Origin of the sequence: Pedobacter sp. P26, assembly GCF_050632135.1 — a bacterium.
GTDB lineage: Bacteria > Bacteroidota > Bacteroidia > Sphingobacteriales > Sphingobacteriaceae > Pedobacter.
In genome coordinates this window covers 4094679-4210021 of record NZ_CP192574.1, presented here as the reverse complement: position 1 = coordinate 4210021, position 115343 = coordinate 4094679, and the positions used below count along the sequence as shown (strand labels likewise).

The 115343-nt window shown below is 37.7% G+C and carries 95 protein-coding genes, 2 tRNA genes and 12 pseudogenes (2 of these 109 cut by a window edge); 68 read left to right on the top strand and 41 right to left on the bottom strand.

Annotation, left to right across the window (positions count from 1 at the left end; translation table 11 throughout):
- Both ACQ86H_RS19550 and ACQ86H_RS19545 read right to left on the bottom strand, forming a co-directional pair.
- Positions 1-42, bottom strand: the 5' portion of a protein-coding gene (locus ACQ86H_RS19550) for a DUF58 domain-containing protein (protein WP_431292205.1). Its footprint begins 819 nt before the window's first position; 42 of the gene's 861 nt are visible here — the first part of the coding sequence; the start codon lies at positions 40-42; its stop codon lies off the left edge, out of view.
- Positions 42-1088, bottom strand: coding sequence for an AAA family ATPase (locus tag ACQ86H_RS19545; protein ID WP_431292204.1), 1047 nt, complete (start codon positions 1086-1088; stop codon positions 42-44). Before ACQ86H_RS19545 ends, ACQ86H_RS19550 begins: the two co-directional genes overlap by 1 nt.
- A 101-nt stretch (positions 1089-1189) precedes the next feature.
- Between ACQ86H_RS19545 and ACQ86H_RS19540 the strand changes: the two genes are divergently transcribed.
- Positions 1190-1819 carry a DUF4159 domain-containing protein gene (locus ACQ86H_RS19540; RefSeq protein ID WP_431292203.1) on the top strand — a complete coding sequence of 210 codons (630 nt, stop codon included), beginning with the start codon at positions 1190-1192 and terminating at the stop codon, positions 1817-1819.
- 640 nt (positions 1820-2459) lie between these two features.
- On the opposite strand, the gene ACQ86H_RS19535 is transcribed toward ACQ86H_RS19540, so the two are convergent.
- Complete coding sequence (locus ACQ86H_RS19535) at positions 2460-2927, bottom strand: Lrp/AsnC family transcriptional regulator (RefSeq protein WP_138822754.1); 468 nt, start codon at positions 2925-2927, stop codon at positions 2460-2462.
- Positions 2928-3247: 320 nt separating this feature from the next.
- Here ACQ86H_RS19535 and serC point away from each other — a divergent pair.
- The 3 genes and pseudogenes from serC to ACQ86H_RS19520 all read left to right on the top strand — a co-directional run bounded on the left by serC (position 3248) and on the right by ACQ86H_RS19520 (position 6613).
- A pseudogene (serC, locus tag ACQ86H_RS19530) lies at positions 3248-4343 on the top strand (3-phosphoserine/phosphohydroxythreonine transaminase).
- Positions 4344-4354: 11 nt separating this feature from the next.
- The gene (locus tag ACQ86H_RS19525; protein WP_431292202.1) at positions 4355-5476 is read left to right on the top strand and encodes a DUF1015 family protein; all 1122 of its coding nucleotides are present in this window, start codon (positions 4355-4357) and stop codon (positions 5474-5476) included.
- 345 nt (positions 5477-5821) lie between these two features.
- Positions 5822-6613 (top strand): lacto-N-biose phosphorylase central domain-containing protein, encoded by a 792-nt coding sequence (locus ACQ86H_RS19520; RefSeq protein WP_431292201.1) that lies wholly within the window; start codon positions 5822-5824, stop codon positions 6611-6613.
- Positions 6614-6617: 4 nt separating this feature from the next.
- Here the strand turns inward: ACQ86H_RS19520 and ACQ86H_RS19515 are convergent, their stop codons facing one another.
- The gene (locus tag ACQ86H_RS19515; protein ID WP_138822762.1) at positions 6618-7178 is read right to left on the bottom strand and encodes a DUF1543 domain-containing protein; all 561 of its coding nucleotides are present in this window, start codon (positions 7176-7178) and stop codon (positions 6618-6620) included.
- A 554-nt stretch (positions 7179-7732) separates the two neighbouring features.
- Between ACQ86H_RS19515 and ACQ86H_RS19510 the strand changes: the two genes are divergently transcribed.
- Both ACQ86H_RS19510 and ACQ86H_RS19505 read left to right on the top strand, forming a co-directional pair.
- The gene (locus ACQ86H_RS19510) at positions 7733-8332 is read left to right on the top strand and encodes an FAD/NAD(P)-binding protein (RefSeq protein ID WP_431292200.1); all 600 of its coding nucleotides are present in this window, start codon (positions 7733-7735) and stop codon (positions 8330-8332) included.
- 23 nt (positions 8333-8355) lie between these two features.
- On the top strand, positions 8356-9444 hold the full coding sequence (locus tag ACQ86H_RS19505; protein ID WP_431292199.1) for a hypothetical protein: 1089 nt from the start codon (positions 8356-8358) through the stop codon (positions 9442-9444).
- A 107-nt stretch (positions 9445-9551) separates the two neighbouring features.
- Here ACQ86H_RS19505 and ACQ86H_RS19500 read toward each other — a convergent pair whose 3' ends face one another.
- From ACQ86H_RS19500 to ACQ86H_RS19460, 9 genes and pseudogenes are all read right to left on the bottom strand, one after another.
- A complete protein-coding gene (locus tag ACQ86H_RS19500) occupies positions 9552-9938 on the bottom strand; it encodes a M23 family metallopeptidase (RefSeq protein WP_431295431.1) in 387 nt (128 codons plus the stop codon).
- A gap of 77 nt (positions 9939-10015) precedes the next feature.
- A complete protein-coding gene (locus ACQ86H_RS19495; protein WP_431292198.1) occupies positions 10016-10177 on the bottom strand; it encodes a hypothetical protein in 162 nt (53 codons plus the stop codon).
- A 284-nt stretch (positions 10178-10461) separates the two neighbouring features.
- Entirely contained in the window at positions 10462-11130 is a 669-nt protein-coding gene (locus ACQ86H_RS19490; RefSeq protein ID WP_431292197.1) for an IucA/IucC family C-terminal-domain containing protein, read from the bottom strand.
- 32 nt (positions 11131-11162) lie between these two features.
- On the bottom strand, positions 11163-11291 hold the full coding sequence (locus ACQ86H_RS19485; protein WP_431292196.1) for a hypothetical protein: 129 nt from the start codon (positions 11289-11291) through the stop codon (positions 11163-11165).
- Positions 11267-12271, bottom strand: a complete 1005-nt coding sequence (locus ACQ86H_RS19480) for an IucA/IucC family protein (protein WP_431292195.1) — start codon at positions 12269-12271, stop codon at positions 11267-11269. Before ACQ86H_RS19480 ends, ACQ86H_RS19485 begins: the two co-directional genes overlap by 25 nt.
- A 79-nt stretch (positions 12272-12350) precedes the next feature.
- A pseudogene (locus ACQ86H_RS19475) lies at positions 12351-13708 on the bottom strand (lysine N(6)-hydroxylase/L-ornithine N(5)-oxygenase family protein).
- Complete coding sequence (locus ACQ86H_RS19470) at positions 13708-16167, bottom strand: GNAT family N-acetyltransferase (protein WP_431292194.1); 2460 nt, start codon at positions 16165-16167, stop codon at positions 13708-13710. Before ACQ86H_RS19470 ends, ACQ86H_RS19475 begins: the two are co-directional and overlap by 1 nt.
- A complete protein-coding gene (locus tag ACQ86H_RS19465) occupies positions 16112-16996 on the bottom strand; it encodes a pyridoxal phosphate-dependent decarboxylase family protein (protein WP_431292193.1) in 885 nt (294 codons plus the stop codon). The genes ACQ86H_RS19470 and ACQ86H_RS19465 overlap by 56 nt, the downstream gene beginning before the upstream one ends.
- Entirely contained in the window at positions 16972-17652 is a 681-nt protein-coding gene (locus ACQ86H_RS19460) for a pyridoxal phosphate-dependent decarboxylase family protein (RefSeq protein ID WP_431292192.1), read from the bottom strand. Before ACQ86H_RS19460 ends, ACQ86H_RS19465 begins: the two co-directional genes overlap by 25 nt.
- A 319-nt stretch (positions 17653-17971) precedes the next feature.
- Here ACQ86H_RS19460 and ACQ86H_RS19455 point away from each other — a divergent pair, with 319 nt between their 5' ends.
- Complete coding sequence (locus tag ACQ86H_RS19455; RefSeq protein ID WP_431292191.1) at positions 17972-20392, top strand: TonB-dependent receptor; 2421 nt, start codon at positions 17972-17974, stop codon at positions 20390-20392.
- A 109-nt stretch (positions 20393-20501) separates the two neighbouring features.
- Here ACQ86H_RS19455 and ACQ86H_RS19450 read toward each other — a convergent pair whose 3' ends face one another.
- A complete protein-coding gene (locus ACQ86H_RS19450; protein ID WP_168202381.1) occupies positions 20502-21722 on the bottom strand; it encodes a metallophosphoesterase in 1221 nt (406 codons plus the stop codon).
- A gap of 216 nt (positions 21723-21938) precedes the next feature.
- Between ACQ86H_RS19450 and ACQ86H_RS19445 the strand changes: the two genes are divergently transcribed.
- The 13 genes and pseudogenes from ACQ86H_RS19445 to ACQ86H_RS19385 all read left to right on the top strand — a co-directional run bounded on the left by ACQ86H_RS19445 (position 21939) and on the right by ACQ86H_RS19385 (position 39014).
- The gene (locus ACQ86H_RS19445) at positions 21939-22385 is read left to right on the top strand and encodes an RrF2 family transcriptional regulator (protein ID WP_029275042.1); all 447 of its coding nucleotides are present in this window, start codon (positions 21939-21941) and stop codon (positions 22383-22385) included.
- A 1075-nt stretch (positions 22386-23460) separates the two neighbouring features.
- A pseudogene (locus ACQ86H_RS19440) lies at positions 23461-25552 on the top strand (nitrite reductase).
- Positions 25553-25656: 104 nt separating this feature from the next.
- Positions 25657-26433, top strand: a complete 777-nt coding sequence (cobA, locus tag ACQ86H_RS19435) for a uroporphyrinogen-III C-methyltransferase (protein WP_138822780.1) — start codon at positions 25657-25659, stop codon at positions 26431-26433.
- Complete coding sequence (locus ACQ86H_RS19430; RefSeq protein WP_431292190.1) at positions 26417-27079, top strand: precorrin-2 dehydrogenase/sirohydrochlorin ferrochelatase family protein; 663 nt, start codon at positions 26417-26419, stop codon at positions 27077-27079. Before cobA (ACQ86H_RS19435) ends, ACQ86H_RS19430 begins: the two co-directional genes overlap by 17 nt.
- A 5-nt stretch (positions 27080-27084) precedes the next feature.
- Positions 27085-27927, top strand: a complete 843-nt coding sequence (locus ACQ86H_RS19425) for a sulfite exporter TauE/SafE family protein (RefSeq protein ID WP_431292189.1) — start codon at positions 27085-27087, stop codon at positions 27925-27927.
- 2 nt (positions 27928-27929) lie between these two features.
- A pseudogene (locus ACQ86H_RS19420) lies at positions 27930-28627 on the top strand (phosphoadenylyl-sulfate reductase).
- A 179-nt stretch (positions 28628-28806) separates the two neighbouring features.
- Positions 28807-29712, top strand: a complete 906-nt coding sequence (gene cysD, locus ACQ86H_RS19415) for a sulfate adenylyltransferase subunit CysD (protein ID WP_431292188.1) — start codon at positions 28807-28809, stop codon at positions 29710-29712.
- A 178-nt stretch (positions 29713-29890) separates the two neighbouring features.
- Positions 29891-31141, top strand: coding sequence for a sulfate adenylyltransferase subunit 1 (locus ACQ86H_RS19410; RefSeq protein WP_431292187.1), 1251 nt, complete (start codon positions 29891-29893; stop codon positions 31139-31141).
- A 518-nt stretch (positions 31142-31659) separates the two neighbouring features.
- On the top strand, positions 31660-32025 hold the full coding sequence (locus ACQ86H_RS19405) for a hypothetical protein (protein ID WP_431292186.1): 366 nt from the start codon (positions 31660-31662) through the stop codon (positions 32023-32025).
- Positions 32026-32346: 321 nt separating this feature from the next.
- A complete protein-coding gene (gene cobA, locus ACQ86H_RS19400; RefSeq protein WP_431292185.1) occupies positions 32347-33150 on the top strand; it encodes a uroporphyrinogen-III C-methyltransferase in 804 nt (267 codons plus the stop codon).
- 825 nt (positions 33151-33975) lie between these two features.
- Positions 33976-35388, top strand: coding sequence for a glycogen synthase (locus ACQ86H_RS19395; RefSeq protein ID WP_431292184.1), 1413 nt, complete (start codon positions 33976-33978; stop codon positions 35386-35388).
- 8 nt (positions 35389-35396) lie between these two features.
- Positions 35397-36664: pseudogene (locus tag ACQ86H_RS19390) on the top strand (glucose-1-phosphate adenylyltransferase).
- A 566-nt stretch (positions 36665-37230) separates the two neighbouring features.
- Positions 37231-39014 (top strand): annotated as a pseudogene (locus ACQ86H_RS19385) (glycoside hydrolase family 15 protein).
- 221 nt (positions 39015-39235) lie between these two features.
- On the opposite strand, the gene ACQ86H_RS19380 reads toward ACQ86H_RS19385, so the two are convergent.
- From ACQ86H_RS19380 to ACQ86H_RS19370, 3 genes are all read right to left on the bottom strand, one after another.
- On the bottom strand, positions 39236-41425 hold the full coding sequence (locus tag ACQ86H_RS19380; RefSeq protein WP_168202382.1) for a bifunctional alpha,alpha-trehalose-phosphate synthase (UDP-forming)/trehalose-phosphatase: 2190 nt from the start codon (positions 41423-41425) through the stop codon (positions 39236-39238).
- A gap of 84 nt (positions 41426-41509) precedes the next feature.
- The gene (locus ACQ86H_RS19375) at positions 41510-42667 is read right to left on the bottom strand and encodes a sensor histidine kinase (protein WP_431292183.1); all 1158 of its coding nucleotides are present in this window, start codon (positions 42665-42667) and stop codon (positions 41510-41512) included.
- A 296-nt stretch (positions 42668-42963) separates the two neighbouring features.
- On the bottom strand, positions 42964-44334 hold the full coding sequence (locus tag ACQ86H_RS19370; protein WP_431292182.1) for a sigma-54-dependent transcriptional regulator: 1371 nt from the start codon (positions 44332-44334) through the stop codon (positions 42964-42966).
- A 277-nt stretch (positions 44335-44611) separates the two neighbouring features.
- Here ACQ86H_RS19370 and ACQ86H_RS19365 point away from each other — a divergent pair, with 277 nt between their 5' ends.
- The 15 genes and pseudogenes from ACQ86H_RS19365 to ACQ86H_RS19295 all read left to right on the top strand — a co-directional run bounded on the left by ACQ86H_RS19365 (position 44612) and on the right by ACQ86H_RS19295 (position 67276).
- A complete protein-coding gene (locus ACQ86H_RS19365) occupies positions 44612-45757 on the top strand; it encodes an efflux RND transporter periplasmic adaptor subunit (RefSeq protein ID WP_431292181.1) in 1146 nt (381 codons plus the stop codon).
- A 241-nt stretch (positions 45758-45998) separates the two neighbouring features.
- A pseudogene (locus ACQ86H_RS19360) lies at positions 45999-46698 on the top strand (ABC transporter ATP-binding protein).
- A 233-nt stretch (positions 46699-46931) separates the two neighbouring features.
- Positions 46932-49304, top strand: coding sequence for an ABC transporter permease (locus ACQ86H_RS19355; RefSeq protein WP_431292180.1), 2373 nt, complete (start codon positions 46932-46934; stop codon positions 49302-49304).
- A gap of 76 nt (positions 49305-49380) precedes the next feature.
- Entirely contained in the window at positions 49381-51750 is a 2370-nt protein-coding gene (locus tag ACQ86H_RS19350; protein ID WP_431292179.1) for an ABC transporter permease, read from the top strand.
- Between the two features lie 72 nt (positions 51751-51822).
- Positions 51823-53253, top strand: coding sequence for an ABC transporter permease (locus tag ACQ86H_RS19345; protein WP_431292178.1), 1431 nt, complete (start codon positions 51823-51825; stop codon positions 53251-53253).
- A 50-nt stretch (positions 53254-53303) separates the two neighbouring features.
- Positions 53304-54194 carry an ABC transporter permease gene (locus ACQ86H_RS19340; RefSeq protein WP_431292177.1) on the top strand — a complete coding sequence of 297 codons (891 nt, stop codon included), beginning with the start codon at positions 53304-53306 and terminating at the stop codon, positions 54192-54194.
- A gap of 76 nt (positions 54195-54270) precedes the next feature.
- On the top strand, positions 54271-55014 hold the full coding sequence (locus ACQ86H_RS19335; protein WP_431292176.1) for an ABC transporter permease: 744 nt from the start codon (positions 54271-54273) through the stop codon (positions 55012-55014).
- A 29-nt stretch (positions 55015-55043) separates the two neighbouring features.
- Complete coding sequence (locus ACQ86H_RS19330; protein WP_431292175.1) at positions 55044-56642, top strand: ABC transporter permease; 1599 nt, start codon at positions 55044-55046, stop codon at positions 56640-56642.
- A gap of 76 nt (positions 56643-56718) precedes the next feature.
- Positions 56719-59010, top strand: coding sequence for an ABC transporter permease (locus ACQ86H_RS19325; protein WP_431292174.1), 2292 nt, complete (start codon positions 56719-56721; stop codon positions 59008-59010).
- 191 nt (positions 59011-59201) lie between these two features.
- Positions 59202-60158, top strand: coding sequence for an ABC transporter permease (locus tag ACQ86H_RS19320; RefSeq protein WP_431292173.1), 957 nt, complete (start codon positions 59202-59204; stop codon positions 60156-60158).
- Positions 60158-61576, top strand: coding sequence for an ABC transporter permease (locus tag ACQ86H_RS19315; RefSeq protein ID WP_431292172.1), 1419 nt, complete (start codon positions 60158-60160; stop codon positions 61574-61576). The genes ACQ86H_RS19320 and ACQ86H_RS19315 overlap by 1 nt, the downstream gene beginning before the upstream one ends.
- Positions 61577-61670: 94 nt before the next feature.
- Positions 61671-64067, top strand: a complete 2397-nt coding sequence (locus ACQ86H_RS19310) for an ABC transporter permease (RefSeq protein ID WP_431292171.1) — start codon at positions 61671-61673, stop codon at positions 64065-64067.
- A 72-nt stretch (positions 64068-64139) separates the two neighbouring features.
- On the top strand, positions 64140-66509 hold the full coding sequence (locus tag ACQ86H_RS19305; RefSeq protein ID WP_138822816.1) for an ABC transporter permease: 2370 nt from the start codon (positions 64140-64142) through the stop codon (positions 66507-66509).
- Positions 66510-66596: 87 nt separating this feature from the next.
- Positions 66597-67064, top strand: coding sequence for an ABC transporter ATP-binding protein (locus tag ACQ86H_RS19300; RefSeq protein WP_431292170.1), 468 nt, complete (start codon positions 66597-66599; stop codon positions 67062-67064).
- Positions 67043-67276 (top strand): hypothetical protein, encoded by a 234-nt coding sequence (locus ACQ86H_RS19295; protein ID WP_431292169.1) that lies wholly within the window; start codon positions 67043-67045, stop codon positions 67274-67276. Before ACQ86H_RS19300 ends, ACQ86H_RS19295 begins: the two co-directional genes overlap by 22 nt.
- Positions 67277-67341: 65 nt before the next feature.
- On the opposite strand, the gene ACQ86H_RS19290 is transcribed toward ACQ86H_RS19295, so the two are convergent.
- The 4 genes from ACQ86H_RS19290 to ACQ86H_RS19275 form a co-directional block, all read right to left on the bottom strand.
- Positions 67342-68340 carry a hypothetical protein gene (locus ACQ86H_RS19290; RefSeq protein WP_431292168.1) on the bottom strand — a complete coding sequence of 333 codons (999 nt, stop codon included), beginning with the start codon at positions 68338-68340 and terminating at the stop codon, positions 67342-67344.
- Positions 68315-68905, bottom strand: a complete 591-nt coding sequence (locus ACQ86H_RS19285; RefSeq protein WP_431292167.1) for a hypothetical protein — start codon at positions 68903-68905, stop codon at positions 68315-68317. Before ACQ86H_RS19285 ends, ACQ86H_RS19290 begins: the two co-directional genes overlap by 26 nt.
- Before the next feature lie 85 nt (positions 68906-68990).
- Positions 68991-69446, bottom strand: coding sequence for a hypothetical protein (locus tag ACQ86H_RS19280; RefSeq protein ID WP_431292166.1), 456 nt, complete (start codon positions 69444-69446; stop codon positions 68991-68993).
- 195 nt (positions 69447-69641) lie between these two features.
- Entirely contained in the window at positions 69642-70082 is a 441-nt protein-coding gene (locus ACQ86H_RS19275) for a hypothetical protein (protein ID WP_431292165.1), read from the bottom strand.
- 198 nt (positions 70083-70280) lie between these two features.
- On the opposite strand from ACQ86H_RS19275, the gene ACQ86H_RS19270 reads away from it, so the two are divergent.
- The 13 genes and pseudogenes from ACQ86H_RS19270 (at position 70281) to ACQ86H_RS19210 (ending at position 79892) form a co-directional block, all read left to right on the top strand.
- Positions 70281-70742 (top strand): hypothetical protein, encoded by a 462-nt coding sequence (locus ACQ86H_RS19270; protein WP_138822826.1) that lies wholly within the window; start codon positions 70281-70283, stop codon positions 70740-70742.
- 205 nt (positions 70743-70947) lie between these two features.
- Positions 70948-71397, top strand: a complete 450-nt coding sequence (locus tag ACQ86H_RS19265; RefSeq protein WP_138822828.1) for a hypothetical protein — start codon at positions 70948-70950, stop codon at positions 71395-71397.
- Positions 71358-72122 carry a sensor histidine kinase gene (locus ACQ86H_RS19260; protein ID WP_138822830.1) on the top strand — a complete coding sequence of 255 codons (765 nt, stop codon included), beginning with the start codon at positions 71358-71360 and terminating at the stop codon, positions 72120-72122. The genes ACQ86H_RS19265 and ACQ86H_RS19260 overlap by 40 nt, the downstream gene beginning before the upstream one ends.
- Positions 72119-72796, top strand: a complete 678-nt coding sequence (locus ACQ86H_RS19255; protein ID WP_431292164.1) for a response regulator — start codon at positions 72119-72121, stop codon at positions 72794-72796. The genes ACQ86H_RS19260 and ACQ86H_RS19255 overlap by 4 nt, the downstream gene beginning before the upstream one ends.
- 54 nt (positions 72797-72850) lie before the next feature.
- Positions 72851-73648 (top strand): ABC transporter substrate-binding protein, encoded by a 798-nt coding sequence (locus tag ACQ86H_RS19250; RefSeq protein ID WP_138822832.1) that lies wholly within the window; start codon positions 72851-72853, stop codon positions 73646-73648.
- 61 nt (positions 73649-73709) lie between these two features.
- Positions 73710-74012, top strand: a complete 303-nt coding sequence (locus tag ACQ86H_RS19245) for a hypothetical protein (RefSeq protein ID WP_138822834.1) — start codon at positions 73710-73712, stop codon at positions 74010-74012.
- Positions 74013-74159: 147 nt separating this feature from the next.
- Positions 74160-74240 (top strand) — tRNA-Leu (locus ACQ86H_RS19240).
- A gap of 618 nt (positions 74241-74858) precedes the next feature.
- Positions 74859-74939 (top strand) — tRNA-Leu (locus ACQ86H_RS19235).
- A 161-nt stretch (positions 74940-75100) separates the two neighbouring features.
- Positions 75101-76455 (top strand): annotated as a pseudogene (gene tig, locus ACQ86H_RS19230) (trigger factor).
- A gap of 51 nt (positions 76456-76506) precedes the next feature.
- Positions 76507-76863: a four helix bundle protein gene (locus ACQ86H_RS19225; RefSeq protein WP_431292163.1), complete on the top strand. Its 357-nt coding sequence runs from the start codon at positions 76507-76509 to the stop codon at positions 76861-76863.
- 155 nt (positions 76864-77018) lie between these two features.
- Positions 77019-77725 (top strand): annotated as a pseudogene (clpP, locus tag ACQ86H_RS19220) (ATP-dependent Clp endopeptidase proteolytic subunit ClpP).
- Positions 77709-78947, top strand: coding sequence for an ATP-dependent Clp protease ATP-binding subunit ClpX (gene clpX, locus ACQ86H_RS19215; RefSeq protein ID WP_138822842.1), 1239 nt, complete (start codon positions 77709-77711; stop codon positions 78945-78947). Before clpP ends, clpX begins: the two are co-directional and overlap by 17 nt.
- Positions 78948-79028: 81 nt before the next feature.
- Positions 79029-79892 (top strand): AMP nucleosidase, encoded by an 864-nt coding sequence (locus tag ACQ86H_RS19210; RefSeq protein WP_210419455.1) that lies wholly within the window; start codon positions 79029-79031, stop codon positions 79890-79892.
- Between the two features lie 455 nt (positions 79893-80347).
- Here ACQ86H_RS19210 and ACQ86H_RS19205 read toward each other — a convergent pair whose 3' ends face one another.
- Both ACQ86H_RS19205 and ACQ86H_RS19200 read right to left on the bottom strand, forming a co-directional pair.
- Entirely contained in the window at positions 80348-81007 is a 660-nt protein-coding gene (locus ACQ86H_RS19205; RefSeq protein ID WP_138822845.1) for an ATP-binding cassette domain-containing protein, read from the bottom strand.
- Between the two features lie 462 nt (positions 81008-81469).
- Positions 81470-82330, bottom strand: coding sequence for a sigma-70 family RNA polymerase sigma factor (locus ACQ86H_RS19200; RefSeq protein ID WP_010601359.1), 861 nt, complete (start codon positions 82328-82330; stop codon positions 81470-81472).
- Between the two features lie 391 nt (positions 82331-82721).
- Between ACQ86H_RS19200 and ACQ86H_RS19195 the strand changes: the two genes are divergently transcribed.
- Genes ACQ86H_RS19195 through ACQ86H_RS19180 form a run of 4 tightly spaced genes read left to right on the top strand, consistent with a single transcriptional unit; the run spans position 82722 to position 84746 of the window.
- Positions 82722-83309 carry a hypothetical protein gene (locus tag ACQ86H_RS19195; protein ID WP_431292162.1) on the top strand — a complete coding sequence of 196 codons (588 nt, stop codon included), beginning with the start codon at positions 82722-82724 and terminating at the stop codon, positions 83307-83309.
- A gap of 2 nt (positions 83310-83311) precedes the next feature.
- The gene (locus ACQ86H_RS19190) at positions 83312-83905 is read left to right on the top strand and encodes a hypothetical protein (protein WP_431292161.1); all 594 of its coding nucleotides are present in this window, start codon (positions 83312-83314) and stop codon (positions 83903-83905) included.
- A gap of 1 nt (position 83906) precedes the next feature.
- Entirely contained in the window at positions 83907-84497 is a 591-nt protein-coding gene (locus ACQ86H_RS19185) for a hypothetical protein (RefSeq protein ID WP_138822851.1), read from the top strand.
- Positions 84498-84539: 42 nt separating this feature from the next.
- Positions 84540-84746, top strand: a complete 207-nt coding sequence (locus ACQ86H_RS19180) for a helix-turn-helix domain-containing protein (RefSeq protein WP_138822852.1) — start codon at positions 84540-84542, stop codon at positions 84744-84746.
- Between the two features lie 384 nt (positions 84747-85130).
- Here the strand turns inward: ACQ86H_RS19180 and sucC are convergent, their stop codons facing one another.
- The 8 genes from sucC to ACQ86H_RS19140 form a co-directional block, all read right to left on the bottom strand.
- Positions 85131-86330 carry an ADP-forming succinate--CoA ligase subunit beta gene (gene sucC / locus ACQ86H_RS19175; RefSeq protein WP_138822854.1) on the bottom strand — a complete coding sequence of 400 codons (1200 nt, stop codon included), beginning with the start codon at positions 86328-86330 and terminating at the stop codon, positions 85131-85133.
- Positions 86331-86594: 264 nt separating this feature from the next.
- Positions 86595-87293, bottom strand: a complete 699-nt coding sequence (locus tag ACQ86H_RS19170; protein WP_431292160.1) for a hypothetical protein — start codon at positions 87291-87293, stop codon at positions 86595-86597.
- Between the two features lie 110 nt (positions 87294-87403).
- The gene (locus ACQ86H_RS19165; RefSeq protein WP_431292159.1) at positions 87404-87712 is read right to left on the bottom strand and encodes a hypothetical protein; all 309 of its coding nucleotides are present in this window, start codon (positions 87710-87712) and stop codon (positions 87404-87406) included.
- Positions 87713-87830: 118 nt separating this feature from the next.
- On the bottom strand, positions 87831-88244 hold the full coding sequence (locus ACQ86H_RS19160) for a hypothetical protein (RefSeq protein ID WP_431292158.1): 414 nt from the start codon (positions 88242-88244) through the stop codon (positions 87831-87833).
- 497 nt (positions 88245-88741) lie between these two features.
- On the bottom strand, positions 88742-90301 hold the full coding sequence (locus tag ACQ86H_RS19155; protein WP_431292157.1) for a DUF4173 domain-containing protein: 1560 nt from the start codon (positions 90299-90301) through the stop codon (positions 88742-88744).
- Positions 90302-90652: 351 nt separating this feature from the next.
- Complete coding sequence (locus ACQ86H_RS19150; RefSeq protein ID WP_138822862.1) at positions 90653-90949, bottom strand: winged helix-turn-helix domain-containing protein; 297 nt, start codon at positions 90947-90949, stop codon at positions 90653-90655.
- A 2-nt stretch (positions 90950-90951) separates the two neighbouring features.
- Entirely contained in the window at positions 90952-91455 is a 504-nt protein-coding gene (locus ACQ86H_RS19145; protein WP_431292156.1) for a hypothetical protein, read from the bottom strand.
- On the bottom strand, positions 91442-91588 hold the full coding sequence (locus ACQ86H_RS19140; RefSeq protein WP_431292155.1) for a hypothetical protein: 147 nt from the start codon (positions 91586-91588) through the stop codon (positions 91442-91444). Before ACQ86H_RS19140 ends, ACQ86H_RS19145 begins: the two co-directional genes overlap by 14 nt.
- A gap of 351 nt (positions 91589-91939) precedes the next feature.
- Between ACQ86H_RS19140 and ACQ86H_RS19135 the strand changes: the two genes are divergently transcribed.
- From ACQ86H_RS19135 to ACQ86H_RS19100, 8 genes and pseudogenes are all read left to right on the top strand, one after another.
- Positions 91940-92590, top strand: coding sequence for an ABC transporter ATP-binding protein (locus tag ACQ86H_RS19135; protein ID WP_138822866.1), 651 nt, complete (start codon positions 91940-91942; stop codon positions 92588-92590).
- A gap of 121 nt (positions 92591-92711) precedes the next feature.
- Positions 92712-93143, top strand: coding sequence for a hypothetical protein (locus tag ACQ86H_RS19130; RefSeq protein ID WP_431292154.1), 432 nt, complete (start codon positions 92712-92714; stop codon positions 93141-93143).
- Position 93144: 1 nt separating this feature from the next.
- The gene (locus ACQ86H_RS19125; protein WP_138822870.1) at positions 93145-93753 is read left to right on the top strand and encodes an HAD family hydrolase; all 609 of its coding nucleotides are present in this window, start codon (positions 93145-93147) and stop codon (positions 93751-93753) included.
- Positions 93754-93755: 2 nt separating this feature from the next.
- A complete protein-coding gene (locus ACQ86H_RS19120) occupies positions 93756-95297 on the top strand; it encodes a S41 family peptidase (protein ID WP_138822872.1) in 1542 nt (513 codons plus the stop codon).
- 134 nt (positions 95298-95431) lie between these two features.
- Positions 95432-95698, top strand: a complete 267-nt coding sequence (locus ACQ86H_RS19115; RefSeq protein ID WP_132401083.1) for a hypothetical protein — start codon at positions 95432-95434, stop codon at positions 95696-95698.
- A gap of 51 nt (positions 95699-95749) precedes the next feature.
- On the top strand, positions 95750-96553 hold the full coding sequence (gene dprA / locus ACQ86H_RS19110; RefSeq protein ID WP_431292153.1) for a DNA-processing protein DprA: 804 nt from the start codon (positions 95750-95752) through the stop codon (positions 96551-96553).
- Between the two features lie 41 nt (positions 96554-96594).
- Positions 96595-96843 carry a hypothetical protein gene (locus ACQ86H_RS19105; protein ID WP_431292152.1) on the top strand — a complete coding sequence of 83 codons (249 nt, stop codon included), beginning with the start codon at positions 96595-96597 and terminating at the stop codon, positions 96841-96843.
- Between the two features lie 210 nt (positions 96844-97053).
- A pseudogene (locus tag ACQ86H_RS19100) lies at positions 97054-98416 on the top strand (pyridoxal-phosphate dependent enzyme).
- Positions 98417-98636: 220 nt separating this feature from the next.
- Here ACQ86H_RS19100 and murA read toward each other — a convergent pair.
- From murA to ACQ86H_RS19070, 6 genes are all read right to left on the bottom strand, one after another.
- Entirely contained in the window at positions 98637-99962 is a 1326-nt protein-coding gene (murA, locus tag ACQ86H_RS19095; RefSeq protein ID WP_431292151.1) for a UDP-N-acetylglucosamine 1-carboxyvinyltransferase, read from the bottom strand.
- 100 nt (positions 99963-100062) lie between these two features.
- A complete protein-coding gene (locus tag ACQ86H_RS19090; RefSeq protein WP_431292150.1) occupies positions 100063-100749 on the bottom strand; it encodes a DUF4290 domain-containing protein in 687 nt (228 codons plus the stop codon).
- A 653-nt stretch (positions 100750-101402) separates the two neighbouring features.
- Positions 101403-101900 (bottom strand): SixA phosphatase family protein, encoded by a 498-nt coding sequence (locus ACQ86H_RS19085; protein WP_431292149.1) that lies wholly within the window; start codon positions 101898-101900, stop codon positions 101403-101405.
- Positions 101893-102924 (bottom strand): glycosyltransferase family 9 protein, encoded by a 1032-nt coding sequence (locus ACQ86H_RS19080; RefSeq protein WP_431292148.1) that lies wholly within the window; start codon positions 102922-102924, stop codon positions 101893-101895. The genes ACQ86H_RS19085 and ACQ86H_RS19080 overlap by 8 nt, the downstream gene beginning before the upstream one ends.
- 92 nt (positions 102925-103016) lie before the next feature.
- On the bottom strand, positions 103017-103619 hold the full coding sequence (locus tag ACQ86H_RS19075) for a DUF4254 domain-containing protein (protein WP_431292147.1): 603 nt from the start codon (positions 103617-103619) through the stop codon (positions 103017-103019).
- A gap of 86 nt (positions 103620-103705) precedes the next feature.
- The gene (locus tag ACQ86H_RS19070) at positions 103706-105385 is read right to left on the bottom strand and encodes a helix-hairpin-helix domain-containing protein (RefSeq protein WP_431292146.1); all 1680 of its coding nucleotides are present in this window, start codon (positions 105383-105385) and stop codon (positions 103706-103708) included.
- A gap of 86 nt (positions 105386-105471) precedes the next feature.
- Here ACQ86H_RS19070 and ACQ86H_RS19065 point away from each other — a divergent pair, with 86 nt between their 5' ends.
- On the top strand, positions 105472-106101 hold the full coding sequence (locus ACQ86H_RS19065) for a hypothetical protein (RefSeq protein WP_431292145.1): 630 nt from the start codon (positions 105472-105474) through the stop codon (positions 106099-106101).
- Between the two features lie 167 nt (positions 106102-106268).
- Here the strand turns inward: ACQ86H_RS19065 and sppA are convergent, their stop codons facing one another.
- Positions 106269-108035, bottom strand: a complete 1767-nt coding sequence (sppA, locus tag ACQ86H_RS19060) for a signal peptide peptidase SppA (RefSeq protein ID WP_431292144.1) — start codon at positions 108033-108035, stop codon at positions 106269-106271.
- A gap of 40 nt (positions 108036-108075) precedes the next feature.
- Here sppA and folK point away from each other — a divergent pair, with 40 nt between their 5' ends.
- Positions 108076-108582: a 2-amino-4-hydroxy-6-hydroxymethyldihydropteridine diphosphokinase gene (gene folK, locus ACQ86H_RS19055; RefSeq protein ID WP_431292143.1), complete on the top strand. Its 507-nt coding sequence runs from the start codon at positions 108076-108078 to the stop codon at positions 108580-108582.
- Between the two features lie 107 nt (positions 108583-108689).
- Here folK and pssA read toward each other — a convergent pair whose 3' ends face one another.
- Both pssA and rho read right to left on the bottom strand, forming a co-directional pair.
- Positions 108690-109382, bottom strand: coding sequence for a CDP-diacylglycerol--serine O-phosphatidyltransferase (gene pssA / locus ACQ86H_RS19050; RefSeq protein WP_431292142.1), 693 nt, complete (start codon positions 109380-109382; stop codon positions 108690-108692).
- 83 nt (positions 109383-109465) lie between these two features.
- Positions 109466-110584 (bottom strand): annotated as a pseudogene (gene rho / locus ACQ86H_RS19045) (transcription termination factor Rho); the annotation flags it as partial.
- 321 nt (positions 110585-110905) lie between these two features.
- Here rho and ACQ86H_RS19040 point away from each other — a divergent pair.
- From ACQ86H_RS19040 to ACQ86H_RS19015, 6 genes and pseudogenes are all read left to right on the top strand, one after another.
- Entirely contained in the window at positions 110906-111043 is a 138-nt protein-coding gene (locus ACQ86H_RS19040) for a hypothetical protein (protein ID WP_431292141.1), read from the top strand.
- A 588-nt stretch (positions 111044-111631) separates the two neighbouring features.
- Positions 111632-112461 (top strand): annotated as a pseudogene (pyrF, locus tag ACQ86H_RS19035) (orotidine-5'-phosphate decarboxylase).
- A gap of 75 nt (positions 112462-112536) precedes the next feature.
- Positions 112537-112914 carry a GxxExxY protein gene (locus ACQ86H_RS19030; RefSeq protein ID WP_138822901.1) on the top strand — a complete coding sequence of 126 codons (378 nt, stop codon included), beginning with the start codon at positions 112537-112539 and terminating at the stop codon, positions 112912-112914.
- 95 nt (positions 112915-113009) lie between these two features.
- The gene (locus ACQ86H_RS19025) at positions 113010-114293 is read left to right on the top strand and encodes a DUF2851 family protein (RefSeq protein WP_431292140.1); all 1284 of its coding nucleotides are present in this window, start codon (positions 113010-113012) and stop codon (positions 114291-114293) included.
- Between the two features lie 51 nt (positions 114294-114344).
- A complete protein-coding gene (locus tag ACQ86H_RS19020) occupies positions 114345-114560 on the top strand; it encodes a hypothetical protein (RefSeq protein ID WP_138822905.1) in 216 nt (71 codons plus the stop codon).
- Positions 114561-114693: 133 nt separating this feature from the next.
- The gene (locus ACQ86H_RS19015) at positions 114694-114912 is read left to right on the top strand and encodes a PspC domain-containing protein (protein ID WP_029277136.1); all 219 of its coding nucleotides are present in this window, start codon (positions 114694-114696) and stop codon (positions 114910-114912) included.
- A 174-nt stretch (positions 114913-115086) separates the two neighbouring features.
- Here ACQ86H_RS19015 and ACQ86H_RS19010 read toward each other — a convergent pair whose 3' ends face one another.
- On the bottom strand, positions 115087-115343 hold the 3' end of the coding sequence (locus ACQ86H_RS19010; RefSeq protein WP_431292139.1) for an ankyrin repeat domain-containing protein. The gene runs 403 nt beyond the window's last position; the window shows 257 of its 660 coding nt (coding positions 404-660); its start codon lies beyond the right edge, outside the window; its stop codon occupies positions 115087-115089.

The following is a 115343-nucleotide window of genomic DNA, read 5'->3' as shown; positions in this document are numbered from 1 at the left end:
TTTAATGGCCATCAATATTTTAGGATCGAGCAGTTTACTCATTAAATATTGGCTTTTGGTTTCGAAATGGCTTTGATCAGTTCATCGGTAACTTTGTCGGATGAAACATTTTCAGCTTCTGCCTTAAAATTCATCAATACCCTGTGGCGAAGTACAGGATAAGCCATGGCTTGTAAATCTTCCATAATTACAGCATACCTGCCTTTAAATAAAGCTCTTGCTTTTGCTGTTAATATTAAGGCTTGTCCTGCCCGCGGGCCAGCGCCCCAACGCACCCATTCTTTTACAAAATTTACAGTGGTGGTATCAGGTCGGGTGGCGCGGATGATTTCGCTTACATAAGTAATTAAATCATCGTTGATGCTTACTTCGCGGGTAATGGCCTGAAGTTCTTTGATTTCTTCTGCACCGATAATCGGGTTGATCACTGCTTTTTTGCTGCCTGTGGTACTGCTTAAAATCTGTGTTTCCTCGGCTGCGGTAGGATAACCGATTTTGATGTATAACAGAAAACGGTCTAACTGTGCTTCGGGCAGGGGATAGGTTCCGGCCTGTTCAATCGGGTTTTGGGTAGCGAGAATAAAAAACGGACGGTCTAAAGGATAGGTTTGTCCGCCGTAGGTTACTTCAAACTCTTGCATAGCCTCCAATAATGCCGATTGTGTTTTAGGCGGAGTCCGGTTTACTTCATCTGCCAGAATAATGTTGGCGAATAAAGGTCCTTTATTAAATTTAAAAAAACGTTTTCCCGTTACATGGTCTTCTTCCAGTATTTCAGTGCCCACAATATCGGTAGGCATTAAATCAGGCGTGAACTGAATCCTTCTGAAAGAAAGATCTAAAGCCTGCGACATTGTCCTTACCATTAAAGTTTTTGCCAAACCCGGTACACCTTCCAGTAAACAATGTCCGCCGGCCATTAATGCAATCAGCATTTCTTCAATAATTACATCCTGACCAACAATTACCTTCTGTATTTCGCTTTTTAACAGGGAGATCTTATCGATCAATATTTTTAAGTGGCTTTCTGAACGCTCCAAAACGGTTGATTTTTTAGTATAATGATATGGTGCTTCAATATAGTGCATATTGGTAGATAGTTTTAATTCCCGGAAAAGAATATCAAAAAATTTACAAGATAATTTGGATAAAAAACTCGAATAATAAAAAATGAAGGTAATTTTAGGCTGTGCGAAGAGCTAAATTTACATTTGCGAGGTTAAAATATAATTCGGGCGACTGGGATACGGATCAACGTATGCCTTCTAATCTCTTAAATTCTCTGCTGGAGTATACCACCATTCCTTTAGACGGAGAAGAGAAAATTGTAGAATTGAGCAGTCGGGACTTATTTAAATATCCTTTCTGTTATTTAAGCGGACATAAACTGGTACAGTTTAGCCAGCAGGAAGCTGTAAATTTTAAAACTTATGTGCACAACGGAGGCTTCGTTTTTGTGGATGATTGTAACCACGATATTGATGGTTTGTTTGCCCGCTCGTTCGAAACACAAATGAGTAATCTTTTTGGCCCTCAGGCTTTAAAGAAAATCCCAAATAACCATGGTATCTACAATGCTTTCTTCAGGTTTGAGAAAGGCCCGCCAACAACTTCTTTTGAACTAAATGGCTGGGGCGATGATCTGGTGCACGATTACCTGAAAGCCATTACCATTAATAATAGGATAGGGGTACTCTACAGCAATAAAGATTATGGCTGCGAATGGGATTACGATTTCAGGAACAAACGTTTTTTGGCAGAGGATAACACCAGGTTTGGGGTGAATATTATCCTGTACGCCATGGGGATTAATAGTTAGCGGTTGAATTTCCAAAGTTTGAATAGCCCATAATATCCATGCGCATCCTTTCCATAAAGAATACATCCCTGTTGTCGTTCTGAACGCAGTGAAGAATCTTTTAAAAGGTAGTCATTACAATAAAAGATCCTTCGTTGCACTACCATTGACGTTATTTTGTAATTACTTATTAATGAATGGATTGTGGTATCATGCATTTCCGTATAGCTAGGCCATAGCACAGTATCACCGTTCTACTTAAAACCGGCCTAATAAATTTTTCGGACTGCACTGTTCCAGCCATAACACTGGCTTCAAAAGAAAACGGCGAAGCCCTCATGAATGCAGCTAAAAGTTATAAACAACAAATGAATAAATTTTCATCCGGCATTTTTTGTTACTTTTTGATGCCAAAAAGTAAGAGCCCTTCGGAGGCGGCGAGCCGAGGCAAGAATTGTGCGAAGGAAAAAACGTCAATCATATTGATTTTTATACAATAAATTATCCTTCAGGATGACAATTCAGAAACAGTGTTGGATTCCAAGTTCGCTGTTTTTTGTTGCTGTCAGCTGTTATCATCTGACAGGTTTAGCGCATTCATTAAGCCCGGGAAGCAGCAAATGCTAACATCTGCCATCACGCTTACTGCTTATTAGCCAAGCTACAACGCATAAGCCGTTTCGGCCTTTGATTGATTCAGTACTAAAAAGCTCTGGATATTTCCTACATAAGCCAGTGCGCCTATATTGTCTCTGAGGAAATTGTTATAAGAAACCATATCGGGCATGGCCACTTTGAGCATGAAATCAAAGTGACCGGTAAGGTGGTAACATTCCATCACTTCCGGGTATTTCTCCATTTCAGTCTTGAATGCTTTTACAATATCTTCCGAATGCATGGTAAGTTGAATATGTGGAAAAGCAATAAAATGCGATCTCAGTTTATCAATATCTACAATGGCAACTGTTGATTTAATGTAGCCATTTGCCCGCAGTTTTTTTATACGTTCTACAATATGGGTCATGCTTTTCCTAAGCTTGCCTGAAACTTCTTTGTAAGTTAATAATCCGTCACGTTGTAAAAGATTTAGGATTTCGATATCAGTCTGATCAACTTTTTGAGGTTGCATGTAAATACTTAGTGTATAATCGTTTCTATTTTGTTAACTTTTGTGAAGCTTAAAAATAGTTAAAATAAGATGTATTTATTTAATTTATTGTGTTTTTTTAAAAATACACTTAGTGTATAAATTACAATAATGAGGGGGATTTCAGGGTGTCAATAAAAATTATATTCTGTTATCTTATTTTCCTGATAGGCTAAACCAAATTTTAGGATGTTAAGGGTTTAGTAAAAAATAATTTTTACCAAAAAACAGCTTGTTGCGGTATAATATGCTTAACTACTGATCTTTATGCTGTAATTAATCTAACCAAATATTATTTTCTCATGCATAAAAAACACAACTTCGGTGCCGGTCCTTGTATATTGCCGTCATCTGTAATGGAACAAGCTGCGCAGGCCGTAATTAATTGGCGAGGGATAGGTTTATCTATTCTGGAAATCTCTCATCGGTCGCCGGAATTTGAAGATGTGGTACTTAAAACCCAGCTTTTGGTTCGCGAGTTATTGTCTGTTCCTGATCACTACTCCGTACTTTTTTTACAGGGCGGGGCCAGTACACAATTTGCTATGGTTCCGATGAATTTTTTAGACGCAGAAAAAAAGCTGCTTATCTTGATACCGGGTATTTTGCACAGAAAGCCATTAAAGAGGCCAGTTTATTTGGTGAAGTGGAGGTTGTAGCCTCTTCTAAGGATAAAGATTATGCATATATTCCAGCAGAGTTTAATAATGATAAGCAAGCTGCATACCTGCACTATACTTCGAATAACACGATTGAGGGGACAGAAATCTTTGATTTTTCGACCGGAGGTGCACCATTGATATGCGATATGTCATCAGATATTTTTTCGAGGAAAATTAATGTAGCTGATTTTGATCTTATTTACGCAGGTGCCCAAAAGAATATGGGCCCCGCTGGAATGACGCTGGTTATTGCTAAAAACGAATTTCTTAACCAGGCAAAAAAGAAATTCCCTCAATGATGGATTACCGGATATTCCGCGATAATATGAGCATGTACAATACACCACCGGTTTTTTCTATTTATGTAGCCATGCTTAATTTATTGTGGCTTAAAGATCAGGGCGGCGTAAGTGGAATAGAGCAAAAAAATATAGCAAAGGCAGAATTATTATATGCCGAAATAGACCGGAATCCGCTATTCTATGGTACGGCAGATGTTGAGCATCGCTCCCGAATGAATGTTACTTTCTTAGCTGTTAATAAAGAGGTAGAGACCGGATTCTTAAAATATGCAGCAAACCAGGGAATTGTGGGTATAAAAGGTTATAGAACAGTTGGCGGATTCAGGGCTTCGCTTTACAATGCACTTCCATTATCAAGTGTTGAGGTGCTGGTAAACGCCATGGTCAGTTTTGAAAAAATATACAGCGATAAAACAGTTCTTGAACTAGAATAATCCGTTAAACGATGATAAAAATCTCACCATTAAAGGCATTACAGCCGGGCAAAGAAATATTTGAGCTGATGATTTCTGATCAGGTAAACGGTAAAGCGCATAAAAATGAGGAACTTTCTTTTGAAGACCTGCTCAACCTGTTTGGATGTCCTTTAGATAATCGGCCTGCTATTTATGTTTATGCGTTCCGTAGCGAATCTGGTATAATGAGGGGAATTTGGGCGGATATCGATCTCTCTCAAACACCAGTAGATGCAATTAAAAGGCACGAAGAAACGGTATCATCGAAAGTAGAATCGCTTAAAATAGAACGGAAAAGTAAGGCAATACAAAAATCGCCGATCTTACTGGTCCACAAAAAAGATAAAACCTTAGATGCGCTTATTGATTTTGTAGTGCGTACGCGTAAGCCTTTAGTGAATGAATGGTCACAAATGGACCATTTTCTTTACCAGGTATTGGAAGAAGAGGTGATTGAAAAATTTGTTGAAGAATTTATGAAGCTTAACGCAGTTTACCTTGCCGATGGCCATCACCGTTTAGAAGCAGCGTATTCACTACAGGAAAGCAGGCCTCAGCAGATCAGTTCACTACTCGTTTCTGCCGATGTAATTTCTATAGGTGCCTTTCATAGAATGGTTTCAGGTATAGATATTTCTTATTCCTTATTGATGGAGAAATTGAAACAGTATTATTATATCTCAAAAATTCCCAATAACAAGGCTTATAAGCCTGATCAGAAAAATAGGTTGGGCTTTTATTTTAAAGGTGAATGGTATCAGCTGGATTTAAATAACGCTTCTGTTGCATTGTCAGCAATACCTGATACAGTGATTTTACAAGATCAAATCCTTTCGGCTGTGCTGGGTATCCATAAACCGAAGGAAGATGAAAGGCTGATCTGCTTTCCGGATTGCGAATGGACTCAATTTCTTACTGAGCTGGACCGTGATGAAAATTCGATTGGCTTTTCGCTTTTTCCAATGACAGCCGATGCATTTATGGCAGTTGCAGAAAAGGACGAGTTTTTGCCACCCAAATCTACATGGATAGCGCCGAAGATTCCGAAAGGATTTATGGCAAGTAGCTCGGAAGCCATATTGGCGAAAGGTGAACAAGTAAGAATAAATTAATGGTTTAAACCTATAAAATAAACGATATGTTCGATCTCGACTTAGAAAATATAGCGCAGATAGGCACCACCTTCCTGATAGTTGCGTTCTTTTTAGTGGCTTTGTACAAAAAGCGACTGAAGGTAAATAAGAGAAAAAATGATACCGAGCAGGATTATATGCATTGGCTATAATGCTGTTATATTGATTTCAACCATGGCGGTATTTTTTATTCTGGCCAATCAATTTAGCTTGATGTAGCGTAAGTTTTATCTTTGATGATGTCTTTGTGGGGTGATTATAACAATTTCATTATAGTTAAATTTCATACTTTTGGGTGATTAACCAATTACACCCGATATGTTTATGAAAATGCTTTTTAAAGCTTGCATACTTTCTGTTTTAATCTGTTCGTCTATTCTGGCAAGCGCACAAACCGTTACTTTAGATTATTTCTTTAACCGCGAAACCCGAAAAAATAAACAAGGTAAAGAAGTTCGTTTTCATTACCTGTGGAATGAACAGGCAATGAGTGGTTTTTCCATTTTTGGTGATGTATTTAAAAAAGAAGGATTTAAACTGGATTCGCTTGAAACAGCACCAACAATAGCTAATTTAAAAGGAAGTGATGTTTACTTAATTGTCGATCCCGATCGTCCGAAAGAAAATCCTAAACCGAATTACATAGAAGCTGAGCACATTGCTGCAATTTCTGCCTGGGTAAAGCAGGGCGGGGTATTGGTGATGTTTGCCAACGACAGCGCAAATGTAGAATTACCGCATTTTAATAAACTGGCTAATGTATTCGGTATGCATTTTACCAACGAAATGCAGAACCATGTAATTGATGATGCACATTTTGAAGATGGCGGTATCGTGATCAAAAATAATCCGGTGTTTAAAACGGCAAAAAAAATATTCATGAAAGATGTATGCGCTATCGACACCAAAAATGGTGCAAAACCGGTTTTGAAAAATGCAGCTGGTGCAACGGTTATTGCCGATACCAGATTTGGTAAAGGAAATGTAATTGCCATTGCCGACCCCTGGTTGTACGATGAATATGTAAATGGCCGTTTGCCAAAAGAGATGGGCTTCGAAAACGATAAAGCTGCCTACGATCTGGTGGTTTGGTTAAAAAGCCTCGTTAAAAAATAATCGCTTAAAGTTTATCCAACTTAAAATAGCCCAAATGAATCTCATCTTCAGCTAATCCTGAAGATGGTTTTATTTCGATGTGGTATTTCTGTTTGGCCTCTTCACTTAAAATATCCTCAATTTTATAAATATCATCTACATCGATGCCATATTTTTCGTCGATATGAGAATTGGCACCTTTTATCGAATTGGTTTTAAAAAATACCGTTTTCTTGGCATCCTGTATAGCTTTGGCCCTTTCATCATGAACCGATAATACAATATGGTGCTGTTCATATAATTTGTTGGATAAATAGCCCCCAAGGTTGATAAAGAACAATTTATGTAGCGATGGCGACGTATGCTCATCCCTTAATTTAATACTGATTCCGTAATCATCAACTTTGGTTACTTCGCGCCAGCCATCAATATGCAGGCTTGTACCTGTTCCCGGCCAAAATGCCTTAATTTCGGGCACGAGATCTTTTAGCGAATGGGCGATGCCGAAGAAATAGTCATGCTGCTCTACGTTTCTTTTTGGGGCTTTCGAGCCCAGTAAAATCATATATAGTTTTAAATCGTTCATAAGTATATTAGTTCATTGGTCATTGGTTCAATTGGTCATTGATACATTCCAGCATTCAAAATTCAATCATTAATAAAAAACTCACTCATCTGTTAACAGCATTAATCAAAATAGGTTCTTGGAGTTTTGAGATTTTCTTTGTTTTTTTAACCACCGAGATCACAAAGAATAGCACAGAGGGCAAAGAGTTGAAGACAGACTCCAATAGAATGGTCGTCATTCTCGCGCAGGCGGGAATCTTAAAGCGCTTGCATTACGATTATTCATAAGTTTCCCTTGTTTCAAAGGCATTCATGAGCACTCCGTGGTTCCCAATCGAGTTGCGGATGACGATCTCTCACCGTCCACGATTCGCAAAAAAAACTGTCATTATATTGATTTTATCCAATAAATTATCCCTCAGGATGGCAACCATGAAAGACTATTCCCTCGTTTCGTGCCTCCGTAGCAATCAATTCCATCATCCCTCTTACATTTTCCATCATCATCGTACTTCTTCCGATTTTCTACTTTATTAACAAACAAACAAAACAATTTTCCTTTTTTAAGATTGTATGAATTATAAATGGATACGAAAACAGCAAAAAAAAATTGCCATCATTGGTGGCGGCCCGAGTGGTCTGTTCATGTATAAAAGATTAGTTGAATCTAAAGCTCCCAACTTCGAAATAGAGATATTCGAACGTAAAGATTATTTAGGGGCGGGCATGCCTTATAGTGCTGAAGGGGCAAATGTAGAACACATTACTAATGTGTCTGACAATGAAATTCCAATTATATATAACTCCATTGAAGAGTGGGTGAAAATTGCGCCAAAAGAGATTTTAAAAAAATTCGATATTGATGCCGATAAATTTAATGAGTATAAGGTATTACCCAGATTGTTTTTTGGCGAATATCTTTCCGCTCAGTTTAAGTTATTAAAAAATGTTGCTGAAAATAAAGGGATTAAGACCAATGTGCATTTAAATTGTGTAGTGGAGGATATTACCGATTTACCTGCCGATAATCAGGTTGAGGTAAGTGTTAAAGGACAAGATAAAGCCCTTTTCGACCAGGTAATCATTTGTACTGGTCATAACTGGCCAAAAAATATGAAGGTAAAATCCCTCATTATTTCGATTCGCCATACCCGCCCAAAAAAATTGCGTTAGAACTAAACCACACCGTTGGCATTATGGGCTCTTCTTTAACTGCCATTGATGCATTAAGAACCCTGGCACGACAGAATGGAAAGTTTGCCGACAATGAAGATGGTACCTATTCTTACCAGTTAGCGAATAAAGGTTTTAAAATGGTTATGCACTCCCGAAGTGGTTTATTGCCTGCCATCAGGTTTCATTTAGAAGATTCGCACCTTGGTAAAGATGAAACGTTAAGCAAGGCAGAAATTCATGAGAGTATAGCTCAAAATGGAGGTTTTTTACCCTTAGATTTTGTATTTGAAAAGAATTTTAAAGAGATGTTCATTGAAAAAGATCCTGTTTTTTATAAAAAGATCAAAAACATGAATCTAGAGGAGTTCGTTACCGCAATGATGGACTACCGCGAAAAAATGGAACCATTTGATCTTTTCAAAAAGGAATATGAAGAGGCAGAAAAATCGATCGAGAAGAGGAAATCAATCTATTGGAAAGAGGCACTTGCTATTTTAAGTTTTGCGATGAACTACCCGGCAAAATACCTTTCCGCAGAGGATATGGAACGTTTGCAAAAAGTATTAATGCCACTCATTTCCATTGTAATTGCATTTGTACCCCAAAGTTCGTGCAGGGAATTGTTGGCCCTGCATGATGCTGGTGTATTAAGTATTGTAGCTGTTGGCGATGATGCCAAAGTAGAACCCTTAAAAACCGGAGGTGCAGATTACCATTACAAGGTGGATGGTAAAAAGGTTACTGTCCATTTCGATACCTTTATTGATTGCATCGGCCAACCGCATCTTTCTTTTGATGATTTTCCTTTTAAAAGCTTAATTACAGATAAGACCATAAGTCCGGCAAGATTAAAATTCAAGTCTGCTGCCATCGGAAAGGAAAAAATGAAGCATAATGATTTAGTGACCAAAAAAGGTGATGATTACCTTTTAACTGTTCCTGGTATTACCATCAACGATCATTTCCAGGTAGTTGATGAGGCTGGGCAGGCGAATAATAGAATCTATATCATGGCCGTTCCGTACATTGGTGGTTATAATCCCGATTATTCCGGAATCGATTTCTCTGAAGCCGCATCAGGAGCGGTGTTGGACCGTATTTTGAAATAAAAATTCTTATTATTTTTGGTTAAAGCGTATAGATAGTAGCTAATTTTAGGGACTATCTATACAAGTTCCTCAATACATTCGGTAAAGGCCGTGTTTTTAATTTACAGCTATTTGATGTGTTCCTTTATAAATACCTGAGGATTATAAAACCGTTCATTCAGTTGCGTATTATTAAAAGTTAACCAGCTTGCACAGCCATAATCATCAAATTTTTTCCTGATTTCCAAATGAAGATGGTGGTAATCGCCACCATACTTTTTACTTTCCTGCGGTGTAAATAACCTGGCTAGTTTCGTGTTTTGATCCACTTGCTGACCATTGCTTACATAAACTTCTTTCAGGTGTTTGTAGGAGGTAAACATCGTTTGGCCGTTAGGGAGTTTATGCTTAACCACCACAGTACGTTGATTTTCACCCAAATGTACAGAGCAAACTATTCCGTTCGCCATGGCATAAACGCCAACGAGTTTGGTTTTGGGTTGGGTAGGATTGATATCAATGGCCGTATGGATATGGCCTTTAACGTAACTGTTGCGGTGATCGCCAAAAATGCTGATGATCCTGATGTTATTTACTTTTTTCGGTTAACCACATCAAAGGGTAGAAACCATTGATCGGCTGTTTTTGCAGGAGATGCATCCGTGTAATAAGGTTTCCAACGATCACGGTCTTTTTCAATGGTTGGCGTTTCGAATAATAGTGTCGATAAAAAGATAAATAATAATGTTTTCATGCCGGGAGTAATTTAAGGCAAGATAATGTTTTTATTAATATAAACTATTTTTATAGTTTAAAAAAAGTTAGACCGTCATTGCGAGGAGGAACGACGAAGCAATCTTAATGCGGTCGCTAGTAGCGATATTTGTAAGATTGCTTCGTCGGCTGAAAAAGCCTTCTCGCAATGACGATCTTTTGTAATGGTGGCAGATGTTGCCATTTACCACGGAGAGGATTTATTTTATTTTTATAAAATCGTCTGGATTTACTCAAAGTCAGATGGTAACATCTGACTTCACATTATACCAAAACATCTTCTTTCAAAGCCTCTGCCGCAGGATTAACCAAAGTGCCAATCAATTCCGGAACCGGAACATCGGTGCTTTCGCTGTAACCATGCGTCAACAACCTTACCCTATTAATGCAAACCCTGATAAATTCAGGCACAAAAAGGTCAAATTTTTCAAATTTTGAGGCTAATTCCTTGTTTTCCTGTTGAAATTCTAAAATTACATCAGCAACCTGACGCCAGAACTGTTTTTCATCCATTCCAACATAACTGTGGAAAATATTGCCCAGATACCTGAAAACGGCGTCGAATATGCCCGAAAGGATAAATAAAGGCGCCAATTCGTCGTTAATTTCCCTCAAAACATCAACAAGGTCATTAGGTAATTTCGCTTTCGATTCTTCAGTTAATACAATTTCTTCTACAAAATCTTTAATGATAATCCGATCGGGAACACCATTCTTCATCACCAGAATCGTGTTTTCACCATGAGGACTAAAGAAAAAGGCATGTTTATAGAAAATTCTTAATACCGGTTTCAAATAAGCCGATAAATAAGCATTTAGCCAGGTTGAAGCATCTAATCCCGATTTTTCGATCAGGGCCTGTACCATGCTTTTACCATTGTCATCTACATAAAGTAAACTGGCCATCGTCATGATGTTTTCCCCTTCTAACAAGTAGTTTTCTGCACTTTCGCGCCAAATGGCACCTAAAAACTCCTGGTATTGATACGGTGATTCCGGTATTTCACTGTATTGGGGTGCGTATAAGCTACGGTTGCCACTTCACCTAAAAGGACAACGCGTGTTTGTTTCAGGTATTCATCACCCTGTAGCATATCTTTTGCCCATTGGGTAACTTTTGGCGCAATGGCCAGTTTTTAGGTGATAATCCCCTGAAAATGGAGGTGTTTAAGATCGAAATAGCCGTTTTTACATAATGTTTTTTAGGCTCACTTACATTAAAGAAGGTACGGATGCTGTTTTGGCACATGTATTCGTCGTTTCCAATGCCAACCGGAATAATCAGCTGATGGGCAATGTCATGCGCCAATTGTAATACAATTTTATTGTTCCACTGCCATTCATGAACGGGGACAAAGAAATAATCTTCAGGATTTAATTCCTGCCGGATCAAGACCTGGTTAAAATCGTGGACTTGTTTCAGGCAAAGCTCCTCATTGTAAAAAGAAAACGGAGAAATGCTTTCGATGCTTTTAAACTGTGCCCTTGATTTGTGGACGGCCAGCCAGGCCAATTGTGTTTTCTGCGCCGCTTCTGGTGCATATTTGCCCTGATCGCTGTGGTTAAAACCGATACGCCCTTTGTTTATAGTAGCCCATGGGTGACCGTCCATCTGGTGTTCGATGCTTTGGTAATCAGCATTGGCCAGTTCATCAGCGGTTAACCGGCCTTTTTCGTGGATATAAGCATCAGCATATAAAGTATTTAACGTTTCTTCAATGAAATGAGCGAGTGTAAAGGGTTTAATGCCAAAAGTTTGCTGTAATTCGGTATAAAAGGCCGGCGCATTATTTACCGCTACACGCTCGCCGTTCACAAACTTTTTAATGCTCTGTTTATCGATGTGCAGGTAATCCAAAGCACGCTGCTGGCCCGAGAAAGTATAATAAATAGTCTCAGTATCGGTAGCTAAATGGAAATTCAAAATGCCCTGCTCATTAGTATTTACAAGAGTTGGTTCTGCCAATTTTTCGTGCATCAGTTCCACGATTGATTTTGCAATATAGTTTAGGTTTACCTTGTCCCAAACTTCTTTTTTTAAAGGTTTTATATGATTGAAATTGTTGTAACTCATAGTATTAATTTTTTATTATTGAGGAATGTTATAAATATAGATTTGTCATCCTGAGCTTGTCGAAGGACCAACCTAATGTTTAAGGCGTTTCGACAGGTTCAACGTGACAGTCCCGGATGAAACCCTGAGACTGTTTCGTAACCTCTCGCTCGCCATTTACGCTAAACTGCTGGAAAGCAATCCGTTTTTCTACCGGATAGATTTCGAAACCTAAAATGGCGTTGACAATAGATGCATTGCGATATGCCCCCATACCCAGATCTGGTGTTACAAATCCATGCGTGTGTAATTCGGCATTTTGAACAAAGATTTCGTTACCGTTTACATCAATGGCATAATTACGATGTACCTGAAAAAGTCCGTCTGCATTGCGTGCAATGCGGTCAATAATGGCTGATAAAAAGCCCGGTTCGTTATATTTGTATCCTGTAGCCAATACCACAGCATCTGTATCAACCGTAAAATCTTTTTCGCTTTCGGTGTGATAAAAATCAAGCTGATAGCTGCCATCATTATTTAAGCTTAGGTTATTCAACTGGCAATTCGGCATGAGTTCGGCATTGATTTTTTCGCCGTCAACACTCAATTCGTAAAGTTTATCGAAAATCTGGTTAATCAGTTCGAAATTGATGCCTTTAAACAACGAATTCTGTTTGCTTAAAAGTTGTTTACGTTTTGCATCGCTTAAATTGTAAAAATGATCTACATATTCTGGAGAGGTCAGCTCTAAAGTTAATTTCGAATATTCCATGGGGAAAAATCGGTCTGGACGGGTAAACCACTTCAGATTTAAACCATTCTCAGTTTCAGGCAAAAGATCGTAGAAAATTTCGGCGGCACTTTGTCCTGAGCCGATAATCGTTACGGTTTTTTGCTCCAATAAGGTCTGTTTAAACTTTAAATACTCTGAAGAATGTATTGCATGTTGATGAATAGTAGGATTAACAAAATCCGGTACTTTAGGTGCTGTGCCCGTTCCGAGTACGATTTTTTTAGCCAAAATGGTTTCAGTAGTACCATTTACCTGATCTAACTTTTCGATCTGATAAATTCCATCAACATAATTTATGGTGGTCACTTTTTGCCCGAACTGGCAGTTTTGCAGGTGCATAATGGCCCATTTACAATAGGCATTATATTCTTTGCGCAACACAAAAAGTCTTCCCTGATGTAGAATTTATAAAGGCGATCGGTTTGCTTTAAGTAGTTTAAAAAACTGTATGGACTGGTCGGATCGGCCATGGTAACCAGATCGGCCATAAAAGGGACTTGTAAAGTAGCATCGCTCAACATCATGCCAGGATGCCAGTTAAATTCGTTCGCCTGATCTAAAAACAAAGTAGATAAACTGTTGATTGGGGCACATAAAGCGGCCAAACCTAAATTGAAAGGACCAATTCCAATCCCAACAATGTCATATATTTTCTGTTCCTGCATTATATTTCCTCCGTTTCAAATTGAGCTGTTTTCATCATGGCATAAGCTTTGGCTTCAGGAAATTTATCCCAGTACCAATCGCGGTAGCAGAAAGTTAAATTGGCCATTTTATAAGGCATTTGGATTACTTTCTCTAATTTGAAACCCAATCTGGTTACAAAAATGTGCATCGCACGGCTTTCCACTGCGGCTTCACCGATACATTTGCCTACTTCTGGCTGTTCGAAAATGAAATCCATCAAGGCCTGGCCGGTTTCAAAACTGAATTTCTTGTCCTTATCGGTAGGGGCAATCAATAAATGTGCTCCATAATCGGTAGTTAACGCTTCGTAGCAAGCCCCCACACCATCACGCATTGGCCAGTAAGGCTCTATGGTAAAAGTAGGTTCGCCATTGATTTCGCCGATAAAACTGTGAGAGGCATCATTCGGCAATAGAGTTCTGTAAAATAATTCCAGGCCTTTAATAGGGCCATCCATTTTCCAGATTGGTTTGGCATGTTCCTGGTTAAACCAATCATGAACCATTTCCAGATCTCGGTCGATATTAAACGGACGGATATTGATCGTTACATTATCCTTAGGGAAAAACCTGCTGTACAATACCTCATTGGTTTTAGGTTTGATTAGGTTTTCGGAGAAAAAATATTTAGACAGCGGATTTGGAAACTCACGGTAAATGGCCGGATTATCAATGGGCGCACTGGCTTCATCAATGTTGCAAAGATTGGTTAATAAATTACCTTTTACTTCCCAGCTGCGGCGGTTGATGATATAATCGACCAGTCCAGTGGTATCACTGTTTTCGAATTGTTTAAATTCAAGGTAAACCAGATCAATCAACGTTTTTTCATCAGCTAAACCATTACTCGCAATGGCATTTACTACACCTAAAATGTTGTTGATGAGTAGGTAATAGGTCAATTTAGGGATAATGTATTCGTTCGGTACAATCGAACCGCTTTCTGCTGCTATACCTGGATAAACTGCTTTTAGTTCCTCAGCTTTAGCGTCACTAAAGAAATAACCCTGGTTATCCCTGAAATAAAGTTTGGCAGGATAATAATCTTTATCCAGTTCTACCATCACATTTTGTTGGTGGAACTCAAAAGCCATCCCAAAATTATTATAAAGGCCCACAACCGGAGCTACACAAAGGTGGAGGTATTGTTTAAACCAGTTTACGGCAGTATGGGCAAGTGCTTTATTTTTACTGATGGATGCCTCCTCGATTACATGGACAATCCTTGGTTTTTGGCCCAATAAACCATCCTGACAAAGCGCCGCCAATAAACTTACATTTTTGCCAGCATCTTCCCCTTTGAAAGGATTATGTCTGATACTGATGTTAAATCCATCAATCGTTTCGCCCTGATAATTTACGGTAATAAATGCCGGGTCGGTAATAAATTCAATTTCAGGGAATTCTGCTTTGGCTGCCTTACCGTATGCTGTTTTTAACAATTTGCTTACATCGTAACCCCGGTGAAGTTCCCTGACGAGGTTAACCCTTTCCGAGTTGGTTATTTTTACATGTAGCGAAAATTTTAGCATCCAATCACTCGATGCATTGTAAACCGTTCTTACGGAAGATGTTGGTGTGTACAATTCTCCGAAGTGCCCCAAAAAGAATAGCAGGTTTTCTTGCTGCATCGCTTTTACAGTAGGAAGGGCAAGCAGGTGTTGGGCCTCCCAGGGGTGCATGGGTACCACTTTATAATCCGGATATTGATCGAGCAAACTAATGATTTCTGCATGATTGCTCTCTAGCAATTCCATTCTGAAAAGATCCGTCATATCGAAACCTTCTGCATTTTTCTCACTAATGTTATCTGCTGCGATTAAAAAATACGCCAGCTGAAACTTTCCCTGTGTTTCCGGTGAATATTTAAAAAGTTCATCTTTAGTGTTAAAACCAGATCTCCCTTTGGGTAGGGGATGGGCATTATGACCTAAAATTAAAGATTGCTCAGCCTCAATAAAGTTCATTTTTGCAAAATTTACAGGTTTTCCATTTTTTTTAAAAAACGATAAAAATGCTTCAAGGTTGTCTATGCTATTGGCCAAACGTTGTTTTACCAGACCGGCATCAACAGCAGTGAACTCCTGAGCACTAAATTGGATGGCCATTTCCATAAACCTGTAAATAGTGATTGGATTAATGGCATCTGTATCAACGTTCCTTTCAATTACAGGGAAATTAAATACGTGGCGGCCACTATCGGCATAAAATTTTAAAGGTGCGTATACTTCGAAACCAATGGCTGTAAAGTCAAACCTGATGTGCAAACGATCGCTTGTTGTAACCAGGTAATTGGCTAAAGATTCGTCATATTTAGGGATACCTGTATAACGGCTCCAGTTGGTAAATTCTCTACAATAACTGTTTAGAAGCGCATTGAAATTAGTTTCTTCTGAAATCTGCTGAAGCTTGATTGAGTCTAACGTATTCGTTTCCATGTTTTTTAATGATTTTAATAATGTTTTCAATATCGCTGATGGTAGTTAGCGGGTTAAGTAGGGTAAATTTGAGGTAGAACTGCTGGTTAATCTTGGTACCGGCAACTAAAGCTTTTCCTTGATTGAACATTGCTTTTTTGATATATTGATTCATGGCGCAAACATCTAAGCGCAAGTTTTTTGGGCGGTAACGGAACACCAATGCACTGATGTCCGATTCGTTCATCAGCTCGAAATCGCTATCTGAATGTAACAGTCCGGCAATTTTGGCTGCGGTTTCGATAATCGTATCAAAATAGCCACCCAGTTTGTTTCTGCCCATCATTCTGAGTGTAAACCAAAGTTTTAAGGCATCAAATCTGCGGGTAGTCTGTATCGATTTGTTCACCTGGTTCGGTAAACCATCCTCATCATGGTCTTTTGGGTTTAAGTAATCAGCATGGTGCGTAATCAGGTTGAAAAAGTTTTTATCGCATACCAGAAAACCGCTGCTGCTTACCGGCTGGAAGAACGATTTATGATAATCAACTGTAACCGAATGTGCGAGTTCGATACCATTAAGTAAGCCTCTATATTTATCTGTTAACAATAATCCACAGCCATAAGCCGCATCGATATGGAACCAGGTATTGTATTTTAGACTTATAGATGCAAGTTCTTTAAGCGGATCAATATTTCCGAAGTCGGTGGTGCCTGCCGTTCCTACAATGGCAATAGGAATATTGCCCTGAGCAATTTCCCGCTTAATGGCATCTTCCAGTAAAATGGTATTCATCCTGAAACTGCGGTCGGTTTTGATTTTGATTACCGATTTTTCGCCCAAACCCAATAGTGAAGCATTTTTTGGATACTAAAATGCGCTTTTTCAGAAACAAATATTCTGAAACGGGAAGCTTCCCGGGGTAATCCATCAACTTTAATATTGTGGTTTAATGCGGTAATGGAATAGTGATCGCGGGCCAGTAAAATGCCCATTAAATTGCTTTGGGTGCCGCCACTGGTAAATATGCCATCTGCTTTTTTGCTGAAACCGATCTGATCGCAGGTCCATTCGATCAGTTTTTGTTCAATTAAGGTACCGCCGGCACTTTGGTCCCAGGTATCGATTGACGAATTGATGGCCGAAATCATCACTTCAGCAGCTACGGCGGGAATTACAATCGGACAGTTTAAATGTGCAATATAAGCAGGGTGGTGAAAGGCAACCGCATGGCTGGTATAAAGTTGTTCAACTTCTTTAAGTAAAGCATCGTAGTTGTCGTGTGTTTTTTCAAATTCAATCGAATCAAACAGCGGTCTTAATTTCGACGGCGATACGCCACTGAAAGGTTGTTGATTGTTGTTGAGAAATTTTTTTACCGCCTGGGTAACTTTTCCCATTGCATGCAGGTATTCTGCTTCATTTTCATGGTGAAAGATTTCCTTCGTCGGACTTTCCGTGAGGAAATCAATAAGTTCATGTTTTTCGAGGTTTGATGTAAACATTTTTTTTCAGTTTTTCAAAAAGTTTATTGGTAAAGGCAATAAAATACAGGCACATTAATGCCTGTATTTTTTATTCATCATCTGGTTAGCTGAGATATTTAAACTCGAACGATATATATCGATAATTCTGGTTGCTAAGTTATGTGTTTATTTAGATTGATTAAAAATAATATTTTAAATTATTTTTAACATATTGTTAGTAAGTACTTTGTTAAGTATTACTTAACCGTTTTAGTTCCTGAACAAATAAAAATTTTAATAATTTTATTTGGATTTGATCTAAATAAATGATTGCTTTGCGCAAAAAAAATAATCATTAATGAAGAATCTATACTTAATTGCAATCTTTATCTGTGGATTTATCCTTACAGGTAAAGCACAAACCGTAGCCGGAAAGGTAATAGGCGAAACAGCTCCGCTTGCCGGAGCAAATATTAAAGTTGATGGTAAAAATACTTCGGCAACCACCAAAGCAGATGGCAGCTTCGAACTAAAGCTATCCGAAGGTGCCTACCAATTACAGGTAAGTTATGTGGGTTATACTACTGTTTCACAAAAAGTGAATCTGGCCAAAGATCAAACGGTTAATTTAACTATTAACCTGAGTCCGACCTCGAATATGCAGGAGGTGGTAGTGGTATCATCACGGAAACCGACTAAAATCAGCGAGATACCAGGTACCGTTTGGGTAGTTGATGGTGCAAAAATCCAGGAGCAGGCGAGGGCAGGCATTCCTTTAAAACAAACATTGGCACAATTGATCCCGAGTTTGGATGCCGGTCCGGAAGGGCGTACCAATTACGGACAGAACCAACGTGGCAGAGATGCATTGGTGATGATCGATGGGGTATCTTTAAACAGTACGCGTGGTGTTAGCCGTCAGTTCGAATCAATCGATCCGTTTAATATCGAAAGAATTGAAGTTTTATCTGGTGCAAGCGCCGTTTATGGCGGTGGTGCAACAGGAGGGATCATCAACATCATCACTAAAAAAGGTCAGGACAGTCAGCCAAGTTTTACTACTCAGGTTGGTGTGCGCAGTGGATTAAAGGAAAAAAGCGATCATGATATACGCGTAGCACAGGCTATTTCTGGCGGTAATAAAGATTGGAACGGGCGCATCGGTATGGCTTTTCAAAAAAACAATGCAGCTTATGGCGCAGATGGAAAGCAGATTTTTACTGACATTACCCAAACTGATTTACAATATAACCAATCGTTCGATTTTTTCGGAAGCACCGAATTTAAATTGACCGATTACCAAAAAATATCCGTGAATGCCCAATATTACAATTCGGGTTACCGTGGTGATAAAGACCTTTTCCTGGGTGCAAATTATGGTGGATTATTATCCAACCCAGCGCTCTTAGAGATGAGAAGTGGCTATTCATCAGATGTTGACCCAAAAACAAGTAGAGCCAATATCAATGCGAATTATCAGGCAAGCGAAATTTTAGGCGGACAAACCTTGTATGTACAGGCAGCTGCCAGAAGTGAGCAGTTCAGCTTTCACCCATTCCCGGGGCAGACAGCTATACCACAGCGACTTTACAGTGGTTCATCCATCCAAAATACTAATTATAGTGCTTTAAAACTGGTATTGAACAAAGACTGGAACAGACTTAATCTTACTTACGGTATTGATGCAGATAACGAGAATTTTAACGCGCAGCAAGCTTTGTTCGATAGAGCAAAAGCCTTTGCATCTGGTGGTTTAAATAATACTACTATAGCCACTATTGCACGTTACCCAAACTTTAGGGTAAATGGTTTATCTGGTTTTTTACAGGCGCAGGTTAAAGTGACCGACTTCTTAAGCCTGTCGGGAGGTGTGCGTCAGCAACGTATGTTTGTTAAAGTTGGCGATTTTGTAGGTACCACTGCTTCTGTACCTTTGGCTTATGGTGTTGGCAGAACGGCTGCGGCCATTGCTGGTGGTGAAAACCATTACGATGTAAACTTATTAAATGGTGGTTTAGTATTTAAAATTAACACAGCTCAACAGGCATGGGTTAATTTCTCCCAGGGTTTTAACCTCGCAGATCCGGCTAAATATTACGGACAGGGTACTTATACCTTGGTAGGTACCAACTATAATTTAGGCAACTCCATTAATGTTGGAAGTTCTCCTTTAACAGGTATTAAAACAGAACAGTACGAAGCAGGTTACCGTTACCGCACAGGTGTATTTAATGCACAGGTAGCTGGTTTTTATGCTTTATCTGATAAAAATGTAAAAACCAACAGCACATTCAATATTGAAGTTTTTGACGAAAAAGTAAGAAATATTGGTTTGGAAGGTTCATTATCTTTAAGCCTGAAAAATGGTTTTGAAGTAGGTGCAAACGGTTTATACATTAAAACACAGAAACAGAATACCGATGGTACCTGGGCTTTACAGGATATAACTGTTTCAAGTCCGTCAAAATTGGCAGGCTACTTAGGTTATAATGGTAAAGTATTTGGTTTAAAGGCACAAATTTTTCATTCGTTCGATTCAAAAGATGATATTGGAACCGGTAGGGAATTAAAAGGTTATACGACTGTTGATTTATTGGGATCGGTTAAAATATTTACCGGAAGTTTATCAGTAGGTGTACAAAACCTGTTGAACAAAAACTATCAGACGATTTGGAGCCAACGTTCACAGTATCTGTATTCGGCATTAGCCAAACCAGAAACGTTTTACTATGCAGGCCGCGGCCGTACGTATAATTTAACTTATACGCTTAATTACTAGATTCGATTTTTTTCGGTCGTCATCTCGACTGGAGCGCAGCGGAATGGAGAGATCTATCTAGGCAGATTTCTCGGCTTCGTTGCACTTCGCTAGAAATGACGACCTTTTTTTACTTCCTTTTCAACTCAATCACCGTAATTTCAGGCCAGATACCAATCCGGCCCGAAAAACCCAGAAAACCAAAACCTCTGTTTACATTCAAGTACCGCCCATTTTCGGTTTTAATGCCTGCCCAATGTTTATAACGGTATTTTACCGGGCTCCATTTAATACCAAAAGCTTCTATACCGAATTGCATACCATGTGTATGTCCGGCTAAAGAAAGCTGGATTTTAGAGGGATAATTTTTTACTTGTGCATCCCAATGAGAAGGATCGTGTGATAAAAGAATTTTAAAATCATCTTTACCTGTATTTTGAAGGGCTTTATTCAGATCGCCTCGCTCCCCAAAACCGATGCCCCAGTTTTCTATTCCGGCTAAAATAATCTTCTCTCCGTTTTTGTGCAGTTCTACATGTTCATCCAGCAAAAGTTTAAAGCCCAGTTCTTTATGGTAAGCTTTTAATAAGTTTAAGTTCTTGATCTTATCAGTTTCACTTGGCCATTTGATATAATCTCCATAATCGTGGTTCCCTAAAACAGAAAACTGTCCGAAAGGCGCTTTAATCTGCGAAAAATGACCGATATAAGGCACAATTTCTGATGAGGCATTATTAACCAGATCGCCCGTAAAAACAAACAGGTCGCTTTTTTGGGCATTGATCATATCGATGCCTTTTTGAACGGCTTTTGGGTTGGTAAAACTTCCCGCATGTATATCCGAAATTTGGGTCAGCGTAAAACCATCAAAACTTTCAGGCAGATCATCAAAATACAAAGTGTGTTTAATTACACGATAGGCATATTTCCCCTGGGTAATGCCGTAAGCAAACAGGGCAATGGTTAAGCAGAACATCACAAAGGCAAAATCTACCCAATAGCTGCTGCGGCCGGCAACATGAAATCCGCCAGGTTCAAAATTGGTGGATAAGCCGATTAATAAGCGGTAAACATCGCCAAGCAACAGAAAAAAAGCGAAAACAATTTCTGAAGCAAAAACAATCAGAAAAGCGTGACTGACGATTTGGAAAAACTTATTGATGCCCTGAATCCGCATGTGCTGAATGCCGAAAAATAAGGCAAAAGTTAAGCCGATAATAAACACCCAAAAAATCGGACTGAGTAAACCGGATTGATTGATGGTGCCCAAGCCAGATAATACGTATGCATTTAGGGCAAAGAATATAATTGCAACTATGATGAGCGGCAATAGATTGAGTTTTCTTTTCATTATTAAAAATCTGTAAATCAGAATAGCGGGTAAAAATAGAATTTAAACGCCCATAATTACCTACTGTTACGGCTGGCGGTTATTTTTACGTTTGTTTGATTAAAGGAATTTCTGTTATTATGCATTATATTTATGAATATGATAGTATGATGAATTAAAATCAACTTTCCGTTGCATATTTTATAATTTACTTTCTTTTATTAGCTTTGTACAAATATGCTATCCAAAAAAACAAAATATGCCATTAAAGCGCTTGTTGCGCTGGGTAAAAATTTAGATAAACCACCTATGCAGATTTCGAAAATTGCAGAGGAGGAGCATATCCCGAAAAAATTCTTAGAACAAATTCTGCTCGATCTTCGTAATGCAGGTTTCTTGTACAGTAAAAAAGGTGCCGGAGGCGGTTATAGCCTGAATAAAAAACCCGAAGAGATTTTATTGGTACATGTAATGCGTGTAACCGACGGACCAATTGCGATGGTTCCATGTGCAAGTTTAAACTTTTACCACAAATGTGATGAGTGTGTAGATGAGAAAACCTGCGGAATTAGAAGTGCCTTTATCGATGTAAGGGATGCTACGCTTAAGGTTTTAACCGAAACCAGCATTGCCGATGTAATCGGCCGCGAGGATAACCTGAAGATCGGTATCGTTAATTTATAATTTTTTAAAACTTTCTGCTAACGATCCGTCACCCTGACCGTAGCGTAGCGGAAAGCTACGAAGTAAATTTATTTCAGGGTCTTTGTTGTTATAATCAAACTTGCGAGGTCTTAAATGAATAATGTTTTTGGAAAGCAGGGTTCTGTACGTTTCGGTTACGATAGTCCTGCTACCGCTGCAAGTCCTCGCTCGTGCCTCGCTGTGGGCTTTCCGCTATATCAGGTTTAATCGGCAAATACTTCCGAAGTTTTAAAGGAGTGGAGTGTAGGCAACTTCTGAAGTCTGGTCACTTTTTGCGATAATTCTGCGTTGGGGATTGTAAGGGTTTAGTACCGATCCTTCATCGGCACCGGAGCCCTGCAAAGCCTCGTTATTGCCCTCGTTTGTTACAAACGAGGACTATTTCAAGATATTAAGTTTACCACTTAGCTGTTCTAGTGTGACTTAGGTGGTCGATTATTTTGGAAAGCAGGGTTCTGTACGTTTCGGTTACGATAGTCCTGCTACCGCTGCAAGTCCTCGCTTGTTCCTCGCTGTGGGCTATCCGCTATATCAGGTTTAATCAGCAAAAACTTCCGAAGTTTCAAAGGAGTAGAGTGCAGGCAACTTCTGAAGTCTGGCTACTTTTTGCGATAATTTGCGTTAGGGATTGTAAGGGTTCAGTACCGATCCTTCATCGGTACCGTAGCGAAGCGCAGCCCTGCAAAAGCCCGACCCTTGCGTAGCTTGGGGAACGCCCAAATCAGTTGGCAGTTATCAATTTGCAGTTTTCAGTTACTCTTATTTAAGAATTTAATACCCAGATTTCTCACCTGATTAACTTCGGGACTGCGTTTTAGTCGAAATGACATTTCTTTAATGTAATTTTTTTCACAATAAATTACGACTATTCCTATATACTTTATATATTTGGCGTATGAACTTCAATTTTATACCTAACCAGTTAACCGCTAAGCAAATGATGTGCTGTTGTTGTAAAACGCATTAACAGGAGCCTACAGATAATTTTATGTGTAAAATATGGAATGCTTCTCGGTAACAGGGAGGCATTTTTTGAATAAAGCTAACAACATATATGCAAAGTTTCAGAACAGAACTCGAAAATCCGATCGTCGAGCAGGACATCATCGATTTAGAGAATAAGATTAAAGCTTTTAGAGATGGAACCATCCACGACGAAAAGTTTAGGAGCCTTCGTTTGGCCCGCGGTGTTTACGGACAAAGGCAGCCTGGCGTGCAGATGGTGCGTATTAAACTGCCGTTTGGTAAGGTAACTTTTAAGCAGTTATTACGTATTGCCGATATTGCTGATGAGTACGGAAGTGGCAATCTGCACTTAACCACGCGTCAGGATATTCAGATCCATTATGTGAGTTTAGATAGAACCCCCGAGCTTTGGGCCAAACTGGAGCAGGATGATATTACTTTGCGCGAAGCCTGCGGAAACACGGTGCGTAATGTAACCGCATCTCCAAATTCGGGCATCGATGCGGAAGAGCCTTTTGATGTTTCGCCTTATGCTCAAGCGGTATTTGCGTACTTTTTGCGTAACCCAATCTGTCAGGAAATGGGCCGTAAGATTAAAATTTCTTTTTCTTCCAGCGATAGGGATACCGCTTTCAGTTATATTCATGATTTAGGTTTTATTCCGAAGATTAACGAAAATGGCGAACGTGGATTTAAAGTATTATTTGCTGGTGGTTTAGGTGCACAGCCATTTTTGGCGAATGCCGTTCACGAATTTTTGCCTGAAGACCAACTGATTCCTTTTACCGAATCTGTTCTTCGCGTGTTCGACCGTTATGGCGAACGCAGTAACCGTAATAAAGCACGTTTAAAATACCTGGTTCAGAAATTAGGTTTAGAAGAGGTATTGCGTCTGGTTGCCGAAGAGCGTATTGCCAATAAAGTAAAAACTTTTAAAATAGATATTAATACGGTACCTCAGCCAACTTTGCCTCTAGAGCAGGAATACCCGTCAGTAGAAATATTAAACGAAGCCCATTACAAACACTGGTTAGCTACCAATGTAATAGAGCAGAAACAGGCCGGATTTTATGGTGTGTATGTGAAAGTTCAAGTGGGCGATATCAAAACAGATAAGGCAAGGGCTTTTGTTGATGCCATCAGGTTATATGTTGCTGATGAAATCAGGATTACCCAAAACCAGGGACTATTATTGAAGTTTGTACGTAAGGAAGCACTACCTTCATTATATGCGGCTTTAAATAAAATTGGTTTTACAACAGCGGGCTTTGATAGTTTGGCCGATATTACCACATGTCCGGGTACAGATACCTGTAACCTGGGTATTTCGAACTCAATGACATTAGCTGAAGTTTTGGAAGAGGTGATTTATACCGATTTCCCTGAGTTTATCTACGAGAAAAACATCAAGATCAAAATCAGTGGTTGTATGAATTCTTGCGGTCAGCACGGCTTGGCCGAAATCGGTTTCCACGGAAGCTCGGTAAAAGCTGAAGGAAAAGTGGTACCGGCAGTTCAGGTGATGTTAGGTGGCGGTACTGTTGGTAACGGCGTTGGCCGGGTGGCAGAACGAGTAATTAAAGTACCTTCTAAAAGAGCAACAAGTGTTTTACATTTCATTTTAAATGATTTTAAAAGCCAATAATTTGGAAGATGAAAATTTCCACCAATATTATGATAGAAAAGGGAAAGATCATTTTTATCAGCTGTTAAAACCTTTGGCTGATTTAACCAACCTGCAGACAGAAGAATTTGTAGACTGGGGACATGTTGAAGAATTTGTAACGGCCATTGGTGTTGGAGAATGTGCCGGTGTGGTGATTGATTTAGTGGCTACTTTATTATTAGAGGCCGACGAAAAATTTGGTTGGGCAAAGCAAAACTTAGATAAGGGTGCTTATGCCGACGCCATTTATCATACCTATAGCACTTTTGTAAGTGCAGCAAAGTCTTTATTGTTGGATAAAGGCGTAAACAGCAGTACCCAGGTTGGCGTGATCCGCGAATTTGATAACCACTATGTAGAAACCGGCGAATTTAACTTACCGACCAATTTCTCAGACCTGGTTTTACAGATCAATAAAAACGAACCAACGGCAGAATTTGCCCAAAAATATTTCGATGAAGCCAGTCAATTTTTAAATCAGATTAAGGAAAAAAGAGCGGTATTAGCGAAATAGAAGGAGTTAATAATTGAGTGATAGCATTAATGAATGATTACAAACACTCGCTGATAAAATATTCTCTCATTCAAACTTCAATCATTCAAAATTAAAATACAAAGATGAGCGATCAGAAATTAAATATAGAATCAAAAATTACCCTTTTAGGTGCAGGTCCTGGAGATCCGGATTTATTAACCTTAAAAGGGGTGAAGGCTTTGCAAACTGCTGATGTGGTATTGTACGATGCTTTAACCAACGAAGCTTTATTGGAGCATGCTCCGGCAGCCGCCATTAAAGTTTATGTAGGAAAACGTTCAGGTGAACATTCTTATCCGCAGGATACCATCAATAAACTGATGATTGATTATGCTTTAAATTACGGACATGTGGTACGTTTAAAGGGCGGCGATCCGTTTGTTTTTGGCAGGGGATATGAGGAACTGGATTATGCCGCATCTTACAGCATTCCGGTAAGTGTTATTCCGGGTATTTCGAGTTCTATCGGTGTACCAGGTTTGCAGCAGATTCCGGTTACGCACCGTGGCATGAGCGAAAGCTTTTGGGTAATCACCGGTACAACCACATCCGGAGAAGTTTCAGCAGATATTTACCAGGCAGCACAATCAAAAGCTACGGTATTGGTACTGATGGGACTTAAAAAATTACCTAAAATTGTAGAGATTTTTAAAGCGGCAGGCAAACATAATTTACCAACTGCTGTGGTGCAGAACGGATCGGCAGAGGATGAAAGATTGGTTGTTGGAGTAGTTGAAACCATAGAAAGTTTGGTTCAGCAAGAAAATATTAAAGCACCAGCTTTATTAATTTTTGGAGAAGTTGTATCATTACATCCATCATTTAAGAAATTAATTAAACAATATGCAAGTATTGCCTAACCAACCTGATAATGCAATACCTTTTTCGGAAGAAGAAAAAGGTAACCAGCTCTTTCCAGTTTTTGTGAAGCTGAACAAGCTGCGTACATTATTAATTGGAGCAGGCAATATTGGGCTGGAGAAGTTAACGGCGATTGTAAATAACAGCCATAGTGCTACCATTACTATTGTGGCAGAAACGGTATCGCCGGAGGTTTATGCACTTGTCGCAAATTACCCGCTCATAAAAGTTAAGCAGAAAAGTTTTGATATCGACGATTTAAACGATATTGATATCGTTTTTGCGGCAACCAATAACCATATTTTAAATGAAGAGATCAGAAAGGTAACGCACGAGCGTGGTCTGCTGATCAACGTGGCAGATAAGCCAGAACTATGCGATTTTTACTTAGGATCAATCGTTCAAAAAGGCGATTTAAAGATTGCCATTTCTACAAACGGTAAATCGCCAACCATTGCCAAACGTTTAAAGCAGATTTTAAATGAGGGTTTACCCGCAGAACTGGATGAAACCCTACAGAATATGAGCGCTTTGCGCCAAACTTTAAACGGCGATTTTTCGGCAAAAGTTAAAAAACTCAATAAGGTTACCCAAAGCTTGATCAATCCTAAAAAAGCTTCGCAGAGCGGAATATTAAATGGTTGATCTGGGTGGCATCAGTTTTATTGATAGGCGCAATCGGACTTTCGCTTTGGAATACCGAACCCGAATTTCAGACGTTTTTGATCAACATCGATCCATTGTTTTATTGGTTTTTAGGTGCTGGATTTTTATTCGCCTTAATTGATGGGGCAATCGGAATGTCTTATGGGGTAACAACAGCTTCCTTTTCACTAGCTATGGGTTTACCGCCTGCATCCGCAAGTATGGCCATCCATATTTCTGAGGTAATGAGTAATGGGATTGCAGGGTGGATGCATTACAGGATGGGGAATGTGAATTGGAAACTATTCAAAATTTTAATTCTTCCTGCCATAATCGGTGCAGTTTTAGGTGCCTATATCCTTTCCTCATTAGAACATTATAGTGCTTATGTTAAACCCATTGTGGCGGTTTACACCTTGTTTCTAGGGGGAGTTATTTTAATGAAAGCGTTTAATATCAAGCGTAAAAAAGCAGATCAAAAAATCAAAAAAATTGGACTATTGGGTTTTTTTGGTGGCTTTATCGATGCGGCTTTTGGCGGTGGATGGGGATCGATCGTTTTATCGAGTTTAATTGCGGGCGGCCGTCACCCTTTGTTCTCATTGGGTACGGTAAAAATCAGCCGTTTTTTTATTGCCACTTTAAGTTCGCTTACCTTTTTCACCATGTTGGGCGGCAAACACTGGGAAGCTGTTTTAGGCTTAATTATTGGTAGTGCAATCGCATCGCCAATTGCCGCAAAAGTATCGAACAAAATTTCTGCAAAAACCATTATGGTTGCTGTGGGGATTATTGTAATGATTGTGAGTTTGCGGAGTGTGATTATGTTTATTTTAAAATTAATTTAGTGATGGAGAACCTAGAAGATATAAAAGCAGCACTGGTAGGTTTGAATACAATTGATAAACTGAAATTTTTGGCAGATCAATATGCCGGCCGTATTATATTTTCAACCAGTTTTGGTTGGGAAGACCAGGCGATTACACATTTGATCTTTGCCAATAATATACCGATTAAGGTTTTTACCTTAGAAACCGGACGCTTGTTTCCAGAAACTTATTACGTTTGGAACCGTACCTTAAAAATTTATAACAAGCCGATTCATGCCTACTATCCGCAAAATGAGCTGTTGCAGGATATGGTGAATACCAAAGGCCCGAGCAGCTTTTACGAATCGGTAGAAAATAGAAAAGAATGCTGTTACATCCGTAAAATTGAACCATTAAAAAGAGCATTAAAAGGGAATGAAATCTGGATAACAGGCATCAGAGCTGATCAGAGTGCCAACCGTGAGGATATGCACGATTTAGAATGGGACGAAGGCAACCAGTTGGTTAAATTCCACCCAATATTCGATTGGACTTTAGAGGATGTGAAAGCATACATTAAAGAAAACAACATTGTTTACAATACGCTGCACGATAAAGGTTTTCCGAGTATAGGATGCGCCCCATGTACAAGAGCAGTACAGCCAGGCGAAGATTTTAGAGCCGGAAGATGGTGGTGGGAAGACCAGAGCAAAAAGAATGTGGCTTACACGCTACTTAAGGTATAAGGCTAAAAGATAGAAGGTTTATATTCCTTACTAATGGAACGTTGGAATATCCCAACATTCAAACCTTCCAAACATTTTAAACAACAATAACAACAACAACAAATATAACAAGTTGAGTAATTGAGCGATTTAACATTCAATCATTCAACATTCAATCATTCAACATTTGATAATGAGTACATATAATTTTGATTATTTAGATGAACTAGAGGCCGAGGCTATTCACATTTTGCGTGAAGTAGCAGGTCAGTTTGAAAAACCGGCCCTATTATTTTCGGGTGGAAAGGATTCAATTACTTTAGTTCGTTTGGCAGAAAAAGCTTTTCGTCCGGGGAAATTTCCTTTTCCTTTGGTACATATAGATACCGGCCATAATTTCGAAGAAACCATCACTTACCGTGACCAGATGGTAGCAAGAATTGGCGAAAAATTAATTATCGGTTCGGTGCAGGAATCTATCGATCAGGGTAAAGTAGTAGAGCAGACCGGTAAAAATGCCAGTAGAAATGCTTTGCAAACCGTAACCTTGCTTGATACCATTGCAAAATACCAGTTTGATGCCTGTATTGGTGGTGCCCGTAGGGATGAAGAAAAAGCAAGAGCAAAGGAACGTATTTTCTCTGTCCGTGACGAATTCGGTCAGTGGGATCCAAAACGCCAGCGTCCTGAACTTTGGAACATTTATAACGGTAAAATCCATAAAGGTGAAAATATCCGCGTATTCCCGATCAGTAACTGGACAGAATTAGATGTTTGGAACTATATCCGTAGAGAGAAAATCGATTTGCCAAGTATTTATTTCTCGCACGAACGTGATTGCATTACGCGTAATGGACAATTGATGGCTGCTTCTCCATTTTTAAATATGGATGATGAAGACATTGTTGAGCGCAAACAGGTTCGTTTTCGTACGGTAGGCGATATGTCCTGCACTGCCGCGGTAGAATCGGATGCCACTTTGATCGATGATATTATTTCAGAAATCAGTGCCTCTAAAATTTCAGAACGTGGCGCCCGTATGGACGATAAAGTTTCGGAAGCCGCAATGGAAGATAGAAAAAAGGGAGGGTATTTTTAAGAGAGGTTTGAGATGTGAGATTTGAGAACCTTGCGACCGTCTAACATCTCAAATCTATTATCTCAAATCAAAAATAAACATAATAAAATTTTTAAGAGCGATTTGAGCATTGTGATGTGAGATTTGAAAATCTTGCATCTGTCTAATATCTCATATCTATTATCTCATATCTAAAAAAATGAACATATTAAAATTTTTCACAGCAGGCAGCGTAGATGATGGTAAAAGTACCTTAATTGGCCGTTTGTTATATGATACAGATTCTATTTTGGCTGATCAGTTAGAAGCTTTACAGAGTTCGAACCGCAAAAATGACGATGGGTCAATAGATTTAGCCATTCTTACCGATGGTTTAAGGGCAGAGCGCGAGCAGGGCATCACCATTGATGTAGCTTACAAATACTTTCAGACAGAGAAACGTAAATTCATTATAGCTGATACCCCGGGACACATTCAGTATACCAGAAATATGGTTACAGGCGCGTCTACTGCTAATTTGGCTATTATTTTAATCGATGCCCGCAACGGCGTGGTAGAACAGACCATCCGCCACTCCTATATTGTTTCCTTATTAGGCATTAAACATGTAGTGGTTTGTATCAACAAAATGGATATGGTTGGCTATAACGAAACGGTTTACAGTTCAATCATTGAGAAATATAAAATCCTTGCTCAGCAATTAAAGCTTGCCGATGTAACCTATATTCCGGTAAGTGCATTAAAAGGTGATAACATCGTACAAAATTCCGGCAACATGGATTGGTACGAAGGAGAAAGTCTGTTACATTTCTTAGAGAAAGTAGATACCGATAATTTAGATAAATCGCAATTGGCGCGTATGCCCGTACAATGGGTGGTTCGTCCGCAAACAGAAGAACTGCATGATTACCGTGGTTATGCCGGGCGTGTATTGAGCGGAACCTTTAATTTAAATGATAAAGTTACTGTTCTTCCTTCAGGAGCCAGCTCTATTGTAGAGAAAATAGAATTTTTTGATGAGGCACTTGATGCTGCACATGCTGGTCAGTCGGTTATTATCCATTTAAAAGATGATGTGGATATCAGCCGTGGCGATACCATTGTAAATTCATCGGCTTTGCCACAGGAAACAAAACTGATTGAGGCTGATCTTTGCTGGATGGATACCCGTGCGCTAGATACTTCGATTATGTACAACATTCAGCACAACAGCAAAATCACTAAATGTAAAATCAGCGAAATTTTGCATAAGGTAGACATCAATACATTAGAGAAACATGCTGCAGATGAATTTAAATTAAACGATATTGGCCGTGTGATTGTGAAAACCGCAGATGCTTTAGCTTTTGATTTATACGACGATAACCGCGCAAATGGTTCTGCCATTTTGGTTGATACACGTACTAATTTAACTATTGGTGCATTGATGTTCAGGGCGGCAGTGGAGTAAAATGTAAAATGGAATAATGTAAGATGGATGATGAGGGAATAACCAATTTTCAATGATCAATTAGCAAGTGTATTAAGAGTTGGCCACGAGGCTTGGTGACACGGAAAATCTAAAGCGGTTTGTCATCCTGACCGTAGTAGAAGGATCTTTGAGTATGGAAAATGGAGGATGGAAAATAATCAGATTTGTATTTAACTCATTAATCCTAAAATCATACAATCCTGAAAATCCTAATATAGAACCACAACCAAATATAATAATGAAAGCTTTAGATTGTTCTAAAGTGAAAGCAATTTCAGTGGGGTGCCAGACGGTATCCCATTTTCGTTGCAAAGTTTTTTGTATATTTAGATTATGGAAAAGGTTAAAATTTTTCATCTCCTTATTACATTACAAAACTGAAGCCCTAATCCAAACCACATGAAAAAAAATCTTATATACCTCGTATTTGCTACTGTTCCTTATGTTTTTGCTTGTAACCAATCAGAAAAGAAGACTGATACTGCAAAAAGGATTCCGTGATCAATCAAACCTGTTATGCGGCTTTCTTCGAAAAAGACAGCGCGGCCATGATTGTGAAAACGATGGCATCTGGTAAAGTGACAGGATCCTTATTGGTAAAATATGCTGATAAACCTGAAAATAATGGTAAAATCGACGGCAAGTTTAATGGTGATACCTTATTGGTTGATTATCGCTTTAATACCGGTAAAGATTCCACCAAAGCTTTTACCAATCCATTGGCATTTTTAAAGAAAGATGGTAAACTCATTATGGGTTTTGCGCAGATTGAAACTACGCTGGGCAGGTCATACTTCGTTAAAGGCAAACCTATTAATTACGAAGCCGGTAAATTTACTTTTGCAGAAGTGAATTGTAAATAAAATCTAATTTGTCATCCTGAACGTAGTGAAGGATCTTTAAAGTCGAGATTTCCATAGCGAATTACCAAAATTTTGTCATTTCCAGCGGAGTGCAAAGCGGTCGAGAACCATGGAGTGCTCAGCGAAGCTAAATCTATCTAATAGATCTCTCCATTTCACTGCGTTCCAGTCGAGATGATGACGCTTTAATTGAGATTTTTTCCACTAATAATATGCTATAAGTGAGGCAATGAAATTATTTTGAAATAAATTACTACAATTCCCATAGACTTTATATATTTGTATTATTAACAAACGTATAACGAGCATAAACTTTCTGTTATGATTTTGAATAAGGTAGAAAAAAAGAACATTGAACCAAAAATTACTTTAATAGGTGCTGGTCCTGGCGACCCGGACTTATTTAGTTTAAAAGGTGTTAAGGCATTAAAAACAGCTGATGTTGTTTTGTATGATGCAAATGTGAACGAAGCCTTATTGTGTCATGCGTCAGATGGTATTCCGAAAGTTTACGTAGGCAAACGTTCTGATGATGAATCTTTTTCACAGGATGCAGTGAACAAGCTGATTATTGATTATGCTTTAAACTATGGTCATGTGGTACGTTTAAAAAGTGGCGATCCGTTTTTCTTTGCAAAAGGATATGAAGAAATTGATGCCGCAGAATCGTACAGTATTCCAACTGAGATTATTCCGGGCATTTCGAGCGCAACTGGTGCACCAAGTTTGCAGAAGATCCCGATGATTTATAAAGACCTGAGTGAAAGTTTCTGGGCAGTAACCGGAACAAATAGCAGAGGCGAAATATCAGAGGATTTATATATCGCTGCAAAAACGAAAGCTACAATTGTTGTTTTGAACGGAATTGAAAAAGTAAAAGAAATTGCAGCAATTTTCCAGGCAGAAAATAAAAACCTGTTGCCTGTAGCGGTAATCCAGAATGGATCTACCCCACAGGAAAAAATAGCAATAGGTATTGTAGATACTATTGCGGAGATTGTTGAGGATAAAAAATTGATGCGCCTGCGCTATTGGTTTTTGGAGATGTGGTTTCATTACACCCTCAATTTCAGCCAATCCGCGATTTTTACGAAATCATCGCCGAAGAGTACTAGATATTTTTAACCAAAAAAATATATTTGTTTTGTTGTTGAAAACCGCTTATGGATTTAAGCGGTTTTTTCGTTTTTTTATGCCCCGTAGATTAATATCATGTGGGGAATTACCCTGACTTGTTTCAGGGTCTACCTAGCAGGAAAGATGTTGTTTCTTTGCGTATATGTGCGCAATACCATTAATCGTTTGTTCCCGCAGATTTAAGATGATTACCGCAGAATAAATTTATGTTTTTGCATTTTGCAGAAACCAACTTTGTTTATAAGCCTGATTGAAACGTAAAGCCCACAGCATAGCGAGGACTTGTAGTGTAAAGCAGGGCTGCTAACTGCCACGAAGAACGAGACCTCTCACTTTCAAATAAGAGACCGTCTGTATATATCTGCAAAAAGCATGAAAGATGCTGAAATAAATTCAGCATGACGATATTGTTAGTAAAAAAATCTCCGTATATCTGTTCAATCAGCGGGGCATCATTAGCTGCTTTGTTCCCGTAGATTTAAGATGATCATCGCTGAAATTTATGTTTCCTACTTTTGACAGGAACCAACTCTGTTTATAAGCCTGATTGCAGTGCAAAGCCCGGATTCCGATTTTCCATCGGGAGAGGACCTGCAACGGAAAGCAGGGCTACATACCGCCACGAAGAACCGGACATTCACTTTCTATAAAAAAAACTTAAGTAAATTTATATGAATTGGATCTCCCCATTCCGATTTCCTCCAGTTGAGATGACGATTTTTCCTTTAATAATCAACTAAAAATATAATTTACATTATTTGCAAAGCTCAAAACAATTAGTAACTTACTTGGGTTATCTACACCAAATAGTTGATGGAAATTATACATATAAGCGCCGAGTGTTACCCTGTTGCAAAAGTTGGCGGTTTGGCCGATGTGGTAGGGGCTTTACCAAAATATCAGAATAAACTTGGCCATATAGCCAAAGTAGTTGTACCTGCTTATGATACCAAATTTATCCGCGAAAGCGAGTTCGAAGTAACTTACGATGCCTGGGCAAACTATGGCAATAATCACTTTCAGTACCGTATTTTAAAAGAAAAAACCAATAAACTAGGTTTCGATTTATACATTGTTCATATACAGGGTTTAACCGACCGCCCAAATATATATGGTTATAACGACGATACAGAAAGATTTGTGGCTTTCCAGATTGCCACGTTGGATTGGATTGTACAATGGGAGCACCGCCCGGATGTAATTCATTGTCACGATCACCATACCGGTTTAATTCCCTTTATGGTTTCAAATTGTGTAAAGTATAAGCCAATTAGTGGGGTGCCGACGGTTTTAACCATTCATAATGCGCAATATCAGGGACAGTTTGGATGGGAAAAACTTTATTATTTACCAGCATTCGATTTATGGAAGGGTGGTTTACTGGGCTGGGACGATGCCATTAACCCTTTAGCGTCGGCCATTAAATGTGCATGGAAAGTAACCACAGTATCGCCAAGTTACCTGGATGAGATGATGAGCAATGCCCGTGGCTTAGAAAGTTTGTTAAGGCAAGAACGTTGGAAATCGGTAGGCATCTTAAATGGAATTGATAGCGAGGTTTGGAATCCTGAAACTGACCCGATGCTGAGCAAAGGTTATAATTTAAAAACGGTTGAAACTGGTAAACTGGCAAACAAAACAGCACTCTGTGATGTTTTTCAATTAGACCCCTCTAAACCACTATTTACTTTTATTGGCAGGTTGGTTGATGAAAAAGGTGCTGATTTATTACCCGATATTTTTTATACGGCTTTACAACAGCATGCAGATAATATAAATATTCTGGTTTTGGGATCAGGTGAGAACTGGGTGGAAGGCCGGTTAAATCAATTGAAAGACATTTTTACTGGTAAATATAATGCATATATTGGGTATAATGAGCAGGTTTCTCATGAGATGTATGCCGGAGCAGATTTTCTGATTATGCCATCAAGAGTAGAGCCTTGTGGTTTAAATCAGCTCTATGCATTAAGATATGGAACTGTGCCTATTGTACGCCGGATTGGAGGATTGAAAGATACAGTAATTGATATTGGCAACAACGGTTTTGGGATTTGCCACGATCAAACAAGTATTTGGGATGTTACTCATGCTATTAACCGTGCTGTTGAATTATATCACAATAAAAAAGCTTTTAAAGCAGTTAGAAAAACGATGATGAAGATAGACCATTCGTGGGATAACGCAGCATTAAATTATATAGAATTATACCAAATATTAAAATAAGCTTAAACATGACTGACAAAGTTTTAGGCGTTATCCTTGGCGGTGGCCAGGGCTCTAGATTATCGCCACTAACACAAACACGTTCTAAACCGGCAGTTCCAATTGCTGGTAAATACCGATTGGTAGATATTCCGATTTCAAATTGCCTGAATTCTGGTATTCACAGAATGTTTGTGTTAACCCAGTTTAATTCAGCATCGCTAAACAAACACATTAAAAACACCTATCACTTTAGCCATTTTAGTACGGCCTTTGTTGATATTTTGGCAGCTGAACAAACTGTACAAAACTCAGGTTGGTTCCAGGGTACAGCAGATGCCGTTCGTCAGTGCATGCATCATATTGTTTCACACGAATTCGATTATATTTTAATTTTATCCGGAGATCAATTGTACCAGATGGACTTTAAAAGTATGATTGAAAAACACATCGAAGCCAATGCTGAAGTTACCATTGCTACTATTCCGGTAACGGCAAAAGATGCGACAGATTTTGGTATTTTAAAGGCCGACGATGAAAACATGATTACCTCTTTTATTGAAAAGCCTAAAACGGGTTTAGAGGACTGGGTTTCGGACACTGGAAAAGAAATGCAGGACGAGGGTCGTAATTTCTTAGCTTCGATGGGGATTTATGTCTTCAATCGCGAGTACCTGATTAATATATTAAATGAGAATGAAGAGGAAAAAGATTTTGGTAAAGAGATTTTGCCAAGAGCGATTTCTCAAAGCAGGGTTTTAAGCTATCAGTACGAAGGTTATTGGACTGATATTGGAAATATTTCATCTTTTTTGAGGCCAATTTAGGCTTGACAGATGAAATACCTAAATTTAATATGTTTGATAGTAACCATGCTATTTTTACCAGAGCAAGGATGTTACCACCATCAAAAATTTCTGGAACTACTTTAGATAAAACCATTATCGCAGAAGGCTGCATTATTCAGGCCAGCAGAGTGGAGCATGCCGTTTTAGGGATCAGGTCGAGAATTGGAAAGGATACGATAGTTACCAATGCCTATATTATGGGCAGCGATCGGTACCAAACGCTTGAAGAAATTCAGGAAGAAACTAATAAAGGTAATTCATTAATCGGTATCGGAGATCGCTGTCATATTAATAACGCTATTATTGATAAAAACTGTCGCATTGGAAATGATGTTAAGATTAATGGTGGCGACCATTTAGAAGACGGGGATTTTGAACTTTATGCTGTTAAAGATGGCATTGTTGTGATCAAGAAAGGCGCTGTTGTACCTAGTGGTACGGTAATTTAAGATAATTATAATTCATTAACTAGAAGCCAGTCGCGATTTTTTGTGACTGGTTTTTTTGTTACCCTGATTGTCATTCTGAAGTGGTTAAAAGGAGAGATTAGGATTAACTGCAAGCTGAAAATTGTGAACTGATTTGGGCGTTCCCAAGCTGCGCAAGGGGCGGGCTTTGCAGGGCTGCGCTTCGCTTCGGTACCGATGAAGACCTGTGAAACAAGCAAGTATACCGTAATTAAATAAAAAAACAGATGCTTAATCGGCACTGAACCCTTACAACCCCTAACGCAAGAGAGAAACCGTTTACAAATAGATTTATTCTTTGATGAACTTGGGCAGAACCTTTGTTAATAAACCTGATAAAGCGGAAAGCCCGGAACGAGGTACGAGTGAGGACTTGAAGCGATAGCAGGACTATTGGCCGACATTAACACAGAACCCTACATTTCCAAAAAGCAAACTCAATTTTCTTTCCAGACCTCGCAGGTTTTCAAAGCCTGCGAGGTCTTTTTTGTTTTCTACCCAACATTTTCCCCATCAGCTTGTTAGTAAATAAACAAAAAATATAGTCTATGGCCGAACAGCACCTTTATCAAACAGGAATTATAGGAAATTGCGCTTTCATTGCACACGTAAATAAAAATACTGATATCTCATGGCTCTGCTGGCCACGTTTCGATAGTCCGTTTGTTTTTGGGAGTTTATTGGACGAGAAAAAAGGAGGGGAGTTTTCTATTTTACCACAAGGTGAATTTACCTCTAACCAATATTACATCGAAAATACCAATGTTTTACGAACAGAAATCACAGCTGAAGATGGAAAATACCGCATTACCGATTTTGCGCCACGTTTTCGCCTGTACGATCGCTATTTTAAACCACTAATGTTGATCAGAAAGATCGAACCTCTGGAGGGTAATCCACGGATTACCATTAAATGCGAGCCGGTTTGTGACTACGGAAAAGGTAAAATGAAATCGAGCCGGGGGAGTAACCATATCGATTATCTGGGCTGTGATGAAAATATCCGTTTAAGCACCAATGTGTCGCTTACCTATATTATAGATGAAAAGGCATTTGTACTAAATGAGGCAAAATACCTTGTGATGACTTATGGACAAAACCTTGAAGCACCCGTAGTGAGTACGGCCGAAAATTTTCTTCGTGAAACTATTTCTTATTGGCGCTTATGGATTAAACATTCCTCTATTGCTGGTTTTTATCAACCTTTTGTCATCCGCTCGGCCTTGGTTTTAAAAATTCACCAATACGAAGATACTGGGGCAATTATTGCCGCCAGTACCACCAGTTTACCAGAATCGCCGGGCAGCACGCGAAATTGGGATTACCGCTATTGCTGGTTAAGAGATTCACATTATGTATTAACTTCACTCAACCATATCGGTCATTTTGAAGAAATGGAGAAGTATTTTAATTACCTTTCTGATATTTCTCACGCGGAAGATACACGCTACCAACCTTTATACGGTATTGCAGGAGAAAGGCAAATTACCGAACATACGCTAAGTCATTTAAAAGGCTACAAAGGCGAGCAACCCATAAGGATAGGAAACCAGGCTTACGAACATATTCAAAATGATATTTATGGACAGGTTTTAATTTCAATGTTGCCGCTTTATACCGATCACCGTTTTGTTTTTTCTGAACGCAGCGATTCGGTAAAGTGGATCGAAAGTGTACTTTCTAAAATTGAACGCACTATTGACGAAAAGGATGCCGGAATTTGGGAATTCAGGAATATTGCCAATGTACATTGTTACAGTAACTTATTTCAATGGGCAGGAGCGCAGGCGGCTTTAAAAATGGCTAAAACTATTGGTAATGAAGATTTTGAAAAGCGGGCAAAGATTTTAATCGACAAAGCTGAGGCACACATTGAAGCTTGTTATGATCCGGAAAGAAAAGTTTATACCAATGCCGTTGGAAGTCCGCATCTAGATGCGAGTACTTTACAATTGATCATGATGAATTATCTGGATCCGGCTTCTGATCGGGCAAAGGATCATTTAATTGCTCTGGAAAAAGAATTGAAAACAGAAGATGGTCTTTTTTACCGCTACCTGCATGCTGATGATTTCGGCAAACCAAAAACCACATTTTTAATCTGTGCTTTTTGGTATGTAGAGGCTTTAGCTTGCGTTGGACGTACCGATGAAGCAATAAAAGAATTTGAAAACATTATTAAGTATTGCAACCATCTGCTCTTATTTAGCGAAGATGTTGATGCTAAAACAGGGAGCCAGTGGGGAAATTTCCCCAAGCTTATAGCCATGTGGGTTTAATGAATGCGGCTTACCGTATTGCGATTAAACTGGATAGACCGATATTTTTGTAAGATCGTAGATTAAAAGCGCTGTGGAAACACAGGCCTTGCTTTTCCGATAAAAAAGTCGTCATCCCGACTGGAACGCAGTGGAATGGAGAGATCTATCTGGAAAGATTTCTCCATATAGATTTCCCGACTACGTTGCACTTTGGTAGAAATGATTATTTATTTCGTAAAAAAAGCTTTGACAACTTTGACACGCACAAGGCATATTAAGGTTGTCAAAGCTATTAATCCCGTCCTACAAACTCTTCCTTCACCAAACTCCAAAGCAGCTTTCTTACCTCTCTAAAATCATTTAGGTAGTACTTTGCTTCCGAAATGTTATTGCCAACTTTGATGGTAAAAGCATTATCTGGCAATACCCTAAAAATATCTTCATCAGTATGGTCATCGCCAAGCGCCAAAATAAAATCTGGTTTCTTATCGTAAAGCCAATTTAAGGCCGCTTTGCCTTTGTTAACCTCCATGTTTTTAAACTCAATTACCTTATTGCCCGGCATCAATTGTAAGCCTTTATCTGCAGCAAGTATCTTCATGTGGCTGATAATTTCATTGGCCCTTAAATCGCCTAATCCTTCTTCTGCTTTTCGGTAGTGCCAAACTAAGGAGTAGCTTTTTTCTTCAATAAACGATCCTGGAGTGCGGTCGGTATAAGTATCTAACAAGGTTTTTATTTCCTGTTTCCATTGATCGGTGAGTAGTGGCAGGCTGTTCCATTTATCTCCGTACGATTTTTGCCAGGCTCCATGCTCTGCAATCAGGTCTACCTTTAAATGTCCAAACCACTGTTCTAAAGTTTCATGTCTTCTTCCGCTGATAATTACCACTTTATTGGCGTTATCAATGGTCAGGTTTTCTATTAAATCATAAAGTTCATCATCTGGAGAGGCATCATCAATATTTCCGGTAAAATCTACCAGGGTACCATCATAATCCAAAAACAGTACCCGATCGGTTGTTTTGGCATATTTTGCAGCAATTACTTCATTAATGGTATTTACCGCATGTTTCGTTAGTAACGATTTTTGAGAATCTTTCACTTCGTTTAATCTTAAAATAAAATTGTTTACCCAATGTTTCACATTGAATTTTTCTACAATTGCCCGCATGGCTGTCATACGTTGCTGTTGCTCATCCAAGGGCATTTTTAATGCAGTTACAATGGCTTCCATAATGTCGCCAAGGTTGTTCGGATTAACTATTACGGCATCGGTTAATTCTTTAGAAGCACCGGCCATTTCGCTTAATATGAGCACGCCATCATTATTATTCCTGCTGGCAATGTATTCCTTGCTAACCAGGTTCATGCCATCACGCATAGGTGTAACCAAACAGATGTCGGCTGAGGCATAAAGTGCCGATAACACCTCAATAGGGAAAGAACGGTAAAAATAATTTACAGGAATCCAGTTAATAGAGCGGTAACGCGCATTTAAATTACCTACAAACTGATCAATCTGATCCCTTAGCTCACTATATTGTGGTACCGTATCGCGAGAGGGTACGACAATCATAAAAAGTTCTATTTTTCCTATATACTCCGGATGGACCTGAAGCAAAAGTTCTAAAGCCTTTAACCTTTCCAAAATACCTTTGCTATAATCCAGGCGGTCGATAGAAAGGATTACTTTCATCTCTTCTTTTCCGGTCCTGAAATAATCAATTTCTTTTTTTACCTTTTCGGTAGCAGTTAAGTCTGAAAATTTATCATAATCAATTCCCATAGGGAAAGCTTCTACCACAATCTGTCTTTCGTTACTATTAAGTACGTTTGATGATGAATTTACGGGGAGTAGGCGTGTTGCCGTGCTGATGAAATGGCGTACGTCATCAAAAGTATGGAAACCGATTAAATCAGCGCCTATAAGTCCATTTAAAAGTTCTTCCCGCCAGGGGATTAACCTGAATATTTCGTAAGAAGGAAAGGGGATATGTTGAAAAAAACCGATGGTAGCATTAGGGAGTTTTTCTCTTAAAATACCCGGTAGAAGGAGCAATTGGTAGTCTTGAATCCAGATTTTATCTCTTCTGCCCAATACCTGCATGGCACTTTTTGCAAATTTCTCATTAACAGATCGGTAACAATCCCAATAACTTTGTTCGTAATGTGCGTATGTAACCAGATAATGAAATACTGGCCACAATACTTCATTTGAAAAGCCTTCGTAATATAAATTGATTTCGTTTTGGGTGAGGAAAACCGGATAGAGGTTTAATGCAGCGAGTTTTTGTGTAACTTCTTCCTGACGTTCTTCTGGAACCTCTATTCCTGGCCATCCTATCCAGATGGAATTGCCTGATTTGTACACGTCGCCAAGGCCGGTAGCAAGACCGCCCTCGCTGGGAATAAACGTGTATTCGTCGTTCTCTTCGATGATTTTAACGGGTAGTCTGTTCGATATTATAACTGTCTTCATGCTTGTATTTGATGTATCTATATCTTTAAAAGCATATCAAATTGGTTTTGTTTGAAATTTTAGGTCAAAAAAACATTCAAATGATTAAACGTAGTTAAATACCAATGAAAAAGTGGTACCACTTTCAGGAGTAGAAATTACTTCAATACTGCCTCTGTGCATCTTCATAATGTTGCGACTGATTGTTAATCCAATGCCCGATCCATTTTTCCTGGTGGTGTAAAACGGAACGAAAATTTTCTCTAAATCTCCCGCATCAATTCCTTTTCCGTTATCGGTAACATCGATATACAGTTTAGTATTTTCTAAACGGTAATTTACATTAATATAGGGCATTTCCTTATTTTCGACCGCATAAATGCTGTTGGTAATCAGGTTGATCAATACTTGCTCTACTAATTTCAGATCCAGCTGAACGGTGATTTTTGAAGAAGTTTGTTCTACATCCAGCACCACATTTTTAACTTTTGCAAATGGCTGCATTAAAACTTTAATGTGCTTTAATATTTCACCAATGGTGTGCGATTCGAGGTTTGGAGTAGGCAGTTCGGCAATTAAGCGGTAATCTTTTACGAAATCCAATAAACCTGAGGAACGCCTTTGGATGGTCTGTAGCGCTGTTTTAAGGTCGTCCATTTCATCCTCAGTCAAGTCCTTTTTATCGGTTACCATTTTATTGATCGTATCCGATAATGAGCTGATAGGGGTGATGGAATTTAAAATTTCATGCGAAATAACACCGATTAATCTGTTCCACGCTTCAGTTTCTTTTTGCTCAATTTCATCTTTAATGTTCTGGAAACTGATGATGGTATAGTTTTTTCCGTAAAGGTTTAAGGGAATTACCTCTGTCGATAACTGAATCAGTTTATCCTGGATTTTTAACTCCAGAAACCGCTTTCCGCCCGTTAAGATCTGTTCTATTTCTGTTCCAAATGCCGGAAGATGTTGTTTTAACCGATGCCAGTACTTGTAAGCGGGTACACCCAAAAGGTTTGACGCAGCCTGGTTGAAAAACGCAATTTCCTCATCTTTCTTCTCCTTTGTATTGTTCACCACGATTACACCAACCGGAACCTGTTCTAAAATGGTTTTGATCAGCTGAAACATGGCTTCCTGTTCTAACCTAATCTGTTTATGCACCTGTAAAATATCACTAAACGATTCATATAATTCAGGAAAACTGCCTTTAGTTACCTTGTTTTTGAAATTTAAAGTATGATCGCGGGTTTTTACTGCCAAAATGAAACGGTTAATATCCGACCGGATCTGATTGATGTAATAGTAAAGCGAAACAATAGTACCCAAAAAAATCAATGCAACACCAATAATAGTGAACCAGAGCTGAGTATTTTTGATGAGGTAAAAACAGGAGGTAGCCCAGCAGATTGATGATCAGCAGGCGGAATATTAAACGGAAGGTAAAGCGTTGGTAGAACATGTTTTAAGGTTGAAGGTAGAGGGTTATAAGGTATAGGGACTAAGGTTTAAGCTGGAATTTAATCTTCCGCCTTCAACCTTCCTGCCTTCGACCTTTCTCAGATTCCAAATTTCTCAATTCTTCTATAAAGTGCTGCACGGGTTAAACCCAGTTCGGCAGCGGCTTTTGATATGTTTCCTTTATGTTTGTCTATGGCTTTTTGCACCATCATTTTTTCCATATCCTCGAGCGCCATTTCGTCTGGCATTGAATTGTTCTGTGCAAAACGCTGCGGACTCAACTGTAAATCATCTTCCAAAATTTCGTTTCCGTCGCTCATAATCACCGCACGTTCTAAAACATGCTGCAATTCGCGCACATTGCCGGGCCATTTATAATTTAAAAGCACATCTTCTGCTTTATGACTTAATTTACGAATTTCTTTGTGATATTTTGAACTGAAAACCTGCATAAAATGATTCGCCAGCAATAAAATGTCGGTTCCGCGTTTGCGTAGTGGTGGTAATAGGAGTTCAACAGTATTGATACGAAAAAGTAAATCCTGCCGAAACGTGTTTTTTGCTACCATTTCGTTTAAGGGCATATTGGTCGCACTGATTAAGCGCACATTTACTTTACGTTCTTTGCTTTCGCCCAAACGGGTAACCGTACGGTTCTGTAAAACGCTTAATAATTTGGCCTGAAGTGGTAGCGTTAAATTTCCAATCTCATCTAAAAAAATCGTTCCTCCATCTGCCAGTTCGAAACGTCCGGGTTTATCCTCTTTTGCATCTGTAAAAGCACCTTTTGCATAACCAAAAAGCTCACTTTCGAATAAGTTTTCGTTCAACGAACCTAAATCAACATGCATAAAAACCTGGTTTTTGCGCTGCGAGTTTCCATGTATTTCATAAGCAAAAACCTGTTTTCCGGTACCATTTTCTCCTAGAATTAATACATTGGCATCTGTAGGTGCAACTTTAACCAAAGTGGCCTGTAAGTGTTTTATACCATCAGCCTGACCAACGATATTCTCAAAACCACGGGTAAGATCTTTTTGTAGGGAAGAATGTATTTTCTCGAGTTTTTTAACTTTTCTGGTCGATTCGCGTAGTTTTGAAGCCGCAGAAATGGTGGCGAAAAGTTTTTCATTTTCCCAGGGCTTTAAAATAAAGTCGGTGGCTCCTTTTTTAATTGCTTTAACCGCAAGTTCAACATTTCCAAAGGCTGTCATTAAAATGACTACATAATCTTTGTCGATCGATAAAATGTGTTCAAGCCAATATAATCCCTCACGACCATCACTTGCACCTTTTTGATAGTTCATATCAAGCAGGATGATATCTACTTCATTTTTACTTAGTAAAACATTGATTTCTTTGGGAGATTTACAGGTAATTATCTGCTTAACCTGCTGTTTTAAGAACAAACGGGCACTGAGCAGGATATCGTCGTCGTCATCGATAATTAAAACTGTGGCGTCTAACATAAATTTAAATTTGATGCGCTAAAGTAATAAAACTGTCCGCTCCCGCACATCAACTGTCCGATAATGAACATGTAAAAATAATAAAAACTTTTAACTTTCTGATTATTAGTGTTTTAAATGTATTTTTAGCTTTTGGCACAGGCTTGGCATAAGGGAAATTGAACAGTACAACCGAACACATGGATAAGAAAATAGAGAAAAAAGATTTAGCACTAAAAGCCTGTTAATTATAGGTGGAGCAATTGCATTTGTAGCAGTTGTAATTTATGGCTATACTTTGTCCCTCAAAAAAGTTTACAGTGCCGATGCCGATAAATTAACCATCAGTAAAGTAGAATATGGCGATTTTGAAGATGTGGTGCTATTAAATGCCAGTGTAGTTCCATTAACTTCGGTAATTGTAAGTTCATCAGAAGGTGGTACGGTAGCCGAAATTTTTACCGAAAACGGGGCTTCAGTTGTTAAAGGAACGCCATTGTTAAGAATCTCCAATTCAAATGCGATGTTGAGTTATACCTCTAGTCAAACTGCTGCTACAGAACAGATTAATCAGTTGCGCAAATCGAGATTGGATCTGGAGCAAAATCAAAGGGTATTAAACCAGGATGTTTTGGATGTAGAAAATAGCTTGAGAACAGCAACACGTCAATATAGATTAGACAGTTCACTTTTTGCCAAAAAAGTAATTACGCTACAGGAATTTAACAAATCAAGTCAGGATTTTGAATATTACCAGGGCAAACTGAAAATTGTGCGTCAGGCAGTTAAACAGGAAAACCAGAGTAGAAAAATGCAGCTGGCACAAATCGATCAATCGATGGGGCAGATGAACGAAAGCTTAGAAATGATCCGAAAAAATATTGAAAATATGACCATCAAAGCCCCGGTATCTGGTAAACTATCATCGTACGATCCGGTAATTGGTAAATCATATAATTCTAACGAAATGATTGGTAAAATTGATGTTTTACAGGGTTATAAGCTTCAGGCAGGAGTTGATGAATATTACATCAACAGGGTTAAAGAGGGACAAACAGCCAATTGCGAATTTAACGGCAAAACCTATAACTTAACGGTGAGCAAAGTAATTCCGGAGGTTACTGCGGGTCAATTTCAGGTAGAAATGGTTTTTAAAGGCGCTGCACCTGAAGGTTTACGCCGTGGTTTATCGTTACAGACCAAATTGACCTTATCGGATAACAGCAAATCGTTGCTTTTGGCACAGGGACAGTTTTTTCAAAGTACTGGTGGCTCTTGGGTCTTTGTGGTAAATAATGGCAAGGCACTTAAGAAAAATGTAAAAATTGGCAGAAAAAATTACCTCTACTACGAAATATTGGACGGTTTGCAAAAAGGCGACGAAGTAATTACTTCATCTTACGATCAGTTTAACCAATACGATCAGGTGGAGATTAATAAGTAAAGCGGATGGCGTTTGGCGGTTAGCGACAGACAATAACTAATAAATCAATGACCAATAAGTAATTACCAATGATCCATAACCAATTTGCGATTTTTAAAATAGAGAATAAAGTTAACTGATAATATACTCCGGTCTTGATACTTCATACTCATTACTTGTACAAGTCTTGATACCTGAAACTAAATACCTGAAACTAAATACTTGATACTAAATACCTGATACTAGAACAACACTTGATACGATGATTAAAATAGAAAATCTGGAAAAAAGTTTACAAAACAGAAGAGGTAGAAACCACTGCACTTAATGGAATCAACCTTCATGTGGCAGCAGGAGAATTTGTTTCCATTATGGGCCCTTCAGGCTGCGGAAAATCTACCTTGTTAAATGTAATGGGTTTATTGGATAAGCCTGAAAGTGGAAGCTACAAATTTATCGATACAGAGCTTTTAACACTTAATGATAGGGAACGTTCAAATTTCCGTAAAAGAAATATGGGATTCGTTTTCCAGAATTTTAATTTGATCGATGAATTAACTGTTTTTGAAAACATCGAACTACCATTGATCTACAATAAAATTGCAGCTGGCGAACGTAAAAAACTGGTAAATGAAATCATCGAAAGAATGAACATTGTAAACCGTAGCGGGCACTTTCCTCAACAATTATCGGGTGGACAGCAGCAGCGGGTAGCAGTAGCCAGGGCCTTGGTTACCAAACCTAAACTCGTTTTAGCCGATGAGCCTACCGGAAACCTGGATAGCTCGCATGGTAACGAAGTAATGGAGTTGCTTTGCGAACTGAATGAAACCGGTACTACCATTGTAATGGTTACCCACTCTAGTCACGATGCCAGTTTCTCCAACCGGATTATTAACCTGAAAGATGGGCATGTAATATCGGAGAAGATCAATAAAAGCAGAAACGAAGAGCTGATATAAGGAGAAAAGGCTGAAGGTTTTAAGGTAGAAGGTCGAATATGTCAACCTTTAATCCTCCACCTTCCTACCTTCAACCTCAAAGAAGATTTTAGTTTAGTTAATAATAGCCGCCAACAATCTTCCCCGGATGGGGAGATTTTGGATCGGCGCTGGTAAGGTGAAAGTTTTAAACTATAGGGCTAATGCGCTAGAACCTTCAACCTTTTAACCTTCCAACCCTCAACCTCAATAATATGTTCAAATTAAACCTTAAAATAGCTTTACGTAACCTTTGGAAAAACAAGGGTTTCTCACTAATCAACATTGGTGGATTGGCCATTGGCCTGGCCAGTTGCATGGTTTTATTACTATATGTTGCTTATGAGTGGAGTTATGATAAACAGTTCTCCAATCATGATAAAACTTATGTAGTTTATCAAAACATGGAGGCAAGTGGTAAAACTTTTAGCTGGGCGTGGACACCAAATGTGATGGCCAAAGAGGTGCAGGAAAAAATCCCTGGCGTTAAATATGCCTCTCACACTACTTATCCGAGAAAACAACTCATTACCGTTGGCGATAACAAGATAAATAGCAGTGCCATATTTGCCGACCAAAATTTTATTAAAATATTGGACTATAAATTTCTTGAAGGTAATTCAGCGCAGGTTTTAAAAGATGTAAATACCATCATCCTCACCAAATCTTTTGCAACTAAATTATTTGGAAATGAAGATCCTATTAATAAGACTGTAAAGCTTGAAAACGAGGAAGTATTAAAAGTAGAAGCTGTAATAGAAGATGCTCCTGCAAATAGTAGCTTAACTTTTGAGTGCATAATGCCCTGGGCATTGTTCGAAAAACGTGAAACCTGGGTGAAGGAAGGCAATTGGGGCAACAACATGTGTTTAACACTTGTTCAGTTAAAAGATAATAACTTTTTCACTACTGCAAATGATTTGATGCATGGTATTTACAAGCGAAATCAAAAAGATAATACATCATTAGCTTTATTACATCCTTTAAACAAATGGCATTTGTACGATGAGTTTGCAAACGGTAAATCGGTAGGTGGAAAAATAGATCAGCTTAAAATATTCTTATTGCTGGCCTTTTGCATCTTGCTGATTGCCTGTGTAAATTTTATGAATTTATCTACAGCACGCTCAGAGCGCAGGGCAAAAGAAGTTGGCGTTCGTAAAGCAATCGGATCAACACGTAAATCGTTAATTAGTCAGTTTTTTCTAGAATCCCTGCTCATCACATTTATCGCCACAGTTATAGCTTTTATCTTAATCGAGGTTAGTTTGCCATATTTTAATAGCTTATTGGATATCAAATTAACAATTGATTATCATAACGGTCTGTTTTGGTTAACACTAGTGGGGCTAATGATTTTAACCGGATTAATTGCGGGTAGTTATCCGGCGCTCTATTTATCTTCTTTCGAGCCGATAAAAGTGTTAAAAGGTTTCACCCTTAAATCAGATTCATCCACTTCGGTGAGGAAAGTATTAGTGGTTGGCCAATTCGTTTTTGCTGCAAGTTTAATTATCTGCACAGCAGTAATTTATCAGCAACTTAATTATGTTAAAAACAAGCCTATTGGTTATGATCAATCCAATTTAATTCAGATAGCAGTAGTTGGCAAAATGAACGATGCAGCTAAGTTGGAATTACTTAAAACACAACTAATAGCAGCTGGTGCAACAACTCATGTTACTTCTTTTAGTACAGATTTTACTGAAGGAGGAGATAATACAACGGGTGTAGAATGGGAAGGTAAAGATCCGAATGAGAAAATTTCTTTTAACCATAGGGCAATAGGATATGATTTTGTTGAAACTATTGGCACTAAAATGATTAGTGGCAGGGAGTTTTCTGCGAAATTTCCTAACGATACCGCTAGCGTATTATTAAATGAGGCGGCTGTGCGAATGATGCAATTAAAAAATCCGATAGGCAAAGTAATTACTTTCTGGGGTGATAAAAAGCTAACTATAGTTGGTGTTGTAAAAGATTTTGTGGTAGAAAGTGTTTACCAAAGAGTGGCCCCAATGATTTTTAGGGCAAATGGAAAGTACGATGCGAGGGTTATCATTGCGCGTTTAAATCCAAATCAAAACATCAGTTCATCGCTGGCTAAAATTGATGATTTGGTAAAACAGATGGAACCTAATTATCCTGTTAACCGCAAATTTGTGAATGAATCTTTTGAAGTGAAATTTAAAAATGAAAAACTCTTAGGCTCACTTTCAAACTGGTTTGGCGGTTTCGCAATTTTCATTTCTTGCTTAGGATTATTAGGTCTGGCGCTTTTTATGGCAGAGCAACGCAAAAAAGAAATCAGTATCCGTAAGGTTTTAGGTGCCAGCACTGGTAATATCCTCGTGTTGCTGAATAAAGATTTTATAAAGTTGGTGGCCATTGCAAATATGATTGCATTTCCTTTAGCCTATATTATTATCAATAAATGGCTTTCGGCTTTTGAGTACCGTGTTTCCATCTCATTTTTACCCTTTCTGCTGGCTATCCTGATTTCCGTTGTAATTGCAGTTTTAACAGTCAGTTTGCAATCTGTTAAAGTGGCCAAGGCTAACCCGATTGATGCTTTGAAATACGAATAACTAATACGTGTAGCGTTTGGCGATCAGCGTGGATTTATCGCTAACCGCCAAACGCTTTACGCTAAACCTCACAAATATGTTTAAACTCAACCTAAAAATTGCATTACGCAACCTCTGGAGGAATAAAGGATTTACCCTGATTAATCTGGGTGGATTGACCATTGGCCTGGCCAGCTGCATGGTTTTGTTGTTGTATGTAGCTTATGAATATGGTTACGATAAACAATTTACAGATTATGATAAAACTTATGTTGTTTTTAATAACTCGATTGCAAATGGTAAAACTTTTAGTTGGGCCTGGACACCAGGAAAAATGGCTGAGCAAGCGAAAGAGAAAATACCTGGAGTTGTTTATGCTGCGCAATCAAGTTATCCTCATCCACTATTACTTGAACATGATGCCACGAAGCTAAAGGCTAAGGGTGTTTTTGTAGGTGCCGATTTTCTGAAAATTCTTGACTATAAATTTATAAGTGGCCAACCTAAACACCCTTTAGAAGGACTCAATACTGTTATTTTGACTAAAACACTGGCAGAAAAATTATTTGGCAAAGAAGATCCTGTAAATAAAATGCTAAAGCTAAATAATAAAGATCTTTTAAGAGTAGAAGCGGTAATTGAAGATGTCCCGGCAAACAGCAGTGTCAAATTTGATTATTTAATGTCATGGGCTTTGTACGAAAAAAGAGAACCCTGGGTGAAAAATTCTCCTTTTGGAAATAACATTTGTTTAACCCTGGTACAATTACAGAACCCGGACCAATTAGCTGAAGCCAATGCCGCCATAAAATATATTTATCAACAAAATGATAAAGATGTAACCAATGAGGCACTGTTGCATCCTTTAGCTAAATGGCATTTGTATGGGGAATTTGAAAATGGTAAATCGATAGGCGGGAAGATAGATCAGTTAAAAATATTCTTAATGCTGGCATTTTGTATCTTATTGATCGCCTGCGTAAATTTTATGAACCTGTCAACTGCACGTTCAGAGAAAAGAGCAAAGGAAGTAGGTGTGCGCAAAGCGATCGGCTCATCCAGAAAATCATTAATTGGCCAGTTTATGCTCGAGTCGGTGTTGCTTACGTTGGTAGGTACCATACTTGCATTTGTACTTGCTGAAATAAGCTTACCTTATTTTAACAATTTATTACGTATAAATCTGGTTATAGAATACCAGAACTGGAAGTTTTGGTTTGGGCTTTTGGTGTTAATTGCTTTTACGGGATTATTGGCTGGCAGCTACCCCGCAATTTATCTATCATCTTTTGAACCGGTAAAAGTAATTAAAGGGTTTAGTGTAAAATCGGGCTCATCTGTTTCGATCCGTAAAATATTGGTTGTTTCTCAGTTTGTTTTTGCTGTATGCCTGATTATTTGCACCATAGTCATTTATCAACAATTAAGCTATATTAAAAATAAGCCAATCGGATACGATAAAGGAAACCTTATACAGATAGCTGTACAAGGAAATTTAAAAGACCCCAAAAAAGCAGCATTGCTTAAAGAACAGTTACTAAAATCCGGAGCTGCAGCAAGTGTCTCTACGTTTAGCATGGACATTAGTGAGGGAGGAAATAATACATCAGATATTAACTGGCAAGGTAAAAATCCAAAAGAAAATGCCCTGTTTAATTTTAGGGCTATAGGAACTGATTTTATTAAAACCATTGGAACGGAATTGATAGCCGGTAGAGAATTTTCTGCCCAATTCCCTAATGATACAAATAGTGTGTTGCTTAATGAAGCTGCAGTAAAAATGATGGGGTTTAAAGATCCTGTTGGAAAAATAGTTAAATGGGGTACAACTGATAATACTATAGTTGGAGTGGTAAAAGATTTTGTAGTAGAATCGGCGTATCAGAAAGTAGCACCAATGATTTTCTATGCTGGTAGTAAAGATGGATTAGAAATGATTCTGGTTAGATTAAACACCACAAAAAATATTAGTTCATCACTTTCTGATATAGATAACTTAGTTAAACGCATTGAACCTAATTTTCCTGTCGACAGAAAGTTTGTTGATGAATCTTTTGAAGAAAAGTTCAAAAATGAAAAACTTTTGGGTACACTCTCCAACTGGTTCGGTGGTTTTGCCATTTTCATTTCTTGCTTAGGCTTGTTGGGATTAGCGCTTTTCATGGCCGAGCAACGCAAAAAAGAAATCAGCATCCGTAAAGTTTTAGGCGCAAGCACGGCAAATATTCTCACGTTATTGAACAAAGATTTTATCAAACTGGTTGCCATTGCAAACCTGATCGCATTTCCGTTAGCTTATATTATTATCAATAAATGGCTTTCGGGCTACGAATACCGCATTTCGGTTTCTGCTTTGCCATTTATTGTGGCCATAAGTCTATCAGTGATTATAGCAATACTTACCGTAAGTGTGCAATCGGTTAAAGTAGCGAAAGCAAACCCGGTAGATGCATTAAAATATGAATAAGACATGCGTATAGCGTCTGGCGTAAAGCGTTTAAACCGCCGAACGCTAAATGCTCTACACTAAACCAAAAAAATGTTCAGATTAAACTTAAAAATCGCTTTGCGGAACCTTTGGAGAAACAAGGGATTTTCCTTAATAAATATTGGTGGCTTGGCTTTAGGGTTAGCCAGTTGTATGCTTCTATTATTATATATATCCTACGAGTTTGGATTTGACAAGCAATTTAAGAATTACAGCACAACCTATATTGCCCATACCAATATGAAAGCCAATAGTAAAGTGCACAGCTGGGCCTGGACCCCTGGCTTACTGGCGCCAGAGCTTAAAGAAAAATATGCAGGTATTGTAAACGCAGCCAGATCTACTTACCCATTTGAGCAGTTAATCAGCTATAAAGATATAAAGATCAAAAACAGAGGATTGTTTGCCGATCCCTCTTTCCTTAAAATATTGGATTATAAATTTTTAAGTGGTAATGCTGCATCACCACTTAAAGATATTAACAGCGTTATTTTAACTCAATCATTATCCAGAAAATTATTTGCAAACGAAAATCCTGTAGGTAAAATTGTAAAGCTGGATAATAAAGACGGATTAAAAGTGGAAGCAGTAATTGCTGATTTACCTGCGAATAGCAGCATCAGATTCGATTATATAATGCCTTGGAAATTAAATGAAAAATTGAATGAATGGGTAACGAAACAAGGATGGGGGAGTAATTTCTGTTTAACCCTCGTTCAACTTCAAAATAGTCATTTATTGGATAAGGTAAATGCCGAGGTTAAAAATATTTATAAAACCCATGATAATAAATCGAATACTAACGAATTGTTTTTACATCCTTTATCGAAATGGCACTTGTACGATGAATTTGAAAATGGTGTAAATGTAGGTGGAAAAATAGGACAGCTGAAGATTTTCTTTATGCTGGCTATTTGTATTCTCCTCATTGCTTGTGTAAACTTTATGAATCTTTCTACCGCCCGATCTGAGAAAAGAGCAAAAGAAGTCGGCGTTCGCAAAGCGATTGGATCCAGTAGAAAATCATTAATAGCTCAGTTTATCCTCGAAAGTACTTTACTCGCTTTAATTGGAACTGTTGTTGCCTTTACTCTGGTTGAAATTAGTCTGCCTTACTTTAACAACTTGTTAAATATTAATCTGATTATTCAATACAATGACTGGAGGTACTGGGCTGTATTAATTGGATTAATTTTATTTACCGGATTACTGGCGGGTAGTTATCCTGCATTTTACCTATCGTCTTTTGAACCTGTAAAAGTGCTTAAGGGCTTCAGTTTTAGAGCTGGCTCAGCTATCTCAATAAGAAAAGTACTGGTAGTATCCCAATTTGTATTTGCAGCAAGTTTAATTGTTTGCACTGTCGTTATCTATCAGCAATTAAATTACATTAAAAATAAACCAATAGGTTATAATCAAGGTAACCTGATACAAATGGCAGCTATGGGTAATTTAACGAGTTCAAAAAAATCGACTTATTAAAAACGCAGCTAATCAAATCAGGTGCCGCCCAAAATGTTTCGTTACTCAGTATGAATATTGATGAAGGTGGGAACAATACATCTGCTATTAATTGGAATGGCAAAAATCCTAATGAAAAAGTATTGTTTAACCAAAGAGGGATAGGATACGATTTTATAGCCACTACTGGTACAAAAATGATAGCAGGAAGAGAATTTAGTGCTGAATTTCCAGGTGATTCTAACAAGGTTTTGATAAATGAAGCTGCTGTTAAAATAATGGGACTTAAAAATCCGGTGGGTACAATAATTGATTATGGTGAATCCAAATCTACGATTATTGGTGTGATGAAAGATTTTGTTGCAGAATCTCCGTATCAAAAAGTTGCCCCAATGATTTTTAATCGAATTTATAAAGATGAAGGAGGAGTAATTTTAATTCGGCTAAACGAGACACAAAACATCAGCACTTCGCTGGCACAAATCGATGCGCTTGTAAAAGCTATAAACCCAGATTATCCCATAGACAGGAAATTTGTCAGCGATTCTTTTGAAGAAAAATTTCAGAACGAAAAACTTTTGGGCACACTCTCCAACTGGTTCGGTGGTTTTGCCATTTTCATTTCTTGCTTAGGCTTATTGGGACTAGCTCTTTTCATGGCAGAACAACGTAAGAAAGAAATCAGCATCCGTAAAGTTTTAGGCGCAAGCACAGCAAATATCCTTACACTTTTAAACAAAGATTTTATAAAACTGGTTGCCATTGCAAACCTGATCGCATTTCCGTTGGCTTATATTATTATCAATAAATGGCTTTCGGGCTACGAATACCGCATTTCGGTTTCTACACTACCATTTATTGTGGCCATAAGCCTATCGGTGATTATAGCAATACTTACCGTAAGTGTGCAATCGGTTAAAGTGGCGAAAGCAAACCCGATAGATGCACTAAAATATGAATAAGTTATGCGCTTAGTTTTTGGCGATCAGCGTGGATTTACCGCTAACCGCCAAACACTTTACGCCAACCCTCAAAAATATGTTTAAACTTAACTTAAAAATTGCACTGCGTAACCTTTGGCGAAACAAGGTAAGCTCTTTCATCAATGTGATAGGCCTGGCTATCGGTTTGGCGGCTTGTTTAACTTTGCTGCTATACGTTACCTACGAATGGAATTTTGATAAACACGCTAAAAACTCAGCCTATGTTTATACCACAATGACCAATATTCCGGGTGATAACGGTAAAATTTCAGTAACTTTTGAAGGCTCAACTACTGCTTTCGGTCCGGTAATTAAACAAAGTTTGCCTGAACTGAAGTATATGGCGAGAATGGACTACGGAAGTAAAAATTTAATTGCCAACGGACAGAACGCCTTTAAGCGTCAATCTAAATTCGCCGAACCTGATATCTTAAAAATGTACGATTACGAATTTATTTATGGCAATGCCAGTACAGCGTTAAGTAATCCACATTCTGTTATTTTAACTGAATCTACAGCTAAAGTATTGTTTGGAACAGCTGATGTGCTGAATAAATCGGTGCGTTTTAAAGATCAATTCGATTTGAATATTACCGGAGTAATTAAAGACCAGGCCGACAACAGCTCAAACAAATTTGATTATTTAATGCCCTGGGCTTTTTATGAAACAATTGATCAAGGCGCTAAAGATTTAAACTGGAGCAATTTTAGTTTTGTGACACTGGTGATGTTAAAAAATGGCGCAAACTTAGATTTGGTTAACCAAAAAATCAATCAGATAGAGAAAAAAATAATATAAATAATCAGCAATCGCAGGTATTGTTCCCATTGGCCAGGTTACATCTATATGGCAAGTTCGAAGATGGCAAAAGCATTGGTGGAGCAATAGAACAAATTTATCTGTTTGTTGGACTCGCTTTCGGAATTCTTTTAATTGCCTGCATTAATTTTATGAACATGGCTACAGCCAAATCAGAAAAACGTGCAAAAGAAGTAGGCATAAAAAAGACTATTGGCGCCAACCGCAGTTCGCTAATTGTACAGTTTTTAACCGAATCGATGATGCTAACTTTTATTGCGGTAATTTTTTCTATTACTATCCTCGAGATTTTTTTGCCCACCTTTAACAACCTGTTGAATAGAAAATTGAATATATCTTATTTTAACAGCACCAGTTGGATGGGCATTCTTGGGATTGTTTTAACTACAGGATTAATTGCAGGTAGTTACCCTGCATTTTACCTTTCGTCTTTTAACCCCATACAAACCTTAAAAAGAAAAATTAAATCGAAAAGTTTCTTTTCAGTGAGTTTAAGGCAGGTATTGGTGGTGGGGCAATTTTGCTTCGCTATTATCCTCATTATTTCTACTTTGGTTATCTACAAACAGATCCAATATATTAAAAACAGGCCGGTAGGCTTTGATATGAACGCTTTGGCAGAAATGCCACAGGATGGGGAACTGAAAACAAAATATGAACTGCTGCGTACTGAGCTGCTAAAATCTGGGGCGGTTACCTCCATGTTCCAGTCATCAGTTAGCTTATCGCATCATGGTCGGAATTTTGCAGGTATCGAATGGGAAGGAATGTTGAAAGCGACAAACAATCAAATGTTTAACCAGGTAATTACCACTTACGATTTTATCAAAACCAATGGCATCAAATTAACTAAAGGGAGAGATTTTTCAGAAAACTTCGCTTCAGATACAAGCGCTGTGATGGTAAGTGCTTCTGCAGTTAAAATTTTTGACTATAAAAATCCGGTAGGCAAAACAATTACCATTTTTGGTGACAAATTTAACATCATAGGTGTTTTCGACGATTATGTTTGGGATTCGCCTTATAAATCGAATAACCCGATGGTGGTGTTTTTTGATAAGAAACAAACGGGAAACATCACGATGCGTCTAAATGAAGATAATAGTCTTCAAAGTAATGTTGAAACCATCAGCAGAATTACAAAGGCTTTAAATCCAGCCTATCCACTGGAGATTAATTTTTTAAATAACGTGTACGCTGAAAAATACAATGCCGAAAAAACTTTGGGCATCCTGTCTAACCTTTTCGGTGGACTTGCGATCTTTGTTTCCTGTTTGGGATTATTTGGTTTGGTAGCCTATAGCGCCGAGCAAAGAACAAAAGAATTTGGGGTACGTAAGGTGCTAGGTGCATCTTTACTTCATTTAATGCAATTACTGTCATTTTCTTTTGTAAAAATGATTGTAGTTGCGATCGTTATCGCTATTCCTTTGAGTTATTATTTAATGAATAAATGGTTGATGAAATTCGAATTTCACACCGAAATATCATGGTGGATTATGCCGATAGCCGGGTTTGGTACTTTACTAATGGCATTGATTACGGTAAGTTTCCAAGCTTATAAAACAGCTCATGCAAACCCTGTTGATGCACTTAAATACGAATAAACCATGCGCTTAGCGTCTGGCGATCAGCGTGGATTTACCGCTAACCCCCAAACGCTTTACGCTAAACCTCAAAAATATGTTTAGACTCAACTTTAAAATAGCCTTGCGTAACCTTTGGAAGAACAAAGGCTTTACTTTAATCAATGTTGGTGGATTGGCAATTGGCATGGCCTGTTGCTTGATGTTGCTATTGTACGTTTATTACGAATGGAGCTTCGATAAACAGTATAAAAATGCCGATAAGGTATATATTGCTGCATTAAATCTAAAGTTTAACGGCAAACTAGCTACTACCATGGCGGTTCCGAATAAACTAGCCAAAGCTGGCGCTTCAGAACTGCCGGGCATTAAAAGTGCAGCGCGCATGTCGATGAATAACGGGGAGAAGCTGTTCAGCCATAATCTGCACAATTTTAAACTTTCAGGGATGAATGTTGATCCGGATTTTTTAAAGATCCTTGATCACAAATTCATCTATGGAGATCCAAATACGGCTTTAAGCGAACCGAATAATGTATTGATTAGTCAATCTACTTCCAAAAAACTATTTGGCGTGGAGAACCCGATCGGACAAAGCATTAAATATGATAACAGGATCAGTTTAAAAGTGACTGCTGTTATAGAAGACCTTCCCAAAAACCAGAGTATGCAATACGATGTGTTGCAGCCATGGGCTTTTTTTGAACAGGAAAATCCTTCTGAAAAAGAAAATAGTTGGGGCGCCATTACCTGTCTAACCTTATTTCAGCTTAAGAATAATGCTTCCCTGGAGGCAACAAATGCGGCTCTAAAACATTTTATTGTAGATAAAGAACCTGATTTAAAAGAGATGACTTATGAACCTTTTCTTTTTCCTTTAAGCAAACTTCACCTGTATGATGATTTTGATAACGGAAAAGTAGTCGGTGGTAAAATTGACCAGTTAAGGTTATTTGTTTTTCTGGCTATCTGCGTACTGTTTATCGCCTGCATCAATTATATGAACCTTTCTACCGCTAAATCTGAAAAACGGGCGAGAGAAGTAGGGGTGCGGAAAGCTTTAGGATCTACGCGCAACACCATTATGGGGCAATTTATGGTAGAATCATTACTGTTGTCGTTTTTAGCCATGTTAATTGCTTTTACGCTACTCGAGGTTTCACTGCCTTACTTTAACAACCTGCTCGATATTTCAATCAAAATCAATTATGGCGCAACCGGCTTTTGGGCGGTCTTACTTGCTATGGTTTTGATTACCGGTCTGCTTGCCGGCAGTTATCCTGCATTTTACCTCTCCTCTTTTATTCCGGTAAAAGTACTTAAGGGATTTAAAGGCTCAACAGGTTCATTATCCATCCGCAAAACCTTGGTGGTGGTACAGTTTAGTCTTTCTATCTGTATGATTATTTCGGCTATTGTAATTTACAGCCAGATCCAGCACCTTAAAAATAAACCTTTGGGTTTTGATGAGACGGCATTGGCACAGATCGACCTGGAAGGGGAATGGACAAAACCCGAAAAACTCAAAACCTTTAAAAACGAACTGGAAAGAGAAGGAGCCATTGTTTCCGCGACTGAATATGCCAACTCTTTTACCAGTAGCGGTTCTATTACCAGCGATATTCAATGGCCCGGCAAGCCTAAAAATGATGTCTCTATTATCAACTATAGAAGTACAGGTTTTGATTTTGCCAAAACAACTGGTGTAAAGATTCTTGCAGGGAGAGATTTTGAGTCTAAATTTTCAGCAGATACCTCTACATCTCTGCTCCTCAATCAAAGTGCTGTTAAAATAATGGGGTTAAAAAATCCTGTCGGTACAGTTATCCATTGGGGCAATAACCCGCCACTTAAAGTGGTGGGCGTTGTTCAAGATTATTCCAGCGAATCGCTTGCTTCTAAAATACAGCCTACAGTTTATTATTACAATGTTAAAACGAGCCGGGTTTTGCTGATTAAGCTCAATCCTAAGCAATCGCTTTCTAATTCAATCGAAGCGATAAAATCGATAAGTCAACATTTAAATCCTGCTTATCCAATTGAAGTGAAAATGGTTAGTCAGGGCATGGCCGAAAAACTCCGGAGTGAAAGGTTACTCAGTGTACTTTCCAATATTTTTGGAGGATTTGCCATTTTTATTTCCTGCTTGGGTTTATTGGGTTTAGCGTTATACACTGCCGAGCAGCGCAGTAAAGAAATCAGTATCCGTAAAGTATTAGGCGCCAATCTTTCTGATATCCTGGTCCTTTTAAACAAAGATTTTATGAAACTGGTAATCATATCCAATGTGATCGCTATCCCGGTAGCCTATATTCTTGTTGCCAAATGGCTGGAAAAATATGATTATAAGATTACGATTAATCCATGGCCTTTTTGCTTGCGCTTTTAACCTCGGTAATTATTGCCATTTTAACAGTGAGCCTGCAAACCTTTAAAGTGGCCAAAGCAAATGCTGTTGATGCACTTAAATATGAATAAAAGCTGAAAGATAAAAGACTAAAGCAAATTGCTAGAGTCTTGATACCCGATACTAAATACCTAGAGTCTTGATACCCGATACTAAATACTTGATACTAAAATATGTTCAAATTAAACTTAAAAATCGCATTGCGAAACCTTTGGAGAAATAGAGGTATTACTTCAATTAATGTTGGTGGTTTAGCCACTGCTTTGGCTGCTTTTATTTTAGTTGTGCTTTATTTTACTTACGAAACCAGCTTTGATAAAATCAATCCAAACTACAACAATATTTATGTAGTTGGACGGATTTATCCTGATTTTAAAACAAACTACACTTCGCCACCATTTGCAAAAGCAATTAAACAGAATTTCCCGGAGGTAGAAAATGCGGGAATTACCAAACGTGGTTTTTTTGAATTTACCATAAAGAATGGCAAGAACACATTATTTGCCAAAAACTTTATGCAGGCTGATTACAATGCCGCCAAAATTCTTGATTTGAAACCTACAGGAGGCTTAGAAAAACCCGCAGGTGAAGCTGACAGACTTTCTTACCTGAGTGAGGAAAGCATGAAAGTGCTTTTTCCAAATAAAACAGATAACAAGCCTGAAATGGTAGGAATGGGAGCAAGCAATTCGGGCATTACCAGTAAAATCAATGGTTCAATTACAAATAATTTGCATTCAAATATTACTTTCGACGGGATTTCAATCGGTAACGAAATTGGACAGGGAGAGAATTATGGATATAACAATTACACGACCTATATTCAGGTAAAACCCGGAACTGACGTTGCAAACCTGGAACAAAAAATTACAGACTTATACCGAAAAGAATTATTAAAAGGCGAAACTGACCAAAAAACAATAGAAGAAATAAAGGGTGTTTCCACATTTTTAGACCCGCTTGCAAACTTGCACCTCAGGCCAAAGGCCGGTAATGATGCGCCTTATAAAATACTAATCGCCCTTTCTGTACTTGGAATTCTGATCTTGGTTATTGCCTGTATCAATTTCACCAATCTAAGCATTGCTCAGGCCACAAAAAGGGCTAAAGAAGTTGGCGTAAAAAAGTAATGGGTGCTTATCGTTTCCAGCTTACCACACAATTTCTTACCGAAATATTTATTCAATGTTTTGTTGCTACAATTCTTGCCTTAACAATAGCAGAATTAGCCCTGCCATATTTCAACAACCTTTTTCAGGTTAATTTATCCATCTGGAATATTGAAAATAACTTATTCTGGCAATTACCCTTAATTTTATGCCTGATTACATTTGTTGCGGGCACTTATCCAGCTTTGGTTTTATCAGGTTTCAAACCTGCTTTAGTACTAAAAGGTAATTTTTCTACAAGTAAACAAAGCTCATGGCTGCGAAATGGCCTGTTGATTTTTCAGTTTAGCATTGCGGTGATTTTTATAATCGGTTTGTTCATCATCAACGCACAATTGAAATATATGCGGACTCAGGATCTGGGTTTTACAGCAAATCAGGTTGTTTACATTAAAAACATAAGTCTTTTCAATAAACCTGAAAAATTTGCTCCGGTTAGAGATAAAATCTTAAAAATCCAGGGAGTAAAATCAGTAACTGTAGCTACTGGTGTTCCTGATGGGAGCGAAAATGGAGGTAACGGCTATACCGTAAATGGTGTGCAGAAAAGCATTGATTTTGTCGATGTGGATTTTGATTACTTTGAAACACTTGATATTAAATTAAAAGAGGGACGGTTTTTCTCAAGGTCATTCAGTACCGATACTGCGAATTCTGTTGTGATAAATGAAAGTGCTGTTGCGAAATATGGAATTAAAAATCCAGTCGGACAAACAATAAGAGGCTGTAATATAGATTATAAGATTGTAGGGGTAGCAAAAGATTTTAAAGCACAAGGATTTGAAAGTGCCGTTCAGCCTACTATTTATGCAATTAAAAATCCTTGCGGAAATTCAAAAACGCAAATTATGGTGAAAATTGAGGAAAATAAAATGGCTGATGCTTTGGCTGCTTTGAAAGCACAATGGCCTCAAATAAATCCTCAGGACGGCGAGGACTTTCGATATGAATTTTTAGATGAACTTTACGGCAAACTTTTCAAAAAACAGGAACAGTTACAATCCGTGTTTTTCGCAGCGGCATTGCTCACCATCTTCATTGCTATTTTAGGTTTGTTTGCCTTTGCAAAATACATCACCAATGGACGCATCAAAGAGATTGCAGTGCGCAAAATTTTGGGTGCAAGTGATATTCAAATCTTCAAATTAATTAATAGTTCATTTTTTATCATGGTCCTCGTCGCTAACGTAATTTCCTGGCCGGTAGCTTATATCCTTACTAAAAAATGGCTCGAAACTTTTGCCTACCGAATTGATTTACCTGTGCTACCCTTTGTTAGCAGTGCAACAATTACCATTTTATTAGCTGTAATAACCGTAAGCATTCAGGCGAAAAAAGCTGTTAAAGCTAATCCTGTTGATGCGTTGAAATACGAATAATAGCTGAAAACTTAAAGATCAAAGACTGAGGTAACTTGCTGGTGTCTTGATACCTGATACTAATACTTGATACTAAATACTTGATACTACAAAAATGTTCAAACTTAACCTCAAAATCGCCTGGCGAAACCTCTGGAAAAACAAAGGTTATACTTTTATCAATATTCTTGGACTGTCAATCGGGATGGCAAGCTGTATTTTGATCTTTATTTTTATCCGTTTTCAGCTCAGTTTTGATGAAGGTTATAAAAATGCAGATCGGATTTATAGGGTAGTTACGGATTGGAAGTACAATGCTTTCGATGATTTTTCTGCAGGAGTACCCATACCTTTTACAGCAGCAGCCAGAAATGAGATCGCTGGAGTAGAAAAGATAGGTGCAATTGCCAAATTAGATGATATTATACATATTAAGGATAATACAGGCAGGGAAATTTTAAAAAGTCAGGAAAACGTGTATTTTGCTGAACCCGATTTTTTTGATGTAATTCATATCAACTGGAAGTACGGCAAACCGGCAGAAGCTTTAAAAGCCCCTAATAACGTTGCCCTATCCGAGGCGATGGCCGTTAAGTATTTTGGCAGCATACAAAATGCCATTGGTAAAAGTATTACCATGGGTACCAAAACACAGCTAAGCGTTACTGGGGTATTTCAGGATATGCCGCAGAACAGCAGCTTTCCTTTAAAAATAGTGATCGCTTACCAAAATTTATACAATTATTACGGTAACCGCGACTGTTGGGATTGTATCAATTCGAGTTTAAGTAGTTATGTGTTGCTTAAAGAAGGACTGAACAAATCTGACTTAGATTGGGCTATGGCCAAATTCAATAAGAAATATTATGCAGACAAAAAGATTGAAGGGAACCAGGTAAACAGGCTTCAGCCGTTAAAAGAGATTCATTTTGATCAACGTTACGATAATTTTGCAAATGCAACAATTGCCAGGAGCCAGATTTTCGGCCTTGTTATTATCGGATTGTTTTTGATCTGTACTGCATGTATCAACTTTATCAATTTAAATACGGCACAGGCTGTTAACAGGTCAAAAGAAGTTGGCGTGCGTAAAGTAATGGGGGGCAAGCGCAGGCAACTTATTGTACAGTTTTTAACCGAAACCATTGTACTGGTCTTAATTGCACTTTTAATTGCCTGTATCATCAGTGAGTTGGCTATACCCGCTATGCAGAACCTATTTAAAAATCAGATCAGCTTTAGTTTGTTCGGGCACCCGGTTATTTTTGTGTTTATGATTTTACTGGTTGTATTTGTTGGCTTTATGGCCGGCTTTTATCCGGCTATGGTCATATCAGGTTTTAATCCGGCGTTGGCTATAAAAAATAAAGTTACCCTTAACAACAACGGTTTAAGCCTGCGTAAAATTTTGGTGGTGGTGCAGTTTGCAATTACTGTTATACTCATTATCGGTACCATTGTAATTGTAAATCAAATGGACTACCTGCAGCAGAAACCGTTGGGTTTTAATTCATCCACAGTGGTAATGGTGGGGATGCCAGGAGATCAGGTGAGTAAGGAGAAACGGAGTGTTTTTAAAGAAAGGATTTTAAAAATACCTGGTGTACAATTGTTGAGCTATTGCCAGTCGCCCCCCTTATCCCAGGATATAAATTCGACCAATTTTACTTTTAATGGAGTTAAAAATAAAGATTTCGAGGTAAGGACCTGTAAGGTCGATGAAAATTATTTTAAACTTTTCGATTTAAAGATTATTGCCGGCAAAGTTTTTATGAAGAGCGATACGGCCAATGGTTATGTGGTTAACGAAACATTTTTGAAAAAAGTAGGCATAACAAAGCCCGAAAATGCCCTTGGTAAAATGATCAATGCCACGGGTATTAATATCCCGATTGTAGGAGTGGTAAAGGACTACAATGATAAATCATTAAAAGAGAAAATATCCGGTCTGGCTATTTCTGCCGATAAAAATCAATATTGGCAAGCTGCAATAAAGTTAGAGGGCAAACAGCTCGTATCTTCCATGAACCAGGTAGAAACCTTATGGAACAGTACATTCCCGAATAATATTTATCATGCAGATTTTGTTGATGACCGGATAAAGGGCTATTATGAAAGTGAACACATCATGGGGGTATTATTTAAGGTGTTTGCCAGCGTAATTATTTTCATCTCGTTTATAGGTTTGTTCGGCCTGATTTCATTTGTAGCCATGCAACGCACCAGGGAAGTAGCCATCCGGAAAGTTTTGGGTGCATCTACCTTACAGCTGGTTAAAATGCTGAACGGCTCGTTTTTATTGATGGTGTTTATTGCAAATGTAGTGGCATGGCCATTAGCCTATGTTTTTGTGAATAAATGGCTTTCAGGTTTTGCCTATCGGATTGACATCAGCATCTGGCCGTTCGCTTTGGCTATGGTAATATCAATGGCAATAACGTTAATAACAGTAAGCTTTCGATCTTATAAAGCCGCGAATGCAAATACTATTGATGCACTTAAATATGAATAAAGCCGAAAGCTAAAAGACCAAAGGTTAAAACTTATGTCTTGATACCTGATACTAAATACTTGATACTAAAAAATGTTCAAACTCAACCTCAAAATCGCACTGCGAAACTTATTTAAAAACAAAGTTTATGCAGCTATAAACATTGGTGGCTTGGCTATTGGCTTAACCTCTTGCTTATTACTGTTATTATATGCCGGTTATGAGTGGGGCTATGATAAACAGTTTAAAAACTCACCTCATATCTATCAGGTCATGATCAATTTAAATGATCAGAAAGGAGAGGTGATCAGAACAATAAACCAATCGCAGAATGTGATGTTGGCTGCGCTTAAAGAAGAATTTCCTGATGTATTATATGGCGCCAGGATTACTGATGTTTATAAAAGATTGGTGGCCAATGGAGAAGAAAGTTTAAAATTAGATAGCAGGTACGTTGATCCGGATTTTTTAAAATTATTTGATTATCATTTTATCAGTGGAAATCCTACAAAGGCATTAAATGATCCTAATTCTATCGTTTTAACTGAAACAGCAGCAAAAAGGATATTCGGTACAACAGATGTGCTTAATCGAAAAGTAAGATTCGAAAATCAGGTTGATATAAAAGTTACAGCGGTAATAAAAGACCTTCCTGCCAATGTTACCTATGGTTTCGAGTCCTTAACTACATTTACCTTATATGAAAATTTAAACCAGTGGCCAAAAAAGCCAAATTGGGGTAGTCATGATTATTACACCTTAGTAAAATTAAATGAAAATATAGATATAGAAGCCTTTAATGTAAAATTAAAAGGTTTTGTAGGCAAACACTTTTCTGCAGCTAAAGAAGATGTATTTATTTATCCTTTAACAAAATTACACTTATACGGAGCATTTTTAAATGGTAAAAGCACTGGGGGCAATATTAGGCAGGTGCAACTGTTTGTTGGTTTGTCGATAGGCATTCTATTTATTGCCTGTATTAATTTTATGAATTTGGCAACCGCCAGCACACAAGGCAGGGCAAAAGAAATTGGCGTTAAAAAAACAATGGGTGCATCCAGGACAGATCTTGTTTTTCAGTTTATGCTGGAATCATTTATTTTAACCCTGATAAGCATATTATTAAGCATTATGCTACTCGAATTCAGTTTGCCAATGTTTAACCGGTTATTAGGGATTGAAATTGTGTTTGATTACCTCAATCCAACCAACTGGATATTGATGCTTAGTGTTTTGGTTATAACCGGCTTCATAGCAGGGAGCTATCCTTCATTTTACCTTTCTGGTTTTAACGTGATACAATCACTCAAAAAATCCTTAAATTTTAAAAAAGGATATGCCTTAACTTTCAGGCAGGTTTTGGTTGTCATACAATTTGGCTTTTCGGTAATATTGATTGCAGCAACCATAACCATTTATAAACAAATCCAGTTTATTAAAAACATACCTTTAGGTTACAGATCAAATGGACTGCTGGAAGTAGCTCACGAAGGATTGCTTTATGAAAAATTCAACCTGTTAAAAACAAGATTACTCTCCAGTGGCGCTGTTGTAGGCGTAACACAATCATCTGGCAGTATTTCTAACAAAAACAGCAGTATAAGAGGTCTGGGCTGGGTTGGGATGTCCGAAAGTGATAAAATGATCGATTTTGATCAGATCTACACCACTTATGATTTTACTAAAACGGTAAACGTCAGGTTGTTGGCCGGGAGGGATTTTGATCGGAAATTTGCTTCAGATACAGCGGCAATACTTTTGAGCAAAAAAGCGATTGAAGTAATGCACCTGAAAAGTCCGGTTGGTACCAGCATTGTATACCAGGGAATAAAAAGGAATGTGGTAGGGGTTTTTGATAATATTGTCTGGGGCGACCCAAGTAAAGTTGCCGCACCTATGGTTATTGCTTATGCAGATATCAGTGATGTAATTACCATGCGCTTAAATCCCGACAAAAGCTTAAGTGAAAGCATCAGTATTATTAATAAGTTGTTAAAAGAAGTAAACCCAAATTTTCCTGTCGAAATCAAATTTATTGATGGTTTAAACGAAATTAAACTTAAAAATGAAAAGATTTTGGGCACCTTGGCAAATCTATTTGGATGTTTGGCCGTTTTCATATCTTGTTTAGGTTTGTTCGGCCTTTCATCTTTTAGTACTGCACAAAGAATCAAGGAAGTAAGTATCCGAAAAATCTTAGGCGCTTCAATTACGGAGTTGATGACTTTGCTTTCTTCAAGTTTTTTGAAATTAATATTTATTGCAGTCGTAATTGCACTGCCAGTTGCCTATTATATTATGAATAACTGGTTAATGCATTTCGAACTCAGAACAAGCTTAAATTTGTGGGTGTTTATGGCAACAGCAACACTTACACTGTTAATTTCAATTTTAACAATTACCTGGCAAACCTATCGCGCCGCAAAAACAAATGCAGTTGATGCTTTAAAATACGAATAAAGGCGGGAAGGCCGAGGGTTTTAAGGTTGAAGGCTAAAGCGCCCAAACCTTCCAACCCTTAACCTTTCGACCCTCAACCTTAAAAATATGATACAATTAACCAACATCGAAAAATACTACGCAAACAAAGGCGTTAAAAATTATGTACTCCGTTTGGTAACCACAACCATTAAACAAGGAGAATTTGTTTCCATTATGGGACCATCAGGAGCCGGAAAATCTACCTTGCTCAACATTATTGGCATGCTCGAAGAACCGACCTACGGTACTTACGAATTTTTGGGAGAAAATGTAACCTCGCTTAACGAACGCAAACGCATTGAACTTTACCGCAATCACATCGGTTTTGTATTTCAGGCTTACCATTTAATTGATGAGATGACGGTGTACGAAAACATTGAAGCTCCTTTATTGTACAAAAAAATTGGTAGTTCTGAACGAGCCAGTAGGATTGCAGATCTTTTAGACCGCTTTAATATCGTAGCCAAAAAGATTTATTCCCGAACCAATTATCAGGAGGTCAGCAACAATTGGTGGGTATTGCCCGGGCACTAGCTGCACAACCTTCTATTATTTTGGCCGATGAGCCAACAGGAAATCTGCAATCTGCACAGGCCGAAGAAATTATGGGCCTTTTTAAAAAGCTCAATGAAGAAGATGGCATTACCATTATCCAGGTTACCCATTCAGAAAAAAATGCGCAGTATGGTAGCCGGATATTACACATTGCTGATGGCCTTGTAAAAGAAGATGTACAGGTCAGTTAAATTGGTATAAAATTGGTTTATCAGGTAAATATTACCACAGTTATTTACCTGATAAACCGTGCTAATCAATTTTTGATATGTTTAAATATCCGCAATGCGAATTTAAAGTGTGGATAATGCAGTTGCTTTACTTTATGGAATACGCTTGCCGTGAATAGCTTTGAGCTGCTCGAGACTGCATCAAGTTCCTTGCTTAAAAATGCAGTAATGTTTAAAATGATCATGATCGATGCAAATAGGTAAAGCCCCATAAAAATACCAATACAGAGATGCATGGTGATAATGGCCAGTATCCAGTATTTTCTGAAAAACCCGGTAAAGGCCATAAAAGGATAAAGGATTTCGTGCACTACTGTAGCCCAGCCCATCAACATAAATATTTTTGGGTATTGTGCCATAAATGAAAAGTCAAAATTATTAAATGGCGGACGGGTTAAAGCTTTCCACATGCTTTCGCCATTCCACCAGTTTATGCCGATGGCTTTATGAAAGCCGCCAAAAAAATAAATAAAACACATCTGGATCTGTATAAAACGTAAGCAGAATCTTCTGAACTCCGGAGAGGCAGTTTTAAGCTTGAGCAGAAATTCGTCCAAAGAAAAATCAGTAACCGGCATAAAGGTGCAGAAGAACAGGGAAATGGTAGTAAAATAGTCCATTCCATATAAAAAGAACGTATTCGATTGTATGATACAGAGGTGGATAAATAAAGTGATAAGGGCAGAAAGCCTGGTGAAGAGGCCAAACAACATCGTGATGATAAAAAGCAGGTGGATCAATAAAATGAAATGAAGCATTTGGTTATCAGAACTAAACAAACCGCCCAAAATATCGTTAAACCAACTCAGCCGTGGAATAAATTTCAACCAGATAAAAGTTTCAGTAACCTCACGGTTCGAAAAACCCGATAACCCGAAAAACTGATGCATTTCAGCATAAATACTCAGTATAAAAATAATGCAATGTATGCTAACAGCTATCCTGAAAAAAGCAAAGACATTGGTTTGTATAGGTTTAAATAAGAAATGATCTAAAATCTTATTTGTTTTCGATATGATATTCATAAGCATACATAAATTGATAAACAGTATTTTTTGATTGGGTGTAATTGCGTAATGAAGGGGTAAGTACCAGCCCGAAAATAGCTTTGGCAGAAACCACATTTTCCAGCCCCTTCATCTGCTCTTGCATCATAAACCTAATCAGCGAATTTCTCAGGAGTTCCACATCAGTTTTGCCAATGGTTTCATAATAATTGCAAAGCCTAAGTCCAAGTTCATGGCTGTTTATCTGCGGTATCATGGTTATTTTCTGTTTGTTTTTAAGCGTGTATTCAAAAACGAGTTTGTAACTCGTTGGTACATTTGGAGCAAAAAAACCGTACCCTGTTTCTGTGCCGGTATAGGCGAGGTAGTAATTAAGGTAATCGTTAAATTTGTAATCCGTTTTTCCCAATACAAAATCGAGTTTCTTTTTGATTGGTTGATAGGTAGATTGTTCCATTTCAACCAATAAAATACCCTTATTATTCACAATGCAATCAAGCGTAGTGTCTATATTGACAAAAGAAAGCAGCAGGTAATGTATCAGCATTCCAGCGACCAGAATAATTTTTACAGGTGTTTTCATGGCGGTTTTATGATTAAAAGCTGAAAATTGAAGAAGTTTCTGGCTTATCATTATCTAGAATCAAATAAGCCAGAAACTGAATAACTTACTGGTACTTCGAAAGTACGGTGCTGAGTTGGGCAATTAATCTCTGATTTATAGCACCTGCTTGATTGGTTTTTGTAGCCACACTTCCCTGTGTTGCAACAGAACCATTATCACCATGACAAACAGAAATCTGTAAAGTACAATCGGCTGCTACCATACTGGCTTTACCGGCCCTGCCAGAAATTACTGCGGCGGTTAATTTTCCTGATGTTTGAATGTTGGTGAGCTTACCGGTAGAGGCAAGAACCGTTCCGCGTGAACCATAACTTTTTACATTGTACAATGATGAATCATACTGTTTTAAAATGTTGTTCATGGCTCTTTTATCTCTGGAAGAGATTTTTGTACCCGGAGCAATAGAAATTCCATTTTTTTCAATGGCTACCTGAGCTTGTGAAAGCTGTGCGCAAAAGATGAATGCGAATAATGCGATAATTTTTGAAGAAGTTTTCATTTTGATTAAGATTTAGGTGAAAAATTAAATTGTTTATTAGATTGTTCTAGAATCAGATACCAAAGTTATGGAGGTAACTGTTCCGGCTTTTAGTGTATTATTACGCATTTAATTGCGTGCAACTACTTTTCTTAACCGTATTTATACCTGTTGATTCTGGTAAAGCTGCTGCTTATTGTTTAGGAAAAATGACCATTATTGATACTTGGAGAGCACAGCTTTCAATTGAGAGATTAAACGTTGCCTGGTTTTTTCCGTAACTGGCATCGAATTGATATCCTTGATAACTCTGGTAGGATCGGTAGTATTGTCGAGTATAGCCTGTACGGTCATGTCGGCCGCAACCATGTTCGCTTTTCCGTTAACCAGGTCGGATGATATTTTATCCGTAATTTGGATTCTGGCCAGATTGCCTTTTTTACTGATCATTTTTCCGCCTGCATCGTAGCTTCTGATCTGGTAAAGCGATGCATCGTAATGTTTTAAAATATTGTTTACTGCCTCCTTATCCCGGGCTGATATTTTTGTTCCCGGAGCAATGGAGATCCCATTCTCTTTAATGCTGACCTGTGCTTTCGAAACTTGCGCGCCAACAATAAGGCCATACCATAAACTGAACTGAATTAATGTTTTCATTTTGATTTAAAATTAATTGGTGAATAAATTTTCTAGAATTGAAATCAAAATTATAATGGCTCTTTTGATATTATTCAATGTGTTATTATGCGAAGGATGAGGTATAATTACCTGTAATAAATAGTATTTATACCTATTGCCTCAACTCGCCCTGCCTGTTAACTTAGCATGAAATCAGCACCTTAAATCAAATAAAAAATGGAAAGAAAGCGTTATGCAAAAGAATTTGTGGCCGAAGACCTCCGGAGCCGCACACATTTTATCCCGCTCGAAACGGCAAACCGGTACATTGAGAATTTTCATAAAAACCGCACCGCACTTATTCCTAAAAATTTGGAGGAAGAAGACAGAAGGGTAGCCATTTTGCCATTTTCAGAAACCTTTAACATCAAAAGCGTTTCAAAGTTGTTAAGTAGGAGGGGTTGCGAAGGGCTCAGGATACATTTTGGACTCAACGATCATTCGCAGGTTGTACTGGTGTTAAGAGCCGTTGATGGTTTTGGGAATGATATTGTAGGCCCGGTTTCCGGACCTGGTAAGAAGGAACTTAAATTAATGGTCTTATCTGCCAATACCCATCACGGCAATGAAGATAATTTGGATACCTATAGTTTAGATGATTCTCAGCGTGTACCACCCTGGCCAGTTGTATCCATATAAGTAAATGCAGCAAGTCCAGAATTTTATATTATCCCAGTCTATTCTGCTGGCCTGTGTAATAGGTCTGTTCAGGTGGAACAATATTGGCACTACCTTTAAGCCTTTTCTGTTTTATTGTTTTTTAGATTGCCTTACTGAAATTACCGTATTTGTTTTGATTGTGAAGCACATTAATCCTTGCTTAATAATTAATATTTACCTGCTTTTGTCTGCTTTATTGCTGCTGTGGCAATTTGGCAACTGGTTTATCGTTAGCAAAAAATCAAAGATATTGCAGGGATTAGCCATCATCCTTTTGATTGTTTGGGGAGTAGATTATTTTATCCTCCACCAGCTGTCGGATAACAGTGGCTTTTTCCGTATCGTGTACTCGTTTATATTGGTAATGCTGTCTATCACCTGCTTAAATAAATTGATCACCCTGGTTGATGGGAATATCCTAAAAGACTCGAGATTTTTGATCTGCGTAGCCCTGATCGTATTTTTTACCTTTAATATTTTTATCGAAATCATTTATTTTAATTCGAGTTCTAGTATTATCTTTAAGGAAAATGTATTTGATATTAAGCGGGTTATCAATGTTTTTGCCAATCTGGTTTTTGCTTTAGCCGTGTTATGGATACCGAAGAAAAAGAATTTTATAATGCCGTATTAATTGCTGCTGCAATTATTGGATTCATTATGCTTTATTTTATTGTATCCATGATTATGCAGCACCGAAAAAGCCGGCGGTTATCAAAAGACAGGATATTGGCAGAAATCAAAACACTGGAAAACGAAAGGCGGAGGATTGCATCTGATCTGCATGATGAAATAGGACCATTGCTCTCTACTGTTAAATTCCAGATCGCCCATCTGGATGCAGATACTGATGAAATGCAACATTTGATCCGCTCATCAGGAAAGCATATTGATACCATTATTCAACGGATGCGCGAAATTTCGACCAATTTAATGCCCTATATGTTGGAAAGAAAGGGGCTGGTATGGGCCATTCAGGATTTTATTAACCGTGTGCAACAGAACGGAGCCCTTAAGATTGTGTTTAAACATCACCTCAATAAACGTTTAACAGCCGATATAGAACTGAACGTGTACCGCATTGTACAGGAAATTTTGCACAATACCATCAAACATGCAAAAGCAAATCTACTGATGATTGTTTTGGAAGAAAATGATGAGGTACTACGTTTGCAGACAACCGACGATGGTATCGGTTTTGATTTTCAGGAAATTATAAAGCAGAATTCCGGACTTGGTCTGCTCAACCTGCAAAGTCGTATAGAGGTAATGAAAGGTACGGTTAGAATACCTTCACCAAATAATGGGAAAGGAGTAACCTACACTTTTGAAATTCCGGTTAAAGCTGATAAAAAATGATGAATGAAGAAAAAATCAGAATTATTATTGCCGATGATCATGTGGTTTTCAGGGAAGGACTGGCCATGGTGCTCAGCAATAAAGATAACATAGAACTCGTAGGAGCTGCCGGTAACGGTGAGCAATTGGTAAAACTGGCCATAAATCTGAAACCCCATGTCGTAATAACCGATATCAAAATGCCGGTTATGGATGGCATTGAGGCTGTAAAACAAATGGTTAAACTTAATCCGGATCTGGGTATTATTGCACTTTCCATGTTTGATGAAGAAGATCTGATTGTAGAAATGTTAGAAGCAGGCGCAAGAGGATACCTGCTTAAAAATGCCGATAAAAATGATATTTACGATGCCATTACTGCAGTAGCAACAGGCAATAATTTTTATTGCAAAACCACCTCTGCCAAATTGGCTACCGTGATTGCCAAAAGCAGGGCAAAAAAGGATAACAGGCCCAGTGATGCTAATTTTTCTGAACGTGAAATCGAAATCATTAAGCTTATCTGCAAGGAATTTACTAACAAAAAAATTGCCGACCAGCTTTATCTTAGTGTCAGGACAGTTGAAGGATACCGGGCTAAATTATTGGAAAAAATGCAGGTTAAAAATTCAATTGGGCTGGCCATTCATGCTTTTCAGCTGGGAATCATCAGTGGCATAGAAGAAAATGGGTGAAAAAGCATTTGACAGGATGTTTTCATTAAATTTGTGTTTCACAAATAAAAATAAATGCAAAAAAACTTTACCGATCAGCTCGGAAGAGAAATTAAAATTAATTTTCCACCCAAACGGATTATTTCTGTTGTTCCTTCCCAAACAGAGCTGCTGTTTGATCTGGGGCTTGATCAGGAAATTATCGGATTAACCAAGTTTTGCATCCATCCGATAGAAAAGTTTGCAACGCGAACCAAAGTAGGAGGGACGAAAAAGCTTAATATCGATTTAATTAAAGATTTAAAACCAGATCTGATTATCGGCAACAAAGAAGAAAATACTCAGGGTGATATAGAAGAACTTGCAGAATATTTTCCTGTTTGGATGAGCGATATTTTTACCCTTGATGATGCCACGAAAACCATTGCCGCAATAGGGGCGCTGGTAGATCGTGAACCTGAAGCCAGTTACCTGAACCACCTGATTTCTGCCGGATTTAACGATCTGAAAACACTCGCATTACAACATCATATCGATAAAAAAGTGGCTTACCTTATCTGGCGAAAGCCATATATGGCCGCAGGAAAAAATACATTTATTGATGATGTTCTGCTGATTAACGGTATGACGAATGTGATTAAAGAGGAGCGTTATCCTACAGTAACGTTGGAAAAATTGAAAACGACAAATTGTGAACTGATTTTACTTTCATCAGAGCCTTATCCTTTTGGAGAAAAACATATCGAAGAAATACAGGCGGCCATACCCGGTGCTAAAATTATGCTGGTTGATGGCGAAATGTTCAGTTGGTATGGAAGCAGGTTGGTTAAAGCCGTTCAGTATTTTTTCGAATTCCAAAAACAAGTTTATTAATCATACCGTTTTAATTTTTGTAAATTGTAGCATAAAATAAAATTACCCCGTTTACACCACCATGAAAAAAATCTTAATATTATCTCTGTTTGTTGCTGTGATTTCGGGCTGTAGCCCTTTGAAAGATGCAAACCATACCAGTTCTGTTACCGCAAGCGGAACTATCCAAAAACTAGGAATGACAACCTTTCAATATGGCACACACCTGTTAAAAGCCGACAATAAAACTTACGCTATAAAAAGTGGCTCTATCAATCTTGATACTTATTTAGATAGAAAAGTGACCATAAAAGGAAGAAAAGTTAAAGGCTATCCGATTGATGGCGGACCTGAGCTGGTTGATGTAACACTGGTAAAATTTTAGGTCAGATGGAAATGTAAGACGGATAACGAGTGAGTTCACTCCATAGTATGTGTCTCACAAACCATCACTAATCAAATTTTTATAATTCATAAAAATTTGATTTTTCGATTTAGTTTCTATCTTTGCAATCCTTAAAGTATCCTAACTGCGGAAGTGGCGTAATTGGTAGCCGCACCAGACTTAGGATCTGGCGCTTCACGGCGTGGGGTTCGAGTCCCTTCTTCCGCACGATAAGATCAACCGTTCCGATTTAAAAATCAGAGCGGTTTTTTTACGGCACAGCCCATCAATTTTTGTAATCATTATTACCCGAGCTATTTTTAACCACAGATGGTGTATTTGTTAGATATCCATCAATTTGTAACAGGTTGACTTTTTTACACGCTGTAAAAAAATAGAAAAAATCCCACACGTCCCATCGGAAAGCCAATTCGCCAATTTGCGTTTTTCGTTTGGTAGGGGTATTAGGTGTTTTAAACATTAATACTTCACCTACCCTTGCCAACTAGACCTGATCAAAGTGGTTCCGATTTTTCATCGGAAAGAACGGAGAGCAGGGCTACACTATCCTAACTGCCACTAAACCTGCTTTCCAAAAAGAATAAAGACTTTAAACAATACCAATATTTTATTTCAGCAATAGCCCTGCTTTAAATTACAAGTCCCCATGGTCTGTGTCTCCACAGACCATCGCGAAAGTGTTTAGTAAATCTATTGAATAATTTTTTTCTCCTTAAAAACTAATTAGTTAGCCCTTTTTGATTAAAATAATCAACAAAATATCTTTAATGCCTTTTGATTATTCAATCTTGTTTCTATCTTTGCAGTCCTTACAACATCCTAACTGCGGAAGTGGCGTAATTGGTAGCCGCACCAGACTTAGGATCTGGCGCTTCACGGCGTGGGGTTCGAGTCCCTTCTTCCGCACAACAAGATAAAGGCCGTTCCGATTTAAACATCGGAACGGTTTTGTTTTTAAAAAACATTGATTAATAAAAATTGATGTACTGTTTCGGTTGTGTCGATATATGGTTTATCTCATATCTCAATTCTCCGATCTAAAGCACATCTTAATATATCTCAGAAAAATGAATATTACACAGGAAAAAACCGGCAACTTAAATGCTGTTGTAAAAATCAAGATCGCACCTGCTGATTACACTGGAAAAGTAGAGAAAGCCATTAAAGATCAAGCTAAAAAAGCACAATTACCTGGTTTCCGTAAAGGAATGGTTCCTGCTGCCCACATTAAAAAATGTATGGCAAAAGTATCCTGGTAGAAGAGGTTAACAACTTGTTAAACGATACCTTATCTAACTATATCGCTGAGCAAAAAATAGAAATTTTAGGTCAACCGCTTCCTAAAATGGACGATGAACGCGAATTTAAATGGGACAATACAGATGATTTCGAATTTGATTATGAGTTAGGTTTAGCGCCGGCTTTTGATGTAAATCTTTCATCTAAAGATAAATTTACTGAATACGTAATTAAAGCGGATCAGGAAACTTTAGAAAGCCGTATCAAAAATATCCGCCGTAGTTATGGTAAAATGACTAATCCAGAGGTTTCGGCTGATGATGATGTACTTTACGCCGAATTAAACCAGGTAACTGAAGATGGTACTGCTGTTGAAGGTGGTATTACCAGTACTGCAAGTGTTCGTTTAGATCAAATTAAAGATAAAAAGATTCTTAAATCACTAATTGGTTTAAAGAAAGATGACGAAGTAACCATCGACATCCAGAAAGCATTTGAAGATGCTGCCGTAATTGCAAAAGCTTTAAATATTTCAGAAGAAGAAGCAGCTGCTTTAAAGGCAAACTTCAAACTTCACGTTAAAAACGTTAACCGTTTAGAAGAATCTGACTTAAACCAGGAGTTTTTTGATAAATTATTTGGTGAGGGTACAGTAACCGACGAAGCTGGTTTCAAAGCTAAAATTACCGAAGAAGTAGAAGGTATGTTTAAACAGGATGCTGAACGTAAATTATCAAACGATATTTATGAAGCACTTTTAGCTAAACACACTTTTGAATTGCCTGATGAATTTTTACGTCGTTGGTTGAAAGCTACAAACGAAAAATTAACTGACGAAGAATTAGCTGAAGGTTATGATGATTTCGCTAAAAACCTTAAATGGACTTTAATCGAAAATAAAATCATTAAAGATAACAGCATTGAAATTAAATATGAGGATGTAGTTCAGGCGGCTAAAGCTAAATTAGATGCGCAGTTCAGGATGTACAGCCCAAGCCCGCTTCCTGAAGATCAACTGGCTCAATATGCTGTTCAGTTTTTACAGGAAAAAGAAAATGCAAACCGTGTTTTCGAAGAGGTAAAAGCATTAAAAACTTTCGAACAAATCAAATCTGTTGTCACTTTAGAGCAAAAAGATATTGATTACGATAAGTTTGTGGCGCTCGTGGAGAAAAAAGCATAGGGCATAGCGCCAGGAGCTTTAAATATTATATATAAAATCTTATTTTGCTATATGGCAAAATTTAGATTTCAAGACTTGCTAATTTGGCAGAGAGCTATTATAGTAGGCAATAAATTAATTGATATTTCTGAAAAATTAGAAGAAATAAAAAAGTTTAGATTCGCAGAGCAGCTTCGAGGAGCTGCTCTTAGCGTATCTAATAATATAGCAGAAGGGTCTGGTTCCAATTCCGCTGCCGATTTCAAACGTTTTTTAAACTATGCACATCGGTCTATTTTCGAAAATGCGAATATTCTTTTGGTGTTAAATTTAAGATTACTAGTTTCTGACAAGGATTTGGCAGATTTATTGGAAGATTTAGATATTTTAGCGAGAATGATTTCCAGCTTTTCTAAAAGTTTGAAGTAACGGAGTGCTATATTGTCATAGATTTCGATGTGGTATACTCTTTGTCTAAACCAACATAATTAAAATATTATTTATATTTTGGTTTTTTATTATTCACGAAACGATGGGGAACAGGAGCTCAAAACTCTATGCCCTCTGCTAAAAACTCATAACTCATGAACATAGATTCACAAGAATTCAGGAAATTTGCCGTTAAACATCAGGGAATTGGCGGTTTACACGTAGATAAATTTATTGCTCAGGCTAATTTGAATCCTAAGAGCATGACGCCATACATTATTGAAGAACGCCAGTTGAATGTAGCACAGATGGATGTTTTCTCAAGATTAATGATGGACCGTATTATCTTTTTAGGTGATGCCATTTACGATCAGAATGCCAACATTATCCAGGCACAGTTGTTGTTTTTACAATCTGCAGATGCCGATAGAGACATTCAGATCTATATTAACTCGCCAGGTGGTTCGGTTTATGCAGGTTTAGGTATTTACGATACCATGCAGTATATCCAGCCTGATGTAGCTACAATTTGTACCGGTATGGCAGCATCAATGGGTGCCGTTTTATTAGTGGCAGGCGCAAAAGGAAAACGTGCTGCATTGCCTCACTCAAGAGTAATGATCCACCAGCCATCAGGAGGTGCACAAGGTGTGGCATCTGATATGGAGATCAACCTGAGAGAAATGTTGAAATTAAAAAAGAATTATACGATATTATTTCAGAGCACTCTGGTCAAACTTATGATTGGGTAGAGAAAGCTTCAGATCGCGATTACTGGATGACTGCCGATGAGGCAAAAGGTTTTGGTATGGTTGATGAAGTATTATCGAGAAACGCAAAGAAAGATGGCGAAACAAAATAAAGAATCCCGTTGCTCATTCTGCCATTCTGGCAAGCATGAAACTTTAATGCTGATTGAAGGCATGGATGCATTTATCTGTGATAAATGTGTTACCCAGGCCAATCAGTTGCTTGCGCAGGAATTAGGAACCAAAGGGACAAAAAATATTCAGGAGGCGATAAACTTATTAAAGCCTCTTGAAATTAAACAACACCTTGATCAATATGTAATTGGTCAGGATGATGCTAAAAAGGTGCTTTCTGTTGCCGTTTACAATCACTACAAGCGCTTAAATCAAAAAATTGATAAAGACGAGATTGAGATTGAAAAATCGAATATCATGTTGGTGGGCGAAACCGGAACGGGTAAAACGCTTTTGGCTAAAACCATTGCGAAAATTCTGCACGTGCCTTTCTGTATTTGCGATGCAACTGTTTTAACAGAAGCAGGTTATGTAGGTGAAGATGTGGAGAGTATCTTAACACGTTTGCTTCAGGCTGCAGATTATGATGTAACGGCTGCAGAACGTGGTATTGTATATATCGATGAGGTAGATAAAGTGGCACGTAAAAGCGATAATCCATCTATTACCCGTGATGTATCAGGTGAAGGTGTTCAACAGGCCTTATTGAAGATTTTAGAAGGTACGGTTGTTAACGTTCCACCCCAGGGCGGACGTAAGCATCCCGATCAGAAAATGATCCCGGTAAATACAAATAACATCTTATTTATTTGCGGTGGAGCTTTTGATGGTATCGAACGCAAAATTGCCAACCGTTTACGTACCCAGGCTGTAGGATATAAAGTAAAGAAAGATGAGACTGTATTGGATCTTAAAAATCTTTATAAATATATTACACCTCAGGATCTGAAATCATTCGGGTTAATTCCAGAATTAATTGGCCGTATACCAGTTCTTTCTCACTTAAATCCATTAGATAAAGAATCTTTAAGAAACATTTTAACCGCACCTAAAAATTCATTGATCAAGCAGTATGTTAAGCTTTTTGCTTACGAAGACGTGAAGCTTGTTTTTGATGAGGATGTTTTAAATTTTATTGTAGATAAAGCAATGGAATACAAACTTGGTGCACGTGGTTTAAGATCAATCTGTGAAGCGATTATGTTGGATGCGATGTTTGATACACCAACGCAGACGGATGTCAAGGAGTTGCACATCAATCTCGATTACGCGATAGAGAAATTTGAAAAGGCCGATTTTAAAAAGTTGCAGGCCGCTTAAAAAATCAAATCCTTCCCGTAATTCGGGGGGGATTTTTTGTAATACGCTTAGCGCATGGCGCATAGCGCTAAACTAATTGTTATGAACGAAGAAAAAGACATAAAAAAAGCCCAAGAAATAGTAGAAAAATCTAAAAAAGTAAAAGAAGTAGAAAGTCCCGTTAAATCTGGATTAAAATCCAAAGATGAAATTGTTAAAAACTGGCTACCGCGTTATACCGGCCGCCCTTTAGATCAATTTGGTGATTACATCCTGTTAACCAATTTCAGTAAATATGTAAGCATGTTTTCGGAATGGAACGATAATGCGCCGATTATGGGTTTAGATAAACCTATGCAGAGCGTTACCGCTAATGGTATTACGATTATCAACTTTGGTATGGGAAGTCCACTGGCAGCCACCATGATGGATTTATTAACGGCGATTAAGCCTAAAGCAGTTTTGTTTTTGGGTAAATGTGGCGGTTTAAAAAAGAAAAACCAATTAGGTGATTTAATCCTGCCAATTGCGGCCATTAGGGGAGAAGGTACCTCAAATGATTACCTGCCGGCAGAAGTACCTGCATTGCCTGCCTTCGCCTTGCAGAAAGCGATTTCTACCACCATTCGCGATCATGGTAGGGATTACTGGACCGGAACCTGTTACACCACCAACCGTAGGGTTTGGGAACACGACAAAGAGTTCAAAAAATACTTGAAAACTTTGAGGGCAATGGCGGTAGATATGGAAACAGCGACAATTTTCACCACGGCCTTTGCCAATAAAATCCCAGCTGGCGCATTACTTTTGGTCTCCGATCAACCGATGATCCCTGAAGGGGTTAAAACGGCAGAGAGCGATAGCACTGTTACCGAAAAATATGTAGAAACACATTTGCGTATTGGCATTGATTCTTTAAAACAGTTAATCAATAATGGATTAACAGTTAAACACTTGTTGTTTTAGGATGATAAAATCGTTGTCCTGAACTTGTTTCAGGATCTTTTAATTTAAGCTGTTGAAAGAAAAGATAGATGCTGGACAAATCCGATATCCATCGGTTCAGCATCACGCATTGGGTTAGGGCGGTCGTCATCCTGAACTTGTTTCAGATCTTTTAATTTGGGTTGTTGGAAAAAGATAGATGCTGAATAAATCCGATAGCCATCAGATCAGTATCACGCATTAGGTTCGGGCGATCGTTATCCTGAACTTGTTTCAGGATCTTTTAATCTGAGTTGTTAAAAGAAGAATAGATGCTGAAATAAGTCCGATAACCATCGGATCAGTATCACGCATTAGGTTCGGGCGATCGTCATCCTGAACTTGTTTCAGGATCTTTTAATCTGAGTTGTTAAAAGAAAAATAGATGCTGAAATAAATCCGATAACCATCAGATCAGCATGACGTAGTCTTTAAATTTAAGCTGTAGAGCCTGGGAGGTAACCATAGGTCACCAGGTCATCTTGATTATGGATGGTATAGTTGCATCTGTTATGCAGCAGTACAATGCGGTCAGAAACATCTAAAATAGACTTGTAGTAATGATCAGTAATAATAAAGCCTTTATCTGCTTTTGATTTATTAATATGCTTTTTTAACTCTTCTATCCATAAAGGTGATAATTGCGAGAATGGCTCATCAAGAAGTATATATTGCGCGTCGCTGTAAATTATTAATAAACATTCGATAAACCTGCGTTCTCCACCAGATAGGTTATAGAATTTAGTGTTTAAATATTTTTTTACAAATTCGAATTGTTGTAATTCAGCACGCTGTTTTTTGCAAAAGGTATCGATGGCCTGCAAAACAGTGATCTTGCCTGGGATGAAATTATCTTGAGGCAAATAGGACAGGTTCTTAGATAGGTAACCTTTTTTATATACTTTATTATTTATATTAAGGTACTTGAAGTTCGCTTTTACGCTTCCAAAAATGATTTTTAATAAGGTTGATTTACCTGATCCATTCCTGCCCAATAAACCAACTACTTCGCCAGTTTTACAGTTTAGGTAAACACTGCTTAATACTTCGCGGTCTGCAAAAGATTGGTTAACACTGTCGATAGAAAGTTCCTGCATATTGATGATAAAATTAAAATTCCGACAAAAACTATTAAATCATATAAAACCAGGTTTATCATAATTTTTCTAAATCCTATTCCCTGATTTTTGAAATAATATGCAGTAGATTGATAAAACATGAAGTATATGGCTATAGAAAATAACCAGCCGATAAATTTGATAAATAGCGCAAAGGTGTAAATCCCTGGCTCCTTAAAACCATTTAAAATGAAAAATACCGATGTGAGTAAGCTAACCAATACATTCCATAAAAAAATGGGCTTGTATATAGTTAAGGATTTTTTGAGTAAACCAATCGACATGATTTAAAGATATAAAATCATAACGATAAATTTAGTTGTCTGTAAATAAAAAAGATAGCTAGCGTGTAATCGTCATTTCTACCGTATCGGAGAAATGTAATAAACAAAAAAAGACCAGCCTTAGCCGATCTTTTAATATTGATATACATCTAATCTCTTATCCTAAATAAGATTTTAAGATTTTGCTTCTTGAAGTATGACGTAAGCGTTGTAATGCTTTATCTTTAATCTGACGAACGCGCTCGCGTGTTAAATTAAATTTCTCACCAATCTCCTCTAACGAAAGTGGGTGGTTAGAACCTAAGCCGAAGAATAAAACAATAATTTCTCTTTCTCTTTCAGTTAGAGTAGATAAAGAACGTTTAATCTCTTCTGACAATGATTCGTTGATCAATGAACTATCCGTATTTGGTTCATGGTTTTCCAATACATCCAATAATGTGTTTTCTTCACCTTGAACGAAAGGAGCATCCATGGATACGTGACGGCCAGAGTTGCTTAAAGTATCTGAGATTTTATCTACAGTTGTCTCTAAAATATCTGCTAATTCTTCCGGAGAAGGCTCACGCTCGTATTCCTGCTCTAGCTTAGAAAAAGCTTTACTGATTTTACTTAAGGAACCAACCTGGTTTAAAGGCAAACGCACAATACGGCTTTGCTCGGCAATTGCCTGTAAAATAGATTGACGGATCCACCAAACTGCATAAGAAATGAACTTGAAACCTTTGGTTTCATCAAAACGTTTTGCCGCTTTAATTAAACCTAAGTTCCCCTCATTAATCAAGTCTCCTAAAGTTAAACCCTGATTTTGATATTGTTTTGCAACAGACACAACGAAACGTAAGTTGGTTTTAGTTAAGCGCTCTAATGCAGCCTGATCGCCCTCACGAATCTTCCTTGCTAAAATTACTTCCTCTTCTGCTGTTATTAAATCTACTTTACCAATTTCGTGTAGGTATTTATCTAACGACTGACTTTCACGGTTGGTTATGGATTGCGTTATCTTGAGTTGTCTCATTTATACGTTTTGTGTGCTCTTTAATTATTGAAGTGTGCAAAGTTACGAAATTGTATGGCAATCCGAAAGGATAAAATGCTGAAAATGTTACTGTTTGCACATGTTTTTTATACTTTTACTTACAACAAAAATCATTCCAAGAAAGTTTTTGACATATTTTCACCTATACCAAGGCTTGTAGCTGCTTTTCGATTATTATTTATTGTAAATCAATAAATATATTTTGATTTATAATAATTAAATTTTTATGTTTGCCCTGTAAATAATTAAATAAATATGACGTTTCATTAAATTCAGTTATTTAGTGCAGATAACAAAAGCCATAATGTCCTGGTAGTTTTTTCAGGCAAAAAAATTAAAATCAAAAGAGAAATTATTTTAAGAATTATCAATGAATACGCTTACTTTGACCATCAGGAATTCTGCTATTACCTTAATTGCACTTTGTATAATTACAGCAACGGTACATTTTGTATATGCTTTTATAGATTATAATAACCAGTCGCTCAGTTTCCATGTAAAGAAAACTGCAGAAGTTCAGGTCGAAAATTTTAATGGTTTAAAATTCAAAAATAAACAAATTGGTGAGCTGGAAATTAAACCCACAATAATCCAGGCTATAATACTTGAGGATGGTATGTTCAATGACGGAGGCGCCGCCATGTTTTTTTACCTGATTTCATACCTTATAGTGCTTAAAAAAATTAAAAATAAGGTAATTACTTTAGAAAGTTTAACGGAAAAGAACATCGTCAAAATTGTATGGGTAGCAGCAGGACTCTTCTTTGCACTCTATTTTTTGATCAGAATACTTCTTAATGAATATGTTGATTCCTTAACCATGGGGCAATTTAAGCATGATGATAATTTGCGGGCTTATCTGGGTTTTGCCGTTCTTGGTACTGTCATTTTTAATGCTATTTATGGTCTTATTCGATATACGAAAAAACTTAAACGAGAAAATGATTTAACGATATAGCGATGAATAAAATTTTAAAAGTTTTTAGATATGCAGGTTTTAGCCTCGTTTTTATTGCATTAGTATCTATTATTAGCCATTTATTTTCAGCGTACAGTGATTATAAAGATGGAGCGATATCTTTTAATGTAGTAGAGAAAAATGTGAAGCCGGAAGCCAAGATTATTGGTGGAGCAAAATTTACAAATAAGTATGTGGGTACCTATCAATTTAAACCCACTTTTGTGCAGGCTATCCTTTTGTCAGATAATGCTGTTAGCAATATTGGCGCTGGTATTGTATTTTATTTAATTCTTGGAGTTACGATCTTAATTATTGCATACACCTGGCCAAATTCTATTGAAAAGTTAACTGAAAGTACATTATGGCAATTTGTATGTGCAGGAGGTATTTTGTTCATGGTTTTAAAAGGTGCTGTGGTACTATTAATTGATAAATACGTATTGCAGTTAACCAATAATCAATTTGGTATTCCAAGTTTTCATCAGGAATCCATTAATTTTAGTATGCTCTCATTGATAGCTATACTCACCATCATTTATGAACTGCTTTCTTATTCTAGAAAGCTAAAACAAGAAAATGATTTAACCATATAATATGTGGAAAATATCTAGATTAATTAAAATTTCAGGATTTGTGTTGGTCACATCTGTTCTGATCTCATTTGTCTTTCATTTTATTTTTGCGTTTCGAGATTATAAGCAGGGTAAATTGTTTGTGGCCGTAGAGGACCGTGTTTCAGTCGAAAAAGATTCAGTGATAAACAGCATGAAATTTAAGAACTTCAATTTCGGATGCATTGAGATTAAGCCTACGTTTGAACAGGCTATTATTTTAGAAAATGAAATTTTTAAAGATTCTGGTGCAACTGCTTTTTTTTATTTGCTATCTGGAATATTTCTTTTGGTTATTTCTAATAAAAGCCAAAATTTGTTAGGGGAGATAACTCAGAAAAATATCTATAACTACATTGCTTCGGGTATATTATTGTACATAAGCTGTCAGTTTGCTTTTGCCATCTTTTTAAGGTTTTATGTTAAGGGGATTACTCATAATACATTTACCTATTATGACAGAGGATGTTTCTCAAATTTAACTTTATTGGGCCTTTTGATATTAGGAAATGCAGTTTTTCAACTTTTAATACAAGTAAGTAAACTTCAGGAAGAAAATGATTTGACGATATGAGTAGGTTTCAGCTTAAACATTCCTAATTTTACGGATCTTACAATGCCAATAATAATCAACTTAGATGTAATGCTTGCCCGTCGCAAAATGTCGCTTACCGAATTGAGTGAGCGGGTAGGGATTACGATGTCTAATTTATCGATATTAAAAACCGGTAAGGCGAAGGCGATCCGTTTGGAGACTTTGGAGTCTATCTGTGCAGTTTTAGAGTGCCAGCCGGGCGATATTTTGGAGTTTCGGGGAGAGTAACTTACGAAGTCTAAAAAGGCTGAAGCCTGGAAAGGACTTCTTAAGTTTAGCGATGATTTTTTTTGGCGAAGTACGACGAACCCAAGTTAAATAAACCTGATAGAACGGAAAGCCCGGAGCGAAGCATGAGTGAGGACTTGAAGGGATAGCAGGACTATCGTCTGCCATTAACACTGAACCTTAAATTTCCAGAAAAATTGACCACCTAAGGCATCTTAGTACATTTAGGTCAAATTGCTATTAGATTTAGATCTACCGGGGGTTTCTGGTCATGATAGTTTAAAGAACACTCCATCCTGCGGACACCCCTCTAAAAGAGGGGAATAAAAAAACCTTCCAGTTTTCACTGAAAGGTTTATACGATATGATAATGCTTTAAGCTTATTACGCTTGTTCAGCCAATACTTTAGTTACTAAATCAGCAGCTTCTTTTAAAGCGATTGCTGAATAAACCTGTAAGCCAGACTCATCGATTAATTTTTTAGCTTCTTCAGCATTTGTACCTTGTAAACGGCAGATAATTGGCACAGGGATATTACCGATTTCTTTATAAGCATCGATTACACCTTGAGCAACACGGTCGCAACGAACGATACCGCCGAAAATATTGATCAAAATTGCTTTAACGTTAGGGTCTTTCAAAATAATGTTGAAAGCCGCTTTAACCGTTTGCGCATTTGCAGTTCCACCAACATCTAAAAAGTTAGCAGGCTCACCACCAGCCAGTTTGATGATATCCATGGTAGCCATTGCTAAACCAGCACCGTTAACCATACAACCTACGTTACCATCAAGGTTAACGAAGTTTAGGTTCGAGGCACTTGCTTCAACTTCCATTGGATCTTCTTCCGTAACGTCGCGCATTGCTGCATAATCAGGGTGACGGAATAATGCGTTTTCATCTAAATTCACTTTAGCATCAACAGCAATTACTTTATCATCAGAAGTTTTTAATACCGGGTTAATTTCGAACATTGAAGAATCGGTTGCTTCGTAAGCTTTGTATAAAGCAGTAACGAATTTTACCATTTCTTTGAAAGCGTTACCGCTAACACCTAAGTTGAAAGCAATTTTACGTGCCTGGAAACCTTGTAAACCAACTTTAGGATCAATTTCTTCTTTAAAAATTAAGTGTGGCGTATGCTCTGCAACTTCTTCGATATCCATACCACCTTCGGTGCTGTACATGATGATATTGCGACCTTTTGCACGATCTAACAATACAGAAATGTAGAATTCTTTGGTTTCAGAAGCACCTGGATAATAAACATCCTGAGCCACTAAAATTTTGTTCACTTTTTTACCTTCAGGACCGGTTTGAGGAGTAATCAACTGCATGCCGATAATGTCGGTTGCACGTTGTTTAACTTCATCAAGGTTTTTGGCTAATTTTACACCACCACCTTTACCGCGACCACCAGCGTGGATTTGCGCTTTAATTACAACCCAGTCAGAATTGTAATCTACTTTCAGTTGTTTAGCAGCCTCAACAGCTTGCTCAGGAGTATCGGCAACAATTCCTTCTTGAACGTTAACACCGAAACTTTTTAATATCTGTTTACCCTGGTATTCGTGAATATTCATCTGTTTATATTTTTGTCTTTATCTGTCAGATGGAGCCTATTACTATTGAAATAATTATTTTAATAGTATCGGGTTCATTTGCTACAAAATTTGCCCAAAGCTACAATTTCAAACCCTTTAAACAAATAGCAATTGCCGATTTTTTAAGAAAATGAACGTTTTATGTTAATCGGGAAAAAGCCTGAAGTAAGGACGATGGTTATTTTGTTTGAACATCCTTTATTATATTAAATTTTTAAAATCAAAGCATGGTTTCTAGGTGTTCTACAACACTTTTTTAGCCAAATTTTTAATTTCATCTTTAATTTTTTGGTCAAAAACAGCTTTTAAAACTCCGGTTTTCAAGTTGTAAACAAAATATTCAACTTCATCTTTGTCGTTAAATTCTTTATCACCATTCGAATCTTTGATTAGATCCATTAATATTAAATCATGTTTGTCATCTATTTTCCAGCTGCTCAGGTCATAATTGTTTGGAGATATTCTGGTAAAAGACTTTCCCTGCAGGTTAGAGAGATAAAGTTTTTTTGGATCTTTAGGTGTTAATTTTTTATCTCCATCATTATCCGAATCGGTAATGTCATAATAGATAAATTGGTCGGATAACGTTGTTTGTCGATTGTTGGGATTTTCTGAATGGCCAATGCTGAAAGAATTAATAATCATTTTTGCGTTTGTTAGCAATTCACTTTTACCTGAAATAATGTTGTAAAAGATGAGGTTCCAATGATTTGTACTCACTTCCCTTTTATAGCTTTCATTGTCATCATTATCATTTAATTTTAGTGGGTATAGAAGGATATCTGTTTTATGGATAATGATTGGAGAGCCATATTGGACTTTCGGCTGACTCTTTATTTGTGTGTTAGTGGTTACATCTGTAGAGATAGTTTTACTGTCTTCGGTACAGGCTGAAGCAAGTATGATTAGACCTAATAATGTTGTTGTGATTACTTTTTTCATTGTCGTTAATTTTGGTGAGTGTAATTTAAACAAAAATAAAGTTGTTGTGAATTTTGCCTCCCAAGGCACATAACATAGCAGAATGATAAAACGATAGTTACATCACAATCTTAGTTTCCTGCAAACGGCGTTCCGAAGATACCAACCGCCAATTCTGCCCAGATGAGGAATAACGCGATCAAAATGACAATGAGAACTATTGTTCTTAACTTGCCGGTTTTTAAGTTTCTGATCACCAGTTCTATAGCCAAACACGTGCTGAGCAATAAAATTCCTGCGGTTACAAAATCGGATAGCGTCCAATTCACTTCATTTGTAAATTGCATAGCAACTAGTGGAATGGCCAATATGCATGCCGTTACGCTTAAAAAGATGATCATTCTTAGTTTGCCTGAGCTAAGTGTTTCTTGATTTTTCATGATTTTTATAATTGTAATATCTGATTTAAATCGTTAATAATTAAACCTTTGCTTCCCGGTGCGAAATTGCACCGGGAAAACTAAATCCAACAAAAGTTCAGCAAAGGCGAGAGGTTAATTACAATAGATTTTGATTTAATCCTTTAAATGAAAGTGTCAGTTGCTCTTCTTTTTTATAAAGGACAGATTTACCCGCAACCTTACCTAATTTATATTTCATCTTGTTGAAATAGCGATAAAAGTTAAGCTTACCTGCTTTAAATAATGTTTTATGTGCCAGCCAAACCACTAAACTTGTACAGAGGAAGAAGCAAGAATAGGCATGGTAAGCAATCCACTTTGAAACGGCATTTTTTTGGCTGAAAATAATGTAGAGGCGTTCTCTTTGAAAAGTAATGTGAGCCGCCTCATCAATCAGGATATCGGTACAGATCTGTTTGAGCAATGTGCAGTTTGAGGCATCTTTAAGTGCCTGGTAAAATATTTGTGCGGCGCTTTCTACGGTAATTACAGCGATTGTCCAAAGCTCCATGTTGGTGTTGAAATACCTTATTTTCCTGAATAAGGTATCGCCCCAATCTTTCGTAATTCTCTGTTCTCCAATTAAATCGAGGTATTTACCTAAGTTGTTGCCATGTTTTTGCTCTTCTTTAATGAAAAGTTTAACAGCCTCCAGGTATTCTTCATCATTTATAGTTTTCGCATATTTTTTGAAGCGTTGATCAAATGTTTGCCTTCTGACGTTTCACCAAGCTGCCAGGCCTGCAGCGACTTTAGAATATTTTGTTTTTCTGAATCCAAAATTTCCGGTTTTAGTGTCCAATCTATCCTATTAATTTTGGTGTTATTTGAGAAATGATTCGTCCAATATGCTGAGATATGTATTTTCATGATATTGCTGATTAATTTTTATTCTTCGTCGGTTGTAGGCTGAAAATTTGGTGAATAGTACGGTTCAAAACGAACCACGATAATGCCATTAATGCCGAAGCCATGGCCATTATTTTATATCTTCTATCCATTTTGTTTTTATTTGTTCAAACCAAAATATTCTGCCGTATTCCAGTCCTGTAAATTCCAGGATAACCAGCTCGATTTTTCGTAACGCGCTTTAAAGTAACCAATCCTTTGGTCTAATTTTCTCATCAGTACTTCTTCTGGTTGACCTGCTTTGGCAACTTCCGAATCGTTATTAGTTGAAGGATGGATTTTTGAACGGTTTTTATCCAAAAATGGAAGTGTTTTTTCTGATAAGGAGGTTAAATAGTAAGGGTCGATAGAAACGACATCAACATGGTTTAGGTTATACTTCACAATTAAAACATCCCAGTTAATAAAGGTAAAAGTCAACAACAGCGCAAACCAGATATTTCCATTTACCTTGAAAAGATAGAATATGGTTTTCTGTTTGGCTACTTTAAAATAAACCGTTGCCAGGCCAATGATACAAAGGGTGGCAAATACCAATACCCCTATCCGTTTATGCGTTAAGCCATGAAATTCGATATAATAGCCATCACGGATAAATACTGATATGATCAGGATAAAATTCTGAACCATCCAGGTATAGGCTAATAACCTTAATGTTCTGCTTTTGTGGTAAAAGTTTAAGTTCCCCCTAAAATAATAGAGAATTATTGCCATGGCCATTACAATGCTGAAGATTAATGAATTTGTGCCCTGGTGTAATTCTCCCGAAAAATTGCCTGAAGGTTCATAGCCAAACCAAAGTGTAGTAATATCAATAGCATTTAACATTAGCAACAACAGGTTAAGTGCGGCGAAAGAAATAATGCCTACGATGTATTCCGTTTTTAGTGCCATTTTTCGCGTTAACAGGTTGCCGGTAAACGTTTGTACAATATTGTACCATATTGTTTTCTGAGCTAAGCTTCTTCTGATCCGTACCAATTGCTCTTTACATTTCAGTTCAGCTTTTTCGAGGCTTTTATTAAAAAATGCCAGCAATAAACCACTGGTTAAAATCAGGCCAAAAATGAAGTGCATAATGCGTCCGATACTTAAATCCTTGAAAAAGAAATGAAGCATATTTTCGAAGAAATTACCAATGCTGGTGAGCAGCGCCTCTGCATAATGAGCAAAAACATTGCTGGCTGCGGCATATAAGCAGGCAAAAATGGTTACAATGATTACCGGGATAAAAATGTATTTGATTAAGGTGAAAACAGGCTTCAGTTTAAAATTACCGATGCTGATTTTACTTAAATTTTGAATTGCATTGAAAGGAACGGTTACCATCTGTAAAATTGCTGCAAGAAAAGCAGTGAAAATTGTTCTGATCTGTTGATTATGACTAAAACCAATAAACAGTAAAAGACTGATGTAATAAGTTGCTACTGATAAATCGGAGTTGTTGATTACCACCAGCACTGCGGCCAGTAAATGTGCTAAGCCATAAATTTTAAATTTGGTGCTTTTTACTACGTCTGGGTTGATAAAAGTAATAATCAAAAGATAGATGCTATAGATGAGTAAATTAACAGCTAAGCGTTCTTTCCAAAAGAGAAAAGTAAATAACAGGCCGCCTAGTAGGACAGATAGCAGCAAGAGGTTGGATTTATTTTTCATTTTACAATGTGATTGTGGTTATAATTAAAAAGTACATAATGGCAATAGGAATATTAATAAGTTGAAGTAATATGGTCGATATGGAGGATGTCCTGTTTGATGTGTAGAGGAAACATGAAATAATCAGGGCAAGCATTACAAATAGATTAATCAAAATGGCAATAGAAATGTATATCATGCCAAAAGAAATCAGAAATTGGGTCCTGAAAATACAAAAGCTAATAAATAGGGCAGTTCCCCCAATAAAAGAAACCAGTGTGGTTTTCTTTCCAATTTTAATAATTAAAAATTCTAGTGATTTCATTCTTTAAAAGTGCTTTGTATTTCAAAGTGTATGGTCAAAAAAAATAGTTATAGCTTTTTAATCATTTTTTCAAGTGCATCTAAATGTGCCTTAAAAGCTTGTTTGCCCAATGCGGTAATGGAGTAGGTGGTGCTGGTTTTGCGGCCAATAAAACCTTTGTGTACTTTAATAAAATCAGCCTGTTCCAAAGTATTCAGGTGGGAGGCCAGGTTACCATCAGTCAGCTCAAGCATTTGTTTCAGGTCGTTAAAACCAATTTCGTTGTTTACCACCAGGACAGACATCACGCCTAACCTGATCCGGCTATCGAATATTTTATTTAAATCTGCTATCGGGTTTTTCATCCTTACTGACCTCTCTCATATTTAAAATACATTAAAAGACCATAAACAATGTGTAGTATCCCAAAGCCAAAAGCCCAAAAAATTAACCCGTAACCCACGTAAAACATACATATCAATCCAAGTATTACCTCGCAAAGTCCCAGGTAGCGAATGTCGCTATAAGTATATTTACTGGCATTAATAAGTGCTAAACCATAAAAAATTAAACAACTCGGGGCAATAATGGTATAGGTGTTAGGATGGTTAATCAATAAAGCAATAATGAATAAACCTCCTGCAACCAATGGAATAAATAAGTTAATTAAAAGTGATTTAGAGGTCTTGTCCCAGATGGGAAGATTGTTTTTCTGACTTTTCCTGTAGGTAAATAGAAGGCCGCCGGCTAAGGCAATCACTAAAACAAAGATGCCCAGTTTTATCAGGTTAAACTCCAGGTCCATTTCTCCATCTATACCATAGCCATAACCCCGTTTATTAATGAATTTGTTAATTTCATCGTTTTGCAAAATAAGCCCCGATTAAAGCAATCACGCCTGCAAAAACACCAGATAATCCGCTCAAAGAAATAAATCTTGATGACCTGTCCATCATCTGTCTGATATCTTTTAGGGTATTCAATTGTTCTTCCGGACTATTCATTTTAAAAGTGCTTTGTTTTTCAAAGTTAAATAAGAAAATGATAATTGCAAATCTTTTTTATTTTTTATTGGTTAATGTGAGGTTGGTAGTTGGTTAATGGCCAAAAAGTTCATGGTTAATAGTCTGAATATTTAAGCGATACATTCGTTTGTAATTATATGATAATCAATGTTCTATAAATGGTGGGTATTGACGGTTTAAGCTAATCAACTATTAGGTGATTATTTATGAATCAAGAAACAACAAAACTATTGCACCATTAATCATGAACTAATAAACCATCAACTATGAACCAATAACCATTGGCCAATGAACTATTGAACTAACAAACCATTTTACTAAATTTGAACCATGCTAAAAGCCACTGGAATAAGAAAATCGTACGGAAATCTACAAATTTTAAAAGGGGTAAATTTTGAAGTACAAAAAGGGGAGATTGTAAGTATTATTGGACCATCTGGTGCAGGTAAAAGTACTTTATTACATATTTTAGGAACATTAGATAAACCTGATGAAGGATTTGTAGAATTAAAAGGTACAGTTATAAATAAATTGAATGGCGATTTGTTGAGTATTTTCCGAAATCAGAACATCGGTTTTGTATTTCAGTTTCATCATTTGTTGCCAGAATTTAGTGCCATTGAAAATATCTGCATTCCTGCATTTATTGCCAAAACCAATAAAAAACAGGCTGAAAATAGGGCGCTTGAGCTACTAGATCTGTTTGGGCTTAAAGATAGGGGGCAGCATAAGCCCAATCAGCTGTCTGGGGGTGAACAACAAAGGGTGGCCATTGCCAGAGCACTGATCAATAATCCTTCGATTATATTGGCAGATGAGCCTTCAGGGAATTTGGACTCCGAAAATGCAGCAGGATTACACCAGCTGTTTGTGACTTTGCGCGATAATTTCCAGCAAACATTTGTAATTGTTACGCACAACGAACACCTTGCAAAAACCAGCGACCGTGTAGTGAGCATGAAAGACGGTTTAATTGTCTAAGGTTATGATCATTCTCTAATTCACTCACTTAATCACTCATTAATTACTAATTTACTCATTCAATCATTATACCTTGAAAATACTGATAACAGGAGGGAACAATGCCAAAGCTTTGAAGCTGATGAAAGCATTCCCCAGCCATTTTGTGCTGTTGGCCGATTATGGTGATGTGCCGGCGATAGTTACTGAAAACTATGCCTTTTCATCGCTGGGGCTGCTCAATAAAGATAGTATTGCTCATATGCTATTAAATTTTTGCATCACAGAAGCCATAGATTGTATCATTCCTCTGCACGAGTATGAAGTTGTGCCTCTGGCTAAATCTGCAGTGCTTTTTGGTGAGTATGGAATCCAGGTGCTTTTGCCCGATGCTGATGTAATTGCTGACTATTTGACTACAGAAAAGGTTACTCGTCAAAATTTTGCCGTGTTTGTTCATGGCGAACGGATTTTTTCAACCGAAGAGCATTTTGTTCCTAAAAATGGATCTTCAAACCTGAATGGCGTTTTTAGCTATAACCATACTAATGACCTAAAACTTTTTACAATTTAATATGGATGTATATCAATATGTTACAGACAAACAAGCTGTCATTTTTGAGTTAGATAATGTACTTTTTCCTGAAAAAGACTATTTATTACAGGTTTATTACCTTTTTGCACAGTTTATAGAATATACGGAACAAAAAAATGCGCAGCCCATCATCAATTTTATGCAGGCTGAATATGAAAATAACGGAACGGATGTGCTTTTCGAAAAAACAGCTAAACAATTTGGGATTGATGAAAAATATAAATACAATTTCGATCTCCTGCATTTAAATGCCCGTTTGCCACTTAAGTTGCTGCTCTTTAAAAATATGCTTGAGTTTATGCAGGAGTTGGTTGTAAACCGTAAACAGATCTTTATTGTAACGGCTGGTAATCCGGAACAACAACTTAATAAAATTAAGCAAACAGAGTGGAATGGGCTGGAGCAATATCTTACCGTATATTTTGTTAATGAACTTGGTCAATCTAAAGCAGAAATTTTTCAGAACATACTAAACAGCAATAATTTATCGCCTAACCAAGCGTTAGTTGTTGGTGCAAATAAATTTGATGAGCAACAATCTAAACTAATTAATTTGCCGTATATTGTGTCACTAGAAATTTACAAGTAAATATGCTTAGAAAATTTATTTCGCAAAATGCATTTTTATATGCTTTGCTTATTGTGGTTGGATTTACCGTGTCGTGTAAAAAATCGAATAATAATCCTGACGCCAATACAGATGTTGAATCCAACCTGTTGCAAACACCAACCAGCGATCGGACACTACTCACTAAAGACTCTATCTTTCTTTACGCCAAGCAAACCTATTATTGGAATAAGAGTTTGCCTACTTACGATAAATTCAATCCAAGAGCTTTTTCATCCAACGAGAAATTGTTGTATGCAATGACTCAGATTGCAATTAATCCGCAAACAAACAAACCATACGAATATGTAGAGCGTTCAACCTCTCCTAAATATTCTTTTATAGATGATGGCTCTGTTGCTGGTCAGTTGGGGGGCGTGAATGGTGATTTTGGATTTTCGGTGTTTTTTGCAGGAGATAACGATTTGAGGATTAAATATGTGTATGCTGCATCACCTGCTGCCGGTCAGGGACTAAAAAGAGGGTATCAGATTATAAAAATTAATGGTAATTCAACCATAAATACTAGTGATGCCAGTATTAATTATGTAGTGAATGCGATTTTTGGATCTAACACTACTGTTGCCTTAACTGTTTTAAAACCTGATCAGACCACTCAGGATGTAACGGTAACTAAGGCTGAATATAATGTTAACCCAATATTATTTAGTAAGACATATACTATTGGCGCTAAAAAAGTGGGGTATATTGTTTTTAACACCTTTACAACAAATTCTGCAACCTTGTTAGATAAGGCTTTCAGTCAATTCACTACGGATGGTATTACCGAGCTGATTGTAGATTTAAGGTATAATGGTGGTGGATCGGTACAAACATCAGAGGCCTTTGCCAACCTGATTGCACCTTCTACACAAAATGGTAAAGTAATGTATACTACTTACTGGACACAAACTATGCAGGATGATCAAGCCACAATTCTTCAGAACCAAAAGTTTTATGCTAAAGGTAATGATGGGGTAACACGGATGTATTCTTATTTTGATTATTCTTATAAACCTACAGTTGCAGCCGGAAACCAGGAGGTTTTTGCTAAACGTGGTTCGCTTAATGGCTTAACAAGAGTTTACTTTATTGTAACAGGTGGAACAGCATCTGCCAGTGAGTTGTTGATTAACAATTTGAAACCTGTAATCGATGTTAAATTGATCGGCAAGAAAACTTATGGCAAACCAGTTGGTTTTTTCTCCATCCGCATAGATAAAAACGACTTGTATATTCCACAGTTTGAAACCAAAAATCAATTAAATCAAGGTGGTTACTTTGATGGAATGGCTGTTGATAAAGATATTTTTGATGATGTAACCAAAGATTTTGGAGATCCTACAGAAAAACTATTGGCACAGGCTTTATATTATTCTGCCAATGGAAATTTCTCTGCTTTACTGAAAGACAATACCATTAGCAGTACATCACCACTATCTAAAACCCGTGTTGAAGATTTGTCTGGCAAAATGGACCATGATTTTAAAGGAATGGTTGAAACCAGAAAGCTGAAGTTTAAATAATTTTCTGAAAGGGCCAGTTTTGTATCTCAAATCTGGCCCTTTTTATATTGTTACTGCAATATTTGAGTAAATAAGTATTGCTTTTTTTATAAAAAATTGATAAGCTTGTTTAACATTAATCGTTAAAGAGACTCATGCCAATAGAAATTGTAGAAAAGGAACATATTAGTTATTTAAATATCATCAATGCTAAGGAAGATCACTCCCATGAACTGCAAACCAAACTTGATGAAGCGCAAAGGTTAGGTAATGAATTTAAATCAAAAGCCGTCATTACTTTTAATACAACCATCGGTCCGAAACGTGTTGATACAACAGTTTGGGCAGTAACAGAGAAATATATACAGCTAAAAAACAATATTCATATTCCGTTAAAAAGTTTAATAGACATTGATTTTTAAGCTTGCTTTAAGGAAATAAATCATCCCGAATTTATTTAACCTTATCAGATTATGAGCACGCTACATAAAATTGCCTTAACTTTTATTAAATCTATCGGTCCGGTAACGGCCAAAAACCTTCTTGCCTATTGCGGAAGTGCTGAGCAAATATTTTCGGCAAATAAAAAACAGCTCTTGCAGATTCCGGGCATTGGAGAAAAAACAATTGAAGCCATTCGTGGTACCGATGCCTTGATCAGGGCCAGGCAAGAATTGGATTTTATTGAAAAACATGGGATAGAAGTATTGTTTTTTTCAGACGAGAGATATCCTAAAAGGTTAAAGAATTGTATCGATTCGCCCATCCTGCTTTATGCAAAAGGGACAGTTGATTTTAACCAGCAGCGTATCATCAGCGTTGTTGGAACCCGTAATGCAACAGTTTACGGGAAAAATCTCTGTAAAGAGTTGTGTGAAGTTTTGGCGCCATATCATGTTTTAATCGTTAGTGGCCTGGCTTACGGCATTGATGTAACCACCCATAAAGAATGCCTGGCAAATCATATTCCTACTGTTGGGGTACTTGGTCATGGTTTAGACCGGATGTATCCAAAAATTCATAAAACAGTTGCTCAGAAAATGGTTCTGAATGGAGGCCTGCTCACCGAGTTCCCAATCCTGACCAATCCCGACCGGCCTAATTTTCCACAAAGAAACCGGATTATTGCCGGCATTGCAGATGTTACCGTGGTTGTTGAAGCGTCAATAAAAGGCGGGGCCTTAATTACCGCAGAAATCGCAAATTCCTACAATAAGGATGTATATGCTTTTCCAGGTAGAACAAATGACGTTTTTCAGAAGGATGTAATTTCCTGATTAAGACCAATAGAGCTGGATTAATCACCAATGCTAATGACTTGATTTATTACCTGGGTTGGGATGATGAGGTAAAGGTGAAGCATAATGTTCAACAAACCACCTTACAGCTGAGCCTTACGCCTAATGAGGAGCGGGTTATTAGCGCATTAAAAAATGGCCAGCTTTCTATAGATGAACTTTGCACGCAATTGAATATTCAGCAAAGTAAACTGGCAATTGTAATCCTTACCTTAGAGATGCAGGGTGTTATTGTTTCATTACCAGGAAAAATTTACAAGTTGGTGTAATGAGGACTAGATATTAGATTTCTACATTCTGTTTCACTACAGTCGAAATGAACCTACTTTCACATTGCGTTTTGCCTAATAATCAATCTATAATACCTATCATAATTATAGATTATGGAATTAAATTCTTTTAAATTTTAATTTTCGAAATTTTGTTTCAAATAAAATATAGTTTATAAAATACTTAATGCCTTTGCTTAATTTTGTAATATGTGGTACAATAATATTTTAGAAACCATTGGCAATACGCCGCTGGTAAAATTGAATACGATAACAAAAGGTGTTCCGGGGACAATCCTTGCCAAAATAGAGACGACTAATCCAGGCAACTCGATTAAAGACCGTATGGCGGTTAAAATGATTGAGGATGCCGAGAAAAGCGGGAAACTAAAACCAGGCGGAACAATTATTGAAGGAACATCCGGAAATACAGGTATGGGCCTGGCTATGGCCGCTATTATTAAAGGTTATAAATGTATTTTTACCACAACTGATAAACAATCAAAAGAAAAGGTTGATGCTTTACGTGCTTTTGGTGCCGAGGTAATCGTTTGTCCCACAAACGTTGAACCGGAAGATCCCCGTTCATATTATTCTGTTTCTTCTCGTTTAGAACGCGAGGTTCCAAATTCATGGAAACCCAATCAGTATGATAATTTAGCCAATTCACAGGCGCATTATGAGCAAACTGGTCCTGAGATATGGGCACAAACAGAAGGTAAAATTACACACTTAGTAGTTGGTGTAGGTACAGGTGGAACCATTTCCGGAACGGGGAAATATCTGAAAGAAAAGAACCCGGATATTAAAATCTGGGGAATTGATACGTATGGCTCTGTTTTCAAAAAATATAAGGGAGACCGGCATTTTTGATAAGGATGAGATTTATCCTTACATCACAGAGGGTATCGGTGAAGATTTTCTTCCGGCAAACGTAAATTTTGATGTGATCGATTTATTCGAAAAGGTTACCGATAAAGATGCGGCTTTAATGACGCGCGATATCGCGCGTAAAGAGGGGATTTTCGTGGGTAACTCTGCCGGCGCTGCTATTGGTGGATTAATTCAGTTAAAAGATAAACTGAAGCCGGAAGATGTGGTTGTCGTTATTTTTCACGACCACGGCAGCCGTTACATGGGTAAAATGTACAATGAAGATTGGTTACGCGAACGCGGATTTTTACAGGACGAAAAATTAACTGCTAAATCTATTCTGGCTAAAAAAGAAAATACAGAGATTGTAACACTTGATGCTCAGAAATCAGTACTCGAGGCTATTAATACCATTAAATCGATGAATATTTCTCAAATTCCGGTAACTCAGCAAGGAATGATTGTGGGTAAAATTGCCGAAAGTGATATTTTATCTGCCTTGCTTGAAAATCCAGGCTTAAAATCAGCTCCGATTTCAGAAATCATGACGGCTACTTTCCCGTTTGTGGATTTGAATACGTCGATTGATAAAATTTCTTCGTTGATTAATAAAGAAAACTCAGCAGTTTTAGTGGAAGATGAATCTGGAAAGATCGAGATTATCACTCAGTACGATATTATTAATGCGATTTCAGGGTAAGGGTGTAAATATGAAATGAAGTAAATAGATCGTCATTTCGAGCGTAGTAGAGAAATCTATTCGCGAAATATAGTTTTAAAGATTTCTCCATTTCGCTGCGCTTCAGTCGAGATGACGAAAAACCATAAAAAAACGTCCGGTAATTACTCCCGGACGTTTTTCTTTATGTTATTTTCGCTTTGGGTTTTACCTTAAACCCTCCACCTTCAAACCTTCTACCTTAGTGATCAGGCGCATCAGCATTTACACGCTTAATCTGTGCACCTAAGGCACGTAAACGGGTGTCGATATCCTGATAACCACGCTCAATCTGTTCGATGTTATAAATGGTTGATTTACCTTCAGCAGATAAAGCTGCAATTAATAATGAAACTCCGGCCCTGATGTCAGGAGAAGTCATGCTAATGCCGCGAAGTTTATATTTCTTATCAATACCATTAACGGTCGCACGATGCGGATCGCAAAGGATAATTTGTGCGCCCATATCAATCAGTTTATCCACGAAGAATAAGCGGCTCTCGAACATTTTCTGGTGAATGAGTACGTTTCCTTTTGCCTGTGTAGCCACAACCAGAACAATGCTCAATAAATCAGGTGTAAAACCTGGCCATGGCGAATCGGCAATGGTTAAAATCGAACCGTCAATAAAGGTGTCGATTTCATAGTGTTTTTGCGATGGTACATAAATATCGTCGCCACGACGCTCTAGCTTGATACCTAGTTTTTTGAAAACCTCCGGTATTACGCCAAGCTCATCGTAACAAACATCTTTAATGGTAATTTCCGATTCTGTCATCGCGGCCATACCGATGAAAGAGCCAATTTCGATCATATCAGGCAGCATTCTGTGTTCTGTTCCACCCAATACTTTAACGCCTTCAATGGTAAGCAGGTTAGATCCAATGCCTGAAATTTTGGCACCCATGCGGTTAAGCATCTTACAAAGTTGTTGTAAATATGGTTCGCAGGCTGCATTGTAAATGGTAGTGGTACCTTTAGCCAAAACAGCGGCCATTACAATATTTGCTGTTCCGGTTACGGATGCTTCATCTAATAGAATATAAGCACCTTGTAAATTGGTGGCATCAACGTTAAAGAAAGCCTTTTTGCTATCGTAAACGAATTTTGCACCCAGTTTTTCGAAACCGATAAAGTGGGTATCCAATCTTCTGCGACCGATTTTATCGCCACCGGGTTTAGGAATTGCAGCTTTACCAAAACGGGCCAACAATGGTCCTACAATCATAATCGAACCACGTAAACCACCGCCTTTAGCTTTAAAAGTATCAGATTCGAAGAAATTTAAATCGATGTTTTTGGCTTCGAAGGTATAGGTGTCTTTATTAATGCGTTCAACAATAACGCCCAAATCGCCCAATAACTCAATCAGTTTATTTACATCTTTGATATCAGGGATATTGCTGATGGTTACTTTTTGTTCGGTCAGCAATACTGCAGATAAAATCTGTAAAGCTTCGTTTTTGGCGCCTTGAGGAGTGATTTCGCCTTTTAATTTAATTCCGCCTGTTATCTCAAATGCGTTCATATATCTTGTCGTAATTAGTATCAAGTATTAAGTATCAAGTATTAAGATTGGGTAGACATTTAACCTTCCTCCTTTTTACCTTCTGCCTTTTACCTTTCCTTTAATATTTAGGTTTATTGTTATTGTTGCGTTGACGGTTGTTATTGTTGTTGTTATTGTTCTGACGGTTTTTACCGTTGTTGTTATTATTGCTTCTGCCCCGGTTATTGTTATTGCTTTGGCGAGGGTTTTGCGCTCTAAATTCTACCTTGGCCAGGTTAACACCTTCATCAAGTGATAACAATCCGCCAGAAAGGTATTTCAGATCTTTAATAATGGTATCATCGCTCACGTTATCTTTATTCCAGGTTACATAAGCCATTTTCATGAAATTTGCGATGCTCTGCACCATTGCCTTCTTAATTTCAGCATTTTCTTCACGCATGGCTTTTTCGATCAGATTTTCAACGGTTTTACCATAGTGTTTGTAGGTAATTCTTTGTTGAGGATAGGCCAGGGGCGCTGGTTTAATGTAAGCATTTTCGATTAATGGCTTTGGATACGGGCTATCTACATCAATCTGGTAGCCAGAAATAATGTGCAGGTGATCCCAAAGTTTATGCTTAAAATCGGCAACATCACGTAAATGTGGTTGCAAAAAACCCATCAGGTCAATTACCGCCTGGGCATATTTATTACGTTCTTCAATGGTGGGTAATTCGCAAATATACTTCACCATATTTTGTACGTTACGGCCATATTCCGATAAAATTAAATGGCTACGCGTAGTATTATAGTCAAAACTCATGTTCAGATAAATTAATGGGTAAATTTTCTGGCGATACGAATTATGAAATAACCAGAGGAGTTTAGGTTATGAATTCACCGAAATGTCTATTGCCAGATTTTCGTTTTATATAGTCAAAGTTAATAAAATTATTTGATTTGTGATATGCTTATCTAAGTTGTGATAATTTAAGTGGGGTGATCATCTATCGTCCTCGTTTGTAACGAGGCTGCAAGAGAATAGCGATTCTATCGCTTCTATGCACTTAATTTGCATTACAAATGCGTCTCTCACTAATCCTCTTTGCAACGAGGACTATTTAACGATTATTTAATTTGTAGTATGCTTATCTAAATTCTGATAATTTAAGTGCGGCGATTTTTTTTGGAAATGTTCGTTCAGTAGTTCTTGGCTTCTTCAGTCCCGCTGTCCCTGCTGCCGAAGAAAAATCGGCATTCGTTCCCATCGGGTTTATTTAACTGTGGATTGTGCCTGTCGCGAAAAACCTTTTCTAGCGCCAATGAGCTAAAGTCATTTTAAGTATTTATGCATTTGGCTAAAGCTACTGAGTTAATGCAAACTCCCAATAATTTCCGTGTAAATCCGTGTTTCCGGGGCAATTAATTAACTGACTACTTGCCTTAATACTCTTAACTCCTTAATGGTAAATAAATCTAAACTTCATCACTATTCTTTGGGTAATCAAAAAAGACCAATTCACCAGTCCCTTTGCTCACCATCTGCCACGAATCAAAAGGAAAAGAAATTAATACCATGCCTGCAGTTGGAATGTTGTAAATGTCGGCGTCGCATAACTCGTTCGCAAAATCGGTAAAACCAGGGTTATGACCAAACATTACTACACTTGCAGCATCATCATCCAAGCCATTAAGCACTTTAAGCAAAGCTGAAGTATTGGCCTCATAAATAGATTCTTCAAATTGAATATGGTCTATATTGTAGGCTTCTGCAAAATATTTGGCGGTAGATTTGGCTCTTTTAGCCGGACTGCTCACGATCTGATCGATTTTAAAACCGCGGTTAATCAATCTTTCAGCCATTTCTGGCGCGTTTTCCTTGCCGCGTTTATTTAACGGCCGATCGAAATCTTTTAAATCTAAATTTCCCCAATCCGATTTGCCATGGCGGACCAGAAGTAGTTGCTTAGCCATTTAGTTTCTCTTTAATTTTATCTGCAATTGTTTCAGGCTTAATTAAGTCTATACAATTTTCAACACCGCAAAGGCAGGGTTTGTTTCCATAAATAGAATTTGGCCTCGAAGGATGGTCGATCTGAATACAATCACTTTCTGATTGCCCATAACCTAAAAAGCCGGCGTAAGGATGTGTTGGCCCCCAAACTGATACCACAGGTACACCAACAAGTGATGCGATATGCATGCCTGAAGAATCCATGCTTAACATGATATCCAAATTCGAGATGATGGCAAGTTCTTCCATTAAGTTAAAATTGCCGATTAAATTATGGGTATTCACATATTTTTTCGCCCAATCTTCTGCGATATCCTGTTCTGCTTTTCCACCTCCAAAAATGAAAATTTCGTGTCCTACTTTATTTAAGGATGAAATTACCTCTTCCATTTTTTCTAAAGCATATACTTTATAAACATGCTGAGCAAAAGGAGAGATGCCTATTTTTTTTGTGGCTTTATTAGCAAATAAATTTTGTGCATTTGCTGGAATTTCCTGCTGAGATTTATTTATTTTATGACTTAGCTTAACATTAAAGCCCAATTCGCGGAAAACATCAGCATAGCGCTCTACAGTTTTTCTGAGCGGTTTAAAAATCTTATTGTTAGTACGGGTTAATGCCTTTTTCTCAGCCCTTCCTTTATTAATCCGTTTAATTTTTGTTCCGGTTAAACGAAAAAAGGTAGAAATCGCCCTGCTCCTTAAATTATCATGTAAATCAGCTATAGCATCTGGTTTGTAGCTGCGGAGTTCCTGATAAAGTTTATATAGTCCATCTATCCCTTTATGAATGGTTTTTGGTTGGATAGGATGGAAGATGAGATGGGGGATATGATCGAAAAATGGTTTAAAAGCAGGCCGGCTTACCATAATGAGCTCGGCTGCCGGGTTCTGCTCCGAAAATTCTTGTAAAACAGAGGCTACCATGGCCACATCACCCATGGCCGAAAAACGTAAAACGATGATTTTTTGAGTATATGTCATGTTTTTTACCACAAAGACACAAAAGCACCAAGTTTTTCTTTGTGTTCTTCTTGTCTTTAAGCGTGATTATTCTTTACTTTTCGCTTTAGTCTTTAACCTTTCTTATACAAAACCGGGTTTAAACTCGGGTCGTTATACATTTTCATCTGTTTGTACACTTTCATGTATTTCTTACCAGCTTCAATGTCAGCCAGTAATTCATCAATGCTGGTTGAAAGATCATCGCGCTGCGATAACAATACATTGAGTTTAGTTTGGCACTGTTCACGGTGTTCAGGTGAGGCGGTTTCTCGTTCGGCCTCTTCACGCATGTGGTAAATTTTCAAAGCCAGGATAGAAAGCCTGTCTATTGCCCATGCCGGACTTTCTGTATTGATTTTTGCCTCTGGCAAAGCAGCAATTCCCTGATAAAGATTTAAGAAATAGCCATCAATAAACTCTACCATATCGGTACGCACCTGGTTTTGTGCATCGATACGTCTTTTCCAGCTCAAACCTTCAACAGGATCAATCTGTGGATTGCGCACCACATCTTCCATGTGCCACTGGGCAGTATCAATCCAGTTTTTCAGATAAAAAAGATGCTCTAAACTTTCTGCATCGTAAGGGTTTTCAACCGGATGGTCAATATCATCAAACTCGTGGTAGTCTGTAATGACCTGATTAAATATGCGGTTGGCGATTTCACTTATCATGGGGACAAAGTTATGTTTTTTTACCACAGATTGTCATAGATGAATACAGATTTAAGCTTATCTGTGTTCATCCTTTTCATCTGTGGTTAATTTGGCTTTTTACTATTAAAGTACGCCGTTATCTCTTCTAAAGAAAAAGCATTTAAACATTTATTGGCACTTAAGCCACCTTTGCGGGCCACTAAAATACCGTAATGCATGTCGTGGAAACCTTCGGTACGGTGTGCATCTGGGTTTACAGATAATAGAACACCTTTCTCTAAAGCATAGCGGTGCCAGCGCCAATCCAAATCCAAACGTAAAGGGTTGGCATTGATTTCAATTACCACTTTGTTGGCGGAGCAGGCATCAATAATCTTTTTATAATCTATCGGGTATCCGGCTCTGCTTAACAATAAACGACCAGTTGGATGTCCTAAAATGGTGGTATATGGGTTTTCAATAGCTTTTAGCAAACGTGCAGTTGCCTTGGCTTCGTCCATACGTAAATTGCTGTGCACAGAAGCGACTACAAAATCGAATGTTTTTAGAATATCATCTGAATAATCTAATGAGCCATCGCTTAAAATATCGCTCTCAATACCTTTGAAGATTTTAAAGGGAGCGAGTTTTTTATTGAGCTCGTCTATTTCCTGGTGCTGGCCAAAAACGCGTTGTTCGTTTAATCCTTTTGCATAAACTGCGGTTTTAGAGTGGTCGCAGATTCCTAAATATTGAAGATTTAAGTTCTCTTTGCAATATACGGCCATCTGCTCTAAAGTGTGTACACCATCGCTCCAGGTCGAATGATTGTGCAAGCTGCCTTTTAAATCTTCGTATTGAATCAGCGTTGGGAGTTTGTTTGTTTTGGCCAGTTCAATTTCATCAAAATCTTCGCGTAGTTCAGGTTCGATAAAAGCTAATCCCGCCTTGCTGTAAGTTTCTTCTTCATTTGCGAAAGGTCCATCGCCAGCTAAAGCCAACACTTTTTCAACATGTTCGGTATTTCCGGTTAATATAAACCACTGTAAATAAAAAGCTGATTTTTCAACAACGTGTAGTTTTATCCTAAAACCTGCCTCAGTAGTGCAGATAAACAAGTTTTCAGCTTCGATAAGCGAAAGCGGGTCGAAAGCAGGTAAGCTTTGTTTAATGTTTTCGATATTTTCTGTACCGATTACGATTTCCAGCTCATCAATAATTTCGCATGCCCTGCGGTACTGACCAGCGAAGCCCAAAAGTGCATTGTCATCAATATTGGCAGTCCAAACAGAAAGTTGCGTAAACAAAGTTTTGGCAAAACCTTCTACCTGTGCATATAAAAACCTGCCATTTGCAGCCAGTTTAAACTCAATGGCATTTTTAATTTCTTCCTGCGTTTTTAAACCGAAACCCTTGGCTTCAATCAGGCGGTTTTCGTTACAGGCGTAATATAGTTCACCAATGCTCTCTATCCCCAGCGTACGCCAGATAATGAAAATCTTTTTTGGCCCTATGCCTTTGATGGCCAGCATTTCCACAACGCCTTCGGGCGTTTTCTCCAGAATTTCGTTAAGTTCTTTTAATTCTCCTGTTTGGAGAAGTTCTATGATTTTAGAAGCCAGTCCTTTGCCAATACCGTCAATTTTATCCAGTTCATCCAAAGGTTTGCCTTTTAACGCAAAAGGCAGTTTATCTACTTTAAAATAGGCGTTTGCAACTGATTTAATCTTGAAAGGATTTTCTTCATGCAGTTCCATAAGCTGCGATAAGAGGCGTAAAGTGCGGGCGATGGTCTTATTTTCCATAGGGGGTAAAATTAGGAAATAATGCCTCAAATCCTTAAGGGCGGACAAATTAAAACACAATTTTATTAAAGCGTTGTTTTACACTCATGAAATCTATAAAAACTGTCCTTTGGGGATTAAGCATAAGTCTGGCAGCATGCCAATCTGCCAATAAAAATGATCAACAGAAAACGGATTCGGTAAGTAACCTAAAATCGGCCACAACTCAAGCTATGGATGGACGGTTCCTGATTGTAGCCGGTAAATCCATTGGCGAAATTTCCTTAGGAGAAAATATGGAACAGGTAGGTGAAAAACTTGGGAAACCTGATGCCGGCGATGCCGCAATGGGAAAAGCCTGGGGGATTTGGTACAGTGATGATTCGACAGGAAAGCATCCCAACGAAATTGCGGTATATTCTTCTTATCGGGATACCAGTATGCTTGTAAAAGATGTAAAACAGATCAGGATTACCTCGGATAAGTTTAAAACACAGGATGGTTTGGCAACGGGCACTACGATGGAAGAAGCAAAAAATAAATTTCCAGCTATTGAAAAACTTTCTGCCTATTTGAATGAAGATAAAGATACCATTACCGTTTACGATGCGAAAAAAGAGGGGATTGGCTTTGAATTTTTAAAAGGGAAAAGTGTTTCCATAACGGTTCATCCGGTAAATACTCCGGTTAACGCTACTTATCTTACTTTGCACCCCGAGTGGAAGTCGATTAACTAGGGGGAGATGTAAGAGGTAGGATGGAAAATGGACAATGGGCTTTTAGCTCATGGTTTGATGGTTCATGGTTAATTGCTTATGGAGATAACCCCCACGACCATTAACTATCAACCCTCTTATATGAATTTCTATCCTTCCATCATCCACTTTCCATCTTACATCATTCCCTATTTAATTACTGCTTCAAATGGCATGCGGGCCTGAATTCCAGAGCTTGCGATTACCTTTTTCATTTGCTGATAAAGCATATAATTATCACCAAGTTCTTGTTTGGTATAATAGGTCTTAATCCTGTCTGTACCTTCATCCATTAACGATTTCCATGGATCAATTACATCCGGATATTCTACAACCTTATAGTTCTTTAATTTAGCTTTTTTAGCAGCAGCCTTAATGGCATCCTTAAAACCTCCGATTCTGTCGGCTAAGCCAATTTGAACAGCATCTGTTCCGATCCAAACGTGGCCACCGCCAATACTATCGATATAGGCTTTGCTTTTCTTTCTGCCATCGGCCACACGGCTCACAAAACCGCTGTAAATTCTATTTAATTCATTTTGGATAATAAACCTTTCACCTTCCGTCATAGGGCGGTTCGTAGCCATAATATCTGCATATTTACCCGTTTTAACGCCATCAAATGTAATGCCCAGTTTGTTGGTCATTAAGTTCTGGAAATTCGGGATAATACCAAAAACACCGATAGACCCCGTAATCGTATTCGGTTGTACAAAAATACTATCGGCAGCACAACCAATATAATAACCGCCTGATGCAGCCACATCGCCAAAGGATGCAATAACCGGCTTTTCTTTTTTGGTCAACACTATTTCTCTCCAAATTACATCCGAAGCCAATGCACTACCTCCTGGTGAGTTTACACGGAGCACAACCGCTTTGATATCGTCATCTAAACGCGCTTTTCTAATTGCTCTGGAAATGCGTTCTGAACCGATCTGGTTATCAGATCCTTCGCCTCCGCTAATTTCTCCGTTGGCGTAAATTACGGCAACTTTATCTTTTCCTTCCCCCGTATCAGTATTGTTCTTGGCGTAATCGTTAATGGAAACAGAGCGGATATTTTCGCCCCTGGTTCTTCCTGATAAGCCTTTCAACTCTTCTAAAATCTGATCTTTGTACTTTAAAGCATCGATCATTTTAAAGTTTACCGCATCTTGTGGCTGCTGCACCTTGTAGTTATCGGCAATGTTATTAAGGCTATCTTTTTGGATATTTCTGCTTTGCGCAATATCGGTTAAGAAAGTATTGTATAAACCACTAACATAAGCAGTAACCTGTTTACGGTTATAATCGCTCATTTTATCCAGGATAAATGGCTCGACTGCACTTTTGTAATTTCCTACACGTATAACCTGCATTTCTACACCAACTTTTTCTAATGTTCCTTTAAAGAAAGTTAATTCTGAGCTAAATCCTTTAAATTCTAATGCACCTTCGGGATTTAAATATACTTTATCAGCAACAGAAGCCAAATAATAAGCTCCCTGAGTATACACTTCGCTATACGCGATAATTTTTTTATGCGATTTTTTAAAATCGATCAGCGCATTCCTTACCTCACGTAACGTAGCAAAACCCGCATTGGGGCTGCTCACATTGAGGTAAATGCACTTAATATTATCATCTGTTTTGGCTTTTTGCAGCGCTTTTAAGAAGTCGTTTAAGCCTATGGCTTCTTTTTCCTCACCTCCAACAATTGGCAGGTTTCCGAATGGATTTTTAGGTGTACGCTCGGTAATGGCCTGATCTAAATTTAGAAATAATACCGAATTGTTGGACACAACAACTGTTTTGTCGCTATCAATTGAAGATATTAAACCCACTACAACTACGAAGCAGATAATAAATACAATTACTATCGATAAGAAAAAGCCCAACATAGAGGCAAATAAATACTTAAAGAATTCTCTCATTTAAATGTTTTAATTTTGTGCTGTAAAGATATAAAAATACATGATGCTTAATCAAGCTTTAGAGTACAGTACGGCTTATTTGTTACTGGGTGGAAATTTAGGTAACAGGGAGGCAAATTTGAAAAAAGCCATCGAACTATTGAACGATAAAATTGGTAAAGTGATAGCCATCTCATCTCTTTACGAAACGGCAGCATGGGGCAAAACTGACCAGCCGGCATTTTTAAACCAGGCAGTAGCTTTGCAAACCAATTTAAGTGCTTTGGAAGTTTTAGATCTGGCATTAAGTATTGAACAGGAATTGGGCAGGGTGAGGAAAGATAAATGGGGAGAGCGCTTAATAGATATCGATCTGATCCTTTTTGGAAATGAAATTATTAATATTCCGGATAAACTTCAGGTACCTCACCCTCATATGCAGGATAGAAAATTTGTAATGGAGCCATTGGCTGAGATTGCACCAGAGGTGATACATCCTGTGCTGGGAGAAACAATTTTGTCCATAAGTCGCAATATTGACGATCCCCTTGAGGTTAAAAAACTGTAGCGCATTAACTTTTAATTTTTGCAGAGAAGGAACACCGTTTTTAAAGGATCAATCTAATGCGCATTGATCTGCGATTTTAATCTTCTTAATCTGCGGGAAAAACTTAGTTATATTTTGTGATTAGCCGTAGCACCCCTAAAATGCAATACCGATAAAGCAATATACAGTACCAAAACAAAAGGTATTGCCGCGAATTTTAGAAAGGCAATTAATACTGCCGATAGGATGAGGAAAATAAATTTGATTTTGTTTTTCTTCCAGCTTAGATTACTGAATTTTAAAGAGAATATTTTTATTTCGCTCACCAGTAAGAAGCTGGTTATTGCCGTAATGGCGATCAGTAAAATACTGGAGGAAATCATCTGTGGATAATCGTGCGCAATAAAAGGTAAAGAGCAGATAAACAAAGTATTCATAGGCGTATTTAAGCCAATAAAATCTTCTGTTTGCCTCGTATCATTATTGAATTTTGCCAGTCTAAGTGCCGAAAAAACAGTAATAATAAAACCAAGATAGGGAAGGTATTCAGATGAATAATCACTTGCCTTTAACAGGTGAAACATGATTACCCCGGGTAAAAACCCAAAACTTACCATATCTGCCAAAGAATCAAGATCTTTACCAATTGCCGATTTTACATTTAATAAACGGGCAACCATACCATCAAAAAAATCGAATATTCCGGATAAAATAACGAAATAAGCTGCGGTTTCTAAATTGCCTTTAAATGCAAAAACGATTCCGATACAACCAGAAAAAAGGTTTGCACAGGTAATCGCATTAGGGAGATGCTTTTTCATAGGGTTTGAAGGCTGGAAGGCTGGAAGGCTGGAAGGTAGTAGGCAAACCCTCATACCCTCAACCTTCCAACCCTTAACCTTATTTAGCTGTTCATCGAAATTAAGAACTCTTCGTTACTTTTTGTTCCTTTTATTTGAGATTGAACAAATTCCATTGCTTCCTGGCTGTTCATATCAGCAAGGTGGTTACGTAGAATCCAAACACGTTGCAAAATATCCCTATCTAACAATAAATCATCTCTGCGGGTACTTGAAGCGGTAATATCAATTGCAGGGAAGATACGTTTGTTAGATAATTTACGGTCTAATTGTAACTCCATGTTACCTGTTCCCTTAAATTCTTCGAAGATCACCTCGTCCATTTTAGAACCTGTATCGGTTAGTGCAGTAGCCAGAATAGTTAGTGAACCACCATTCTCTATATTACGTGCAGCACCAAAGAAACGTTTCGGTTTGTGTAAGGCGTTGGCATCAACACCACCCGATAATATTTTACCAGATGCAGGTGCAGTGGTATTGTATGCTCTCGCCAAACGGGTAATCGAATCTAAAAGGATTACCACATCATGTCCGCTTTCTACCAAACGTTTCGATTTCTCTAAAACAATGTTGGCAATTTTAACGTGACGCTCAGCCGGCTCATCAAAAGTTGAGGCAATTACCTCAGCCCTTACACTACGTGCCATATCGGTAACCTCTTCCGGTCGCTCATCAATTAATAAGATAATTAAATAAACTTCAGGGTGGTTTTTGGCAATCGCATTGGCCACTTCTTTTAATAAATTGGTTTTACCCGTTTTAGGTTGTGCTACAATTAAACCACGCTGCCCTTTACCAATTGGCGTAAATAAATCCATAATACGGGTAGAGTAGTTGCTGTTATCCGTAAATAAATTTAATTTTTCAGTTGGGAAAAGTGGTGTTAAATAATCAAAAGGAACACGGTCGCGAACTTCAGCAGGGATTCTGCCGTTAATGGTTTCTACGCGAACCAACGGGAAATATTTTTCGCCTTCTTTTGGCGGACGGATGCTACCTTTTACCGTATCACCTGTTTTTAATCCAAAAAGTTTGATTTGAGACTGAGATACATAAATATCATCAGGAGAAGTTAAGTAGTTGTAATCTGCAGAGCGCAAGAAACCATAACCATCAGGCATAATTTCCAAAACACCCTCATTTGTAATTACATTATCGAAATCCAGGTTAGAATAACTGTTTTCGTTTTTGTGGTGATTGCCACCGCCTGGTTGTTTTTGCTGGCGATTTTCGTCACGCTGCGGTTTTTCCTGTTTTTCTTTAGGTTCTTGTTTTTGTTTTGGAGCCACCGGAAGCACTTCTGCACTTTCTTCTATTAAAGCAGAGATTGGTTTTACACTTTCTTCGGCTTCAATAATTCTGTCTGGCTGTCTTTCCGGTTGTTGTTGGTGCTGAGGCTCGTCAAATAATGTTACAGCATCTCTTCTTCTTGCAACCGGCGCCGCAGGCTCATCTTTTGTTAGCCTTGCTCTTTTTTAACAGGCTTGTCGGCAGTAGTCGCTGCTGGCTTATCGGCTACCACTGTAGAAGCGGCGGCTGCAGCTGCGGCAGCAACTTTTGGTGCTTTTGCGGCTTTGGTTTTAGGCGCAGGAGTAGCTGCAACAGGTTCGGTTTCGCTATAAGGATCTGCACCAGCTTTAGCGGCATTTATAATTTCTTGCTGGTGTAAAAGTACTTCAACAAGGTCGATTTTTCTTAGGAGTCGGCACCTTCAATGCCATAGCTTTTTGCTAGCTCACGTAATTCTGTTGTGAGCTTATCATTTAATTCTGTTTTACTAAACATTCTAAATATATATGTTTCAAGAAATTTTTCATTTGTTTATAACGGATGTTTTCTGTTATAAATTTGCACAGGCTTAAAAAATATTTGTGTTAGCGTAAGCCCGGCTTTTCATTGTGCATAAGTTCTTAAGGCTATAAAACATTAAATGAGTTCATTAGGGATAATGCTCAAATTGTTTCATAATTGTTTACAAGCTGAATAAAAAGCAATATTTGCTTTTAAAAAATGGTAACAAAAAACAAGTCTTGATAAATTTTTCTGGGATATTCAGATAAACGGTTGAGAAATTATGGTGCAATTGTATGTATTTGAAACGTAATCTGCAAGCAAAAGTTTAAAATGTTTATAAAAATAATTGATGTGCACATTATTTTGTCGCTCAGAAAACTTAAAAATCTTCATATTTGCAGCAAATAAGCCCATATATGACCAAAGAGCAACTTTTCGAGCAGATACAAAAAAAACGTTCATTTCTATGTGTCGGATTAGATTCTTCATTGGATAAGATACCACAACATCTGTTGAAATACGAAAATCCGATTCTGGAATTCAATAAACAAATTATTGATGCCACAAAAGATTTGTGTGTGGCTTATAAACCCAACACTGCTTTTTATGAGTGTTATGGCAAAAAAGGCTGGGAAACCTTAATTGAAACCTGGAAATATATGCCACAAGATATTTTTTCTATTGCTGATGCTAAACGTGGCGACATTGGAAATACTTCTGCCATGTATGCCGAAACTTTTTTAACGCTGCATCGTCTGAAATGAGTTTCGATTCGGTTACCGTTGCACCTTATATGGGCAGCGATTCGGTAACGCCGTTTTTAACATTTAAAGAAAAATGGGTAATTCTATTGGCTTTAACCTCAAATGCGGGGCATGCCGATTTTCAATTGCAGGAAATTGGAGCAGAAAGACTGTTCGAAAAAGTGATTAAAACCTCACAAACCTGGGCAACAGATGAGCAGATGATGTATGTAGTTGGGGCTACACGCGGTGCGGCATTTGGCGATGTACGTAAACTGGCACCAGATCACTTTCTTTTAGTACCTGGGGTTGGTGCGCAGGGCGGAGATTTAAGCGAAGTGTGTAAATATGGGTTAAATTCGCAATGCGGATTATTGATCAATTCATCAAGGGGGATTATCTATGCCAGCCAGGGAGAAGACTTTGCCGAAAAAGCCAGAGCAGAGGCTTTAAAACTGCAACAGGAAATGGAGCAGATTTTGATTAAAGCAGAGCTAATTTAACCACAGATGAAAAGGATAAACACAGATTTTAGTTCCAAATAATCTGAGTTGAAATATTTTTAATAAATTAGTTTCATGAATAACCTAAATGAAATCACTGAAAAAGTAATTGGAGCTGCATTTATAGTTTCAAATACATTAGGAAGTGGTTTTTTAGAGAAAGTGTATGAGAATGCATTATTCATTGAGATAAGAAAAGCTGGACTCGGTGTAACAAAACAACAAGCCCTTCAGGTTTTTTATGACGAACAGGTTGTTGGAGATTACTTTGTTGATTTGTTTGTTGAGAATGAAGTGATTGTTGAGTTAAAAACGGTCAAAGATATAACAGATATCCATCAGGCTCAATTGATGAACTATTTAATCGCTTGCAATAGGCGCTGTGGTTTAATTATCAATTTTGGTAAACCTAGAATTGAAATAAAAAGAATGCTTAACGGCTATGATCTCTAAAAATATCTGTGCTTATCTGTGTCCATCTGTGGTTGAATATATAAAAAGAAAATAAAGGTTATACAACTCTTAAGAATAATTCATTATCTTCAAGGATGAATTTTCCAGAAGATTTTCTTCATTATGTATGGCAATTCAGGTCGTTTGATTATAACGAACTGCAAACCTGTGATGGTGAAAATCTGGAAATCATCAATACAGGATTGCTTAACCGAAATGCAGGTCCGGATTTTAACCATGCCAAGATTAAGATAGGAGAAACCCTCTGGGCAGGAAATGTAGAAATTCATTTAAAATCATCTGACTGGTTAAAACACAACCACCATGTTAATCCTGCGTATGAAAATGTAATCTTGCATGTTGTTTACCAGCATGATGCTGAAATAACCAGGATGGATGGAACCATATTGCCGGTTTTAGAACTGAAGAGCCGGATTTCAAAGGATCTGATCAGCAAGTACGAAAACCTGTTCCTCACCTTAACTGATTTTCCTTGCATTTCCCAGATAGGGAGGGTAGATGAGTTAATCGTAGATTCTTTTTTATCAAGAACGCTGGTTGAGCGTTTTGAGCAGAAAACAAATGCAGTTACAGAAACCTTGAATAAATTAAACGGGAATTGGGATGAGACTTTCTACCGCTTTATGGCACGTAATTTTGGTTTCAAAATAAACGCCCTACCTTTTGAGTTATTTGCCAAGGCTGTTCCACAGCATATTTATGCCAGGCATAAAAACAATCCACACCAGATAGAGGCATTGGTTTTTGGTGCTGCAGGCTTTTTAAATGATCATTTTGAAGAAGAATACCCGTGGAAGTTAAAAGCAGAATTTCAGTTTCTCCAAAAGAAATATAACATTACACCCATTAATGTTTCCCTTTGGAAGTTTATGCGCATGCGTCCTCAAAATTTCCCAACCATTCGTTTGGCACAATTTGCAGCATTAATAACCAAAGCCAATCATCTTTTTTCTAAAATTATGGAAATAAAGAATGTGGCTGAACTGCGTAGCTTATTTGAAAACCTGCCCGTAAACGATTACTGGAAAACACATTATCATTTTAAAAAGATAGCTTCCACCGTAAATATACAGATCGGAAAAACATCAGTAGATAATATCCTCTTAAATACCGTCGCCTTGTTTTTATTTGCTTATGGAAAACATATAGCAGCACAATATTTTATCAGTAGAGCCGTAAAACTGTTAGAAAGTTTGCCTGCTGAGCAAAATGCAATTACCAATAAGTTTACTGAAGCAGGCGTGAAGATGGAGAATGCATTTGCCTCTCAGGGAATTTTGCAGTTAAAAAAGCAATATTGCGATGAGAAAAAATGCCTGTCTTGTGGTATTGGAATTAAAATTTTAAAACAGGCCTAAGCTTTTCTGCTTTCCGGTAAAACTTTATACACTATAATCTGTTTCCACATTATGGAATTTCCACACGAGCTAAAAGAACTATATCCTAATCAGATTACTGAGGTTAGGGGTAATGCCGATGCCTTAACTGTTATTTTAAACAGAGATGTCGATATCCATCAATTTAAGGCAGAATTGATTAAAAAGTTTTCAGGATTGGAAGAACAACAAACGCTTTTTATAAAACATGAAGATAGGCAGGATTTCGAAAAATTAATTTTGGAATAAATGCGTTTTCGTTTGCCATTAAAATTTAACCAATTAAATTTCCTAAATTAGATTCTGAAATCATATAATGGTTTCGGTTTTGGATAGTTTTTATTTTGTGCAGTGCGATTAAGATTTTTAAAATAAGCTTAAAATGTTCCAGAGAATTATCACTTATTTTGAACAGCAGAGTTTTGGAGTGTCTACCTATTTAGCCAATAAGCTGAATATGAGTACAGCTAAAGTGAGACTGTTTTTTATTTACTCATCGTTTTTGGCGGTGGGTTTTCCTATATTATTTTATTTTTTAGCTGCTGTTGTGCTCGATATCAGAACATACATGAAAAGAATGCGGCTGAGGATCTGGGAATGATTTCAGTAGGCAGTTTTCAGTTGGCAGTGTCCAATTTGCAGTTGACAGTTAACAGTATCCGGTTTTCAATTGACCGTATCCGGTTGGCAGTTTTAAGTTAATAGTATCTAAGTGCTAGTTGGCAGTATTCAGTTGACAGTTAAATTAACTGGAAATTGAGAATTGAAAACTGAACTAGTCATCATCTCTTAAAATTTCGGCAATTTCATTAAAGCCTTTTTCTGCGGCCAAATCTGCCGGGAGTTTTCCGCCTTCCATGCGTAAAGAAACTTCCGCTCCGTGTTCTAACAGTAAAATAATCAATTCAATATTTCCGAGTTGAGCAGCAGTGTGTAAGGGAGCTAAGCCTGCTTTCTGACAAACATTAGGGTATGCGCCCGCATCTAAGAGCATTTTAGTGATATTAAAATTATTAGCTGCAACTGCCGAAT

What these genes read in the sequence shown, in the direction of transcription:
- ACQ86H_RS19510 (WP_431292200.1), top strand. Translation starts at nt 7,733, where the DNA reads ATGAATTATAAATGGATACGAAAACAGCAAAAAAAAATTGCCATCATT.
- ACQ86H_RS19130 (WP_431292154.1), top strand. Translation starts at nt 92,712, where the DNA reads ATGAAAGCATTCCCCAGCCATTTTGTGCTGTTGGCCGATTATGGTGAT.
- ACQ86H_RS19210 (WP_210419455.1), top strand. Translation starts at nt 79,029, where the DNA reads ATGAACGAAGAAAAAGACATAAAAAAAGCCCAAGAAATAGTAGAAAAA.
- ACQ86H_RS19190 (WP_431292161.1), top strand. Translation starts at nt 83,312, where the DNA reads ATGAATAAAATTTTAAAAGTTTTTAGATATGCAGGTTTTAGCCTCGTT.
- clpX (WP_138822842.1), top strand. Translation starts at nt 77,709, where the DNA reads ATGGCGAAACAAAATAAAGAATCCCGTTGCTCATTCTGCCATTCTGGC.
- sucC (WP_138822854.1), bottom strand. Translation starts at nt 86,330, where the DNA reads ATGAATATTCACGAATACCAGGGTAAACAGATATTAAAAAGTTTCGGT.
- ACQ86H_RS19225 (WP_431292163.1), top strand. Translation starts at nt 76,507, where the DNA reads ATGGCAAAATTTAGATTTCAAGACTTGCTAATTTGGCAGAGAGCTATT.
- cobA (WP_138822780.1), top strand. Translation starts at nt 25,657, where the DNA reads ATGAGCGATCAGAAATTAAATATAGAATCAAAAATTACCCTTTTAGGT.
- ACQ86H_RS19380 (WP_168202382.1), bottom strand. Translation starts at nt 41,425, where the DNA reads ATGAAGACAGTTATAATATCGAACAGACTACCCGTTAAAATCATCGAA.
- ACQ86H_RS19340 (WP_431292177.1), top strand. Translation starts at nt 53,304, where the DNA reads ATGAATATTGATGAAGGTGGGAACAATACATCTGCTATTAATTGGAAT.
- ACQ86H_RS19115 (WP_132401083.1), top strand. Translation starts at nt 95,432, where the DNA reads ATGCCAATAGAAATTGTAGAAAAGGAACATATTAGTTATTTAAATATC.
- ACQ86H_RS19300 (WP_431292170.1), top strand. Translation starts at nt 66,597, where the DNA reads ATGATACAATTAACCAACATCGAAAAATACTACGCAAACAAAGGCGTT.
- ACQ86H_RS19255 (WP_431292164.1), top strand. Translation starts at nt 72,119, where the DNA reads ATGATGAATGAAGAAAAAATCAGAATTATTATTGCCGATGATCATGTG.
- ACQ86H_RS19125 (WP_138822870.1), top strand. Translation starts at nt 93,145, where the DNA reads ATGGATGTATATCAATATGTTACAGACAAACAAGCTGTCATTTTTGAG.
- ACQ86H_RS19280 (WP_431292166.1), bottom strand. Translation starts at nt 69,446, where the DNA reads ATGAAAACTTCTTCAAAAATTATCGCATTATTCGCATTCATCTTTTGC.
- sppA (WP_431292144.1), bottom strand. Translation starts at nt 108,035, where the DNA reads ATGAGAGAATTCTTTAAGTATTTATTTGCCTCTATGTTGGGCTTTTTC.
- ACQ86H_RS19520 (WP_431292201.1), top strand. Translation starts at nt 5,822, where the DNA reads ATGAAAATGCTTTTTAAAGCTTGCATACTTTCTGTTTTAATCTGTTCG.
- ACQ86H_RS19150 (WP_138822862.1), bottom strand. Translation starts at nt 90,949, where the DNA reads ATGAAAAACCCGATAGCAGATTTAAATAAAATATTCGATAGCCGGATC.
- ACQ86H_RS19270 (WP_138822826.1), top strand. Translation starts at nt 70,281, where the DNA reads ATGGAAAGAAAGCGTTATGCAAAAGAATTTGTGGCCGAAGACCTCCGG.
- ACQ86H_RS19200 (WP_010601359.1), bottom strand. Translation starts at nt 82,330, where the DNA reads ATGAGACAACTCAAGATAACGCAATCCATAACCAACCGTGAAAGTCAG.
- ACQ86H_RS19450 (WP_168202381.1), bottom strand. Translation starts at nt 21,722, where the DNA reads ATGAAAAGAAAACTCAATCTATTGCCGCTCATCATAGTTGCAATTATA.
- ACQ86H_RS19155 (WP_431292157.1), bottom strand. Translation starts at nt 90,301, where the DNA reads ATGAAAAATAAATCCAACCTCTTGCTGCTATCTGTCCTACTAGGCGGC.
- ACQ86H_RS19120 (WP_138822872.1), top strand. Translation starts at nt 93,756, where the DNA reads ATGCTTAGAAAATTTATTTCGCAAAATGCATTTTTATATGCTTTGCTT.
- ACQ86H_RS19185 (WP_138822851.1), top strand. Translation starts at nt 83,907, where the DNA reads ATGTGGAAAATATCTAGATTAATTAAAATTTCAGGATTTGTGTTGGTC.
- ACQ86H_RS19395 (WP_431292184.1), top strand. Translation starts at nt 33,976, where the DNA reads ATGGAAATTATACATATAAGCGCCGAGTGTTACCCTGTTGCAAAAGTT.
- ACQ86H_RS19495 (WP_431292198.1), bottom strand. Translation starts at nt 10,177, where the DNA reads ATGAAAACATTATTATTTATCTTTTTATCGACACTATTATTCGAAACG.
- ACQ86H_RS19445 (WP_029275042.1), top strand. Translation starts at nt 21,939, where the DNA reads ATGCTATCCAAAAAAACAAAATATGCCATTAAAGCGCTTGTTGCGCTG.
- ACQ86H_RS19315 (WP_431292172.1), top strand. Translation starts at nt 60,158, where the DNA reads ATGGGTGCTTATCGTTTCCAGCTTACCACACAATTTCTTACCGAAATA.
- ACQ86H_RS19505 (WP_431292199.1), top strand. Translation starts at nt 8,356, where the DNA reads ATGGGCTCTTCTTTAACTGCCATTGATGCATTAAGAACCCTGGCACGA.
- ACQ86H_RS19480 (WP_431292195.1), bottom strand. Translation starts at nt 12,271, where the DNA reads ATGAGTTACAACAATTTCAATCATATAAAACCTTTAAAAAAAGAAGTT.
- cobA (WP_431292185.1), top strand. Translation starts at nt 32,347, where the DNA reads ATGATTTTGAATAAGGTAGAAAAAAAGAACATTGAACCAAAAATTACT.
- ACQ86H_RS19020 (WP_138822905.1), top strand. Translation starts at nt 114,345, where the DNA reads ATGGAATTTCCACACGAGCTAAAAGAACTATATCCTAATCAGATTACT.
- ACQ86H_RS19310 (WP_431292171.1), top strand. Translation starts at nt 61,671, where the DNA reads ATGTTCAAACTTAACCTCAAAATCGCCTGGCGAAACCTCTGGAAAAAC.
- ACQ86H_RS19460 (WP_431292192.1), bottom strand. Translation starts at nt 17,652, where the DNA reads ATGTTTACATCAAACCTCGAAAAACATGAACTTATTGATTTCCTCACG.
- ACQ86H_RS19025 (WP_431292140.1), top strand. Translation starts at nt 113,010, where the DNA reads ATGAATTTTCCAGAAGATTTTCTTCATTATGTATGGCAATTCAGGTCG.
- ACQ86H_RS19135 (WP_138822866.1), top strand. Translation starts at nt 91,940, where the DNA reads ATGCTAAAAGCCACTGGAATAAGAAAATCGTACGGAAATCTACAAATT.
- dprA (WP_431292153.1), top strand. Translation starts at nt 95,750, where the DNA reads ATGAGCACGCTACATAAAATTGCCTTAACTTTTATTAAATCTATCGGT.
- ACQ86H_RS19260 (WP_138822830.1), top strand. Translation starts at nt 71,358, where the DNA reads ATGGATACCGAAGAAAAAGAATTTTATAATGCCGTATTAATTGCTGCT.
- ACQ86H_RS19305 (WP_138822816.1), top strand. Translation starts at nt 64,140, where the DNA reads ATGTTCAAACTCAACCTCAAAATCGCACTGCGAAACTTATTTAAAAAC.
- ACQ86H_RS19545 (WP_431292204.1), bottom strand. Translation starts at nt 1,088, where the DNA reads ATGCACTATATTGAAGCACCATATCATTATACTAAAAAATCAACCGTT.
- ACQ86H_RS19320 (WP_431292173.1), top strand. Translation starts at nt 59,202, where the DNA reads ATGTTCAAATTAAACTTAAAAATCGCATTGCGAAACCTTTGGAGAAAT.
- ACQ86H_RS19090 (WP_431292150.1), bottom strand. Translation starts at nt 100,749, where the DNA reads ATGAGTTTTGACTATAATACTACGCGTAGCCATTTAATTTTATCGGAA.
- folK (WP_431292143.1), top strand. Translation starts at nt 108,076, where the DNA reads ATGATGCTTAATCAAGCTTTAGAGTACAGTACGGCTTATTTGTTACTG.
- ACQ86H_RS19355 (WP_431292180.1), top strand. Translation starts at nt 46,932, where the DNA reads ATGTTCAAATTAAACCTTAAAATAGCTTTACGTAACCTTTGGAAAAAC.
- ACQ86H_RS19085 (WP_431292149.1), bottom strand. Translation starts at nt 101,900, where the DNA reads ATGGCTAAGCAACTACTTCTGGTCCGCCATGGCAAATCGGATTGGGGA.
- ACQ86H_RS19180 (WP_138822852.1), top strand. Translation starts at nt 84,540, where the DNA reads ATGCCAATAATAATCAACTTAGATGTAATGCTTGCCCGTCGCAAAATG.
- ACQ86H_RS19470 (WP_431292194.1), bottom strand. Translation starts at nt 16,167, where the DNA reads ATGGAAACGAATACGTTAGACTCAATCAAGCTTCAGCAGATTTCAGAA.
- ACQ86H_RS19160 (WP_431292158.1), bottom strand. Translation starts at nt 88,244, where the DNA reads ATGGAGCTTTGGACAATCGCTGTAATTACCGTAGAAAGCGCCGCACAA.
- ACQ86H_RS19285 (WP_431292167.1), bottom strand. Translation starts at nt 68,905, where the DNA reads ATGAAAACACCTGTAAAAATTATTCTGGTCGCTGGAATGCTGATACAT.
- ACQ86H_RS19350 (WP_431292179.1), top strand. Translation starts at nt 49,381, where the DNA reads ATGTTTAAACTCAACCTAAAAATTGCATTACGCAACCTCTGGAGGAAT.
- ACQ86H_RS19535 (WP_138822754.1), bottom strand. Translation starts at nt 2,927, where the DNA reads ATGCAACCTCAAAAAGTTGATCAGACTGATATCGAAATCCTAAATCTT.
- ACQ86H_RS19485 (WP_431292196.1), bottom strand. Translation starts at nt 11,291, where the DNA reads ATGCTACAGGGTGATGAATACCTGAAACAAACACGCGTTGTCCTTTTA.
- ACQ86H_RS19170 (WP_431292160.1), bottom strand. Translation starts at nt 87,293, where the DNA reads ATGAAAAAAGTAATCACAACAACATTATTAGGTCTAATCATACTTGCT.
- ACQ86H_RS19455 (WP_431292191.1), top strand. Translation starts at nt 17,972, where the DNA reads ATGAAGAATCTATACTTAATTGCAATCTTTATCTGTGGATTTATCCTT.
- ACQ86H_RS19030 (WP_138822901.1), top strand. Translation starts at nt 112,537, where the DNA reads ATGAATAACCTAAATGAAATCACTGAAAAAGTAATTGGAGCTGCATTT.
- ACQ86H_RS19525 (WP_431292202.1), top strand. Translation starts at nt 4,355, where the DNA reads ATGATAAAAATCTCACCATTAAAGGCATTACAGCCGGGCAAAGAAATA.
- ACQ86H_RS19075 (WP_431292147.1), bottom strand. Translation starts at nt 103,619, where the DNA reads ATGATAAGTGAAATCGCCAACCGCATATTTAATCAGGTCATTACAGAC.
- ACQ86H_RS19335 (WP_431292176.1), top strand. Translation starts at nt 54,271, where the DNA reads ATGTTTAAACTTAACTTAAAAATTGCACTGCGTAACCTTTGGCGAAAC.
- ACQ86H_RS19080 (WP_431292148.1), bottom strand. Translation starts at nt 102,924, where the DNA reads ATGACATATACTCAAAAAATCATCGTTTTACGTTTTTCGGCCATGGGT.
- ACQ86H_RS19070 (WP_431292146.1), bottom strand. Translation starts at nt 105,385, where the DNA reads ATGGAAAATAAGACCATCGCCCGCACTTTACGCCTCTTATCGCAGCTT.
- ACQ86H_RS19065 (WP_431292145.1), top strand. Translation starts at nt 105,472, where the DNA reads ATGAAATCTATAAAAACTGTCCTTTGGGGATTAAGCATAAGTCTGGCA.
- pssA (WP_431292142.1), bottom strand. Translation starts at nt 109,382, where the DNA reads ATGAAAAAGCATCTCCCTAATGCGATTACCTGTGCAAACCTTTTTTCT.
- ACQ86H_RS19275 (WP_431292165.1), bottom strand. Translation starts at nt 70,082, where the DNA reads ATGAAAACATTAATTCAGTTCAGTTTATGGTATGGCCTTATTGTTGGC.
- ACQ86H_RS19195 (WP_431292162.1), top strand. Translation starts at nt 82,722, where the DNA reads ATGAATACGCTTACTTTGACCATCAGGAATTCTGCTATTACCTTAATT.
- ACQ86H_RS19410 (WP_431292187.1), top strand. Translation starts at nt 29,891, where the DNA reads ATGAACATATTAAAATTTTTCACAGCAGGCAGCGTAGATGATGGTAAA.
- ACQ86H_RS19205 (WP_138822845.1), bottom strand. Translation starts at nt 81,007, where the DNA reads ATGCAGGAACTTTCTATCGACAGTGTTAACCAATCTTTTGCAGACCGC.
- ACQ86H_RS19140 (WP_431292155.1), bottom strand. Translation starts at nt 91,588, where the DNA reads ATGAATAGTCCGGAAGAACAATTGAATACCCTAAAAGATATCAGACAG.
- ACQ86H_RS19515 (WP_138822762.1), bottom strand. Translation starts at nt 7,178, where the DNA reads ATGAACGATTTAAAACTATATATGATTTTACTGGGCTCGAAAGCCCCA.
- ACQ86H_RS19370 (WP_431292182.1), bottom strand. Translation starts at nt 44,334, where the DNA reads ATGTTAGACGCCACAGTTTTAATTATCGATGACGACGACGATATCCTG.
- ACQ86H_RS19290 (WP_431292168.1), bottom strand. Translation starts at nt 68,340, where the DNA reads ATGAATATCATATCGAAAACAAATAAGATTTTAGATCATTTCTTATTT.
- ACQ86H_RS19245 (WP_138822834.1), top strand. Translation starts at nt 73,710, where the DNA reads ATGAAAAAAATCTTAATATTATCTCTGTTTGTTGCTGTGATTTCGGGC.
- ACQ86H_RS19430 (WP_431292190.1), top strand. Translation starts at nt 26,417, where the DNA reads ATGCAAGTATTGCCTAACCAACCTGATAATGCAATACCTTTTTCGGAA.
- murA (WP_431292151.1), bottom strand. Translation starts at nt 99,962, where the DNA reads ATGAACGCATTTGAGATAACAGGCGGAATTAAATTAAAAGGCGAAATC.
- ACQ86H_RS19015 (WP_029277136.1), top strand. Translation starts at nt 114,694, where the DNA reads ATGTTCCAGAGAATTATCACTTATTTTGAACAGCAGAGTTTTGGAGTG.
- ACQ86H_RS19165 (WP_431292159.1), bottom strand. Translation starts at nt 87,712, where the DNA reads ATGAAAAATCAAGAAACACTTAGCTCAGGCAAACTAAGAATGATCATC.
- ACQ86H_RS19250 (WP_138822832.1), top strand. Translation starts at nt 72,851, where the DNA reads ATGCAAAAAAACTTTACCGATCAGCTCGGAAGAGAAATTAAAATTAAT.
- cysD (WP_431292188.1), top strand. Translation starts at nt 28,807, where the DNA reads ATGAGTACATATAATTTTGATTATTTAGATGAACTAGAGGCCGAGGCT.
- ACQ86H_RS19345 (WP_431292178.1), top strand. Translation starts at nt 51,823, where the DNA reads ATGTTCAGATTAAACTTAAAAATCGCTTTGCGGAACCTTTGGAGAAAC.
- ACQ86H_RS19325 (WP_431292174.1), top strand. Translation starts at nt 56,719, where the DNA reads ATGTTTAGACTCAACTTTAAAATAGCCTTGCGTAACCTTTGGAAGAAC.